The organism is Sorangium sp. So ce204, from assembly GCF_051526795.1.
In the GTDB taxonomy this organism is placed as follows: domain Bacteria; phylum Myxococcota_A; class Polyangia; order Polyangiales; family Polyangiaceae; genus Sorangium; species Sorangium cellulosum_B.
The window spans coordinates 5,449,976-5,565,318 of the sequence record NZ_CP150317.1 but is presented as its reverse complement, the minus strand read 5'-3'; the positions used below and the strand labels follow the sequence as shown (position 1 = coordinate 5,565,318).

90 protein-coding genes (2 of these 90 running past the window's edge) are annotated in these 115,343 nt (G+C 73.5%); 37 read left to right on the top strand and 53 right to left on the bottom strand.

Annotated features, from left to right (window positions below; all coding sequences use genetic code 11):
- Together WMF22_RS20625 and WMF22_RS20620 are read left to right on the top strand one after the other, a co-directional pair.
- Positions 1-1,039, top strand: the 3' portion of a protein-coding gene (locus tag WMF22_RS20625) for a protein kinase domain-containing protein (protein WP_437300758.1). It extends 503 nt beyond the left edge of the window; only the last 1,039 of its 1,542 coding nucleotides appear in the window; the start codon falls outside the window, past its left edge; the stop codon is at positions 1,037-1,039.
- Between the two features lie 86 nt (positions 1,040-1,125).
- The gene (locus tag WMF22_RS20620; RefSeq protein WP_438036784.1) at positions 1,126-2,064 is read left to right on the top strand and encodes a sugar phosphate nucleotidyltransferase; all 939 of its coding nucleotides are present in this window, start codon (positions 1,126-1,128) and stop codon (positions 2,062-2,064) included.
- A 37-nt stretch (positions 2,065-2,101) separates the two neighbouring features.
- Here WMF22_RS20620 and WMF22_RS20615 read toward each other — a convergent pair whose 3' ends face one another.
- On the bottom strand, positions 2,102-3,667 hold the full coding sequence (locus tag WMF22_RS20615) for a phytoene desaturase family protein (protein ID WP_438036783.1): 1,566 nt from the start codon (positions 3,665-3,667) through the stop codon (positions 2,102-2,104).
- Positions 3,668-3,908: 241 nt separating this feature from the next.
- Positions 3,909-5,003 carry a DUF72 domain-containing protein gene (locus WMF22_RS20610; protein WP_438036782.1) on the bottom strand — a complete coding sequence of 365 codons (1,095 nt, stop codon included), beginning with the start codon at positions 5,001-5,003 and terminating at the stop codon, positions 3,909-3,911.
- Between the two features lie 123 nt (positions 5,004-5,126).
- Between WMF22_RS20610 and WMF22_RS20605 the strand changes: the two genes are divergently transcribed.
- Complete coding sequence (locus tag WMF22_RS20605) at positions 5,127-6,407, top strand: hypothetical protein (RefSeq protein ID WP_438036781.1); 1,281 nt, start codon at positions 5,127-5,129, stop codon at positions 6,405-6,407.
- Entirely contained in the window at positions 6,404-7,042 is a 639-nt protein-coding gene (locus WMF22_RS20600) for an ATP-binding cassette domain-containing protein (protein ID WP_437300753.1), read from the top strand. Before WMF22_RS20605 ends, WMF22_RS20600 begins: the two co-directional genes overlap by 4 nt.
- Positions 7,043-7,085: 43 nt before the next feature.
- On the opposite strand, the gene WMF22_RS20595 is transcribed toward WMF22_RS20600, so the two are convergent.
- Positions 7,086-7,838, bottom strand: coding sequence for a class I SAM-dependent methyltransferase (locus tag WMF22_RS20595; RefSeq protein WP_438036780.1), 753 nt, complete (start codon positions 7,836-7,838; stop codon positions 7,086-7,088).
- 2 nt (positions 7,839-7,840) lie between these two features.
- Entirely contained in the window at positions 7,841-8,704 is an 864-nt protein-coding gene (gene folD / locus WMF22_RS20590; protein WP_437300751.1) for a bifunctional methylenetetrahydrofolate dehydrogenase/methenyltetrahydrofolate cyclohydrolase FolD, read from the bottom strand.
- A gap of 145 nt (positions 8,705-8,849) precedes the next feature.
- Here folD and WMF22_RS20585 point away from each other — a divergent pair, with 145 nt between their 5' ends.
- Both WMF22_RS20585 and WMF22_RS20580 read left to right on the top strand, forming a co-directional pair.
- On the top strand, positions 8,850-10,232 hold the full coding sequence (locus tag WMF22_RS20585; RefSeq protein WP_437300750.1) for a nicotinate phosphoribosyltransferase: 1,383 nt from the start codon (positions 8,850-8,852) through the stop codon (positions 10,230-10,232).
- A 108-nt stretch (positions 10,233-10,340) separates the two neighbouring features.
- Positions 10,341-10,982 (top strand): cysteine hydrolase family protein, encoded by a 642-nt coding sequence (locus WMF22_RS20580; protein ID WP_438036779.1) that lies wholly within the window; start codon positions 10,341-10,343, stop codon positions 10,980-10,982.
- Between the two features lie 54 nt (positions 10,983-11,036).
- Here the strand turns inward: WMF22_RS20580 and WMF22_RS20575 are convergent, their stop codons facing one another.
- Entirely contained in the window at positions 11,037-13,040 is a 2,004-nt protein-coding gene (locus WMF22_RS20575) for a putative bifunctional diguanylate cyclase/phosphodiesterase (RefSeq protein WP_437300748.1), read from the bottom strand.
- A 297-nt stretch (positions 13,041-13,337) separates the two neighbouring features.
- On the opposite strand from WMF22_RS20575, the gene coaE reads away from it, so the two are divergent.
- The 3 genes from coaE (at position 13,338) to WMF22_RS20560 (ending at position 16,349) form a co-directional block, all read left to right on the top strand.
- Positions 13,338-13,988 carry a dephospho-CoA kinase gene (gene coaE / locus WMF22_RS20570; protein ID WP_437300747.1) on the top strand — a complete coding sequence of 217 codons (651 nt, stop codon included), beginning with the start codon at positions 13,338-13,340 and terminating at the stop codon, positions 13,986-13,988.
- Between the two features lie 65 nt (positions 13,989-14,053).
- A complete protein-coding gene (locus WMF22_RS20565) occupies positions 14,054-15,571 on the top strand; it encodes a ribonuclease H-like domain-containing protein (protein WP_437300746.1) in 1,518 nt (505 codons plus the stop codon).
- Between the two features lie 127 nt (positions 15,572-15,698).
- On the top strand, positions 15,699-16,349 hold the full coding sequence (locus tag WMF22_RS20560) for a DUF72 domain-containing protein (RefSeq protein WP_012236337.1): 651 nt from the start codon (positions 15,699-15,701) through the stop codon (positions 16,347-16,349).
- Positions 16,350-16,545: 196 nt separating this feature from the next.
- Here the strand turns inward: WMF22_RS20560 and lnt are convergent, their stop codons facing one another.
- The gene (gene lnt / locus WMF22_RS20555; RefSeq protein ID WP_438036778.1) at positions 16,546-18,261 is read right to left on the bottom strand and encodes an apolipoprotein N-acyltransferase; all 1,716 of its coding nucleotides are present in this window, start codon (positions 18,259-18,261) and stop codon (positions 16,546-16,548) included.
- A 363-nt stretch (positions 18,262-18,624) separates the two neighbouring features.
- Between lnt and WMF22_RS20550 the strand changes: the two genes are divergently transcribed.
- Positions 18,625-19,899, top strand: a complete 1,275-nt coding sequence (locus tag WMF22_RS20550) for a hybrid sensor histidine kinase/response regulator (protein WP_437300744.1) — start codon at positions 18,625-18,627, stop codon at positions 19,897-19,899.
- On the top strand, positions 19,899-21,071 hold the full coding sequence (locus WMF22_RS20545) for a cysteine desulfurase family protein (RefSeq protein ID WP_438036777.1): 1,173 nt from the start codon (positions 19,899-19,901) through the stop codon (positions 21,069-21,071). Before WMF22_RS20550 ends, WMF22_RS20545 begins: the two co-directional genes overlap by 1 nt.
- 476 nt (positions 21,072-21,547) lie before the next feature.
- Here the strand turns inward: WMF22_RS20545 and WMF22_RS20540 are convergent, their stop codons facing one another.
- From WMF22_RS20540 to WMF22_RS20530, 3 genes are read right to left on the bottom strand one after another with little or no spacing between them, the layout of a single operon-like run.
- A complete protein-coding gene (locus WMF22_RS20540) occupies positions 21,548-22,294 on the bottom strand; it encodes a TrmH family RNA methyltransferase (protein ID WP_438036776.1) in 747 nt (248 codons plus the stop codon).
- Complete coding sequence (gene pyrF, locus WMF22_RS20535; protein WP_437300741.1) at positions 22,291-23,073, bottom strand: orotidine-5'-phosphate decarboxylase; 783 nt, start codon at positions 23,071-23,073, stop codon at positions 22,291-22,293. Before pyrF ends, WMF22_RS20540 begins: the two co-directional genes overlap by 4 nt.
- Positions 23,074-23,092: 19 nt before the next feature.
- Entirely contained in the window at positions 23,093-23,857 is a 765-nt protein-coding gene (locus WMF22_RS20530) for a hypothetical protein (RefSeq protein ID WP_437300740.1), read from the bottom strand.
- Between the two features lie 526 nt (positions 23,858-24,383).
- Here WMF22_RS20530 and WMF22_RS20525 point away from each other — a divergent pair.
- Positions 24,384-24,599 (top strand): acetyl-CoA carboxylase biotin carboxyl carrier protein subunit, encoded by a 216-nt coding sequence (locus WMF22_RS20525; protein WP_437300739.1) that lies wholly within the window; start codon positions 24,384-24,386, stop codon positions 24,597-24,599.
- Between the two features lie 146 nt (positions 24,600-24,745).
- On the opposite strand, the gene WMF22_RS20520 is transcribed toward WMF22_RS20525, so the two are convergent.
- A complete protein-coding gene (locus WMF22_RS20520) occupies positions 24,746-25,768 on the bottom strand; it encodes an MlaD family protein (RefSeq protein ID WP_012236328.1) in 1,023 nt (340 codons plus the stop codon).
- 209 nt (positions 25,769-25,977) lie between these two features.
- On the opposite strand from WMF22_RS20520, the gene WMF22_RS20515 reads away from it, so the two are divergent.
- Positions 25,978-26,718 carry an ABC transporter ATP-binding protein gene (locus WMF22_RS20515; protein ID WP_437300738.1) on the top strand — a complete coding sequence of 247 codons (741 nt, stop codon included), beginning with the start codon at positions 25,978-25,980 and terminating at the stop codon, positions 26,716-26,718.
- A 25-nt stretch (positions 26,719-26,743) separates the two neighbouring features.
- Here the strand turns inward: WMF22_RS20515 and WMF22_RS20510 are convergent, their stop codons facing one another.
- Together WMF22_RS20510 and WMF22_RS20505 are read right to left on the bottom strand one after the other, a co-directional pair.
- Positions 26,744-27,601 (bottom strand): MlaE family ABC transporter permease, encoded by an 858-nt coding sequence (locus WMF22_RS20510; protein ID WP_437300737.1) that lies wholly within the window; start codon positions 27,599-27,601, stop codon positions 26,744-26,746.
- Between the two features lie 15 nt (positions 27,602-27,616).
- On the bottom strand, positions 27,617-28,507 hold the full coding sequence (locus WMF22_RS20505; protein ID WP_012236325.1) for an MlaE family ABC transporter permease: 891 nt from the start codon (positions 28,505-28,507) through the stop codon (positions 27,617-27,619).
- A 290-nt stretch (positions 28,508-28,797) separates the two neighbouring features.
- Here WMF22_RS20505 and WMF22_RS20500 point away from each other — a divergent pair, with 290 nt between their 5' ends.
- On the top strand, positions 28,798-29,736 hold the full coding sequence (locus tag WMF22_RS20500) for a DMT family transporter (protein WP_437300736.1): 939 nt from the start codon (positions 28,798-28,800) through the stop codon (positions 29,734-29,736).
- A gap of 59 nt (positions 29,737-29,795) precedes the next feature.
- Here the strand turns inward: WMF22_RS20500 and WMF22_RS20495 are convergent, their stop codons facing one another.
- The 4 genes from WMF22_RS20495 to WMF22_RS20480 form a co-directional block, all read right to left on the bottom strand.
- Positions 29,796-31,541, bottom strand: a complete 1,746-nt coding sequence (locus tag WMF22_RS20495) for a cation:proton antiporter (RefSeq protein WP_437300735.1) — start codon at positions 31,539-31,541, stop codon at positions 29,796-29,798.
- 140 nt (positions 31,542-31,681) lie between these two features.
- Entirely contained in the window at positions 31,682-32,356 is a 675-nt protein-coding gene (locus WMF22_RS20490) for a glutathione S-transferase family protein (protein ID WP_438036775.1), read from the bottom strand.
- A gap of 57 nt (positions 32,357-32,413) precedes the next feature.
- Entirely contained in the window at positions 32,414-33,385 is a 972-nt protein-coding gene (locus WMF22_RS20485) for an NAD-dependent epimerase/dehydratase family protein (RefSeq protein ID WP_437300733.1), read from the bottom strand.
- Complete coding sequence (locus WMF22_RS20480; protein WP_438036774.1) at positions 33,382-34,041, bottom strand: class I SAM-dependent methyltransferase; 660 nt, start codon at positions 34,039-34,041, stop codon at positions 33,382-33,384. Before WMF22_RS20480 ends, WMF22_RS20485 begins: the two co-directional genes overlap by 4 nt.
- A 423-nt stretch (positions 34,042-34,464) precedes the next feature.
- Between WMF22_RS20480 and WMF22_RS20475 the strand changes: the two genes are divergently transcribed.
- Positions 34,465-37,101, top strand: a complete 2,637-nt coding sequence (locus tag WMF22_RS20475; protein WP_438036773.1) for a S8 family serine peptidase — start codon at positions 34,465-34,467, stop codon at positions 37,099-37,101.
- Positions 37,102-37,110: 9 nt separating this feature from the next.
- Here WMF22_RS20475 and WMF22_RS20470 read toward each other — a convergent pair whose 3' ends face one another.
- From WMF22_RS20470 to WMF22_RS20410, 13 genes are all read right to left on the bottom strand, one after another.
- The gene (locus WMF22_RS20470; RefSeq protein ID WP_438036772.1) at positions 37,111-38,238 is read right to left on the bottom strand and encodes an RtcB family protein; all 1,128 of its coding nucleotides are present in this window, start codon (positions 38,236-38,238) and stop codon (positions 37,111-37,113) included.
- Complete coding sequence (locus tag WMF22_RS20465) at positions 38,235-38,558, bottom strand: ribosome-binding factor A (protein ID WP_437300729.1); 324 nt, start codon at positions 38,556-38,558, stop codon at positions 38,235-38,237. Before WMF22_RS20465 ends, WMF22_RS20470 begins: the two co-directional genes overlap by 4 nt.
- A gap of 325 nt (positions 38,559-38,883) precedes the next feature.
- On the bottom strand, positions 38,884-39,600 hold the full coding sequence (locus WMF22_RS20460; RefSeq protein ID WP_438036771.1) for a hypothetical protein: 717 nt from the start codon (positions 39,598-39,600) through the stop codon (positions 38,884-38,886).
- 72 nt (positions 39,601-39,672) lie between these two features.
- Positions 39,673-41,046 carry a 3-deoxy-7-phosphoheptulonate synthase class II gene (locus WMF22_RS20455; protein WP_437300727.1) on the bottom strand — a complete coding sequence of 458 codons (1,374 nt, stop codon included), beginning with the start codon at positions 41,044-41,046 and terminating at the stop codon, positions 39,673-39,675.
- 172 nt (positions 41,047-41,218) lie between these two features.
- The gene (locus WMF22_RS20450; protein WP_437300726.1) at positions 41,219-42,121 is read right to left on the bottom strand and encodes a hypothetical protein; all 903 of its coding nucleotides are present in this window, start codon (positions 42,119-42,121) and stop codon (positions 41,219-41,221) included.
- Between the two features lie 150 nt (positions 42,122-42,271).
- On the bottom strand, positions 42,272-43,987 hold the full coding sequence (locus tag WMF22_RS20445) for a serine/threonine-protein kinase (protein WP_437300725.1): 1,716 nt from the start codon (positions 43,985-43,987) through the stop codon (positions 42,272-42,274).
- A 317-nt stretch (positions 43,988-44,304) separates the two neighbouring features.
- Positions 44,305-44,475 (bottom strand): hypothetical protein, encoded by a 171-nt coding sequence (locus WMF22_RS20440; RefSeq protein ID WP_012236312.1) that lies wholly within the window; start codon positions 44,473-44,475, stop codon positions 44,305-44,307.
- A 265-nt stretch (positions 44,476-44,740) separates the two neighbouring features.
- Entirely contained in the window at positions 44,741-45,571 is an 831-nt protein-coding gene (locus WMF22_RS20435; protein WP_438036770.1) for an RNA polymerase sigma factor, read from the bottom strand.
- Positions 45,568-45,945, bottom strand: coding sequence for a hypothetical protein (locus WMF22_RS20430; protein ID WP_438036769.1), 378 nt, complete (start codon positions 45,943-45,945; stop codon positions 45,568-45,570). The genes WMF22_RS20435 and WMF22_RS20430 overlap by 4 nt, the downstream gene beginning before the upstream one ends.
- Before the next feature lie 217 nt (positions 45,946-46,162).
- Positions 46,163-46,480, bottom strand: a complete 318-nt coding sequence (locus tag WMF22_RS20425; protein ID WP_437300722.1) for a PEGA domain-containing protein — start codon at positions 46,478-46,480, stop codon at positions 46,163-46,165.
- 2 nt (positions 46,481-46,482) lie between these two features.
- Positions 46,483-48,057 carry a glutamine-hydrolyzing GMP synthase gene (gene guaA / locus WMF22_RS20420; protein ID WP_438036768.1) on the bottom strand — a complete coding sequence of 525 codons (1,575 nt, stop codon included), beginning with the start codon at positions 48,055-48,057 and terminating at the stop codon, positions 46,483-46,485.
- 69 nt (positions 48,058-48,126) lie between these two features.
- Positions 48,127-48,450 (bottom strand): hypothetical protein, encoded by a 324-nt coding sequence (locus WMF22_RS20415; RefSeq protein ID WP_438036767.1) that lies wholly within the window; start codon positions 48,448-48,450, stop codon positions 48,127-48,129.
- Entirely contained in the window at positions 48,447-48,836 is a 390-nt protein-coding gene (locus WMF22_RS20410; protein ID WP_438036766.1) for a hypothetical protein, read from the bottom strand. Before WMF22_RS20410 ends, WMF22_RS20415 begins: the two co-directional genes overlap by 4 nt.
- Before the next feature lie 70 nt (positions 48,837-48,906).
- On the opposite strand from WMF22_RS20410, the gene WMF22_RS20405 reads away from it, so the two are divergent.
- The 3 genes from WMF22_RS20405 to WMF22_RS20395 are packed head-to-tail and all read left to right on the top strand — an operon-like array spanning position 48,907 to position 51,581.
- Positions 48,907-50,187 carry a glutamate-5-semialdehyde dehydrogenase gene (locus WMF22_RS20405; RefSeq protein ID WP_437300718.1) on the top strand — a complete coding sequence of 427 codons (1,281 nt, stop codon included), beginning with the start codon at positions 48,907-48,909 and terminating at the stop codon, positions 50,185-50,187.
- A 55-nt stretch (positions 50,188-50,242) separates the two neighbouring features.
- A complete protein-coding gene (rsfS, locus tag WMF22_RS20400) occupies positions 50,243-51,136 on the top strand; it encodes a ribosome silencing factor (protein WP_438036765.1) in 894 nt (297 codons plus the stop codon).
- Positions 51,137-51,143: 7 nt separating this feature from the next.
- Positions 51,144-51,581, top strand: coding sequence for a 23S rRNA (pseudouridine(1915)-N(3))-methyltransferase RlmH (locus WMF22_RS20395; protein ID WP_437300716.1), 438 nt, complete (start codon positions 51,144-51,146; stop codon positions 51,579-51,581).
- 34 nt (positions 51,582-51,615) lie between these two features.
- Here the strand turns inward: WMF22_RS20395 and WMF22_RS20390 are convergent, their stop codons facing one another.
- A complete protein-coding gene (locus WMF22_RS20390) occupies positions 51,616-52,569 on the bottom strand; it encodes an SDR family oxidoreductase (protein WP_438036764.1) in 954 nt (317 codons plus the stop codon).
- Between the two features lie 190 nt (positions 52,570-52,759).
- On the opposite strand from WMF22_RS20390, the gene WMF22_RS20385 reads away from it, so the two are divergent.
- From WMF22_RS20385 to WMF22_RS20375, 3 genes are all read left to right on the top strand, one after another.
- Positions 52,760-53,830 carry a helix-turn-helix transcriptional regulator gene (locus WMF22_RS20385; RefSeq protein WP_438036763.1) on the top strand — a complete coding sequence of 357 codons (1,071 nt, stop codon included), beginning with the start codon at positions 52,760-52,762 and terminating at the stop codon, positions 53,828-53,830.
- 177 nt (positions 53,831-54,007) lie between these two features.
- Positions 54,008-56,446: an SUMF1/EgtB/PvdO family nonheme iron enzyme gene (locus WMF22_RS20380; protein ID WP_438036762.1), complete on the top strand. Its 2,439-nt coding sequence runs from the start codon at positions 54,008-54,010 to the stop codon at positions 56,444-56,446.
- An 81-nt stretch (positions 56,447-56,527) separates the two neighbouring features.
- Complete coding sequence (locus WMF22_RS20375) at positions 56,528-57,133, top strand: DUF6232 family protein (protein WP_438036761.1); 606 nt, start codon at positions 56,528-56,530, stop codon at positions 57,131-57,133.
- Positions 57,134-57,290: 157 nt separating this feature from the next.
- On the opposite strand, the gene WMF22_RS20370 is transcribed toward WMF22_RS20375, so the two are convergent.
- The 9 genes from WMF22_RS20370 to WMF22_RS20330 form a co-directional block, all read right to left on the bottom strand.
- Positions 57,291-61,184: a tetratricopeptide repeat protein gene (locus tag WMF22_RS20370; RefSeq protein ID WP_438036760.1), complete on the bottom strand. Its 3,894-nt coding sequence runs from the start codon at positions 61,182-61,184 to the stop codon at positions 57,291-57,293.
- Entirely contained in the window at positions 61,177-62,547 is a 1,371-nt protein-coding gene (locus WMF22_RS20365; RefSeq protein ID WP_438036759.1) for a metallophosphoesterase, read from the bottom strand. The genes WMF22_RS20370 and WMF22_RS20365 overlap by 8 nt, the downstream gene beginning before the upstream one ends.
- Before the next feature lie 314 nt (positions 62,548-62,861).
- Positions 62,862-63,539 (bottom strand): putative quinol monooxygenase, encoded by a 678-nt coding sequence (locus WMF22_RS20360; RefSeq protein ID WP_437300710.1) that lies wholly within the window; start codon positions 63,537-63,539, stop codon positions 62,862-62,864.
- A 411-nt stretch (positions 63,540-63,950) separates the two neighbouring features.
- Complete coding sequence (locus tag WMF22_RS20355) at positions 63,951-65,363, bottom strand: hypothetical protein (RefSeq protein ID WP_437300709.1); 1,413 nt, start codon at positions 65,361-65,363, stop codon at positions 63,951-63,953.
- A gap of 82 nt (positions 65,364-65,445) precedes the next feature.
- Entirely contained in the window at positions 65,446-67,452 is a 2,007-nt protein-coding gene (locus tag WMF22_RS20350; RefSeq protein ID WP_437300708.1) for a potassium transporter Kup, read from the bottom strand.
- Between the two features lie 191 nt (positions 67,453-67,643).
- A complete protein-coding gene (locus tag WMF22_RS20345; RefSeq protein ID WP_437300707.1) occupies positions 67,644-68,144 on the bottom strand; it encodes a hypothetical protein in 501 nt (166 codons plus the stop codon).
- A gap of 79 nt (positions 68,145-68,223) precedes the next feature.
- Positions 68,224-69,366 (bottom strand): hypothetical protein, encoded by a 1,143-nt coding sequence (locus tag WMF22_RS20340; protein ID WP_437300706.1) that lies wholly within the window; start codon positions 69,364-69,366, stop codon positions 68,224-68,226.
- A complete protein-coding gene (locus WMF22_RS20335) occupies positions 69,367-70,638 on the bottom strand; it encodes a tetratricopeptide repeat protein (RefSeq protein ID WP_437300705.1) in 1,272 nt (423 codons plus the stop codon).
- A complete protein-coding gene (locus WMF22_RS20330; protein WP_437300704.1) occupies positions 70,635-71,258 on the bottom strand; it encodes an RNA polymerase sigma factor in 624 nt (207 codons plus the stop codon). The genes WMF22_RS20335 and WMF22_RS20330 overlap by 4 nt, the downstream gene beginning before the upstream one ends.
- A 329-nt stretch (positions 71,259-71,587) precedes the next feature.
- On the opposite strand from WMF22_RS20330, the gene WMF22_RS20325 reads away from it, so the two are divergent.
- Positions 71,588-72,415: an SPOR domain-containing protein gene (locus WMF22_RS20325; protein WP_437300703.1), complete on the top strand. Its 828-nt coding sequence runs from the start codon at positions 71,588-71,590 to the stop codon at positions 72,413-72,415.
- Between the two features lie 57 nt (positions 72,416-72,472).
- Here WMF22_RS20325 and nikR read toward each other — a convergent pair whose 3' ends face one another.
- Both nikR and WMF22_RS20315 read right to left on the bottom strand, forming a co-directional pair.
- Positions 72,473-72,898 carry a nickel-responsive transcriptional regulator NikR gene (gene nikR / locus WMF22_RS20320; protein ID WP_437300702.1) on the bottom strand — a complete coding sequence of 142 codons (426 nt, stop codon included), beginning with the start codon at positions 72,896-72,898 and terminating at the stop codon, positions 72,473-72,475.
- A 13-nt stretch (positions 72,899-72,911) separates the two neighbouring features.
- The gene (locus tag WMF22_RS20315) at positions 72,912-74,030 is read right to left on the bottom strand and encodes a hypothetical protein (RefSeq protein ID WP_437300701.1); all 1,119 of its coding nucleotides are present in this window, start codon (positions 74,028-74,030) and stop codon (positions 72,912-72,914) included.
- A 298-nt stretch (positions 74,031-74,328) separates the two neighbouring features.
- Here WMF22_RS20315 and WMF22_RS20310 point away from each other — a divergent pair, with 298 nt between their 5' ends.
- The 3 genes from WMF22_RS20310 to WMF22_RS20300 all read left to right on the top strand — a co-directional run bounded on the left by WMF22_RS20310 (position 74,329) and on the right by WMF22_RS20300 (position 80,887).
- Entirely contained in the window at positions 74,329-75,564 is a 1,236-nt protein-coding gene (locus WMF22_RS20310; RefSeq protein ID WP_437300700.1) for an SPFH domain-containing protein, read from the top strand.
- 141 nt (positions 75,565-75,705) lie between these two features.
- The gene (locus tag WMF22_RS20305; RefSeq protein WP_438036758.1) at positions 75,706-77,601 is read left to right on the top strand and encodes a protein kinase domain-containing protein; all 1,896 of its coding nucleotides are present in this window, start codon (positions 75,706-75,708) and stop codon (positions 77,599-77,601) included.
- A gap of 181 nt (positions 77,602-77,782) precedes the next feature.
- Complete coding sequence (locus tag WMF22_RS20300) at positions 77,783-80,887, top strand: response regulator (RefSeq protein WP_438036757.1); 3,105 nt, start codon at positions 77,783-77,785, stop codon at positions 80,885-80,887.
- A gap of 15 nt (positions 80,888-80,902) precedes the next feature.
- Here the strand turns inward: WMF22_RS20300 and WMF22_RS20295 are convergent, their stop codons facing one another.
- The 3 genes from WMF22_RS20295 to WMF22_RS20285 are packed head-to-tail and all read right to left on the bottom strand — an operon-like array spanning position 80,903 to position 85,490.
- Positions 80,903-82,015 (bottom strand): ABC transporter permease, encoded by a 1,113-nt coding sequence (locus WMF22_RS20295; RefSeq protein WP_437300697.1) that lies wholly within the window; start codon positions 82,013-82,015, stop codon positions 80,903-80,905.
- A complete protein-coding gene (locus WMF22_RS20290; RefSeq protein ID WP_438036756.1) occupies positions 82,012-84,702 on the bottom strand; it encodes an ABC transporter substrate-binding protein in 2,691 nt (896 codons plus the stop codon). Before WMF22_RS20290 ends, WMF22_RS20295 begins: the two co-directional genes overlap by 4 nt.
- A complete protein-coding gene (locus WMF22_RS20285) occupies positions 84,699-85,490 on the bottom strand; it encodes an alpha/beta fold hydrolase (protein WP_437300695.1) in 792 nt (263 codons plus the stop codon). Before WMF22_RS20285 ends, WMF22_RS20290 begins: the two co-directional genes overlap by 4 nt.
- A gap of 476 nt (positions 85,491-85,966) precedes the next feature.
- Here WMF22_RS20285 and WMF22_RS20280 point away from each other — a divergent pair, with 476 nt between their 5' ends.
- Together WMF22_RS20280 and WMF22_RS20275 are read left to right on the top strand one after the other, a co-directional pair.
- Positions 85,967-86,464 (top strand): MerR family transcriptional regulator, encoded by a 498-nt coding sequence (locus tag WMF22_RS20280; RefSeq protein ID WP_438036755.1) that lies wholly within the window; start codon positions 85,967-85,969, stop codon positions 86,462-86,464.
- A 242-nt stretch (positions 86,465-86,706) separates the two neighbouring features.
- Positions 86,707-87,480, top strand: coding sequence for a sigma factor-like helix-turn-helix DNA-binding protein (locus WMF22_RS20275; RefSeq protein WP_438036754.1), 774 nt, complete (start codon positions 86,707-86,709; stop codon positions 87,478-87,480).
- On the opposite strand, the gene WMF22_RS20270 is transcribed toward WMF22_RS20275, so the two are convergent.
- From WMF22_RS20270 to WMF22_RS20260, 3 genes are read right to left on the bottom strand one after another with little or no spacing between them, the layout of a single operon-like run.
- Positions 87,481-89,985 (bottom strand): hypothetical protein, encoded by a 2,505-nt coding sequence (locus tag WMF22_RS20270; RefSeq protein ID WP_438036753.1) that lies wholly within the window; start codon positions 89,983-89,985, stop codon positions 87,481-87,483.
- Positions 89,973-90,845 (bottom strand): hypothetical protein, encoded by an 873-nt coding sequence (locus WMF22_RS20265; RefSeq protein WP_437300691.1) that lies wholly within the window; start codon positions 90,843-90,845, stop codon positions 89,973-89,975. The genes WMF22_RS20270 and WMF22_RS20265 overlap by 13 nt, the downstream gene beginning before the upstream one ends.
- A 60-nt stretch (positions 90,846-90,905) precedes the next feature.
- Positions 90,906-91,547, bottom strand: a complete 642-nt coding sequence (locus WMF22_RS20260) for an RNA polymerase sigma factor (RefSeq protein ID WP_437300690.1) — start codon at positions 91,545-91,547, stop codon at positions 90,906-90,908.
- Between the two features lie 325 nt (positions 91,548-91,872).
- Here WMF22_RS20260 and WMF22_RS20255 point away from each other — a divergent pair, with 325 nt between their 5' ends.
- Together WMF22_RS20255 and WMF22_RS20250 are read left to right on the top strand one after the other, a co-directional pair.
- A complete protein-coding gene (locus WMF22_RS20255; protein WP_437300689.1) occupies positions 91,873-92,424 on the top strand; it encodes a hypothetical protein in 552 nt (183 codons plus the stop codon).
- Positions 92,425-92,624: 200 nt separating this feature from the next.
- Positions 92,625-92,984, top strand: coding sequence for a septal ring lytic transglycosylase RlpA family protein (locus WMF22_RS20250; RefSeq protein ID WP_437301582.1), 360 nt, complete (start codon positions 92,625-92,627; stop codon positions 92,982-92,984).
- 15 nt (positions 92,985-92,999) lie between these two features.
- Here WMF22_RS20250 and WMF22_RS20245 read toward each other — a convergent pair whose 3' ends face one another.
- Entirely contained in the window at positions 93,000-95,426 is a 2,427-nt protein-coding gene (locus tag WMF22_RS20245; protein WP_437300688.1) for a PQQ-binding-like beta-propeller repeat protein, read from the bottom strand.
- A 222-nt stretch (positions 95,427-95,648) separates the two neighbouring features.
- On the opposite strand from WMF22_RS20245, the gene WMF22_RS20240 reads away from it, so the two are divergent.
- The 3 genes from WMF22_RS20240 to WMF22_RS20230 all read left to right on the top strand — a co-directional run bounded on the left by WMF22_RS20240 (position 95,649) and on the right by WMF22_RS20230 (position 98,167).
- A complete protein-coding gene (locus WMF22_RS20240; RefSeq protein WP_437300687.1) occupies positions 95,649-96,275 on the top strand; it encodes a CDP-alcohol phosphatidyltransferase family protein in 627 nt (208 codons plus the stop codon).
- A gap of 104 nt (positions 96,276-96,379) precedes the next feature.
- Positions 96,380-96,970 carry a Uma2 family endonuclease gene (locus tag WMF22_RS20235; protein WP_437300686.1) on the top strand — a complete coding sequence of 197 codons (591 nt, stop codon included), beginning with the start codon at positions 96,380-96,382 and terminating at the stop codon, positions 96,968-96,970.
- Positions 96,971-97,057: 87 nt separating this feature from the next.
- On the top strand, positions 97,058-98,167 hold the full coding sequence (locus WMF22_RS20230) for an outer membrane protein assembly factor BamB family protein (RefSeq protein ID WP_437300685.1): 1,110 nt from the start codon (positions 97,058-97,060) through the stop codon (positions 98,165-98,167).
- A 31-nt stretch (positions 98,168-98,198) separates the two neighbouring features.
- On the opposite strand, the gene WMF22_RS20225 is transcribed toward WMF22_RS20230, so the two are convergent.
- Complete coding sequence (locus WMF22_RS20225; RefSeq protein WP_438036752.1) at positions 98,199-98,945, bottom strand: hypothetical protein; 747 nt, start codon at positions 98,943-98,945, stop codon at positions 98,199-98,201.
- 353 nt (positions 98,946-99,298) lie between these two features.
- On the opposite strand from WMF22_RS20225, the gene WMF22_RS20220 reads away from it, so the two are divergent.
- The 4 genes from WMF22_RS20220 (at position 99,299) to WMF22_RS20205 (ending at position 107,182) form a co-directional block, all read left to right on the top strand.
- Complete coding sequence (locus WMF22_RS20220) at positions 99,299-100,792, top strand: hypothetical protein (protein ID WP_438036751.1); 1,494 nt, start codon at positions 99,299-99,301, stop codon at positions 100,790-100,792.
- Positions 100,793-101,008: 216 nt separating this feature from the next.
- Positions 101,009-104,914, top strand: a complete 3,906-nt coding sequence (locus WMF22_RS20215; protein ID WP_438036750.1) for a serine/threonine-protein kinase — start codon at positions 101,009-101,011, stop codon at positions 104,912-104,914.
- Positions 104,915-104,946: 32 nt separating this feature from the next.
- On the top strand, positions 104,947-105,300 hold the full coding sequence (locus WMF22_RS20210) for a hypothetical protein (protein WP_438036749.1): 354 nt from the start codon (positions 104,947-104,949) through the stop codon (positions 105,298-105,300).
- Between the two features lie 127 nt (positions 105,301-105,427).
- A complete protein-coding gene (locus WMF22_RS20205) occupies positions 105,428-107,182 on the top strand; it encodes a hypothetical protein (protein ID WP_437300680.1) in 1,755 nt (584 codons plus the stop codon).
- 626 nt (positions 107,183-107,808) lie between these two features.
- Here the strand turns inward: WMF22_RS20205 and WMF22_RS20200 are convergent.
- The gene (locus WMF22_RS20200; protein ID WP_438036748.1) at positions 107,809-109,434 is read right to left on the bottom strand and encodes a hypothetical protein; all 1,626 of its coding nucleotides are present in this window, start codon (positions 109,432-109,434) and stop codon (positions 107,809-107,811) included.
- Between the two features lie 406 nt (positions 109,435-109,840).
- Between WMF22_RS20200 and tssI the strand changes: the two genes are divergently transcribed.
- Positions 109,841-112,783, top strand: coding sequence for a type VI secretion system tip protein TssI/VgrG (tssI, locus tag WMF22_RS20195; protein WP_438036747.1), 2,943 nt, complete (start codon positions 109,841-109,843; stop codon positions 112,781-112,783).
- A 3-nt stretch (positions 112,784-112,786) separates the two neighbouring features.
- Here the strand turns inward: tssI and WMF22_RS20190 are convergent, their stop codons facing one another.
- From WMF22_RS20190 to WMF22_RS20180, 3 genes are all read right to left on the bottom strand, one after another.
- On the bottom strand, positions 112,787-114,379 hold the full coding sequence (locus WMF22_RS20190) for a hypothetical protein (RefSeq protein ID WP_438036746.1): 1,593 nt from the start codon (positions 114,377-114,379) through the stop codon (positions 112,787-112,789).
- A 431-nt stretch (positions 114,380-114,810) separates the two neighbouring features.
- The gene (locus WMF22_RS20185; RefSeq protein WP_438036745.1) at positions 114,811-115,278 is read right to left on the bottom strand and encodes a DoxX family protein; all 468 of its coding nucleotides are present in this window, start codon (positions 115,276-115,278) and stop codon (positions 114,811-114,813) included.
- Positions 115,279-115,302: 24 nt separating this feature from the next.
- Positions 115,303-115,343, bottom strand: partial view of a helix-turn-helix domain-containing protein gene (locus WMF22_RS20180; protein WP_438036744.1) — the 3' portion only. The gene runs 754 nt beyond the window's last position; 41 of the gene's 795 nt are visible here — the last part of the coding sequence; its start codon lies beyond the right edge, outside the window; the stop codon is at positions 115,303-115,305.

The following is a 115,343-nucleotide window of genomic DNA, read 5'->3' as shown; positions in this document are numbered from 1 at the left end:
GCTGGCGAAGGTCGTGGCGCACCGCAGCATGGCGGACCGCACGGCGATGGTCGGGACGCCCCTCTACATGGCGCCCGAGCAGATCCGCGGCGACGTCGCCGTCGGGCCGAAGACCGACATCCATGCGCTCGCGCATGTCGCCTTCGCGCTGCTCGTGGGCAGCCCGTACTGGCTGACCGAGGCCAACGTCCTGCCGTCGGTCTACGCGCTCCTCCAGCGGATGGTGGCGGGGTTGCCCGAGCCTCCGAGCGCCCGCGCCGCGCGGCGCCGCAGCAGCATCCGGCTGCCTCCCGCCTTCGACGCGTGGTTCCAGCAGGCGACCGCGATCGACCCGAAGGACCGCTTCGAGCGCGCCACGGCGGCCGTCACGCTGATGGCGGAGGCGCTCGGCGCGCCCGCCCCGTCGACGCCGCCCCCGCCCGAGCGGCCCACGAACCCGCCGCCGTCGTCCCGCCGCGGGGTCGAGGCGGACGAGCGGCGTGCCAGCTCGCCCGACGACCGGCGCGGCAGCTCGCCGTCGGACCCCGGGCCGAAGCCTCCGGAGCCAGCGCCCAAGGCCGGCGATTCGCGCCACCGCGACGAGGACCTCGCCGCGGTCGTCCACGAGGAGCGGCTCCGGGCCTTCCTGAAGAAGGAGGTGCAGCGCGCCAAGGAGCAGCGGACGAGGCGGCTCTCGCTGCTGCTGCTCAGCGTGGAGGGGCTCCAGGGCGTCGAGGAGGCGCAGGGCCGCGCGGGGGTCGATCGCATCCTCGGCGACCTCGCGCGCATCGTCAGGATCTACGTGCCGGAAGGCGGGCTGCTCGGGCGCTACCGCCGCGACACCCTCGCGATCGTCTGCCCCGGGATCGGCCGGACGCGGGCGTCCGCGTTCGCGAAGGTGCTCGGCGAGAAGGTGCGCCAGCGCCGCTTCCGGCGAGCGGCCACGACGCCCTTCCGGATGACCCTCCGCATCGGCGTCGCGCACATCGAGGAGGGGGACGCGACGGGGCACGAGCTGCTCGAGCGCGCGGCGCAGGGGCTGCCCGAGCGGGGGGAGTGAGCTGAACGAGGGAGCGGGCCGACGGCCGCCATCTCCGCCGGCGCCGTCGCGCGGCTGCGCGGTCGCGCCGTGGCGACCTCGATTTCTTGAACGTTCCCCGTGAAGGGGCGATCCTCGCGGCCATGGCCTCTGCCATGATCCTCGCGGCGGGGCTCGGGACCCGGCTCCGCCCGCTCACGGACGAGATGCCGAAGCCGCTCCTGTGGCTCGGCGATCGGCCGCTCATCGCGCACATCGCCGAGCGGCTCGCCGCGGGCGGCGTCGTTCGCGTCGCGGTGAACAAATCCCACCTCGCGGAGCGATTCTCGCGCGATCTGCTCGCGGCGTTCCCGGTGCCCGTCGACGTCCTGCACGAGCCGGAGCCCCTCGGCACCGCCGGGGGCCTCGCGAACGCGGCGGGCGCGCTTGGCGAGGGCGACGTGGTCCTCTGGAACGGCGACATCCTGATCGATCTCGACGTGGCGGCGCTCTCGGCGGCGCACGGCCGTCACGGCGCGGGCGCGACGCTCGCGGTCGCGCCGCGGCCGGCCGGGGAGGGGACGGTCGGCGTCGGCGCGCGGGGCGAGGTGGTGCGGCTCCGCGGCGAGCGCTTCGGCGACGAGGTCGCGGGCGGCGATTTCGTGGGCGTGCACGTGGTCGGCGGGGCGCTCCGGCGAAGGCTGCCGCCGCGCGGGTGCATGGTGGGGGACGTGTACCTGCCGTGGCTGCGCGAGGGGCGCTCGCTCGCGACGTTCGCGGCGCCGGCCGTGTGGCACGACATCGGAACGGTGGCCGCGTACCTGGCGGCGAGCGCGCACTGGCTCTCGCAGCGCGGCCTGCGGAGCTACGTCGGCCCGGGGGCGTCCGTCGCCGAAGGCGTGGACGTGGCGGGCAGCGTCGTCGGGGCGGGGGCGCGGGTCGAGGGGGCGGGCGCGGCGCGCGGGTGTGTGGTCTGGCCGGGAGCGCGGGTGGTCCTCGGCGCCGGCGCCCCGCTCGAGCGCGCGGTGGTGACGGCGAAGGGGACGGTCGCGCGCGCGGCCGGGTGACGGCGCCGGCGCGGCGGCCTGACCGTCGGCGCACGCCTCACTTGCCGAGGTCGGCGAGCGCGGCCTTCGCGGCGTTGTGCCCCGCCGCGCCGATGACCGACCCGGCCGGGTGCGTCCCCGCGCTGCACGAGTAGAGCCCGGCGAGCCCGAACCGGTAGGGCACGCGATCGGCGAAGCCGAAGCTGTTGTCGATGTGGTGGATGTGCCCCTTCGTGATCCCGAAGTGCAGCTCGATGTCCGGCGGCGCCAGCGTGAACGTCTCCAGCACGAGGTCGCTCATCCCAGGCGCGAAGCGATCGCAGATCGAGAGGAGGTGCTTCACGTAGCGCGGCGCGGCCTCGTCCCACGTCTCGCCGCCCGCGAGCGCGTAGGGGACCCACTGCACGAAGAGCGCCGCGTTGTGGTGGCCCTCCGCGTCGCGCAGGCTCGGGTCGATCGGCGTGTGGAAGTACCACTCGATCGCCGGGAACTCCGGGAGGCGCCCGCTCATCGCGTCGCGGTGGGCCTGCCGCAGCGTGTCCATCACGACGTCCTCGTCCGGCAAGAGGTGGATGGTCGGCCCGAACTGCCCGCGATCCTCCGGGAGGCACGTGAACGTGGGCAGGCCGGTCAGCGCCATGTTGACCTTGAGCGTCGAGCCGTCCTTCGCGAGCGCGTCGAGCCGCGCCGAGAGCGAGGCCCCGATCGCCGCCTCGCCGGCGAGCGCGCGGGTGCGGTACGGATCGGCGTTCGAGACGACCACCTTCGCGGCGATGCGCGTGCCGTCCTCGAGGAGCACGCCGGAGACGGCGCCCCCGGACGCCTCGATCCGCGCGACGCGGGCGCCGGTGACGATCGTCGCGCCCTCGGCCCTCGCCTTCTCGGCGAAGAGGCGGGAGATCGTGCCCATCCCGCCCTCGACGATCATCCAGGTCCCGTCCGCGCCGGGGAGGCGGCACATGTTGTGGATGAGGAAGTTCATGCCGGTGCCGGGCGACTCGAAGCCGCCCGCGAGCCCCGAGAAGGCGTCGGTCACGGCGTACATCGCCTTGAGGAGGTCGCTCTTCCAGCCGAACCGCGCGAGGTAGTCGGAGATCGTGCCCCGGCAGAGCGCCACGAACGTCCGCCGGAGAGCGGGCCGCACGTAACGCTCCGCCGTCTCCTCGATGGAGAGCGGCTCCGCGAGCCACGTCGGGGCGATGTCGTCCCGGAGCGCGGCGAGCTCGGCCTGGAGCGCGCTGTTCGCGTCCCAGTCCTCCTGGGAGAAGAACTCGAGGAACTGCCGCTTCATCGCGGCCTGGTCCGAGCCGAAGAGCAGGTAGCGCCGGTCCGTGGTCGGGAGGAAATAGTGCGGATCGCGCCGCCGGAGGGGGAGGGCGACGCCGACCTCGCGGAGCAGCTCGGGGGGGGCGAGCCCGAGCAGGTAGGCGCCGCTCGAGACGCCGAGGCCCGGCGCCTTCCGGAAGGGGTGCTCGGTCTTCACCGCGCCGCCGACCGCGTCCTTCTCCTCGAGCACCACCACGTCGAGCCCGCGGCGGGCGAGGAGGACGGCGGCGACGAGACCGTTGTGGCCGGCACCGACGATGACCACATCGGCGCGGGCCGGAGCTTCACTGCGTTTCACTGGGCACCTCCAAGCGCTGTGCGCGTCCTCTGCCGCGGCCGGCGCGCCGGCGCTCGGGCCGTGGTGCACGAGGTGTTGCACGGATGGTACGGCGAGGAGAGCCCTTTTCGCGCGCGGTGGCCGGGAGGGGCGCGCCGCGCCGGCCCCGAGGCCGCCCGCGCGGCGACCCTTTCCAGCCTGTCCTCTCCGCGGCGCCGGCGCGCGCGTCGCGCCGGCCCGCTCCGTCCTGCCCTGGTCGGGCTCACCCGCCGGCGGTCGTCGCGGGCGCCTTGGGCTCGCGCCACGCCGCGGCGACCTCCTCGGCGATGGCGCGCACCGTCAGGGGGGCCGAGCCCTCGGCCTTGTTGTTCACGAGCGTGAAGCTCTCGATGCGAAGCGCCGCGGCCTCGCAGAGGATCCGCGCGACCTCCGCGCGCATCTCGGGATCCGGCTCGACCACCTGGTTGAACGGGTGGAAGCGGCGCTTCTCCGCCTCGTAGCGGCGACCGGGCTTGAGCGAGAGCCGGACGACCGCGAACGGGGCGTTCGAGACGGGGACCACCTCGGCCTGGGCCCCGGGAGACGGCATGTTGCGCCAGTAGCTGTAGGCGTGGGCGACGCCGCGCGCGCCCAGGATCTCCCGGTACTCGCCGGTGAAATAGGCGCGCTCCCGGAGCTCGACCGCGCAGGAGAGCTCGCGCGGCAGCGCGCCGAGGAACGCGTCGAGCCGCTCGAAGAACGCGCGCGGCGGGAGCCGGTGGGGCGGGCCGACCGGGGGCAGCTCGAGCAGCACCGGCCCCGCGTGCGCCCGGAACACCGTGAGCAGCGGCGCGGCGACGCGCGAGAGGAAGAGCGGCACCGAGAGAAAATCCGGGTTCGGCTCGAGGCGAGCGGGGCCCGCGCTCCGCCCCTCGTCCTCGGCCGGCGGGGGCTGCGATCGCTCCAGCGTCTGGGACACGACGGCGTGCAGCGCCTTCGATACGCAGCGGAAGCCGTCCGGCAGCTGCGCTCCGTAACGGCGGAAGTCGCTGTCGGGGACGGGGGCGTAGAAGCTGCGGTCGATTCCGACCGTCGTGAGCAGCGGGTGCCGGGCGTACTCGGCGAGGCCATCGCGCGCGAGCTCCTCCGTGCTCTGCCGCGCGGCGTAGACGAGGCCCTGCCAGCCGGGGAAGCTCCACGAGCTCGTGCCGAGGTGGAGCCCCGGGGGCAGCCGCGCCGCGAGGCGAGCGGCGTCGTCGTAGACCGCCGCCATCGCGTCGCGCTCGCGCGCCGCCTCGGCAGCGGCGGGCTCCGGCGCTGGACCGAACAGCGAGAGCTGCGATGGGTTGGGGCCACGGCGCCCAGGGGAGCGGCTCACCCGGTCGAGTCTACTGCTTCCGGCGCGCTCCGCGACACCGGCCACGCGGCGGGGACGACCGCCGCGCTGGCCATGCGCTTCCGCGGGGAGCATCCGGCCCGCCGTGCGGTACAAGCACGTGACGTGCTGCGCCGCTTCGCCCTCGTCGTGCGCGTCCTGGTCTCGACGGCCGGGAAGGACGCCTTCGCGCGCGCCATGCCGCTGTACATGGGCATGGGCCTCGTCGCGGCGGTCGTGTTCGGCGGCAACGGGATGCACCCCTCGCAGCTCACGGGCATCGCGGGTGAGTCGCCCCTGTTCCGGGTCGCGCTGTGGGGGGCGTGGTTGCTCGTCGGGACGCCGGCGGCGCGCGCGCTGCTCCGCGCTCCGGCGACGTTCTTTCTCCGCGCGCTTCCGGTCCCGCGCCGCGAGCTGCTCTCGGCTCACGCGCTGCTCCTCGCCGTCGCGGAGCTCCCGTGGGTGGCGCTCTGGGCGGTCGGCACCGGCGCGCTCGCCGGCTGCGCCGCCGGCGCCGCGGCGCTCGCGGCGCGCTGCATGCTCCTCGCCCGCCCGCGCGGCGCGCGCGAGCTCTCGGCCCTCGCGCTGCTCGCGGGCGCCATCGCGCTCGGGGCCCCGGCGCCGGTGCTGCTCGCGTGCGCCGCGCCCGCGCTGGCCGTCGGGCTGCGCGCGGCCGTCGCCCGCGCTCCAGAGATCCCCGCCGGCCGCGAGCGCTCGATGATCCCATCGGCGGCGCCCGCGCTCGTCGCGCTCGCGCTCGCCTACCTGGCGGCGCTCGTCCGTGGCCACCGCGCGGTGCTCGTGCGGGGCCTCGCCCTCGCGGCGATCGGCGCGCTCGCCGCGGCGGTCTGGGCCCGGAACAGCGGGCGGCTCGGCGGCGGGCCGCTCGCCGCGGGGTCGCTCGTCGCGCTCGCGCCCGTCGCGCTCTGCGCGGGCGCTGGCCTCTCCGGTCCCGTCCTGCGCGAGGAGCGGCGGCTCGCGTGGCTCCTCGACGCGTGCGGCGCGGCGGCCGGGCTCCGCGCGGGCGCCGTCGTCGCGGCGGTGGCCGCGCCGTCCGTCGCGCTCGCGCTCGGGCACGGCGCGGTGGTCGGCGCGCTCACCGGCGCGGCCCCCTCGGTGACGTTGCGCCTGGTCGGTGGCGCGGGGCTCGCGGGGCTGCTCCTCGCCGCGATCGCGCTCGGCTGCGTCCGGTGGTCCGTGCGGCAGGACGGCCGCGACAGCAGCCGGGTGCTGCTCTCGGTGCTCGCGGCGATCGCGGCGTCGATCGCGGCCGCGTGGACGCTGGGCGATCTCGCGCTCGCGGCCTTCGCTCCGGCCGCCGCGCTGCTCTCGGTGCCCGCCGGGGCGCGCTGGCTCTCGCCGGGTCGCGGGCGCGGCGCGGCGGCAGGAGAGGGGAGGGCGCTGTGACGCTGGAGGCGACGGGGATCCACAAGCGGCTCTCGGGCAGGGACGTGCTCTCGGGCGTCGAACTCCGCTGCGGACCTTCGGAGGTGGCGGTCGTGATGGGCGAAAACGGCGCCGGCAAATCGACCTTGCTGCGGGTCGTCGTCGGGTTGCTGGAGCCCGATCGCGGCGCCGTGACGCTCTCGGGAGAGGCCGTCCACGGCGCCGCGGCCTCGGCGCGGCGCCGGCTCGGCTACGCGCCCGACGCGACCGAGGCGCTGCCCGATCTCCAGGTCGCGGAGCTCTGCGCCCTCGTGCGCGCGCTCAAGCAGGCGCCGCCGCTCGACGGCGCGTGGCGCGCGTGGATCGACCGGCTCGGCGCGGCCGCCTTCTATCGACAGCGGCTCTCCAGGCTGTCGTTCGGTCAGCGCAAGCGCGCGCTCCTTCTCGCGGCGCTGGTGGGCGATCCTTGGCTGCTCGTGATCGACGAGCCGACCAACGGGCTGGACGCCGAGGGGGCGCGCACGGTGCTGGAGCTCATCGAGCAGCGCCGCGCGGAGGGGAAGGCGACGCTCCTCACGACGAACGACGCGGCCTTCGCGGCGGCGATCGGGGGGCACGTGCGCCGGCTGAACGGAGGGCGGCTCGGCGCGACGTAGGCGGCGCCTCGGCCCGGCGAGGCGCCGCGCCTCCGGACGCCGCCTACAGGCCGGGCTGCCCCCCCTCGCGGCCCGAAGGGTGCGGCAGCAGCCGCAGCACCCGCGTCTCGCGCTGCTCGCGGCCCTCGAGGTCGAGCGACGTGGGGACCTGGTACCGCGCGAGCTCCTCGACCGCCTCCGAGGGGCAATAGGCGCGCCCGGGATCGCCGACGAGCACCGCGGTGGCGCGCGCGGCCTCTTGGCGCAGCCACGGGAGCACGCGGTCGACCATCGCGCGCTCGTAGCAGACGTCGCCCGCCACGATGACGTCCCACGCGGCCGTCGCGGCGCTCGCCGTGAGATCCTCGGTGATCACGTCGACGGTGACGCCGTTCAGGGCCGCGTTCAGCCGGAGCGCCCCCGCGGCGAACGGATCGATGTCGGCGGCGCTCACGCGCGCGGCGCCGGCGAGCGCCGCGGCGATCGCGACGATCCCGCCGCCGGAGGCGAGGTCGAGGACGCGCTTGCCCGAGACCGCCGCGGGATGATCGAGGAGGTACCGCGCGAGCGCCTGCCCGCCCGCCCACGCGAACGCCCAGTACGGCGGCGGCACGCCCGCGCGCGCGAGCGCCGCCTCGGTCGCGTGCCAGAGCGGCGTGACCTCGGTCGCCAGGTGGAGCTTGACCTCGGGGACGAACGGCGGGCGGGCGACGGCCGTCTCGCGCGCGACGAACGCCGCGGCGCGCTCGGCGGCGGAGGCGGCCTCCCCGTCGGCGCCGGGCTGCGGCGCGGGCGCGAGCCCACTCGTCACGGCCATCGTTACCGCTTCGCGACGCGCGCTTCCGCGGCGCGCAGCGTCGTCTCGAGCAGCGAGGCGATCGTCATGGGGCCGACGCCGCCGGGCACCGGCGTGATCCAGGCGGCCCGCTCCCTCGCGGCGTCGAAATCGACGTCGCCCACCAGCTTGCCCGCGTCGTCGCGGTTCATGCCGACGTCGATCACCGTGGCCCCTTCCTTGATCCAGTCGCCGCCGATGAGCTTCGCCTTCCCCGCCGCCGCCACGAGGACGTCGGCCTCGCGGCAGAGCGCCTTCAGATCGCGCGTGCGCGTGTGGGCGATCGCGACCGTCGCGTGCCGCGCGAGCAGCAGCTGCGCCATCGGCCTGCCGACGAGGTTGCTCCGCCCCACCACCACCGCGCGGGCGCCGGCGAGCTCGACGCCCGCCTCGGCGAGCAGGCGCATGCAGCCGACCGGCGTGCACGGCGCGATGCCGCCCGGGCGGCCCATCGCGAGCAGCCCTGCGTTCACCGGGTGGAGGCCGTCGACGTCCTTCGCGGGATCGATGGCGTCGAGCACGGCGTGCGCGCGGATGTGCGCCGGCAGCGGCAGCTGGACGAGGATCCCGTCGACGGTGTCGTCCGCGTCGAGCTCCGCGACGCACGCGAGCAGCTCGGCCTCGGTCGTCGCGGCCGGGAGCGCGCGGAGCCGTCCTCGAATGCCGACCTCGTTCGACATCCGCTCCTTGCTCCGCGTGTGCGTCACGCTGGCCGGGTCCTCACCGACGAGCACCACCTCGAGGCCGGGGGGCCGACCGTGGGCGGCCACGAAGCGCGCCACCCCCTCCCGCACCTCGTCGCGGACCTTCTGCGCGATCGCCTTGCCGTCCAGGATCTTCGCCGCCATGGCCGCGGAGCTTAGTCCAGCCGCGGCCGTCGCGGGGGGCTGCCCGCAGCGGCCCGGGGAGCGATCTCGAGGATGGCCGGCGCACCGCCTCACGCCACGCGATCTTCCGGTTGACCCGTACGTCCAGCGTCTCTAGCCATGATCTGTGGACGCGCTGCACACCGATCTCTACCAGCTGACCATGGCGGCGGGCTATTTCCACCGCGGCATGGCCTCGCGCGTCGCGACGTGCGAGCTCTTCGTGCGGCGGCTGCCCCGGCGCCGGCGCTTCCTCGTCGCGATGGGCCTCGCGCGGGTCGTGCGCTACCTCGAGGAGCTCCGCTTCACCGAGGAGCAGATCGCCTACCTGAGCGCGCTGCCCGCCCTCGCGGACGCGATGACGCCGGCGTTCTGCGGCTACCTGCGGGACTTCCGCTTCCACGGCGACGTCTGGGCCATCCCCGAGGGGACCGCGTTCTTCGCGAACGAGCCGGTCCTGCGCGTCACGGCGCCGCTCATCGAGGCGCAGCTCATCGAGACGTTCGCCCTGTCCGCCATCAACCACGCCACCGCGATCGCGTCGAAGGCCGCGCGCGTCGTCCTGGCCGCCGGCGACGCGGGGGTCATCGAGTTCGGCACCCGCAGGGCGCACCCGGAGGCGGCGATCGACGCTGCGCGGGCCGCGTACGCGGTCGGCTGCGTCGGCACCTCCAACGTCGAGGCCGGGATGCGCTTCGGCATCCCGGTGATCGGGACGGCCGCGCACATGTGGACCATGGCCCACCCGACGGAGCAGGCCGCGTTCGAGGCCTACGTCGCCGTCTTCCCGAGCGCGGCGATCCTGCTCGTCGACACCTACGACACGCTCGTCGGCGCGGCGCGCGCCGCGGCGATCGCGCGCGACAAGCTGAAGGGGGTCCGGCTCGACTCCGGCGACCTCGCCGCGCTCAGCGTGGCCGTGCGCAAGATCCTCGACGACGCAGGCTGCACGTCGGCGAAGATCGTCGCCTCGGGCGATCTGAACGAGCACCGCATCGCCGAGCTCCGGCGCGCCGGGGCGCCCATCGACCTCTACGGCGTCGGGACGGACCTCGTGACGTCGATCGACGCCCCGGCGCTCGGCGGCGTCTACAAGCTCGTGGAGATCGGCGACGTCGAGCGGGGCGCGGGCGGAGAGCGCACGCCCATCGCGAAGTTCTCGGAAGGGAAGGCGACCCTGCCTGGCGCGCACCAGGTGCACCGCTTCCGCGATCGATCGGGGAAGCTCGCCCGCGACGTGATCGCGCTCGAGGGCGAGCCGATGAGCCCCGACGCCGAGCCGCTGCTCGCGCCCGTGATGGCGCGCGGCGCCCGGGTCGCGCCGCCCGAGGGGCTCGACGCCGTCCGGCTGCGCGCGCGCGCGCAGCTCGCCGGGCTCCCGGACGCGCTCCTCTCCATCGACGACGAGCCCGAGCAGGGCGCGCCCTTCGCGGCCGACGTGTCGCCGCGGCTCGGCGCGCTCGTGGAGGCGGTGCGCGCCCGCGTCGTCTCCGGCGCAGGACAGCGGTAGCGAGCGAGACCCCTGGCGTGCGCGGCCGCGAGAGGCCGCGCGCCCCCCACGACAGGAGACGACGACATGGCGAGCGGTCAATGGCCCCGACAATCTTCGCCCCCGAGGGTGTTCGTCGACGTTGACGTCCAGCGGGACTTCTGTGAGGAGACCGGCGCGCTGTACGTGAAGGGCTCGCCGAACGCGCTGTTCCGGAGGCTCACCGAGCACGCCGTCGCGCACGGGATCCCCATCGTCGGCTCGGTCGACTCGCACGCGTGGGACGCGTGGGAGTTCGCGTCGAACGACACGCCGGCCCCCGAGGGCGGCAAGCCGGGCTTCCCCGACCACTGCGTGAAGGGGACGCCGGGCTGGCTGAAGGTCGAGGGGACGCTGCCGCCGCGCTTCCGCTTCCTCCCGAACGTGGAGCGCGCGCCGATCGACGCGGCGGTGCGCGAGCTCGCGGCGCGCAGGAGCCACGCCGTCTACTTCGAGAAGGAGGTCTACAGCCTCTTCGCGAACCCGCTCGCCGAGGCGTTCCTGCGCGAGCTCTCCGCGGCGCTCGGCGGCGCGCCGGAGCTCGTCGTCTACGGCGTGGCGACCGACTACTGCGTCCGCGCCGCCGCCCTCGGCCTCGCCCAGCGCGGTTACAGCACGGTGCTCCTGACCGACGCCGTCGCCGGCATCACCGAGGCCGGGGTCGCCACCGCGCTCGCCGAGATGCAGGCCGCCGGCGTCACGCTCACGACGGCGTCAGCGCTTCTTTTCTGAGCAGGATCCAGCGGATCGCGCGGCGAGCCCAGGCGGGCTCCCGCCGCGATCGCGTCAGCGGCCTTCCGGCGAGCCGGTCGCGTCCGGGATGCTCGGCTGGCCTTGGGCGCGCAGCGACCCGCAGAGGTCCACGAGCGGCTGCGGCTTGTCGAAGTGCCACCCCTGCGCGTAGTGGATGCCCATCGACGTGAGCAGATCGGCGATCTCCTGGTTCTCCACCTGCTCGGCGACGGTCTTGATGCCGAGCGTGTCGCCGATGCGGTGCACCGACTCCACGATCGCGCGGTGGAGCGAGTTGTCCTTCAGATCGCGCACGAACATGCCGTCGATCTTGACGTAGTCGACCGGCAGGCTCTCCAGGTAGCCGTACGACGCGTGCCCGCTGCCGAAGTCGTCGATCGCGAACCGGCACCCCATGGCGCCGAGCTCCTGCATGAACCACAGCACCTCGCCGAGGTTGGCGAGCGCCGCCGTCTCGGTGATCTCGAAGCAGATCTTGCTCGGCGGCACCTGCGCCCGGTGCAGCTGCTCGACGAGGAAGTCGAGCAGGCCCTCGCGCAGCAGCGAGACGCCCGACAGGTTGATCGAGCACGTGTCGAGGCGCCTCAGCGCGTGCTGCGGCAGCGCGCCGATGAGCCGGAACGCCTGGCGCGCGACGTAGCGATCGATCACGTGGATCAGGCCGCTCTGCTCCGCCGCCTGGATGATGCCGACCGGCGAGTAGAACCGGCCGTCCTCGCCGAGCTGCCGCACGAGCACCTCGAAGTGCGCGCCGCGGGGCGTGTGCGCCGCGCCCGGCTTGATGAGCGGGTGGATGCCCTGCGAGTAGAGCCGGAGCCGCCCCTCGGCGAGGTGGCGCTGCAGGCTCGCGACCCACTGCATCGAGCGCCGGCTCGTCGTCATCTGCTGGTCGTCGAGGTAGACCTGCAGCCTCCCGCGCCCGTTCTCCTTCGCGATGCGGCACGCGTGATCGGCGGCGCCGAGCACGTCGACGGCCCGCTCGAAGTGCGGGGTCAGCACGACGAGCCCGATGCTCGCGCCGATCGAGAACGTCTTCTCCGCCCACCCGAACCGGAACTCGAGCAGGCAGATCTGCAGGTCGCGCGCGATCCGCTCCGCTTCGCGCTCGCTCTTGTCCGCGAGCAAGAGGACGAACTCGTCGCCGCCGATCCGCCCGGCCGCGTCCTTCGGGCCGACGATCTCGTGCACGCGCGTCGCGACCCACTGGAGCAGATCGTCGCCCGCCTCGTGCCCGCACGTGGCGTTCACGAGCCGGAAGCGATCCAGGTCGATGTAGCAGAGCGCGTACGGCGTGTTGTTCGCCCTGCAGTCGTTCAGCGCCTCCTCGATGCGATCGATGATCGCGTACCGATCGAGGAGCCGCGTCAGCGCGTCGTAGCGGGGCTTGGCCGGGTGGATCGGCAAGGGCCCCGGCGCGCCGAGCTCGCGGAAGAGGATGAGCTGCCCGGGGGCGGGCGGCGGCCTCGAGTCGCGCTGGCTCTCGCGCGTGGGCCGCCCCGTGAGCGTGCCGATCGTGTGGACGACGGGGATGACCGAGCCGTCGCGGCGCTCGAGCAGCGCGGTGTACCGCGCGGACGTCGGTCTGCTCGCCGCGGCTGCCTCGGGCGCGGCGAGCGGCGCGCCCGGCGTGCGCAGCGCGCCCTCGTCGATGATCACGGGCGCGAGCGGCGCCACCGGCTCGCGCCGCGGCGTGAGCGCGGGCGGCGCGGCGGCCTTCGCGGGCGCGCCCTCGTCGAACAGCTCCGTCATCTCTCCGACGTCGATGTCCGGATCTCCGCTCGTCGTCCCCGCGGCCGGGATCAGCCGGAGCACGCGATCGAGCAGCGCGCCGCGCGCCTCGACGATCGACCAGCCGGTCAGCCGCTCCGCTGCCCCGTTGACGCGCACCACGCGCTGCTCGGCGTCGACTTCGATCACGCCGACGTCGAGCTCGGACAGCCACGACGCGAGCTGCTTGTCCGGCGAGCCGCGGTGCGCGTCCGAGCGATCGAACGCGGCGTGCAGGCTCGACTCCGGCCGGTCATCGATCTTTGCCACCACCCCGTTATGGTAGTTGCATTCCCGGAGAAGCGGACTTCTTAAGCGCCGACGGCGAGGAAACTCGACGGTCGCAGACCCCCCTTCGAGGTAGGCTCGGGTCGTGGTGGTCACGAGGCGAGCAGGCGCTCCGGGCAGACGTGGGCGCCGGCGCATGTCGCACCTCCTTCCGACGCCGGCCGCGCTCGACCGTGGGGACGACGAAGGCCGGTTTTGACGCGATGCGTTGTGATGCTGGGTCGAGATCTGACAGCGGAGAGGCGTGCCGGTCACGCCAGGGAGGGGGCTGAAGCGGGCATGGGGATCGTCCTGTTCGGGCTCACCGGCGGCCTGGGATCCGGCAAGAGCACGGTGGCGGCTCATTTTCGCGCGCGGGGGCTTCCGGTCATCGACGCCGACGCGCTCGCCCGCGAGGTGGTGGCGAAGGGAACCGAGGGGCTCGACGAGGTGGTGCGCACCCTGGGCCCGGAGGTGGTCTCGCCGGACGGCTCGCTCGATCGCGCGCGCGTCGCCGCGGTGGTGTTCGCCGATCCGGACAAGCGGCGCCAGCTGAACGCGATCGTGCACCCGCGCATCACGGCGCTCACGCTGGAGCGCGCCGCCGAGCTGGAGGCGCAGGGCGAGCCGCTCGCCTGCTACGAGGCGGCGCTCCTCGTCGAGAACGGGGTCGCCGATGCGTTCCGCCCGCTCGTCGTGGTCGCCGTGCCCGAGGCGGTCCAGATCGCCCGCGCGATGGCGCGGGACGGCGCGACCGAGCACCACGTGCGCGCCCGGCTCGCCGCGCAGCTCCCGCTCGCCAGCAAGGTCGCGGTGGCCGACTACGTCATCGAGAACTCCGGCGATCGCGCCGAGACCGAGCGGCAAGCCGACGAGGTGCTCGCCGCGATCCGGGCGAAGCTCGGCGTCGGTCCCAGCGCCGCGCTCCAGGGATCGGGCCAGGGTCCCTGAAGCGGCCTCCGCTGGACCACTGACTTGATGCGCAGTGCCCGGCGTGGAAACCTCGCGACCGGCCGATGACGTCGTTCAAGTCGAAGCTCGCGCGGCTCGGACCGCTCCCGGCGGAGCGGCGCGGCCCTGCGCCGCTCGCCGTCGCGCAGGCGTCGCTCGATCGCGGTCCCGCCGTGGACGGCGCCGGCTTTTCCGAAGCTCCTCCCGCACCGGCGGCCGCGGCGCTGGCCGCGGCGTCTGCATCGCCCTCGACGGGCGTCGCTCGACCGTCGCTCGACGATCTGCGCGAGCGCATCTCCCGCATCGTCGCCCGGGGCGCGCCGCCGACCCCGAGGGCCGATCCCGCGCGCGGCGAGCTCCCCTTCCATGTCGAGCAGACGCCCGGGGGGCCGCTCTATGCGAGCCGCACCCGCTCGCTCGCGGCCGCCCGCGTCGGCCGCGCGCCGCTCGTCGCCGCGCGCGACGCCGACCCGGCCATGCTCGCGCTCCTCTCGCTCGATCCGGCGCTCGCCGGCTGCGACGTGCGGCGGGCGCTGTTCCTCGATACGGAGACCACGGGCCTCGCGGGCGGCACGGGCACCGTGCCGTTCCTGATCGGCCTCGCCTGGTTCGACCCCGGGGCGGACAGCGCGGGGCCGCTCGGCGAGCCTTCGTCCGACGGCTTCGTCATGGAGCAGCTCCTCCTGCGCCGCCTCGGCGAGGAGGAGCCCATCCTGCGCCGCCTCGCCGAGCGCCTCGCCGCCGCCTCGATGATCGTCACGTACAACGGCAAGGCGTTCGACATGCCGCTCCTGCGCGCGCGCTACGTGATGAACCGCCTGCCGCCGCCGCCCGAGCTGCCGCACCTCGATCTCGTCCACGTCGCGCGCCGCATCCACAAGGCCCGCCTGAAGAGCCGCACCCTCATCGCCCTCGAGCACGACGTGCTCGGCCGGGTGCGTGTCGGGGACGTGCCCGGCGGCGAGATCGTCGCGTGTTACGCCCACTTCCTGCGCACCGGCGACGAGGAGGCGCTGATCGGCGTGGTCGAGCACAACGCCGCCGACGTCCTCGCGATGGTCGCGCTGGTCGGCCTCTACGGCGAGCCGCTCGGCAGCCTCGCCGCCGGCGATCTCGCCGGGGTGGCCGCGACGCTGCGGCGGGCGGGCGCGCTCGAGCGCGCGGCCGAGCTCGCGGACGCGGCCGTCGAGCGCGGCGGTGGCGCGGTCGCGCGGCGGGCGCGCGGCGACATCGCGAAGGCGCGCGGGGACAAGGCGCGGGCGCTCGCGGATTACGAGGCCCTCGCGGCCGAGATCGACGATCCCTCGGTGCGCCTCGAGCTCGCGAAGCTCTACGAGCACCACGTGCGCTCCTTCGCCCGCGCCCTCGAGCTGGCCGACCAGGGCACCGCGGAGCCCGAGCCCGCGCAGGCCCGCCGCCGGGCCCGCCTGCAGCGCAAGGTCGATCGCAGCGCCGCGGCGCTCGCGCTGCCGTTCGGGCAAGCCGCGGGCGCGGTCGACGGCGCTCCTGCGCGCCCGTGCTCCGAGCCATCCGAGCCAGCGGCGTCGCGGGGCGAGGGGGACGCGAGGGAGAGGGAAGAGTGAGCGGGCATGCACTGCGTCCACCACGTCCTCGCGCCCCGGCGTCATCGTTCGGGCGCCCGGGCGAGCCGATCGAGAAATCCATCGGTCTGGCTTCTCGCCAGCGCGCGCGTGGGCTAGGGTGGGGGCGATGATTACCGTCGGCTGCGCCGGTTTTCCCGTCCCAGCGACGCGCTATTTCCGCGAGTTCATGTTCGTGGAGGTGCAGGAGACCCATGTGTCCCTCCCGGGACCTGGAACGATCCGGCGCTGGCGGCGCGAAGCTCCAGGCGGCTTTCGCTTCGCCCTGCTCGGTCCGCGCGAGATCGGGCAGGAGGGGTTTCGGGACGGCAAGGTCATCGAGACGGCGCTCAAGAGCATCGAGGCGGTCGCGGATGAGCTCGAGGCGAAGCTCGCCGTCTTCGTCGGCCCCCCGGAGTTCACGCCGACGCGCGCGAACAAGGCCATCCTGCGCGACTTCCTCGTCAACGTGAAGAAGCGCTTCGAGCGCGTCGTCTTCGAGCCTCCGCCGGGGTGGGATCCGGACGAGTGCGACGAGCTCACCCAGGAGGTCGGCGCGCTCGCCGCGCGCGATCCGCTGAACGCGGGGCTCTCGCGGCTGAAGGTGGCGTACTACCGCCTGCACGGTCCCGCGGGGCACAAGTCGCGCTACGAGGATCCGGCGATCGAGCGGCTCGCGGAGATCGCGCGCGGCGCGAAGCACGACGACGCGACGTACGTGTTCACGAACGTCGACATGTTCGCCGACGCGAAGCGCTTCAAGAAGGCGATGAAGCTCTAGAGCGGCGGTCGCCCGCTTCGGATACGGGCCCATCTCGACGTTTTCGGTGCTCAGCGTACATGAGTACGCTTCCGCGCCGAAAACGCCGATCTGGGCCCGTCTCCTGTGCGGGCGACCGCCGCTCTTGCGTCGCTCGAGCGTCCGCCGCGCCGCGCGCGGGCGGCGTCGGCGTGTGCCACGCGAATGCGCTGGCGGCTCAGGCTTTGCCGCGCTCGAGCCGCCAGCGCTTCGGCCGCGTGAACAGCGCCATGGCGGCGCTCGCGGCCGCGGCGACGTACCACGGGATGTCCTTCACGGTCCCGTAGACGGTCTGCGCGCGCATGAACCGGGCCTCGCCGAGGAGCGACTGCTCCTTGAACGTGTCGCTGTGCGTGACGACCCGCCCGACCGGGTCGACGATCGCGGAGACGCCGCTGTTCGTCGCGCGCACGAGGTAGCGGCGGTGCTCGATCGAGCGCATCTTCGCGAGCGCGAGGTGGATCCACGGCTCCGTCGAGTCGCCGAACCAGGCGTCGTTCGTGAGGTTGACGAGGAGGTCGGGGTCGCCCTGGGCGACCAGCTTGTTCACGAAGTGCGGCAGGATGTCCTCGTAACAGATCATCGTCGCGAGCCTGTGGCCGTCCCACTCGAGCGGAGCGAGCGACGTGCCGGGGCTGAAGCGGCCCGAGTTCGGCGACAGCTTGTAGAGGTACGGGACCAGCTCGCCGAAGGGGAGGTACTCGCCGAACGCGAGCAGGTACTGCTTGTCGTATCGACCGAGGATCTCGCCATCCTTGCCGGCCATGAGCGCGGTGTTGAAGCTCACGCCGCGCTCGTTCCGGTCGGCCGCCCGCCGGTGGATGACCGTGCCGACCACCGTGGGGACGCCGAGGCGGCCCGTGAGCGACCGCTGGACCTCGCGCTGGTAGGCCGACTCGCGGAACGCTTGCGGCACGCCCGCCTCGCTCCACACGACGAGCTCCGCGCCCTGCTGCGCGAGCTCCCGGGTCCGGCTCACGTGGATCTTGTGGGCGTTTCGCCGGTCGAAGAGCGCGAGGTTCGGCTGGACGATCCCGATCTTGATCGGCTCGGCCGCGGCGACGGCCGCGTCCACGGCGCGGATCCGGAGGACGCCATACACGGCGGCGAGGGCGGGGGCGGCGATCCCCACCGCGACGACCGCGCGGTTCAGCGGGCGACCGCGTCGCGGCGGGCCGGCGTCGCGGCCGGCTTCGCCCGGCGCGGGGCTCGCGCGATCCAGCCGGTGCGTCACGAGCTCGGCGATCGCGAGGTTCGCGGCGACAAGCACCAGGCCGACGAGGTAGGGGCCGCCGAGATCCGCGACCTGGCCCATCACCGGCGCGTTGTGGACCGATGCGCCGTAGTACCAGGGGAAGAGGAGCGGAAAGACGAGCTCGCTCGTCACGAACGCGAGCGCGAAGGCCACCGAGCCTGGCCATCCGCGCGCCTCGGCCCGCCCGTAGAGCCACCCGCACAGGGCGATCCTCCCGGCCTGGTAGCCGCAGAGGATGGCCATGAAGAGCGCGCAGAGGATCGTGGGGAATCCGCTGAACACGCGCAGCATCTCGAGCAGCCAGTAGAAGCCGGTCATCGTCATGACGAAGCCGGCGATCCAGCCGAGCAGCGCCGCGCGCCCGGGCGTCTGTCCGCGCAGCGCGACGATCAGCGGGGCGAGGCCGAAGAACGAGATCGGCCAGAGATCCATCCCAGGAAACCCGAGAAAGTAGAAGAGCCCGCTGAGGGCCGCGAGCGCATAGGCGAGGCGCGCGGGCAGCGCGCGCGCCGCGCTTGCTGCGCGCGCGGGGGGGTCGCCCGCGCTGCGCGGCGCGCCCGGCAGCGCGAGGCCGGCGGTCTCTCCACCCCCGGCGTCTGCGACGGCAGCCTCGCTCTCTTGCTGGTGCGCGGTCGTCATCGGGAGCGCCCGAGGAAGGGAATGGAGCGCGCCGTCGTGACGGCGGCGCAGCGGAACCTGGAAGGGCCGAGCATGGCGGCCCCGTATTGAAGGGACGCTGTCCCTCCGTCAACCCGCTCGGCGCGAGCCTGGCAACCCGCTCGGCGCGAGCCTGGCAACCCGCACGGCGCGAGCCTCGCGACCCGCACGGCGCGAGCCTGGCGACCCGCACGGCGCGAGCCTGGCAACTTGCACCGCAAACGAGCGCTCCGAGCGGACGAGCCCGGCGCTGGGCGCGCCCGCGCAGCCTGGCCAGGTGGTGGAAGTTCGCGCAGAACGTGCCTGAACCCCCACGATCGCGACTACTATGCGCACGCAGAGCCCATGTCGAAGATCCTTCACATCGAGGACGATCCCGCGAACCGCCTGCTCGTCCGCAAGCTGCTCCAGAACGCGGGCTACGAGGTCCTAGAGGCCGCCGACGGGCTCGAAGGGGTACGTCTCGCCTGTACGCAGCACCCCGACCTCGTCCTCGTCGACCTGAACATCCCGGGCCTCGATGGGTTCGAGGTCACCCTGCGCCTGCGCGGCGAGGCGTCGCTCGCCGGCGTCCCCATCGTGGCGATCACCGCGGAGGGCGACCGGGACACGAGCCTCGCCGTCGGCTGTGACGGCTTCCTCCAGAAGCCGATCGACGCGCGCTCCTTCCCGTCGATCATCGCCCGCTACCTCAGCGGCGCGCGCGAGGAGCTCCCCGCGTCCCAGGGGCCGCTCCGGCTGCGCGAGCAGAGCCAGCGCATCGTCGCCCACCTGGAGCAGAAGGTCGCCGAGCTCTCGCGCGCCAACGCCCGGCTCCGCGAGCTCGACGCCGCGCGCACCGAGTTCTACCGCAACATCTCCCACGAGCTCGCGACCCCGATGACCCCGATCGTCGGGTACGTGAAGCTGCTCGCCGACGAGGAGCTCGGCCCGCTCAACAAGGCGCAGAAGAAGGCGCTGCTCGCGATGGAGGACTGCGTCCGCAGGCTCCGCTCGCTCATCGACAACCTCCTCGACGTCACCGGCATCGAGACGGGCCGGATGCGCTTCATGCACTCCGAGTACGACTTCCTCGACACCACGCGGCGCGCCCTCGCCCAGGTCGCCGACCGCTTCGCCGAGGGGAAGGTCCAGCTCGTCGAGGATCTGCCGCGCGGCCCGCTCCCCGCGTGGGGCGACGCAGGCCGCCTGCAGCGGGCGATGATCCAGCTGTTCGAGAACGCGGCGAAGTTCACGCCGGCCGGCGGCACCGCGGGCGTGCGGGTCACCGTGCTCCAGTCGGGGCACTACGAGCTCTGCGTCGCCGACAGCGGGCCCGGGGTCAAGCCGGACCGCCAGTCGCGCATCTTCGAGCCGTTCTACCAGGTCGACGGCTCGGCCACGCGCGCCTACGGCGGCGTCGGCGTCGGGCTCGCGATCGCGCGGCGCACCGCCCGGGGGCTCGGCGGCGACGTGCGCGTCGCGTCTCCCAGCAACGAGATCATCGAGGGGGAGACGCTGACCGGGGCCGCGTTCTACCTGACGGTCGCCCGGCGAGCGCCCTTCCAGGACGACGGCAGCTCCCCCGGGCGGCTCGGCCCGCCCTCGTCGCCTCCCACCGATCCCTCGTCGTCCATCTGATGCACCCGGCCGCTCGCGCCATCTACCTCGACTGGAACGCCACGACGCCGCCGCACCCCGAGGTCCTGGCCGCGATGCAGTCCGCGGCGGAGGTGGCCTGGGCCAACCCCGCGAGCGTCCACGGACCCGGGCGTCGGGCGCGCGCGTTCATCGAGCAGGCGCGGGAGGCGGTCGCCCGGCTGACGGGCTTCGACGCGCGCGACGTGATCCTCACCTCGGGCGGCACCGAGGCCAACAACCTCGCGCTCTGCCACGCGTTCGACGATCGATCCGGGGCGCTCGTCGTCTCGCGGATCGAGCACCCGTCGGTGACCCGCGCCGCCGAGGCGCTCGCCGGCCGCGGCGTGCACGTCGCGTGGATCGAGCCCGAGCCATCCGGCCGCGTCGCGCCGGAGGCGATCGCGGCCGCCGTGGATCGCGCGGCGGCCGTCGCGCCCGTGCGGCTCGTGAGCCTCCAGGCGGTGAACCACGAGACGGGGGTCGTCCAGCCGATCGCCGAGGCGGCGGCGATCGTCCACGCCCGCGGGGCGCGCCTCCATGTGGACGCCGTCCAGGCGGTGGGACGCCTCCCGCCGGAGGCGTGGGCCGGGGCGGATCTCGCGTCGATCGCGGCCCACAAGATCCGCGGGCCGAAGGGGATCGGCGCCCTCGCGGTCCGGCCTGGCATCCGGCTCCGGCCCGTCCTGCTCGGAGGCGCCCAGGAGCGCGGGCTGCGGCCCGGGACGCAGGACCCGCTCGCCGCGGCCGGCTTCGCCGTGGCCGCCCGGCGCGCGATCGGCGGTCCTGCCCGCTACGCAGCGCTCGCCCCGCTCCGCGATCGCCTCGAGGCCGAGCTCGTCGAGATCGGGCGCGCGGCCGGCGCCGCGCCGATCCGCAACGGGGACGGCGACCGCGCCCCCCACATCACGAACCTCTCCTGGCCCGGCTGGCGCGGCGACGAGCTCAGCGCCGCGCTCGACCTGGAGGGGGTCGCCGTGTCCAGCGGATCGGCCTGCAGCGCCGGGACCGCCGAGCCTTCCCCGGTCCTCACGGCGATGCTCGGGCCAGAGCGCGCGGCGTCCGCCGTGCGCTTCTCGATCGGCGAGGACACGGCCGAGGCCGACCTCGTCGAGGCCACGCGCCGCGTGGCCCGCGTGCTCTCCCGCCTGCGATCGCTTCGAGCCGGAAGCTGAGCCGATCCCGTCGCTTACCGGGAACCCGTCGATTCTTGAACCATCCCTCGAGCCATTCCGGATAAGCGCGCAGAGAAGGGTGAGTCCACAGGGGTATCTCTTCGCAGCGATTGACCTTTTCGAGGGGGCTGTGGATTCTTTTGGTCGATCCATTGAATGGATCGATTCGGTCGTCTCGCTGTGAGCCTGTTCAGCGTTCGACGAGGTGCTCGACTTCGCTTCAGGTTTCTTTTGTATCCATTCGAATTTATTGTCAATTTTGTTGATGTAACGAGTCGTCCCGCGGCGCTGCCCGGCGATCTCGCGGCGCGCGATCACGCCGGCTCCGGACGCATCGATCGAGGGCTGTCCAGGCCAGCGCTCGGATGAGCTCGCGCTCGACGTGCGGCGGTGCTGCCAGGCCACGTCGCGGCGCGCGCGCGTGCTGGTGACCGGGACATGGAGGCGCGCCGCGAGCGGCCGAGCGCGCTGTCCGGCTACGCGCGCGATGCGCGGCGCTGCCGGACGACTTCGTAGAGCGCGATCGCCCCTGCGACCGAGGCGTTCAGCGAGGCGATGGGGCCGGTCATGGGGAGCCGGGCGACGTGCTGGCAGACGCGGCGGACCGAGCGGCGCGTGCCCTTGTCCTCGGCGCCGATGACGATCGCGACAGGGCCGGTCAGGGGCAGCTCGCCGAGCTCCACCGGACCCTGGGCGTCGAGCGCTATCGCGGCGACGCCTCGGGCGGCGAGCGCCTCGAGGGCGTCGGGCAAGGAGGGGACGCGGCACAGCCTCGCGTGCTCGATCGCGCCCGCGGACGCCCGGAACGTCGCCGGGGTGAGCGGCGCCGAGCTGTGCTCGGGCCACAGGATGGCCCGGGCGCCCAGGGCGACGGCGCTGCGGATCACCGCGCCGAAGTTCTGCGGGTCCATGACGCCGTCGAGCGCCACCGTGATCGTGCCGGCGCCGGGCTGGCCCTCCTCGACGACCGGGATCTCGTCGACCCCGACGATCCGAAGCTCGGGCGCCGAGGCCACGGCCCCCTGGTGGCGCCCGCCGGCGCTGCGGCGATCGAGCTCGTTGCGGGGCGCGCGCTCGGTCGGGATGCCCTGGCCCTCCGCGAGGCGCGCGAGCGCGTCGAGCTTCGGGCCGCCGTCGCGCTGGACGAGGACCCATCCGACGCGCGCGCCGTGCGCGCGGATCGCCTCACGAACCGGCTGGAGACCGTAGACGAGGCGGCTCACGGGCGCGGAGGGTGGAGCGTGTGCGCGATCTCCTGGACGATCGAGCGCGCCGTGGCGAGCGGATCGGCCGCGTCGCGGATCGGCCGGCCGACCACGAGGAGATCTGCGCCGGCCGAGATCGCGGCCGAGGGCGTGGCGATGCGCTTCTGATCATCGCCTTGTGTGCCGCCTGCGCCTGGACCGAGGCGGATGCCCGGCGTCACGATGAGCTCGCCCCGCCCGAGCGCCTCCCGCAGCGCGGGGACCTCGTGCGGCGAGGCGACGAACCCGTGGACGCCGGCGCCGCGCGCGAGCTGCGCCAGCCGGACCACGTGCTCGGACGCGCTCCCCTGCACGCCCTGCGCGGCGAGATCGCCGTCGTCGAGCGACGTGAGCACGGTGACGGCGAGCAGGATCATGTCCTGAGAGCGCGCCGCCTCGTGGGCCGCGCGCCTCAGCATCTCGGCGCCGCCGGCGGCGTGCACCGTCAGGTACCGGACCCCGAGCGCGGCGGCGCCCGCCACGGCCCGCGCCACCGTCTCGGGGATGTCGTGCAGCTTCAGATCGAGGAAGACGTCGAGCCCGAGCGACTTGCCGATCTCGACCGCCCTCGGCCCCTCGCGGACGAACAGCTCCAGGCCGACCTTGAGCACGCCGATCGAGGGGGCGATGCGGGTCGCCGCCGCCCTGGCCTCGTCGAGGTTCGCGTAGTCGAGCGGGAAGACGAGCCTGCGGCGCGCCTCGTCGAGCGAGCCGCCGCCGAGGCTCGTTCTCTGCCTGACGGAGCTGTGGTTCGCCATTCAGGGACCCCGTTCCGCGTCAGAGGCAGCTGCAGAGCGGATCGCCAGGGGCGCAGTTGCAGGGCGCCTTGGCGCCGCCGCCGCTCGCCGGCGCGCCGCCCGCGGCCGGGCGTCCGCCGCTTCCGCGGCGCAGCTGCTCCTGCTTCTGCTGCTCGGCCTCGAGCTGCTTCTGCAGGGCGAGGCGCGTCGCCTCGTCCTTGGCGGTCGCGAGCTGATCGCGCAGCCCGGCCATCTTGCCCTCGGACTCCTTGAACTGCGCCTCGAGGCGCTTGTTCGCCTCCTCGAGCTCGCGGGCCCTCGCGGCCTCGGCCTGGATGCGCGCCTCGTTCTTCTGCGCCGAGTCGACGGCGACGACCGTGACGATGCCGATCACCAGCACGCTGGCGATGGCGCCGCCGATGAGGAGCTTGCGCAGCTTCTTCTTCCCTTCGTCCTGCTGCAGCGCCGCGAGCGAGCGCTCGTGGTGCTGCTGCGCGGCCATCGCCTCGAGCCGCGCCTTCTGCTCGGCCTCGACGCGCGCCTTCTCGATCTCGGCCTGCCGGATCGCCTCGAGCCGCGCCGCCTCCTCGCGGGACCGGCGCTCCTCGTTGCGACGGCGCTCCTCCTCGGTGCGGATGCGCTGCTCCTCGGCATCACGCGCGGCGCGCTCGGCCTCGACGCGCGCCTTCTCGGCGGCGGCGGCGGCGGCGGCCTTCTGGGCCTCTTCGCTCTTGATGCGATCCTCCTCGAGGTTCATCAGCTCCTTGAGCGAGAACAGGACCGAGCTTTCCTTCTGTTCCGACATGACCTCGTGGCTCCTTCGATCGAGCGCGTGCGGTTGGGCTACCAAGGGGCGGTGCGGGGACCTGCAGGTCGCCCCCGGAGGGCCACCGAGCAGGACGATTCTGACCCGCAGAGCGGCTTTGACGCAATTATTCGCGAACGCCACGACCCTCGTGATGTCGAGGCGTCGCGGAGCCGCCAGCCAGAGTATCGCCGTGGTGCACCGCAGGTACCAGCGGAAATCGTTGCGCTCCGTCCCTTCCACCGCACCTCCACGTGTTCACCGCGGTCACCTCGGTCACCTCGGCCCTCTCGGTCAGCTCGCGCGCCCTCGGTTCTCCTTGGTCCTCCTTGGTCCTCCGTGATTCACCTCCGTTCCCCCCGGTTGTCAGCGCGCGCCTGCGCCGTCGCCGGACGAACTGGTCCGTCTGGTCCGTCGCGGAGGGCGCCCAGGGCATGACGGAGAAGGGGCCGCCCGAGGGCGGGCGCCCGTCGCTCACCACGGCCCCGTTGGATTCTCAGTGGCTCTCCGGTAGCGTCGCGCGCCCATGGCGAACGTCATCAAGGCGCACATCACCGGTACGGTCTGGAAGATCGAGGTCAAGCCGGGCGACAAGGTCGAAGAGGGGACCGTCGTCGTCATCCTCGAGTCCATGAAGATGGAGATGCCCGTCGAGGCCGAGGAAGAGGGGACAGTCGAGGAGATCCTCGTCACCGAGGGGGCCGCCGTCACGGAAGGCGCCCCGCTGGTCAAGCTGGCCTGAGCGGCCGTCAGGGCCGGCGGGGGCCCGACGGCCCACGGACGTACATCGCGCTCACGCCCGGGGCGCTCACGCCCGGGGCATCGGCCCGGCGCGCGGTCGCGCACCCTCACAGGACGCGCGCCCTCACAGGACGCGCGCGGCGCCGCTCACTCGCGCCAGAAGAACTTCCAGGGGTTGTGCTTGAGGTCTCGCGCGAGCTCCTGCAGATCGTCGAACAGTTGCTCATCCATCACGAGCGCGCCGACCGTCCCCTTGCCGCGCTTCACGTGGGCGAGGACCTCCTGGGCGTCGGCGGTCGCAGCCCTCGCCCTGCCCGCGATCTCGGCGATGTCGTCGAGCGTCTTCCTGATCTTGACCTGCTCGGTCTCGCCGCCCACGGTCGTCGAGAGGCGGCGCGCGTTCGCCAGCGTCTCGCGCGCGTCCGCCATGAGCGGCGGCAGATCGCGCGCGGCCGTCCCGGTCAGCTGATCGGTGTTCGCGAGGATGCGGTCGATCTGCGGGTTGTTCACGTACCGCTGCCGGGCGTCCTTCACGAGATCCGTGCCGTCGACGCTCATCTGCTCGACGTTCTCGGCGATGCGATCGAGCCGATCCTGGTTTCGGTGCATGAACTCGCCGGTGCCCTTCAGCGTCTTCCGGAGCCCGTCGAACGCCTCCCCGACCTCTTCGCGGTGCTCGCGCATCGCCGAGACCGTCGCGTGCAGGAGCTCGTAGCCCTCGGCGAGCAGCATGTCGAGGCGCGGCGGATCGAGCCCCCGGACGACGGCGTTCGGCGGGATCACCGGCCGATCGGTCGAGCCGGGCTCGATCGCGAGGAACTGCTCGCCGAGCACGCCCTGCGTGGTGACGTAGAACGTGGCGTTGTCGTGGATGCTCTGCTGGTAGCGTTCCTCGAGGCGCAGCTGGATCCGCACGAGCGGCTCGCGCTTGCCGTCCTTGCCGAGCTTGCCGCCGCTGAAGTGGATCTCGCTCAGCTTGCCGATCTCCACGCCGGCGATCTTCACCGGCGCCCCGGTCTGGAGGCCGCCCGGGTTGTCGAAGTCGACGTAGATCGAGTACTTCGGCTGGAAGTTGACCCCGCCCATCACGAGGATGAACGTGGCGAGGAGCCCGAGCGCCGTCAGGATGAGGATCCCGACCTTGACCTCGATCGATCGCGGGCTTGCCATGAGTTCGTTATCTTCTCCGATCTGGCGGCGGCCGGGGGAGGGAAATAGGCCAGGATCCACCTGCCGCAGCGCGATATTCCAGCGGGCGGCGTGACGCTTCGCGCAGCCATTGCTTTGACGCAACCGCGCTTCTCGCTTCTTCTCTCGTTTCTGCCCTCGCTTCTGCCCTCGCTTCTTCTCTCGCTTCTTCCCGGAATTACCAGGTCCCGATGATTTCGTTCCGAAATGTCCGAAAGTCCTTTGGCCCCAAAGATGTCCTCAAGGATGTCTCGTTCGACGTCGAGGACGGCGAGGTGTTCTTCATCATTGGGCAATCGGGGGTCGGGAAGAGCGTGCTCATCAAGCACCTCGTGGGGTTGCTCTATCCGGACGGCGGGGAGATCTGGCTGGACGGCGAGGAGGTGAGCCGCTTCGACGAGGCCCGGATGTACCCGGTGAGGATGAAGTGCGCGATGGTGTTCCAGCACTCGACGCTGTTCGACTCGATGACGTGCGCCGAGAACGTCGCGCTCCCGCTCCGCAAGCACAAGGGGCTCAGGCCGAAGGAGGCGCTCGCGGAGGCGCAGCGGCGCCTCGAGCAGGTGCATATGCGCGAGTTCGGGGACCGCTTCCCGCCGGAGCTCGGCGACGGGATGCGCAAGCGCGTCGCCATCGCCCGCGCGCTCACGCTCGACCCGCGCTACGTGCTCTTCGACGAGCCGACCACGAGCCTCGACCCGGTGAGCGCGCGGCGCGTCGACAAGCTGATCCGCGAGCTCAGCGACACGCTCGGCGTGACGAGCATCGTCGTGAGCCACGACCTCGTGAGCATCTTCACGATCGCCGACCGCATCGTCATGCTCTACCAAGGTCTGGTGCGCCTGCTCGGGGATCGCGCGGCGTTCCAGGGCTCGCCGGATCCGGTCGTGCAGCAGTTCATCACCGGCAGCGCCGAGGGGCCGATCGAGTGAGGCGCGGCGCGGCGGGGCCGCCCGCCTAGCGGAAGATCAGGAACGCAGCCGCCGAGATCAGCATGTTGAGCATGATGACCGCGAGCGAGGAGTTCACGACCGCGCGCGTCGTCGCCCAGCCCACGCCCTCGCTGCCGCCGAAGGTCGACAGCCCGGAGTGGCCGGAGACGACCGGGATCGCGGCGCCGTAGGCCACGCACTTCGCGAGGCCGGTCGCGAGATCACCCGCGTCGACGAGGCTGACGTTCATGAACGTCTCGGGGCTGACGTCGAACATGCTGTACGCGGTGACCATTCCGGTGGTGAAGGAGACCGCGGCGCTCCAGACGATGAGGCACGTCGTCATGAGGAGGCTCGCGATGAACCGCGGCTTGATGAGGTAGTCGATCGGATCGGCCGCGCACATGCGGAGCGCGTCGACCTGCTCGGTCACCACCATCGAGCCGATCTCGGCGGCGATGCCCGCGCCGACCCGCGTGGCGAGCATCAGCGCGGCGATCGACGCGGCGAGATCGCGGACGAGCAGCTCGAGGTACGTCGCGCCGAGCATGGTCAGATCCGGGATGACCCGCTTCGCCTGCTGGCCGGCCTGAAAGACCATGATCATCCCGATGAAGCCCATCACGACCGTCAGGAAGAACAGCGATTTGTTGCCGATCTCGTACATCTGCTGGAGCACCGCGCCCGGCTCGCGGCGCCCCTTCGCGCAGTAGTAAAGCGTCCTTACAAATACCGAGTAGAGCTCGTGCGCCGACCGGAAGAGGGACAGCGCGGCGGCGCCGATCGCGGCGACGCCGGACGCCTCCGGCGCGAGATCCCTGAGCTCGCTCGAGGGCGGGCCGGCGCTCGGGCGATCGGGGGAGCTCTTGTCCGGGGAGGGCATGCGCGGCGCGGCCGATCAGTCGAGCGTGAACGAGACGAAGTAGTCGAGGATGAAGATGCCGGCGGCCGAGGCGACGACGGTCGCGTTGACGGCGCGGCCGACGCCGGGCGCGCCGCCGGTCACGCCGAGGCCGTACTGGCAGCTCGAGAGCGCGAGCACGACGCCGAAGACGACGCTCTTGACGAGGCCGCTCATGACGTCGCCGATGTCGAGCAGCCCGCTCGTGAGGCCGTTGTAGAAGACGGCCGGGGCGACGCCGAGGAGGAGGTCGCCGGTCAGCGCGGCGCCGAGCAGGGCGAGCGCGTCGGCGAAGATCACCGAGAGGAGCAGCGTCAGCACCATCGCGAGGAAGCGCGGGGCGATGAGGAAGCTCACCGGGTCGATCGCGAGGACGCGGAGGGCGTCGATCTGCTCGGTGACGACCATGGTGCCGAGCTCGGCGGTGTTGTTGGCGCCGACGCGGCCGTTGATCATGAGCGCCGTGAGCAGCGGGGCGATCTCGCGGAGCGTGCCGAAGCCGGCGCCCCAGCCGAGCAGGCCGTGCGCGCCGAAGCGCTCGACCAGCGGCGCCGCCTGGATGACCATGATCGCGCCGGTGAAGAGGGCGGTCACGACGACGATGGGCATCGACTTGACGCCCATCCTGTAGAGGTTGCGCATGAACTCGGCGCCGTCGACGCGGAGCGTGGCCACGCGCGCCGCGATCTTGCCCGCGAGCACGGCCATGCCGCCCACCGTGGCGGCGATCTGGAGGAACGAGCCGCCGAGCTGGTGGACACCGGAGGGCTCCTGCGCGATCGGCGCGCGCGGCCGCTTCACGGGCGGCGCGGGCGGCGCGCCGGACGAGGCGAGCGCGCCGCCGCCGTGAGCGCGCGCGGCGGTGCCTGGGCCAGCAGGAGACGTCATGGGAGACGGGAGCTTAGCCCAAGGCTCCCGGGGAGCGCGGCGCGATCTGGCATCCCGAGAGGCTGGCGCCCGAGAGGTCGAGACCGCTACCCAAGCAGGAGATCGTCCTCTACCTGAAATGTGCCCGCCTCCCTTCGAGGCAGCCTCGTACGGTGGCAAACGCGCGCTCCTGCGCGCAATGCCGGCGCGCCTCCCGCCGGAGGAGCGCGCCGACCTGGAGGCGGGCTGTCGGCGACGATGTCCGGTCCCCTGGTGGAGCGAGCCTGGTGAAGAGCAGAGAAGCAGAGGTGATGTCCCCTCATGAGGGCGTGGGCGCGTTGACGGGCGAGATCCGGGCTGGCCTCCTCGACGACGGCCGGACGTTCGCCGTCCTGTCGGCGGCGACCTTCGCGCTGAAGGCGATCTTCGTGAAGCTCGCCTACGCCGCGCACCCCGTCGACGCGGTGACGCTGCTCGCGCTGCGCATGGGCATCGCGCTGCCGTTCTTCCTGTGGCTCGCCCGGCGGGAGCGCGGCGCGGCCGAAGGGCCGCTGACGGCTCGCCTCTGGGGAGGTGTGCTGATCGTCGGGTTCCTCGGATACTACCTCTCCAGCCTGTTCGACTTCATCGGGCTCACGTACATCAGCACCGGCCTCGAGCGGCTGATCCTGTTCGTGTATCCGACGCTCGTCCTCCTCATCGGCGCAGCGTGGCTGAAGCAGCCAGTGCACGGCAAGGCCTGGGGCGCGCTCGCCGTGTGTTATCTCGGGCTCGGGGCGGCCGTCTGGCACGATCTCGAGCAATCCGGGGACGCGCGGGCCGTCGCCATCGGCGGAGCGTGGGTGTTCGCGAGCTCGGTGACCTACGCGCTCTACTACATCGGCGTCGGCAAGCTCGCCTCCAGGGTCGGCTCGACGCGCCTCGCCGCGTACTGCGGGGCGGCCTCCTGCCTGATGGTGCTCGCGCACTACGCGGCGGCGGGGAGCCCGGTCAGGCTGGGCGAGCTCCCGGCGTCGGTCTGGGGGTACGCGGCGGCGATGGCGACGATCAGCACGGTGCTCCCCATCGTGCTGCTCGCCGCCGCCATCCGGCGGCTCGGCGCGGGCCGCGCGGCGACGTTCTCGACGCTGGGCCCGGTGCTCACGATCGCGTTCTCGTGGGTCATCCTGGGCGAGCCGGCCACGTGGCAGCAGGTCGTCGGGCTCACGCTGGTCGTGGGCGGGGTGAGCTGGCTCGGCAAGTCGAGGTGAACCTGCGCCCCGCTCGGGAGCGCCGGGGCCGCGGGGCGCGGCGCATGGCCGCCGCGAGGTCAGGCGTCGCGCACCGCGGGGCGAGGCCCTGGTGAGCCGCTGCCGAAGAGCTCGCTCCGGACGCGATCGCGCTCGCGTTCGAGCTGCTCGGACGTCGCGCCCAGCCGCACGAGGAGGCGCTCGGTCATCGAGAACGCGACCTCCGCCTCGCCGGTCACAACGACGTCCGCGCCCGCCTTCTTCAGCGCGGTCACCTCGCGCAGGTAGAAGGCGCGGGCGAGGACGAACAGCCTCGGATTCACGCCCTTCGCCTGCTCGATGACCCCGTCCCCGGGCGCGCCGGCCGCCGTGAACAGCAGGCTGTCCGCCGTCCCGACCCCGGCCCGCTCGAGGATCTCCCGCTGCGTGGCGTCGCCGTAGATCGCGCGGATGCCCTGGTCCTGCAGCTGCTTCACCGTGTCGAGGTTCAGCTCGACGACGGTCGGCGCGATGCCGTTCTCACGGAGCAGCCGCGTCAGCGTCTTCCCGACAGGGCCGTAGCCCACCACGACGGTGCGGTGGGCGTGCTCGTCCAGCGAAGCGGCCTCGGCCTCCGTGAGGGAGGCGTCGCGCTGCCGGAAGAGCGCGGACGTCCATCGCGCGAGGCGATCGCGGAAGCCGAAGAGCACCGGGTTCAGCGTGATCGACACGATGGCGGCGACGACGAGCGTCTGCTCGGCCTCGACCGGCAGGACGCCGAGCTTCTTGCCGAGCGCCGCGAGGATGAACGAAAACTCCCCGATCTGCGCGAGCGAGAGGGCCACGGCGAAGGCGGTCTGGAGGGGGCGGCGGAGCAGCACCGTCACCGCGAGCGCCGCGAGCGGCTTGCCGATCAGCACCACCGCGAGCGTCCCCGCGGCCAGCTGCCAGCCCACGGCGAGCTGCGCCGGGTCGAGGTGCATCCCCACCGAGACGAAGAACAGCACGGCGAACGCGTCGCGCATCGGGAGCGCCTCCGACGCGGCGCGCGAGCTGAAGTCGGACTGGCCGACGACCAGGCCGCCGAGGAAGGCGCCGAGCGCCATCGACGATCCGAAGAGGATGGCCGAGCCCACGGCGACGCCGAGCGCGACGACGAGCACCGTCAGCGTGAAGAGCTCCCGCGAGCCGGTCTTCGCCACGTACCCCAGCAGCGCGGGGATGAAGCGCTGTCCGACGATGAAGATGAACGCCACGAGCCCGGAGAGCTTCAGGACCGCGATCCCCACGGACACGGCGACGCCCGCCGCGCCCGCGCCCGCGGCCTCGCCCATCACGGCGGGGAGCAGCACGAGCACCAGCACGGTGAAGACGTCCTCGAGCACGAGCCAGCCGATGGCGAGGTGGCCTGCGGGGGTGTGCAGGACGTCGTTGTCGCTGAGGACCCGGGTGAGCACGACGGTGCTCGCCACCGAGATGGCGACGCCGAAGACGACCGCCGCGCCCCACGTCCAGCCCGCGGCGCGGCCGACCAGGGCGCCGAGCGCCGTGGCGACCGCGATCTGGATGAGGGCGCCGGGCACGGCGATCTTGCGCACGGCGAGGAGCTCGCGGACGTGGAACTGCAGGCCGACCCCGAACATCAGCAGGATGACCCCGATCTCCGCGAGCTGGTCCGCGAGCCGCTTGTCCGCCACGAACCCCGGGGTGAAGGGGCCGACGAGGATGCCGGCCAGCAGGTAGCCCACGATGGGGGACAGCCTCAGGCGCTGGGTGACGAAGCCGAGCGCCAGGGCTCCGGTGAGCCCGCCCGTGATCGTGAGGATAAGATCGAGTTCGTGCGGCATGTCCCCGTCTAGCGCTTTCCGTCGCCGGCCGCCGCCTCGCGGTGCGGCGCCGTCGGTGATCCCGGGCGCGGCGTGGGCCGCGCTCGCCTCTACCTATCTGTCTATCTGTTTACGTGTTGCATTACGTGTTGCATTACGTGTTACATGCCCACGACGCCGATGGCCTCGTACGCCTCGATGATGTGCGGCTCCTCCCTGGCCTTCGCGATCCACGCGTGCATCGCGGGCAGCGCGAGGATCGACGCCACGTAGCGCCGGGAGACCGCGTCGAGCTCGACGCCGTACGTGTCGAACCGCGTCGCGACCGGCGCGTACATGGCGTCCGCCACGCTGAAGCGCCCGAACAGGAACTCGCCTCCCTGGCCAAAGCGCGATCGGCAGTCGTTCCATATCGCCTGGACGCGCGCGATGTCCTGCGACGCCGCGTCGGTGATCGCCACGCCCTGGATCTTCCGCCGCACGTTCATCGGCAGCGCGGTGCGGAGCGCGGCGAAGCTGCTCGCCATCTCGGCGCTCACCGATCGCGCGACGGCGCGCGCGTCGCGCGCCTCCGGCCAGAGCTTCGCCGCGGGGAAGAGCTCCGCCGCGTACTCGGCGATCGCGAGCGACTCCCAGATCGTGAGCGCCCCGTGCTGCAAGGCCGGCACCTTGCCCGACGGAGAGTAACGCTGGATCTCCAGGGTGCGCGTGCCGGGCGCCTGGAGAGGGATCACCACCTCTTCGAAGTCGGCGCCAGCCTGCTTCAGGACGAGCCAGGCCCGGAGCGACCACGATGAATAGGTCCTGTTCCCGAGGTAGAGGGTGAGCTCAGACATGCGCGGACTCTACCACCGCGGCCGACCCGCGCGGCGGCGGCCGCGTCGACGGCGCGCTCACTGCGCTCGTCGCGCCAGCTCGCCCCCGAACACCTCGCTCGCCAGCGCCTCCACCGCCATCCGGACCGCCTCGTCGCTCGTGTGGCGCACGCGGAAGCCCAGCGCCGCCAGCTTGCCAGGATCCATCCGCGATCGCGGCACGTCGCCAGGCCAGCCGCGCTCGCCCCCCTGATACCGGATCACCGCGTCCGGATAGGGCGACGCCGCCACGCACAGCTCCGCGATGCGCGAGACGCTCGTCGCGTCCTCGGGCGCGAGGTTGTGGATGTTGAGCCGCTCCCTGGCCTGGTCGAAGCCGAACAGCATCCCCTCCACGCAGTCCCGGACATCGAGGTACGGCTTCGACTGGCGCCCGTCGCCGAGCACCTCGAGCTCCGTCCGCCGATCGCGCAGCTTCTTCAGGAAATCGAGCGCCGCGCCGTGCGTCCCGCGCGGCCCGACGACGTTGCCGAAGCGGTAGATCCACGCCGTGAGGCCGAAGCACTCGACGTAGGCGCTGATGAGCGCCTCGCCCGCGAGCTTGCTCGCGCCGTAGAGCGAGATGGGCAGGGCGCCGAGATCGCCCTCCGCGCACCGGCGCGCGGTGTCGCCGTAGACCGTCCCGGAGGACGAGAAGATCAGCCGGCTGACGGCCGTCCGCCGCATCGCCTCGAGCACGTTGTACGTCGCGATGGTGCCCTGATCGAGGTCGAGCCGCGTCCGCGCGAGCCCCCAGCGCGCCTCGGGGTTCGCCGCGAGGTGCACGACGAGGTCGTGGCCCGCCATGGCCTCGGTGAGCCGCTCCAGATCGAGGGCGTCGGCCTCGACGAGCGTCGCGCGCCCGGAGGCGAGGTGCGACGCCACGAACGCGCGGCGCCCGACAGAGAGGTTATCGTAGATCGTCACGGGGCCGCGCTCGACCAGGCGATCGGTAAGGTGGCTCCCGATGAACCCGGCGCCGCCGACGACGAACGACCTGAGCTCCGTCATCGCGCGCCTCCCGTGATTCCCGCGGCTCCCGCGGCTCCCGTGGTCAGGCGCTCGATCCGCGCCGCGAACTGGAGGCGATCCTGGGTCACGAGGCGGAACGGCAGATCGTGGATCCGGAGCGGCCACTCGAGGCCGGTGACGCGGCCACCCGCGCCGCGCACGAGCGCGACGAGCTCGCCCGGCGTGAAGTACGTGCCCCGCACCTCGACGCCGGGCGCGGCGTTGCCGGCGCGATCCATCCAGAGCAGCACGCGCTCCGAGACCGGGCCGAACCGGAAGTGATCCTTGAGCGCGACGACGCGCGACGCGACCCGGAGCGCCTCGGCGAGCAGCGCGCCGGGGCGCGCGGCGTGGTGCAGCACGTCGGAGAGGAGCACCGCCTCGAACGTCGCGTCGGGGAAGGGGAGGCGCTCGCCGTCATAGCCGATGACCGGCAGCGCCGCCCCGGGACGCGCCTTCACGTCCACGCCGACGACGCGGCGCGCCCCGACCAGGCGCGCGACCTCCAGCGCGACCGTGCCGTCGCCCGCGCCCACGTCGAGCAGCGACGCCGCAGGGCCCACCTGCGCGGCGAGCGCCCGCGCGACGCGGCCCACGCGCGGCACGTGGACCAGGCGATGGTGCAAGGAGAACAGGGCGCGCTCGAGGACCGTCATCGTGCATCCGAGCCCCGGCGCCGCCCGCGCCGGAGAGTCGCGCCACGCTAGTCGAGCGCTCGAGGACCGGCAACGTCCGGGGCCGTCCCGCGCCGCCGGAGGCCGAGGCGGCCTCGTGAGCGCGACGAGCTCGTACGCCGCGGCATGGCAGGACAGCGACGACATCACGAGATAACGACCTCTCGAGGGCGCCTCTCATGGCGCCCTGGGCTCCGCGCCGCCGCGCCGCCGCGCCGCCGCGCTCCGTCGCGCGTGGCAGGGCCGCACAGCGCAACTCTCGTTACGCCCGACCCGAAAGGGCGGCTGCTCTGAAACAACCACTCTTCCATGGTCTGCGACAATGACGGTCCGTGGCGCGCGCCTCCCTCCGTTCTCGCACCGCTCACGCTTGACCGATTCGCGTCATCGAACATAGCTGAATCGATGATCGGAGCGCGCGGGAAGGGGCGTGTGAGGTGCGGTGGTTGTCGGCTCGTTCTGGCATCTCTCTGGTTCGCGCTTTCAGGGTGCAGCGGAGAGACCGGAGACAAGGAGGCGGGCCGGGACACTGTCCCTCCGGACGACTCGGAGCCAGGCGAAGCGACGTTCGCGCCGGAGGAGGCCACGGAGCTCTGGTTCGTGGAGTTCGAGCGAGCGCCGGTCGCGAGGGCCAGCGGGGGCGCCCGCGTCAAGGGCCTTGTCGAGGAGGAGCGGGAGCTCTTCCGGCGAGCCGCCGTGGCCCGCGGGCTCCGGTACAAACAACGCTTCTCGTTCGAGGAGCTCTGGAACGGCCTCTCCGTCTGGGTCGCGCGGGAGAGCTCGGCCGCGCTCGTGGACATGCCCGGGGTCAAGGCCGTCTACCCCGTGGTGCCGGTGGAGCTCGACACAACGCGCGCCGCGCCGGCGGTCGACCCGGACCTCGCCGTCGCAGGCGAGATGTCGGGCGCGGACATCGTGCGCCGAGAGCTCGGCGTGACCGGCGAGGACATCCGCGTCGGCGTGATCGACAGCGGCATCGATTACCATCACCCCGATCTCGGAGGCTGCTTCGGCCCGGGCTGCCGCGTGGCGTTCGGCTATGATTTCGTCGGCGACGATTTCGTCGCCAGTGACGCGACCAAGCCGCCCGTGCCCGACGGAGAGCCGGACGATTGCCTGGGCCATGGCACGCACGTCGCCGGCATCATCGGGGCGAGCGGGGTCGTGCAGGGCGTGGCCCCGGACGTGACCTTCGGCGCTTACCGCGTGTTCGGCTGCCGCGGCGGCTCGCGCGCCGACATCATCCTCAAGGCGATGGAGCGGGCTGCCAGCGACGGCATGCACGTCATCAACATCAGCATCGGAACGCCGTTCCAGTGGCCTGACTATCCGACGGCGACGGCGGCGAGCGCGCTCGTCGGGCGCGGCGTCGCGGTCGTCGCGTCGATCGGCAACAACGGCGAGAAGGGGCTCTGGGCCGCGGGCGCGCCCGGCGTGGGTGAGGCGGTCATCGGCACCGCGTCCGTCGACAGCACGCGCGTCACCACCCTGTCGTTCACCGTCGCGCCGGGCAACGCCGTGATCGGCTACACCCGCGGCGCCGGGAGCCCGCCCGCGCCGCTCTCGGGGAGCGCCGCCCTCGCGCGCACGGGGACGACCACCAGCGCCCGCGACGCGTGCGCCGAGCTCCCCGCCGGCAGCCTCGCGCGCCAGATCGCGCTCGTCCGGCGCGGCGGCTGCTCGTTCCACCAGAAGGCCGCGCGCGCGCAGGCCGCGGGCGCCATAGGCGTCCTGTTCTACAACGACCGGTCCGGGGCGATGAGCCCGTCCGTGGAGGGCGACCCGCCGATCACCATCCCGGTCGTGGGGATCGCGCAGGCCGACGGCGAGCTGCTCGACGCGCGCCTCGACGCCGGGCCCGTGACCCACAGCTGGACCCATCGGGCCGTGGCCGCGCGGAACAGCACCGCGGGCCTCGTCTCCCGCTTCAGCTCGCACGGCCTGAGCGCGGCGCTGTCCTTCAAGCCCGATCTCGCCGCGCCCGGCGGCACGATCTACTCGACGGTGCCGATCGAGCAAGGCTCGTACGACACGCTCAGCGGGACGTCGATGGCGGCGCCGCACGTGGCCGGGGCCGTCGCGCTCCTGCTCGCCGCGCGCCCGGAGCTGTCCGCGGGGCGCGTGCGCGACGTCCTCCAGAACACCGCGGTCCCCGCGCCGTGGGGCGGCGATCTGGGCGCCGGCGTGCCGGAGAGCGCGCACCGGCAGGGCGCAGGGGTGATCCGCGTCGACCGGGCGATCCGCGCGACCACCTTGATCAGCCCTGGAAAGCTCTCGCTGGGAGAGAGCGAGGCCGGCCCCGCCCTGCGCACGCTGACGCTCGAGAACTCGAGCGGGCGCGACGTCACCTACGACCTGTCGCACGCGCCCGCGGCGTGCGCGACAGGGGGCGACCACTGGGCGCCGGCGAGCGCCACGACCGGCGCCGCGCGCGTCGATTTCAGCGCCGCGAGCGTGACCGTGCCCGCCGCCGGGAGCGCGATCGTCTCCGTCACCGTCACGGCGAGCGACGCGCTCGCGGAAGGCGGCCTGTTCGGCGGCTACCTCGTGTTCACGCCGCGGGGCGGGGCGGCCGACGGCCTGCTGCGGGTGCCGTATGCGGGCTTCAAGGGCGATTACCAGAGCCTGCCCCTCCTCAAGCGGTCGGGTCCCGGGGCTCCGTGGCTCGGCAAGCTGAGCGGGACACGCCTGACCAAGCAGCCGCGCGGCGCGGCCTACACGCTGGCGTCGGACGACATGCCCTACGTGGTCGTCCACCTCGATCACGGCGCGGAGCTCCTGACGCTGGACATCGTCGACGCCGCCACGGCGAAGCCGTGGGGGCGCGCGCTGATGCTGTCCCACGTCGGTCAGAGCGCCTCCGCGACGGCGGTCACGCGGTATGGATGGAAGGGCACGACGAAGCTCGACGGGAGGCACACCGTCGTCCCGGACGGGGATTACCTGATCGAGCTCCGCGCGCTCCGGGCGCTCGGCGATCCGGACAACGAGGCGCACTGGGAGACATGGACGTCGCCCGTCGTCACCCTCGACCGGCCGTGACGGGTCCGCTCATGGCGCCTTGTAGACGAGCACCGGCCAGAGCCGGCGGACGACGCGCACGAGGTCGCGTTGCGCCCGCATGACCGCGCCGATGTCCTTGTAGGCCGAGGGCGCCTCCTCGCGCAGCCGGTCCGCGAGGCGGTGATCGAACCACACGCCCTCGGCCTCGCGCAGCAGCTGCCGCGCGCCGATGCGGCGGCGCGCCTCGCCCCGCGGCAGCGCGCGCCCGGCGCCGTGCGCTGACGAGCCGAGCGCCTCGGGGTGGCCGCGCCCCTCGACGTGGAAGCTCGGGCTCCCCATCGACCCGGGCACGACGCCGGGCTCCCCCTCGGCGAGCCCCATGGCGCCCTTGCGGTGCACCCAGAGCGCGCGTCCGCCGTGCTCCTCGCGCCGGACGTGGTTGTGATCGATCTCGATGCGCGACGACGCGTCGGCGTCCACGCCGAACAGCTCGGCGAAGAGCGAGAGGGCCTCGGTGACCATCCGCGCGCGGCTCGCCCGCGCGTACCTCGCTGCCCAGGCCGCGTCATCGAGGTACGCGCGCCCGGCCTCGCTGTCCGCGTCGAGGAAGCGGACGCCCGACGGGTCGCGCGCCGCGAGCGCCTCGTGGTGCTGCCGGATCGCCGGGCCCATGGCGCGCGAGCCGCTGTGGAGGAGCAGCCACAGCGCGCCCTCCTCGTCGCGTTGCACCTCCAGGAAATGGTTGCCCCGGCCGAGCGTGCCCAGCTCCATCCGGCCCTCGCGGTGCTTCATCGCCTCGATGCGAGGCGCGCCGAGCCGCGCCTCGGCGAGATCGCCGGGCAGCGGCGGGGCGCCGGCGGCCGGGCGCAACAGGTGCGGGACGCGGCGGCGCAGCGCGGAGAGGAGCTGCGCCGCGCGATCGCGATCCGCGAGCAGATCGGCGTCCGCGCGGAGCCGCAGCGCGACCATACCGCAGCCGATGTCGCCGCCGACCGCCGCCGGCAAGAGGCGACAGGTCGTGGCGGTCACCGTGCCGACGCACACGTCGTCGGCCACGTGCGCGTCGGGCATGACCGCGATGTGCGCGACGTCGTCGGTGCGCGCGAGCCGCGAGAGCGACGCGCTGAGCGCCGCGCTCGCGCCGTCCGGGAGCCACGCGGAGATGCGCGCGCTCACGGCTCTCCCTCCGGCGGCAGCACCTGAAACGCGAGCGTCGGCGCGCGCTTGCGGGTGATCGCCCCCGCGACCTCCGCGCGCACGTAGCCCGCCACCTTCTCCAGCCGCGCCGCCGCCACCTCCGGCGGCGTGCCAGGCCTGACCTGCACGATCACCGCGAGCCGGCTGGCGTCCGGCGCCGGCTCCACACCCATCACCCAGACGTCCTGGAGGACGTCGTCGCGGAGCGCGGCGAGCGCGTCGCTCACCGCCTCCTGCACCTGACGGCAGAGCTGGCGCTCCTTGCGCTGCGCGCTCCGCGCCGCCGTCCCACCGAACAACGAACCTGCATCCACGACGGAGCGCGCGCGTTCGCGGCTCCGCGATCGATCTTTGCCCATGCCATGCTCCCGAGGGCGCGGCGACGCACCTACGCGTCGGCCGCGCTGTTCCAGCGACACGCGAGATGAGCTCGGGGATGTGAGCCTCGCCGGCGCGCTCAGGGGCGCGTCAGGCAGAGGCTCGTCGATGCAATGGGGTGCACGGCGGGCCTCCTTCGCCGCGTAGGGTGCACGAGCGAGGGCCGCGGCGCAAGGCGCGCCCGGATGGCGGACTGCCCCCGCGGTGATTCATCGGTGGAGTCGCGACGGATCGCCAGTGATCGCGCTACATGGCCTGCTGGCGATGATGATGATGCGCCGGCGCCGCGCACTGGTACTTGGCGACCCTGGCGACGACGCGGAGCATCCGGCGCATGACGAGCCTCCCGAGCGGCGCCGTCAGCGCGTCCAGGAGGAACAGCCGCCGCCTCGTCCGCGTGTCGGTCGCGCGGATGCGCGACTCGTACGCGAGCAGCGTCCGGCGCTGTCCGTAGGGCATCACGACGAAGCTCGCCGCCGCCTTGAAGTGACCCGCGCAGTCGAACGACTTGAACTCGGCGGCGGTCCGCCTCGTGAACAGGCTCTCCACGCTGAACAGGCGCTCGATCGAGCCGATGACGATCTCGGAACCCTCCTTTTCGGCCAGCTTCGACTGGCCGTGATCCTCGATGTTCTGGAGCGACATCCGCACGCGCGCCGGGAGCGGCGCGAGGCGGAGCCTGCGCCGGGCGCGCCGCACGGCGGCCAGGCGGAGCGCGAAGACCGCGCGCAGCAGGAGAGAGCGGCTCCTCGCGAAATCCACCCTCTTCAGCGTGGCGTACGTCACCTCCGGCGGCGCCATCACCACGACAGCGTGGTTCATGACGATATCGGCCTCCGGCAGCAAATGTTCGAGCAGCGTGGGGCTGGCGCCGGAGCGCTGCGGGCACTCGTGCGAGGTATCCGTCGCGGCTTGCTCTCCGCCCTGTCGGCTCTCACCCTGTTCCGTCGAGATGGTCTGCATGGCGAACTACCCCCTGCGGGTGTTCATTGGGCAGCCTCGACGGAACGCCAGCAGGAGACTCCTGCCCTCGACTCAGCCCTTCGCGCGCCGGGAGGCCTCCGCCATGCGGTGGGCGATGCGGAACGCCATCTCGAGCGACTGGCGGTAGTTCAGCCTCGGATCGCACAGGCTGGCGTAGCGCTGGTCGAGATCGGACTCCGTGAGCCCCGCCCCGACGCACTCGGTGACATCGTCGCCCGTGAGCTCGAAGTGGACGCCGCCGAGGTGGGATCCCATGGATTCGTGCACCTCGAAGCTCGCCTCGATCTCGGTGAGGATATCCTCGAAATTCCGTGTCTTGATCCCGCTGGACGTCGTCTGGGTATTGCCGTGCATCGGGTCGGACATCCAGAGCACCTTGCGCCCCGCGGACCGCACCGCCTCGATGAGCGGCGGGAGCCCGTCGCGCACGCGGCCCGCGCCCATGCGCACGATGAGCACGATCTTGCCCGGCTCGTCCGCCGGGTTGAGCCGGTCGAGGAGGCGGATCACGTCGTCGCGGAGCGTCTTCGGGCCGAGCTTGATGCCCAGCGGGTTCTCCACGCCGCTGAAGAACTCGACGTGCGCGCCGTCCGGCTGCCGCGTGCGCTCGCCGATCCAGGGCAGGTGGGTCGTCAGGTCGTAGAAGCCAGGCCGGCGCGCGACCTTCCGCGTCTGCGCGGACTCGTAGTGCAGGTTGAGCCCTTCATGGCTCGTGAAGAACTCGACCCGAGAGAGCTCCCCGACCGGCACCTCCGCGAGCGCCTCCATGAACCGAAGGGCCTCCCCGACCTGCTCTGTCATCCGCTGGTATCGCTCGCGCAGCTCCCCGGGCAGATCCGCCCGCTCGAGGAAGCTCAGGTCCCAGTACTCCGGGTGATGCAGATCGGCGAAGCCGCCCTCCGACAGGGAACGGATGAAGTTCAGGGTGATCGCCGCGTGCTGGTATCCCGCGATCATCAGGTTTGGATCGGGGCGCCGGGCGGAGGCGTCGAAGGGAGCGCGATTGATGAGATCCCCGAAATAGCTGGGCAGGCTCACGCCATCGCGCGTCTCGACGGGGCTGGAGCGCGGCTTGGCGTACTGCCCGGCGAAGCGCCCGAGGCGCACCACCGGCCGGCGGGCGCCGTGCACCAGCACGAGCGACATCTGGAGCAGGATCTTGAGCTTGTTCGTGACGATGTTCGGCCGGCAGTCGTCGAGCGTCTCCGCGCAGTCTCCCCCCTGGAGCACGAACCGGCGGCCGAGCTGCGCTTCGGCCAGATAGCCTTTGAGCCGCTCGACCTCCCACGAGGTCACGAGCGGCGGCAGCGCCCGGAGCTTCTCGACGGACACCTGGACGGCATCGGGATCGTCATAGGGGAGCGGCGCGGCGTTGAACCGTTCACGCCATGAGTCCGGCGACCAGGGTTGAGCAGGAACGTACATGAGTTGAGCCCTATTATGGCAAGGCTCCCACCTGCGCAACCCTCGGTCAACGTCATCGATTCGCGCGTGAGACGATGGGCGCGCGGGCGCGGTCATCGGCTCGCAGGCGCGGTCATCGGCTCGCGAGCGTGGTCATCGGCTCGCGGGCGCGGTCATCGGCTCGCAGGCGCGGTCATCGGCTCGCAGGCGCGTCGGCCGCCCGGGGCGATGGCCCGGTGCGCCCCTCGATCGCCTGGATCGCCGCCTTGATCTCTCCCGCGATCGAGGCGCACGCCGCCGCGCACCGGCTCATGCCCAGAAAGCCGCACCCCTTGCCCTTGCTGGTGATGAGCGGCGCGAGCACATCGACGGCGCGCCGATCGCCATCGGTCGTCGCGCGCGCCAGCAGGGCCTGCCTCGCCTTGCAGGAGGGCGCGATCCGGAGCTCGTGGGCGATGCGCAGCGCGGGCGTCGCTCGCCCCAGGACCGCGGCCTCCGCGAGCCGCTTCGCGGCGCGCTCCTTCAGCGCGGAGCTGCCCACCGCGAGCTCGTAGAGCAGATCCGCCCCGTGGCTCCCCATGCCGCTCGCCATGAGGTCGAGCGCGCCCGAGGCCGCCTCGGGCGGTCCGCCGGCGATGCTCGAGACGATGCGCTTCACGTCGTCGTCGGCCGCCGCCCCCGGATCGAGCTCCAGCAGCCGCTTCGCCGCGGCGAGCGCGGCGGCGTGGTAAGGCGGCGGGAGCGCGTGGCGCAGCATCAGCGCGCGGAAGATCGCCGGATCCTTCGGGTAGCGCGAGGCGAGCGCCTCCAGCGCGAGCACGCCGCCCGCGGTCGCCGTGGCGAGCTCGTCGGCGGGGACGGCATCGGAAGGTCGCGGCGCGATCGGACGCCGGAGGCCGGAGCTCGACGGCGGCGCGCGCTCTGCGCGCGAGGCCGCCTCGAGCCGGGAGAGCGAGACGCCGTCGCGCAGCAGCGCCGCGGCGAACACGACGGCCACGAGCGCAGCCGCGCCCGTGGCGAGCCAGCGCGCCGCGGGCGGCGTCCGCGCCAGCAGGGAGGCGCGCGAGCCCGAGGCGTTGCCGCCTGCGCCGATCACGGTGGTTGTTCCCGCCTGTGTGCCCGGTCTATCGGGGGTGCTGGCCTGGCGGGCGCTCGTCCCAGGTGCCTGCGCTGGCATGGCTTGCTCCCCCCTAACACACGCCCGGACAGCGGCCCATGGCCCGCGTCCTGCGGCCCGGCCGCGAGCTCATCGCCGCTGTCCTCGCCACTGGAACAGGGCGGCGGCGCCCGCGGCGAGCACGCTGATGAGGAAGAGCAACGCGTCCCAGACCGGCCACGCGATGCCGATGGCGCGCTGCAGGAGCACGGCCTCGACGAGCCGCACGAGCAGCGACGCGGAACCGTAGGCCACGAGGGCGATCACGACGGGCGTCGTGAGCCGCGGCGCGAGCGCGCTCATCCGGGCGTCGTCCCGCCAGACACGCCGGAAGACATAGAAGCCGCCGAGAAGCCCGACGCCGAACAGGGCGCACAGGATCCCGAGCGTGAGCAGGGTGGCGCCCTGGCCCGACAGGGCCGCGGCGTCACTGCTCGCCGCGCGCGCGAAGCCGGCGAGGCAGCTGACGAGGCCCGCGCCGAGCCACCCAAGGCCGAGGCTCACCACGAGGAAGACCATCTGCCGCGTCAGGTACGCCTCCGACGACGCCGAGCCGGGAAGGCCGAAGGCGTGCGAGAGCGCGTAAGGCCGCCCGAGCACGACGGACGCGCGCGCGAGCGACGCGCGAGCGCTGGGCGGCCCGGGCGCGGCCGCTTCCTCGTAGGGCGCGAGCTCGCTGGCGAGCTCGCCCATCGAGGCGTGGCGGCCCTCTCTCTGCTTCGCCATGGCGCGCTGGACGATGGCCTCCAGGCCCGGCGGGATCTCCGGGTTCAGCGATCGCGGCGGCGGCGGCTCCTCCGTCATGACCGCGAGGAGTACTGCCGTCGGGTCGCTGCGCTCGAAGGGGCGCTGCCCGGTGAGCGCGTGGTAGAGGACCGCCCCCACGGCGTAGATGTCGGCCCGAGGATCGATCTCCTCCCCCTTCGCCTGCTCCGGGGCCATGTACGCCGGCGTTCCGAGCACCATGCCGGTCCTCGTGAGCGTGGACGGCGCGGAGGTCTTCGAGATGCCGAAATCGAGGACCTTCACGGTCGGACACGCAGGGTCGCCCGTGAGGAAGATGTTCTCCGGCTTGATGTCCCGGTGCACGATGCCCGCGGCGTGCGCGGCCGCGATGCCGTCGCACACCTCGCGCGCGATCCGCACCGCGGCGCCGGCCGGAAGCCGCCCTCCCGACCCTGCGAGGAGCTCGTCGAGGCCCTTGCCATCCAGGTACTCGGCGATGATGCACGGACGGCCGTCGCTCAGCCGGTTCACGTCGAAGATCTCGACGATGTGCGGGCTCCGGATCGACGCTGCGGCCTCGGCCTCGCGCTGGAACCGCGCGAGGACGGTGGGCTGCTGGGAGAGCTCGGGGTGGAGCGTCTTCAGCGCGAACCGCTTGCCCGGGATGCGGGTGTGGTGCGTCTCGTAGACGCGGCCCATGCCGCCTTCGCCGAGCAGGCGGATGACGTGGTACGCGCCCGCCACCGTGGTGCCGACGAGGGGGTCCGCCTCCGCCGGCTCGCTCTCCGCAAGGCTCGCCGCGCTCCCCGTGGGAGGAGCGGGTGGACGGACCGTGTCGGCGGTCGCGTCGTGCGCAGCCGCCGCTGCGAGCCCCTTGGGGAGCGCAGCGGGGCGGACCGTCTCGGCGGCCAGCTCGTGCGCCGCCGCGCCCGACCCGGAGGGAGGGGGAGCCCCCGCGGGAGGAGGCGGCGGCGGAGGGCGAACCGTCTCCGCGGTCGTGGAGGTGACCGCAGCGGCGGCGGCCGCGGCCTGCGCTCCGCGCACGGCGGCAAGCGCGGCCTGCCGCTCCGTGTCGCTCATGACGCGGGTGGGGCCATCGCCCTCCTCGCCCCCTGCAGAGCGAGACGAAGGCACGGCAGGAGTGCCCGAGCGACCGGGCGAAAAGCTCGAATCCGACACGCTCAGGGCCTCGCTCCCATGGATCCGGGTCGAACCTCACCAGAGGCGAGGATCGACGAGTCGTCGCCAACGCGCGGGCGAACACCGCGAGGCGACGCTACCACGGATCGCGCCGCGCGAGGGCGCCGACCTGCGGAACCGCGATCGGCACGTGATGTCGAGGTGTTCGCGCGGCCGGACTGGCAAGTGTCGCGCGGTGCGTAACGGTGGTCAGCCGGTCAGCTCGCGGGCTGCTCGACCTGGACGGGCTTCTGCTTGGCAGCCTTGCGCTGCTCCGCATCGAGCAGGCCGATCCGCGCCTTCTGGCAGCGCTTCAGGCGCTTCTTCTTGAGCGGGGTGGCGAGCCATTCGTGACGCAGACGGACATTCCACTTCGGAGTATTGGCCATGATCGTAGGACTTTCTCTGCGAGGGCGGCGGAGACTACACAAACGTGCGGGGGCGTCAAGCTGTCAGTGGGGTCGCCCGCTTCGTATTTTTCGCTCTCGGCTTGTTGTTTGTGCCGGTTGTGCCGTTCGCGCCGTTCGCGCCGTTCGTGCGGATTGCGCCGTCTGTGCCGTCTGACGTCGCGTGGTCGCGTGGGTGTGTGCGGCGCCGTGCGTGTTGCGTTCTGTCCCTGTCGTCCGTGTGTTGGTGGCGCTGGCTCGCTGGTCCTTACCACGGCGCCGGCGGGGCGGTCCTGGCAATGGCAGCGCGATCGTCGATCCGCTGCTGGAGGCGGCGCCAGAGCGCGCGTGCAGCGGGCGCGGGGACGGGCGGGAACGCGCGCACGGTGTGGAGCATGGTCGCGGCGCTCGTGTCGAGGGGGCGCTCCGACGCGGTGAGGGCGCACAGGGCGCTGCGGCGCTCGGCCGACTGGCGCGCGACGGCGGCGCGGAAGTCCGCGCGGGCGAGGCGCAGGCGGGAGCGGACCGTGTTCTCGTTGAGCGAGAGCTGGCCGGCGATGTCGGCCACCGCGACGCCAAGGAGATCGTACATGACGAGGATCACGCGCCGCTCGGGCGCGATCTTCAGCAGCAGCGCCGTCACGATCTCGGCGCGGTCCGCGCCCGCGAGCGACTGCTCGGGCGTCGGCGTCGGGGCGCGCCCGTCGAACGGCCAGGACACGCCGGCCCCGGAGGGGATCTCGCGACGCCGGTGAGCGCGCGCGTGGTAGTGGCTCGTCTTTCTCCATGCGATGCCGAACAGCCATCGATGCAGCGCCGCCTCGGGCGTGATGCGAAGGGGCGGCGGTCCTGCCGCGGCGAGCACGCCCGCAGGGGCCGCGTGGAAACGCCATGGCTCGTAGCTCGACAGGCCGCGATAGGCCGCGAGAAAGACCTCCTGGAGCATGTCGTCCAGATCGTTCACCGAGACACCCAGCCAGCGGAGCGCGTGATGAAGGAACGGCAAGCCCACGGCATAGACCGTCTCGAACGACGGGCGCGTCGGCGCGGACGGCGGCGCCGACGGCGGCGCGGACTGCGAGGAACGCGGCGGCGTCATCCGGAGCCTCGTGGCGCCGGGAGCTCCGCGCCGGCGCAGGTGGGGTAGGGGCGCGGCGCAGGCCGCCCGGATGGCACGTCGAACGCCGGCTGCGGCCGGAGCCAGCGCTCGACCGGCTCGAGCTCGACGAGCATGTCCAGGGAGGTCCGGAGAGAGAGGCGAAAGTCGTCGTCCTCGGCGGCTCGAGCGCTGTGGAACGCCACATAAAACAGCACGGTGCCCAGCTGCATCGCCCGCGGATCTCCCCGGCGTTGCAGGAAGCGATCGGCGAGATCGCACAGGGCGTGAAACAGGCGGCCTCCCGGACGACAGCTCTCGGGGCCGCACACCTCGAGGGTGGCGCACCGGCGGGCGCGCCGAGCTGATTGGTTCATGGAAGGCGCGCGCGTCTTCGTCACGCGCGCCTTCGGACTGCTCCGATTCGGCATGATTCGGTCCCCCGTGAAGTGGAGATCGGGATGGATGCCGCGTGCATCCACCCCATGGATTACGGAGACCGCGTGGAGATGATTTCGTCCTGTGCTCTCGCGCGTGCGCCCCGGTGAGGGGGCGGCTGCGTCAGGGCCGGCCGGTGCCGGCCCCGCGAGATCGTCAATCCGGCACGGGCGTGAGCTGCACCTGGAGGTGGATCGGCGGGGCGCCGCTCCTGGCCTCGACGAGGCGGTCCCAGGCGAAGTAGCCGGCCTTCTCCACGGTGATCCGGTGCGCGCCGGGCGGCAGCGCGACGCCGTGGGCGGCGACGTAAGCGAGCGCGCCGATGTACTGGTCGTCGATGGTGACCGACGCGTCGGGCACGTTCCCCTTCACCCGCAGCGAGACCGTCGCCGGAGCGCGCGCGACGCACGCCGACAGCCCGAGCATCAGGAGCGCCGCCGTGGCGCGCGTCCGCTTCGCGCTCGCGCTGGCCATCGTCACTCCCACTCGATCGTCGAGGGCGGCTTCGAGGACACGTCGAGCACCACGCGGTTCACGCCGCGCACCTCGTTGATGATGCGCGAGCTCACCCGGGCGATGAGGTCGTAGGGCAGCCGCGCCCAGTCGGCCGTCATCCCGTCGGTCGAGTGCACCGCGCGGAGCGCGATCGCCTCGTCGTAGGTGCGCTCGTCGCCCATCACGCCCACGGAGCGCACCGGGAGGAGCACGCAGAAGCTCTGCCAGAGCGACTCGTAGAGCCCGGCGGCGCGGATCTCCTGGTCGAAGATGGCGTCGGCCTCCCTGAGCACGCGGAGCTTCTCCGGCGTCACCTCGCCGAGGCACCGCACCGCGAGCCCCGGGCCGGGGAACGGCTGGCGGTACAGGATGTCCCGCGGCATGCCCATCGCCTCGCCGGCGGCCCGCACCTCGTCCTTGAAGAGCTCCCGCAGGGGCTCGATCAGGCCGAGGTTCATCCGCTCGGGCAGGCCGCCGACGTTGTGGTGGCTCTTGATGACGGCGCTCGGCCCCTTGAACGAGACGCTCTCGATCACGTCGGGGTAGAGCGTGCCCTGGACGAGCCACTTGGCGCCCTGGACCCGCTTCGCCTCCTCCTCGAACACCTCGATGAAGAGGCGGCCGATCACCTTGCGCTTCTGCTCGGGATCCACGACGCCGCGCAGCCCCTCGAGGAACCGCGCCGACGCGTCGACGGCGTCGAGGTTCATGTGGAAGTGGCCGCGGAAGGTCCGCTCGACGCTCTCCGCCTCACCCTCGCGGAGCAGGCCGTTGTCGACGAAGATGCACGTCAGCCGGTCGCCGAGGGCGCGCTGGCAGAGCACGGCGGCGACCGACGAGTCGACCCCGCCCGAGAGGCCCAGGATGACGCGGTCGCTCGGCCCGGCCTTCTCGCGGACCGCGGCGATCGCCTCCTCCACGAACGACGCGGGCGTCCAGGTCGGCGACAGCCCGGCGACGTCGAACAGGAAGGACTGGAGGATCTCCTTGCCGCGCGGCGTGTGGACGACCTCGGGGTGGAACTGGAGGCCGTAGAGCTTGTCGCGCTCGCGGGCGACGGCGCAGAGCGGGCTGCCGGTCGTGGTGCCGAGCGACACGAACCCCTCCGGCATCGCGGTGAGCCGATCGCCGTGGCTCATCCAGACGTCGATGGCGTCGCCCTCGGCGAAGCGAGAGAAGATGCCCGTCGGGCGCTCGACGCGCACCGTCGCGGGACCGTACTCGCCCCCCGTGTGCGCGCGCTCGACCTTGCCGCCGAGGTGATACGCCATGAGCTGGAGCCCGTAGCAGATGCCCAGCGTCGGGACGCCGAGCTCCAGCACCTCCCGGGAACAGCGAGGCGCGTTGTCTCCGTACACGCTGGCGGGGCCGCCCGAGAGGATGAGCGCCCGCGGGGCGAGCCGGCGCAGCTCGGCGATGGGCACGTCGAAGCGGTGGATCTCGCAGTAGACGCCAGACTCGCGCACGCGCCGGGCGATGAGCTGCGTGTACTGAGAGCCGAAATCGAGGATGACGACGAAGTCCCGCCGGGGTGAGAGCATGGCTGCCGCTAGCATGGCGGGGCTGGATCCGCCAGAGTCGCGCGGCCGAGGCGCTCGCCGCACGCCCGCTCGCGGCGCACGGCGCTACGGCTGCGTGGGCGGCGGCGGCGTGGTGGGCGGCGGCTGCGTGGACGCGGGCGGCGCGCCCGGCGACGGGGCGAGCAGCGGCGCGCCCGGCGTCGCGTCGGTCGCGTCGGTCGCGTCGGTCGCGTCGGTTGCATCCGTCGCATCCGGCGGCGCGGCCGGCGCGTCGCCGACGCCGCCGTCGTACACGCGCGGGCGCTCGTACTCGGGCGGCGGACCGGGCGGGAGCGGCTTCGGCGCGGCGGAGGAGCACGCCGCGGCGAGGTGCGCGGCGAGGATCGCGGCGAGCGCGGCGATCGGCGAGGCGTGGCGGGCGCGAGTCATAGCTCCACTCCGCTCCCCCCGGTGTTCCCGGGAGGAGCACGATACGGCGGTATTTCGGGAGGGCCGGCCGGATCGGGCGGGACCTGGAGCCCCTCCGGATCGGCGAACGGCAAGGAGGGGACGGAGCGGGCCGCCGGCGGCGCGTCGAGCGGCGCCCCCAGCGCGCCCGGCGCCGCGAGGGGGATGCCGGTGCTCGCCGTGGCGGGCGCGTCCGCGCCTGCGTCCGAGCCCCCGCACGCCGGCGCGATCACGGCGAGGAGCGCCCCCGCGAGGAGCGCCGCGCCGCGCCGCGGGCGGGCAGCGGCGCTCCTCGCGGGGGCGCGGCGGGCGTCTCGGGAGCGGGGTGCGAACGACGCCTGGCTCGAGCTTCGGAGATCGCCGGACACGGCGGGTACGCTAGCATGGATGCGCAGGAGAACGGTTGGCCCGCGCAGGGAGGCGAGCTAGGTTCCCGCTGTGGAACAGAGCAACATCGATCTAGAGGGCGCGCTTCGCGCGCTCTGCCAGCGCGCCCGGACGGCTGCCCGCGCCCTCGCCCCGCTGGACAGGGCCCAGAAGGACCGCGCGCTGCGCGCCATCGCCGAGCGGCTGCGCGCCGAGGCCGGCGAGGGCAAGCGCTCCCCGGTGCTGGCCGCGAACGCCGAGGACGTGGCCGCTGCGCGCGCCGCCGGCGTCTCCGAGGCGCTCGTCGACCGGCTCGTGCTCGACGAGGCGCGGCTCGCGGCGATCGCCGGCGCGGTGCTCGAGGTCGCCGCCGCCAGCGATCCGGTCGGGCAGGTCGTCGGGATGGAGCGGCGGCCGAACGGGCTCCTCGTCGGGCAGGTGCGCGTCCCGCTCGGCGTGATCGCGATGATCTACGAGTCGCGCCCCAACGTGACGGTCGACGCCGCCGTGCTCTGCCTGAAGAGCGGCAACGCCGCGATCCTCCGGGGCGGCAAGGAGGCGGCGCGCTCCAACGCGGCCCTCGGCGAGCTGATCTCGGACGCGCTGCGCTCTGTCGGTCTGCCCGCTGACGCGGTGCAGAGGGTCCCCTCGCTCGACCGCGAGGCCACGCGCATCCTGCTCGGCCTGACCGGCATGATCGATCTGGCCATCCCGCGCGGCGGCGAGGGGCTCATCCGGTTCGTGGCCGAGAACGCGCGCGTCCCCGTGATCCAGCACTACAAGGGCGTGAACCACCTCTACGCCGACGCCGGCTGTGACGTCGAGATGGCCTGCCGCCTCGTCGAGAACGGCAAGCTCCAGCGCCCCGGCGTCTGCAACGCGCTGGAGTGCCTGCTCGTCCACGAGGACGTCGCGGCGCCGCTGCTCGGGCGCGTGGCCGCCCTCTCCGAGCGCGGGCTCGAGCTGCGCGGCGACGCCGCCACCTGCGCGCTCGTGCCGTCGGCGCGCAAGGCCGCGGAGGACGACTACGGGCGGGAGTTCCTCGCGCCCATCCTCGCGGTGCGGGTGGTGCCGTCGCTCGACGAGGCGATCGAGCACATCGGCCGCTACGGGTCGATGCACACCGAGGTGATCTGCACGCCCCGCTACGACCACGCGCAGCGGTTCCTGCGCGAGGTCGACGCGAGCTGCGTGCTCGTGAACGCGTCGTCCCGGTTCAACGACGGCGGCGAGCTCGGCCTCGGCGCGGAGATCGGCATCTCCACGACGAAGCTCCACGCCTACGGCCCGATGGGGCTCGCGAGCCTGACGACGCTCAAGTGGATCGCGTACGGCGAGGGCCAGACCCGCTGACGCGGGCGAGACGAGTGGCGCCGGTCATCGACCGGCGCAAGAAAGCGAGAGAACGTTGGCGAGCAAGAAGGACGCAGGCGAGGGGAGCGGCAAGCCGCGGGCGAAGTCGGGGTCTTCGGCGGGCGAGGGCGCGGAGCCGCGCGCGCCGGCGCGGAAGAAGGCGACCACGGCCAAGGCGGGCGCGGCCGGTCGAGCGTCGTCCGCGGCGAAGCCGAAGCGCCCGGCGTCGCCCCGGATCCGCGCCTCCCACGCGGGCGTCGGCGAGCCCGGCGCGAAGAAGGTGGTCCGCGCGCGCCGCGCGGGCGGCGAGGCGGAGCCGGTGGAGCGCGCGGCGCGGCCGATCCCGGCGGATCGGCCGGCCTCGAGGGCGCGGCGTCCGGCGCGCGACGACGTCGACGCGCCGGCCCCGCGGGCCGCGCGTGGCGGCGGCGAGGGCGGCGCGAAGGCGGCGCTGCCGCTCGCGGGGCGGTCGCCCGCGCGGAGCAAGTCGCCGCTCGCGGGCCCGAAGCGCGCCGGCTCGCGCCGGAGCACGCCGCCGCCCGTCCCCGAGCCGTCGGCCCCCGCGCGCGAGCTCGCGCTGACGCTGGCCGCGGCGGGGCTCGACAAGAAGGCGATCGGCGTCGAGATCCTGGAGGTCGTCGGGCGCGTCGACTACGCGGACTACCTCGTGATCATGACCGGCCGCTCCGACAGGCACGTCCACGCGATCGCGACGGGGCTGGAGGAGGCGGTGCGCAAGCAGAAGCTCGCGCCGCTCTCGATGGAGGGCCTCGCCGCGGCGACGTGGGTGCTCATCGATTTCGGCGACGTGGTGGTGCACGTGTTCCAGGAGGATACGCGCCGCCTCTACGACATCGAGGGGCTCTGGATCGACGCGGGGCGCGTCCCGGTGCCGGAGGAGAGCCTGCCGCCGGGGGCGCAGCCCGCCCCGCGGTTCGATCCGAGCTGAGCGCGCCGTGCGACTCGTCGTCGCCGCCGTCGGGCGCGTGAAGGACAGGCCGCTGCGCGCGGCGATGGACGAGTACCTCGGCCGCATCCGCCGCTACGTGGCGTGCGACGAGATCGAGATCCAGGACGGCCCGCCGGCGAAGGTCGGGCCGCTCCTTGCGCGCGCGTCGGCGGGGGCGAACGTCATCGCCATGGAGGTGGGCGGCAAGGCGCTCGGCAGCGAGGCGTTCGCGGCCGGCGTCGAGCGCTGGGGCTCGCGCGGCAAGGGGGTGGTCGCGTTCCTGATCGGGGGCGCGGACGGGCTGCCGCCCGACGTGTCCGCCGCGGCGGACGACCGGTGGAGCCTGTCGCCGCTCACGTTCCCGCACCGCCTCGCGCGGCTCGTGCTGATCGAGCAGCTCTACCGCGCGATGACCCTGCTTCGCGGCGAGCCCTACGCCCACTGAGGCGGCCGCGCCGCCCCTGCGGCCGCCGCGCCGCTCACTCCTTGGGCCAGTCGGGGCACGCGAGCTCCATCGGGCCGTTGAACCAGCTCGCGTAGGCCGCCTCGCCGGCCCTGTTGTACCGGCCGAGGTGCCGCTCGAAGTACTCGCCCCAGTGGGGCCTCCGGCCGTCGGCGTCGGTGAACCCGTACTCCCGCGCGAGATCCCACGAGCTGAACACGCGGCCGGCCTTCGCCGCGACGTGGGGATCGGCGGCGAGCGCCGCGACGGCGCGGCCCACGTAGTACGGGGTCTCCGATTCGATGAAGTGCGGGTCCTTCTCCGCGGCGTCTCGCCAGTTCGCCTCCGTGACGCCGAAGTGGTCGAGCATGGCCTCCGAGCGCAGGAAGCCGGGCGTCACCGCGAGCGCCGTCATGGCGGGGTGGCGGCGCAGCTCCCAGGCCATGGCGAAGGCCAGGCGGATGACCGACATCTTCGCCAGGTCGTAGAAGAGGTTGCCGCGGTAGCCGAAGTGGTCGCCGTCGGTGATCTCGACGATGAGGCCGCGATCGCGCTCGAGCATGAGCGGCACCGCGTGGCGGCTCGTGATGATGTGCGAGGTGACGGCCCGCTCGAGCAGGACCTTCCCGCTGGGCAGGGAGAGCTTCCAGAACGGCTGGCCGAACTCGGTGAGCTCATCGCCGCCCCACACGTCGTTGACCAGGACATCGAGCCTCCCGTGCTCCTGCCGGATCCGGGCGCAGAGCGCCTCGACCTGCTCGTCGACGGTGTGGTCGACCTGCGCGGCGACGCCGCGCCCTCCCGCCGCGCCCACGAGCTCGGCCGTCTCCTCGATGGTCTCGGGGCGCTGGCCCGTGGCGGGCCGGCCGCGGACGCTGCGTCCTGTGCAATAGACCGTGGCGCCGGCCTCGCCGAGCGAGCATGCGATGGCGCGCCCCGCGCCGCGCGTGGCGCCGGCGACGAGGGCGATCTGTCCTTCGAGCGGTCTCATACGGTGTCTCCTCCTTGGGGACCGGCGTCGTCGTGGACGCGCGCGGGCTCCTGCGTCGCGCGCGCGCCCTTGCGTTCCGGCCTGCTCCGGTCGTCGTGCGACGCTACGGGCGAATTCCTGACACCTCCTGTCATGAATCGCGCGTAGCCTCTCGGGCGGGTCATTTCGGGGTCGGGAGCCACAGACGGTCATGCGCGCGGATCGGCTGCTCAGCTTGATGTTGCTCTTGCAGCGGGCGAAGAGCCGTCAGCTGACGGCCGAGGACCTGGCGCGCCGCCTGGAGGTCTCGGCGCGGACGATCTACCGGGACCTCGACGCGCTGTCGTCCGCGGGCGTGCCCGTGTATGCGCAGCGCGGCCCGAGCGGCGGGATCGCGCTGGCGGAGGGGTGGCAGACGAGCCTGACCGGGCTGACGCAGCCCGAGGTGCAGGCGCTCGCGGCGGTCGCCGCGCCCGGGGCGCTGGCCGACATCGGGCTCTCGGCGGCGCTGGAGAGCGGGCTGATCAAGCTGTCGGCGGCGCTGCCGGCCGTGCACCGGTCGCTGGCCGAGCACGCGCGGCAGCGGCTCCACGTGGACGCGTCGGGGTGGTTCCAGGGCAGGGAGGTGGTGCCGCACCTCGACGTCCTGCGGGAGGGGGTCTGGCAGGATCGCAAGGTGTGGCTCGCGTACAGGGACTTCGACGGCGAAGCGAGCGAGCGGGTGGTGGAGCCGTATGGGCTCGTGATCAAGGCCGACCGCTGGTACCTCGTCGCCGGCGCCGAGCGGGGGCCGAGCATCTTCCGTGGAGCGCGGGTGGCGGGCGCGCGGCTCCTCGAAGCGACGTTTGCGCGGCCGGAGGGGTTCGATCTGGCGGCGTGCTGGAAGGCCTTGAGCCGGCGGTTCGCGGAGCAGAGGGCGAGCTACGTTGTGACGTTGCGCGTGACCGGGGAGGGGGAAGAGGCGCTCCGGCGGGTCCGGCCCGGCGGCGAGCACGAGCGGTGGGGGCGGGGAACGTGCGGGCGCGAGGGGACGAGCGTCGTGACGGTCGACTTCGAGCGGGAGTCGATCGCGGTCTCGCAGATCGTCGGGCTGGGCAGGGGCGTCGAGGTCGTCGAGCCGGCGGCGCTGCGGGCGCGGCTCCGGGCGATCGCGAAGGATCTACGAGCGGTTTACGGGGCGCGCCGCGCGACGGCGACCCCGTGCGCGGGCGCGGCTCCGCGCGCGGCGGCGACTCCATGCGCGGGCGCGGCTGCGTGCGCGGGCAGGAAGAAGAAGCGGTGATCCGACGCCGGAGAGAGCGCGAATGTGTCCCGGCTCCATCCGTGTTGGACACGAATACCCGATCTCCGAGCCCTGCGCCTCTGGCTTGACTTCGAGTAGGTCGTTTGCTCTTTCTAGTAGATTCACCTGGTCGACTCGTCGCACCAGGCGCCTTCCCGGCTGGCACCTCGGACGACCGTGCAGAAGCCCATCGACGTATTCATCTCCTACGCGCGCAGGGATGAATCTGCTCTCCGGGAGCTCGTGGCGCACCTCGCGCTCCTGCAGCGTCAGGGCATCCTGCGGGCGTGGCACGACCGGGAGCTCGAGGCCGGTGCTCACTGGGAGGCGGAGGTGCGCGAGCGCCTTGAGGCGGCGCAGCTCATCCTGCTGCTCGTCAGCGCGGATTTCATCGCTTCGCCGTCCTGCTGGGACGTCGAGATGGAGCGCGCGATGGCCCGCCACGCGGCCGGCTCGGCGCGCGTCATCCCGATCCTGCTCAGGGCGTGCGACTGGAAGGGCGCGCCGTTCGGGCACCTCGCGGCGTTGCCCAGCAACGAGCGCCCCATCCAGGGCCGGGCCGATCGCGACGAGGCCTGGACCGACGTGGCGCTCGGCATCCGCGCCGCGCTCGAGAAGAACGAGAAGAGCGACAAGAAGCGCCCGCGCGCGCAGAGCCACAGGCCCATCTACCCGGACGCCGAGACCCGCAGGCTCGCCCAGGAGCTGGAGCGCGCGCGCGTGCGGCTCGGGGCGCTGCAGCTCGCGGGCGGCGACACGGCCGAGGCGCAGCGCGAGGTCCTGGGGCTCCGGCGGCAGCTGCGCGAGGGAGGCCAGCTCCGCGCCGGCGACAGGCTGGGGCAGCGCGGCAGGTACCTGCTCCTCGATCGCGTCGGGCGAGGCGGCTTCGCGAACGTGTGGCGCGCGCGCGACGACGAGCAGGGCCAGGTCGTCGCCGTCAAGGTGCTGCACTCGAGCCTCGCGGAGGACGCGCTCCGGCGCGAGCGCTTCTTCCGGGGGGCCCAGCGCATGGCGGCGCTCGATCACCCGGGCGTCGTGCGCGTGATCGAGCCGCACGGCGAGGACGGCGGCTTCCACTTCTTCGTCATGGAGTTCGTCAGCGGCGGCGACCTGCACCAGGCGGTCCTCCAGCAGCGCCTCCCGGCGGCGCAGGTGATCCCGCTCGTCTTGCGCGTCGGCGACGCCCTCCGCGCGGCGCACGCGAAGGGCCTCGTGCACCGCGACGTGAAGCCGGCGAACATCCTGCTCGAGCCGTCGGGCGAGCCGCGGCTCACGGACTTCGACCTGGTCGCGGCCGCGGACACGACGGGCGGGACACGGACGGGGGCGCTCGGCACGTACGTGTACAGCGCGCCCGAGTCGATGGACCGGCCCCAGGACGCCGATGCGCGGGCCGACGTGTACGGCCTCGGGATGACCGCGCTCTTCTGCTTTCACGGCGCCCAGCTGCCGGCCGAGGCGGTGCACGATCGGGCGGCGTTCCTGCGGGAGGTCTCGTGCGACGGCACGGTCAAGGCGGTCCTGGAGCAGGCCGTCGCGTGGAAGCGCGAGAAGCGGTACGCCAGCATCGACGACCTCTGCGCGGCGCTGAGCATCGCGAGTCGGCCGCGGGGCGCGCTGCAGCCCCGGCGCGGCCCGTCCGAGTCCCCTCCGGCCGCGCCGCCCGTGGCGATGGTGCCCTCCGCCACGGCGACGCCGGCGACCGGGATCCCTGCCGTCGGATCCGCGGCCTTCACCGCGCCGGCTGGGAGCCCGGGGGCGATCGTGGCCCGCGCCGTGGACGCCGAGGATGACGCCGGCCGCGCCGCGAGCGCGCCCAAGATCGAGATGGCCGTGATCGTGGGCGGGCGTTTCTGGATGGGCAGTGCGGACGAAGACGTGTTGGCGAAGCCCGATGAGCGCCCGCGGCGGCAGGTGCTGGTCGCGGCGTTCAGGATGGGCGTCTATCCGACGACGCAGCGGCTCTACCGCGAGGTGATGGGCACGAACCCGGGGCTTCCCGCGAGCGACGAGCTCCCGGTGAACAACGTCAACTGGTGGGACGCGATCGAGTTCTGCAACCGTCTGTCCGCGCTACGGGGGTTCGGGCCCGCATACCAGCTCGAAGGAGAGGGCGTGATCTGGAATCGCGAGGCGAACGGCTATCGGCTCCCCACAGAGGCAGAGTGGGAGTACGCGGCGCGGGGGGCCCGCGGACGCATGTATCCGTGGGGGGATGAGCCGCCATCGGACCAGCTCGCCTGGAGCGACGCGCGCATCAAGAGCCCGGTGCTCGCCATGCGGGCCGGACCCAGCCCCGTGGGGTACTACCCGAAGGGGGCGTCGCCGTTCGGGATCCTCGATATGGCGGGCAACGTCTGGGAGTGGTGCTGGGACTGGTACGGCGATTACCAGGCCGTCGAGGGTCCGGTGAGCAATCCGGTCGGCCCTTCCATCGGTTACGGGCGCGTGCTCCGCGGCGGTTCGTGGCGGGTGGTCGCGAAGAACCGGCTGCGGGCCGCGGCGCGCCACTTCATGTTCGCCAGCGCGAAGAACGCCGATGTCGGCTTCCGCTGCGTCCGCGGCTCGATGCAAGCCCACAGCGCGAAGCCGCCGGCCGGGCCGCAGGGGCGGTGACGGCGGCGAGCCCATCATGGGCTCGTTTCGGTCGCTGAGCGGATTTCTTTGGTCTCGCACCGGTTAGAATGGGTGTGAGTCGTGCCGAGTCCGCACAGGGTCCGCGATGACCTGGCGTTCGAGCGCAGCGCCGTCGTCATCACGGCGACGAAGATTCGCGTTGACGACCGATCGTTTCCACACGACGGCGGTCGCGAGGCGGAAGTTCCGGAAGCTCCGCGTCGCATGCTCGCCGGTCTCGCAGCGGCGATCGCGGCAGCGCTGCTCGGCGCGTTGTGGCTGGGGCCCTCGGTCGTCGGCGCCTGCGCGCTCGCGGCGGCCGTCTACCTCGCGAGGATGAAGCGGCACGGCCTCATCCTGACGTGGGAGTCGGGCAGCCGACTCGCGATCTTCTGCACCTCGGCTGCGGAAGCGATGCGCATCCGCGACGCGCTGGAGATCGCGCCAGGCCTGGTTGCCGCGGCGCGGTCGACCCGGGAGCGGCGAGGCTTGGCGGCGCCGCACACGCTCGGGCAGGTCACCGGCGTGCCTGGGTACGAGGTGGAGGCCATTCAAGGTGAGTTCGCGTGGATCGACGTGCGCGTCGAGCATGCCGGGATCGAGGCCAAATTGGACGCGAATAGGGAGCGCGTCGACCTGGCGAACGCGATAAGGCAGGCGGAGGAGAATGGTCGGCACGGACGCTGATGGACTGTTCGCGATGAGGTGCACACTCACCGGAGAAGCATGAGCTAGGATATCCGCTTCGCCGGCCTCGTCTCAGCTGGCACGACCTACTCGACGTCGAGGTTCTGGCCATCGGGATGGGCGTGCTCTCCGCAGGGCTCCCGTCCGTATCGTGGCGTCAACCTTGCTGGTCCGAGAGGTGCGCGAGGACGGCGCTGGCGAGCTGCATGGCGTAGTTGTTCTGGGCACGCTCAGCGAGGGGCAGCGCCTGTTCGGCAGAAGCGCGCGCCTCCTCCGGGCGGTCCGACAAGGCGTGTATGCGGGCAATTTCTGCGAGGACGTTGGAGAACCCGACAGCATCCCCGACGAGCTCGTATAGCTGAAGCGCTCGCATGTAGAGCGGCAGCGCAGCCTCGATGTCGCCCTGTTCCCTGGACATGTTGCCGCGCGCTAGGAGGACGTTGGCCTGTCCGAGCCGGTCCTCGATGGCCGCGAAGAGTTCCAGAGCGCGCTGGTAGTCGTGCGCAGCGCTCGCGAGATCGGCCTGCCTGCGCCGCAGGTCGCCGCGCGCTAGGAGGACGTTGGCCTGTCCGAGCCGGGACTTGCCGGACTCGAAGAGGTCCAGAGCGCGCTGGTAGTCGTCGGCTGCACCAGCGAAGTCGTCCTGACTGCGCCGCAGGTCGCCGCGCGCTAGGAGGACGTTGGCCTGTCCGAGCCGGGACTTGCCGGACTCGAAGAGGTCCAGAGCGTGCTGGTAGTCGTCGGCTGCGCCGGCGAGGTTGTCCTGCCTGCAACGCAGGTCGCCACGCGCCTTGAGGACGTTGGCCTGTCCGAACCGGTCCTCGGCGGCCTCGAAGAGGTCCAGCGCGTGCTGGTAGTCGTCGGCTGCGTCGGCGAGGTCGGCCTGCCTGCAGCGCAGGTCGCCGCGCGCTAGGAGGACGTTGGCCTGTCCGAGCCGGTCCTCAGTGGCCGCGAAGAGTTCCAGAGCGCGCCGGTAGTCGTCGGCTGCGTCGGCGAGGTCGGCCTGAAAGCGCCGCAGGTCGCCGCGCGCCTTGAGGACGTTGGCCTGTCCGAGCCGGTCCTCGACGGCCGCGAAGAGCTCCAGAGCGCGCTGGTAGTCGTCGGCTGCGCCGGCGAGATCGGCTTGAAAGCACCGCAGGTCGCCGCGCGCTTGGAGGGCGTTGGCCTGTCCAAGCCGGTTCTCGATGGCCGCGAAGAGCTCCAGAGCGCGCTGGTAGTCGTCGGCTGCGCTGGCGAGGTCGGCTTGAAAGCACCGCAGGTCGCCGCGCGCTTTAAGGACATTGGCCAGTCCAAGCCGGTTCTCAACGGCCGCGAAGAGCTCCAGAGCGCGCTGGTAGTCGTCGGCTGCGCCGGCGAGGTTGGCCTGAAAGCGCCGCAGGTCGCCGCGCGCCTTGAGGACGTTGGCCTGTCCGAGCCGGTCCTCGACGGCCGCGAAGAGCTCCAGAGCGCGCTGGTAGTCGCCCGCTGCGCCGGCGACGTTGGCCTGAAAGCGCCGCAGGTCGCCGCGCGCTAGGAGGACGTTGGCCTGTCCGGGCCGGTCCTCGATGGCCTCGAAGAGCTCCAGAGCGCGCTGGAGATCGTGGGCCGCGCCGGCAAGGTCGGCTTGAAAACGCCGCAGGTCGCCGCGCCTTCGGAGAACCAAGGCACGCACTTGATTTGCGCCGAAGGCCGCCATCCCGTCGGCGGTATCGAGAACCTGTCGCCGGGCTCCCACTGTCCAATCGAACTGCCGGAACTGGTCCACGAACGCAACCGCCCAGGCGAGCGTGTCCGCGCCGTGCTCCCCGTCCGCCCACGCCTCGAGCTCGATCCCATCGAACAGATCGCGCTCCGCCCGCCATCGATCGAGCACTCGCTCGACGGAACCCATCACGTTCGGATCCAGCCCCGCCGCAACCATCCCCATCGCCGTCGCAGCCCCTCGCAGGAGCCCATCCCACCGCGCTGCGTCGGACCTCGCCTCTGCGCGCATCGCCTCGCGCATCAGCGGGTGCAGCCGGTACCGCCCCGTCTCCGGCGAGAAGCTTGCCAGGTGCCGCCGCACCAAACGGTCCACCCGCCGTGCAACCGCTGGCTCCAGCTCCTCGAGCGCTGTCGCTAGCATCTCCAGCCGTGCCCCCGGCGCCGGCAGCACCGCCAGCGCTTGCAGCGTCCGCCGCGCATCGTCACCGAGCGCCTCCAGCGATCGCGTGCTCACCGCCTCGACGTGCGCCATGTCCGTCGCCGCGGACCCCACGCGCCCCCGCAGGTCCTCGAGGTAGGCCGTCGCGCTCAGCGCCTCGCCGCGCAGCGTCCCGCCGGCCACCTCGATCGCGAGCGGCAGCCGCCCGAGCCGCTCCACCAGCGCCCCCGCCGCCTCGGCTTCGCCCTCGGGCGGCATTTCTTCGCCCCACGCCACCCGCGAGAGCAGCCGCACCGCATCTCGCGTCTCCAGCGGCTCCAGCGCGATCTCCGCCACGCCCGCGAGCAGGCCAGAGCTCCGCGTCGTCAGCAGCACGTTCCACCCGCCGCCCGGCACCAGCAGGTTCGCGTCGCGGCCGCTGGTCACGTCGTCCAGCACGAGGAGGCCATGGTGCGGCCGGAGCTGCTCGCGGGCGCGCGCGAGCAGCTGCTCCGTGGACATCTCGGGGCTGGCGCGGAACGCCGGATCGACCGCCTCGAGCAGCACGATGGCCGAGACGCGGAGATCCCGGTCCGGGCGCTCCAGCCAGAGCACGGGCAGATCCGCCTTCGCGGCGCGGTGAGCCAGGCACGTGGCGAGCTCGGTCTTGCCGATCCCGCCCTCGCCGGTCACCGCGGTGATCACCGCCCGGCCCGGCGCGCGCAGCCAGGTCTCGAGCTGGCGCAGCTCCTCCTCGCGCGCCGTGAAGTACGGCCGCGGAGCGCGAGGCGGCAGGCGCGACGTGATCGGCGCCTTCGCTTCGCGCGTGAAGGCCATCGCTTCGAGCCGGACCGAGGCCGGCCCGCCCTCCCACCGGCGCGCGAACAGGAGCGGCAACGGCCATTGCGGCTCCTCGTTGGGCTGCCTCGCGCGCGCCTCCGCGAACGCCTCCTCGAGCGAGGCGCCGTCCGCCAGCGCCTCGAACATCCGCTCCGTGAACGACAGCGCCCAGACCACCTGCACGGGCGCCCGGTAGCCCATGGTCGCGAGCACCTGGCCGCGCCGGAGGAGCCAGTGAGCCATGCCGATATTGCCCGGGTCCGCGCCCGGGCTGGCCGAGGAGCAGGCGCAGAGGATCGACGCCTTCACCGGGCGCACCCGCGAGGCGTGGTCGGCCAGCCACTCGGCGAGCTGGGTGCCTGTGACGTCGCCGCCACGGAGCGCCAGCCGGCCGCGGTGATCGTGATCCTCGCGGCCGTGGCAGGCGACGTAGAGGGCATCCACCGGCGGCGCGCCGCGCGCGGTGAGCGCCTGCTCGAGGGCCTCCGGCGTGGCGTCCTCGATCCAGTCGGTGCGGAGCCCGGCGCGCGCCGCGGCCTCCTGGACGGCCTGCGCATGGGTGCGCAGCTCGTCGCTCGTGGGCGAGCGCTGGTCCTCGTGCGCCGTGACGACGAGCAACCGGTCGCCTGGGGCGAGCCCCACGCCGGAGACCCACGGGAGGCTGGGGTCGCAGCGCACGGCCGGGAAGCGGCGGTTCTTGAAGAGAAAGGCAGTGCCGTCGAAGGCGATCTCCAGCGGGATATCGCCAAGTCCAGGCGCGCTCTCGTCCAGATCGATCACGAACCGGAGCAGCCTGCCCTGATCGCGCGCCTTCTTCTCCATCTGCAGGAGCCAGGCGGACGCGCCGTCCCAGCCGAAGAGGCGATCGCGGATCAGGCGCCCGATCTGCTCGATCGCGCGGAGCCCGACGCGCCACGGCGCGCCCGGGTTCGGAGGCAGCCGCTGCACCAGGCCCGTCCAGGTGCGGGCGGCGGGGATGAGATCCTCCACGGCGGCGAGGTCGGCGTCCACGAGCGGCGGCACGGCCTTGCTGCGGCGGCCTACAGGACCGTCGAGCTCCACGCGCCACGACGGGCCCGAGGCCTCGATCCGGATCTCGGCCTCAAGCATGCGGCGCCGCGTCGACAGGTGATGGCGTGCCGTCCTTGTCGCAGCGCCAGAGCGCGACCTGCGGAGGCCCATCGTCGCAGGTGATCATCACCCACGTGCGCGGCGCGTCGGCTTCCCAGCGCCCCGCCTCGATCTCGTCGATGGAGCGCGTCATCTCGTGCTCCGGCAGGCGCCCGACGGGGATCCAGGTGCCGGTGTTGAAGTAGGCGGGCGAGCCGGCGGCGCTGCGGCGGGGTCCGTGCGTGTGCCCGGCGACGAGCGCGATGAGGCCTTCGGGGAGCCACCGGCGCGCGGGCTCCAGCACGCCATCGTCCGCCTCCAGCGACGCAGGGGACCACCGGAGCAGACCGCGGATCCCGATGAGCCACGCGCGAAGCAGCGCACGACCCACGCCTCCGTGCGCGGCGAGCATGCCGCCCGCCGCCGGGGCGGCGCCGTTGCGGAGGTGAGTGCGGAGATCCGCGAGCTGCGCGCCGGGATCGTCCGGGGCCTCGCCGAGCAAGCCCTCGGCGAGCAGCGCGGAGAGGACCTGGGGCACGTCGTCTGCCGGCGGCGGGGCCGCGCCGGCCTCAGGACCCATGAGCGGGCCCAGACGCAGGCGCCCGTCGACGAAGCCGGACAGGAGCCGCTCGCTGAGGCCCCAGTGCTCCTGGAGAAAGGGGAGCGTCACGCGCGGGTCGAGGTAGAGCAGCAGGGGGAAGACGACGGGGAGCTCCGGCTTGAGCTCGGGGATCCAGCGGTTCTCCGGCTGCAACGTGTTGAGCACGCGGTAGACGAGCTGCGAGCCGACGGGCAGCTCGACCGGACGGCCCGCGGCGACGGCGTGGCGGAGCGCGTCGCGGTGCACGGCGTTGTGCGGATCCCAGCGGTCGCCATGGACGATCCACACCGAGCCCGCGTCGTTGCCGACCGCGTGGCCCCACACGGGCCAGCGGTCGCCGAGGCCCGCAGCGAGCGGCGCATCGTCCGGGTAGCGGACCGAGCCTTCGCGGCCGATGGCCTTCTCGAACCCGGCGCGCACGTCCGGCAGGAGGGTCTCGGGATCGTGATTGCCGGCGAGGAGGCTGATGCCGCTGTCCGCTCGTGCGGCGAAGCGCCGGAGGGCCGCGATCACAGGAGCGGTCCGCGGGCCTTCGAGGATCGTCGTGAGGCGGTCGGCGGCGAGCTCCGCGCGGAAGCCGTCGTAGCCAGGGATCTGGAGGAAGTCGAAGACGTCGCCGGCGAGGACGATCTCCGTGGACGGTTCGGCGGGCGCACCGAGGCGGTCGAGGAGGCCAGCGAGCGCTCGATCGTCACGGAAGGTGGCGAGGGGGCCGGCGGGGCCGAGGTGCAGATCCGAGAGGACGACAGTGCGGCGGAGCATGGCGAGCTGAGATACTATACGTGAAACGGTCAGCCAGGGCACCGGACGGAGGGAACCGCTCGGTCGAGGCCGGGATTTACCGCAGCTCGAGCCGACGCTCCCAGCAGGGGGCTTCCTGCGATCCATGGGTTCCTGGCCCCGACCGTGGAAGACCTACGGCAGTGCGCCGGCGGGCTCGCCAGCTCGGTCCAAGCGCGCTCGCCAGCTCGGTCCAAGCGCGCTCGCCAGCCTGGTTTAAGCGCGTTCGCCAGCTCGGTCCAAGCGCGCTCGTCAGCTCGGTCCAAGCGCGCTCGTCAGCTCGGTCCAAGTAGTCTCTAAGACCCCTCGACCAGATCTCGCAGCTGAGTCAGCTCCTGATCTACCCATTCTCTCTGCTCGCCGAACGCCGCCTCGGAACACGCCGGCGGCCGCTGTATGGTGAAGAGGAGCAGGCTCCCGGGGCCGTGCCGCACGATGCGCATGGGCATCCGCAGCTCTCCGCTGCCTGGATCCACGCAGTGCCAGACGACGCCCGCGGACGGGTCTGTCTCGTAGCGGAAGCGCACCTCTCCCTGGGGGGAGCTCACGATCCAGCGCTCCCCCTCCTGTCGCAATTCCTGGCAGAAGCGCGTGCCCCAGCAGGGCAGGAGGCGGATGTCCGCGGCCAGACGGAACGCCGTGTCCAGGGGAGCGCGCGTCAGGGCGAGGGCCGTATATCGCGTGTCCCCGGGCTCGTGTCCCGGATAGTAGCTCACCTCCAGGCGCTCCAGCAGCGCACGCATGCGCGGAAACAAGGCGGCTCCATGGGGTGAGCCGCAGTGGGCCGCCAGCGCCTCTCCGTCTTGATAGCGGTCCAGGACCACATAGCGCCCGGGCGCGCCGTCCCTGAACAGGTCGTAGCTGAGCGTACCCGGCTCCTGGGCCCGGACCGCAGCCGCGTGGGTCCTGAAGATCGTCTCGAACTCCGCCTCGGAACCTGCCTTGGCCTGCGCGCGCTTGATACCACCGATCATGAGTCCTCCTTCCGACTTCGCGGAAGTTACGCGCCGGCATGCCGGCCGACTTGGAGGATCTTGCGATCGGTCGGCGGCTGTTCTCGGAGGCGCCGGACGGCCAACGGGCTGCACCCGATCTCCCGGTGAAATCCATCGGTGAAATGGCTGCAAAAAAACAAGGACCGCCGAGGTGGCAGCCAGCCCGCTCACGGTCAGCCACCGCGGCCCAGGGCCGGCCGAGCAGGCCGTGGGCGATGGTCGGGCGGGGCGCGCCGCTTCCGGCGCAGCGCGCGTCGTGCCCAGGGAATTCAACCCGGAGGCTGTCGACAGCCTCCGGGGAGAGAAAAAACTTAACCCGGAGGCTGTCGACAGCCTCCGGGGAGAGAAAAAACTTAACCCGGAGGCTGTCGACAGCCTCCGGCGGACCGCTCACTCCGGGAAGAACGTCTCGATCGTCAGCGCCGGCGTCCCGTCCGCGTGGACCCCGCCGAGCACGGCGAGCGTCCCGTTCGGCGCGGGCACCACGGCCGCGCCGCGCCGCGGCTCCCGCAGCGGCAGCTCCTCGACCTGCGCCGCCGCGACGTCGACGATGAAGCTCCGCGTGAGCCCGTCCTCGCCCGCCTCGGAGCCCACCGCGAGGACGCGCCCGCCGGGCAGCGCGAACGCGGCGACGTCCCCGACGGCCGCGGGCAGCGCGGCGCCCTCGACCTCCACGGCCTCGCAGGTCACGGCGCTCGCGACGCACCCCGGCGCGAGCCGCCGGGTCGGCGCCACGGCGCCGCCCTGGACCCCGCCGACGAGCGCGATCTCCCCGGGACCGGTCACCGCGGCGCCCGCCCCCTCGGAGGCGTCCGGCGGAAACGGCCTCGGCGAGAACTCGGTCGCGCCGTCGCCGAGCACCTCCAGCCCCGCGCCGTCCGCGCTCCCGCCCGCGACGACAAGGCCCAGCCCCTCCAGCCACACGGCCGCGGCGCCGGCCCGCGCATGGCGGAGCTTCGCCACCGAGAGCGCCCCGTCCGCGCCGACGACGAGCACCTTGTCCGAAGGCGCGCCCGGCGCCCCCGCGGCCGCGCCCGCGCGCGTCGCGCCGACCACGAACGAGCGCCCGTCCGAGGCCTCGACCGTCCGGCCGCCCGCCACCTCCGCGAACGAGCCGAGCCCCTCGGGCAGCGACGCCTCGGCGCTCTGCCCCGCCGCGACGTCGGTCCAGCTTGCGCCCTCGTCGTCCAGGGTGAGCAGCAGGTCTCCCCGCACCAGGAGCGACCGCGCCGCCCGCGGGAGCGCGCCGCTGGAGGCGCTCCCGCCCCACGCGGCGAGGTCGTACGCGTCGAGCCGCGCCGGGTCGACGCTGCCCGCCGCGGCGCCCCCGGCCGCGGCCCCGCCGGTGAGGATCAGGTAGCGCTCCGCGAGCGCCGCCCCGGGCGCGCCGACGCGCGACGCCGCGAGCTCGCCCGGCGGCCGCGCCCACCGGCCGGTCCGCTGGGCGAAGAGCGGCAGCACGTCGCCCGTCACCGCGGCGAGGTAGATGCCCGCCGCGGAGCGCCCCCGCACCACGGTCGCGCCGCCCGCGTCGAGGCCGCGCACATCGAACGTGTACGCCCGCTCCGCCGGGATCTCGCCGAAATCGAGCTCGCCGCCCGGCGCCGCCGCCGCCGACACGGTGACGTCTCCCTCGGCCGCCGTCGCGGTCACCTCGATCCGGGCGACAGGCGGGTCGTCCTGGAACGCGGTCGCCTCGTGCCCTGGCACGACCTCGACCGTGAGCGTCCGCGGCCCTTCCGCGCAGCCGAGGAGCGACAGGCCGAGCGCGGGAAGGACACGGCCCAGGAGCGGGATCTTCATGAGGGCCGAGTCATAGCGCCTCGAGCGCGCGAAAGCCCAGCGGAGGTGGCCGATCGCGCCGCGCGCCGATCTCCACCGCCCGCTACAGGTCGACCTGCACGCCGATCTCCACCACCCGCTCCGGCGGCAGCCTGAAGTAGTCGGACACGGCGCCGGCGTTCCGCGCCATCACCGCGAAGATCGTCTCCGTGATCCTGCCCATCCGGCCCCTGTCGGTGGCGAGGATCGTCTCGCGGCCGAGGTAATACGCCACGTCCGCGAAATCGATGGGCAGCGCGTGCGCCGCCGCGGCCCGCCGCAAGAGGGCCGGCACGTCGGTCGACTGCATGAAGCCCGATCGGATGACGACCTGGTGAACACCCTTGTCGAGGCTCGTCACGTCGAGGCGATCCCTGTCGGCGACCCGCGGGACGTGCTCCGTCACGACGGTCAAGATCACCACCGTCTCGTGGAGCACCTTGTTGTGCTTGAGGTGGTGCGTCAGCGCGTAAGGTGTCTTGCCCGCGCGCGCGCTCAGGAATACCGCCGTGCCGGGGACCCGCGCGCGGCACTTCGCGTCGAGATCGCGCACGAAGGCAGAGGCCGAGGGGGCCGCCCGCGTGAAGCGCTCGGCGAGGATCGCGCGGCCTCGCTTCCAGATCACCATCATGGCGAACAGGACCGCGGCGATGACCGCCGGCACGTACCCGCCGTCGAGGAACTTGATCAGGTTGGCCCCGAAGAACGGCAGATCGAACGAGAGGAACAGGATCAGCAGCGGCAGCGCCTTCGCGAGCGGGGCTCGCCACGTGTGCCGCATCACGACGAAGAAGACGATCGACGTGATCCCCATCGTGCCGGTCACCGCGATGCCGTACGCCGCGGCCAGCCGGCTCGACTGCTGGAAGATCAGCACGAGCGCGAGGCACCCGGCCGCGAGGGCCCAGTTCGTCAGGGGGATGTAGATCTGCCCCGCGGCCTCGCTCGAGGTGTGGCGCACCTGGGTCCGCGGCAGGTACCCGAGCTGGATCGCCTGGTGCGTGAGCGAGTAGGCGCCCGAGATCAGCGCCTGCGACGCGATCACGGTGGCCATGGCGGCGAGCGCGACCAGCGCGTAGGTGAAGGGACCCTTCGGCACCATCGCGAAGAACGGGTTCGCGGCGGCCTCGGGCGCTTGCAGCAGGAGCGCCCCCTGGCCGAAGTAGTTGAGCACGAGCGCCGGCAGCGCGATCGCGTACCAGGCGAGCCGGATCGGGCCGCGCCCGAAGTGCCCCATGTCCGCGTAGAGCGCCTCGCCCCCCGTGATGACGAGGACGACCGACCCCAGGATCGCGACCCCGTGGAAACCGTGGGCGGCGAAGAAGCGCGCCGCGTACACGGGGTTCAGGGCGGCGAGCACCGCCGGGTTCCTGGCGATGAACACGAGCCCGAGCACGGCGAGCGCGGTGAACCAGAGGACCATGATGGGGCCGAAGACCTTGCCGACGCGCGCCGTCCCCCAGCGCTGCACGCTGAAGAGCCCGACGAGGATCGCGCAGGTGAGCGGCACGACGAACGGCCTGAGCCCGCTCGTCGCCACCTCGAGCCCCTCCATGGCGCTCAGCACCGAGATGGCGGGCGTGATGACCCCGTCGCCGTAGAGGAGCGCGGCGCCGAGCACCACGAGCCCGGCGAGCCACCCGACGCCCTGCGTCCCGCTGGCGCGCAGCCGCTCCGGCACCAGCGCGAGCAGGGCGAGGATGCCGCCCTCACCGTCGTTGTCGGCCCGCGTGATGAAGGTGACGTACTTGACCGTGACCACCATCATCAGCGACCAGAAGAGGAGCGAGAGCAGCCCGAGGACGTTGTCGGGCGTCGGCGGGACGCCGTGCGTCGCGCTCACGCACTCCTTGAGCGCATAGAGCGGGCTCGTGCCGATATCGCCGAAGACGACCCCCAGCGCGGCCAGGGCGAGCGCGGCCTTGCCGCCGTGCTGGCCGTGCGCCGCGTCCGCGGCCCGTCGAGCCGCGCCGGCCTGCGACGAGCCGTCGCGGGGCGCCGCAGGATCCGTCGCGCCGCGGAGAGCAGGCCGAGCGTCGGGAGGGCGCGCCGGGGTGTCGGGGTGGTCCATGAGGCGGAGTCATAGCGCGTCGGTGGCGCGCCGATGGATCGAATCCTCCGCGGCGGCTCGCGGGGGCCGGCGCATGATGCGTCGAGGGGAAGCTCTCGTCGCGAGACCGAAGCCGTCATCGCGGTTGCATGTCGTCGCGCGGGTCCGCGGGCAGACCGAGGTGGACTGGCCAGGTTCGTCGACCTCGACCTTCAGTCACATTCGTACTTCCACATGCAGAAGCCCTGTTCGTCCCGGAGGCCAGGCCCGTGGAACATGTGCCAGCACTCCATGCCGCTCGGGCACGTGGTGTTCTCGTCGCAGGGCAACTCGCAGACCGAGTTGCACACCGGCGTGGCGGTGCCGCTCGGCGGCCGCGGGCAGTCCTCCGCCGTTTCGCACTCGTAGTTGCATTGCGCCGCCACATCGCACCACGTCGATCCATCGTCTTGTCGCTCGGCGACGTACGCCACCCTGCACCTGCGCTCTTCACCGCTCGGTTCGGGATCCGGACAGACGTGGGGGAGGGCGAAGTTGCCCTCGTCCCCGGAGGAAACGCAGGCAGCCCACGGCCCTTCGGTGGCCCCCTCGACGGTGGTCGCCAGGTGGACTTGCACGATCGGATCGACATGGCGGTCGCCGCACGCCGCCTGAGCGGACGCGAAGGCCGCCGACAAGCCCAGAGCCCAGCGCTTCGTAGCCGTGATCTTCATTGGGTCCTCCACGCCGCGCGCCGACGCGCCCGGCGTCAAGATGGTCTGCGCTGAGGTCACGGAAGCTGCCCATTTCGGCTCACGGCAACACGACCTCCACCCCGAGAGACGCGCCCAGGAACGGGCGACCCCACGCGTCCGTCGCGCGGCCTGCGGCGTCGAGCACGATGCGCGGCACCGCGATCCCGGCGAGCAGGTGCTCGCTGATCCGCAGGTGTGGAGTCGGCGCAAACGAGAGCCCTGCGCGCAGGTACGTCGCGACCGCGTACGCGTCCTCCGACCTGCCGGCGTACCGGGGCGAGCGGCCTTCGCCCTCGACGTGCAGCCAGGCGGCGGCGAGCCCTGCGCCGGCCGATGGCAGCCACGCGGCGTCCGTGGGGCCGAGCGGGACGCGCACCCCCAGGGCGGCGAGCGCTATGCGCGTGTGCCGCGTACCCTCTTTGCCTTCACGGCTCGCGCTGGCGAGCGGGATCTGGACGAAGGTGGAGAGCCCCAGACGAGACCAGATCATCGCGTACCCGGACACGTCCACCATCGGGGTGGCAGGCACGCCGCCTGCGCTCCACAGGATCGCTGGCGCCGCCCCGACGCCGAACGTCATCGGTGCTCTTCGGGTTGCGCCTGGCCTTGCGGCCGGGGAAGGGGGCACGCGGGAGGCGCCGTCGGCTCGCGGGCGCGCGGCGGCGACGGGCGCGGGCCTGGCCGGCGGTGGCTCTTGCATGTCGACGACGGCGCGAGCCTCGGGATCGGCTTCGACCTCGCCCTGCGACGGACGGGGCGAGCGCACATCCAGGAGGCTCGCGCGCAGGAGCTCCACCGCGCGAACCGCGACCGTGGCTGGATCATCGGCCATCACGGCGCTGTGGACCGATTGATCCGTCGCACCATGGGCGATCGAGACCTCGACGCCACCTGGCACCTCCGTCACCCGGATCTCCGCCGCCGCTCCGGCCTCGCGCGCGCTCGTCTCGATCGGCCCCTGGGAGGGCGGCTCGGCGCCGCCCCTCACGACAACCACGGTGAATCCGAGCGTGGCGAGCTCGGCATAGACCCGGGCCATGATGGGGTCGGACCGGCGATCGGCGATCAGGACGACCTTCGGGCGTGGAGGCTCCGGCGGTGGCTCCGGCGGCGCCGCGCGCGCTTCGGGTGCGATGAGGAGGCAGAGCCCGAGCGCCCAGGCTCCGCCGTGCGCCGCGCGAGCCGGCCTTCGAGACGGCATTCACTCCCCCTCGAGGAGATCCCTGGCGTGCGCGGCGTGGGGCCCCGCCGGATAACGCGCCAGGTAGCGGCGTGCGGCCTCACGGGCCTCGCTGGCCGAGCCCATCAGCGCCCGGCATTCGATGACCCTCCCGAGCGCCTCCTGCGCAAAGGATCCGCCCGGTTGCTCTTCGAGGTACACGAGGAACCAGCGCTCGGCCTCGGCGTACGATCGCCGCTGGTCGAACGCCATCCGGCCGAGGTGGAAGGCGGCCTTCGCCGCCTCGCCCGAGCCCGCGAACCGGCGCCGCGCCGCGGTGAGCGCCGCCGCGGCGCGATCCGGCTTCCCGGAGAAGCGCGCGACGTCCGCGAGCGCCAGCAGATCCGCCGCGCTCGCGCGGGCGACGAGCCCGTCGAAGCCCTCGGCTTCGGCCGCCGTCATGGCCTCCTGGTACCTGTCGCTGGCCACGAGATCGCGCCAGCTCGGCCGGCGCGGGGAGGCGTCCGTGGCCTTCTCGACCATCGCTCGTTCGCCGGCGCCGGCCGCTGCGGGGGCCGGCTCGGAAGCCGCCGGAGCGATGGGCGCGGGAGGCGGCGGTGGCAGGGCGGCGGCGCGCAGCTCCCCGCGCGTGAGCTCGAAGCGCTGCTCTTTGCAGAAGACCTCGAGCGTCTCTCCCGCAGCGACGGCGCGCCGCCCGCCCACGAGCGGCCCCGACACGGCGACCGATCCTTCCCGCAGCACCAGCTTGAGCCGCTCGCTCGCCGGGGACCAGCTCAGCTCGAAGCGCGTGCCGGTGACCAGCACGTCGAACGGGCCGACGTCGAAGCTCCACGCGCTCGTCGCGGTGTGGGTCACCGTCGCCGTGAGCCGGCCGCCTTCCAGCAGCACGCGCGCGCCATGTGCGTCGGCGGCCACCACGCGCGCCCGGGCGTTCGCGTCCAGCGCCAGGGACGTGCCGTCCGAGAAGGCGACCGCCAGAGGTGCATCCGCGCTGGCGGCGATCCACGCCCCGACCTGACCTTGCGCCGAGCCGACCGCGAACGAGAGCGACCGCGAGGACGGGAGCAGCACGAGGACCAGCGCCGCACAGACCCCCGCCAGCGCCACGAGGGCCGCGGGCGCGATCCACCGAGGACGCGGGGGGCCGAGGCGCGCAGCCCCGGGACGGGAGGATCCGCCGGCCGCGATCTCCAGGAACCGCCGGCGCGCACTGTCGAGATCCTGCGCCGCGAGCTCTTCATCCTGGGCCCGGCGGAGCTCACGGAGGCGATCGAGCGAGGGGCGATCGCTCATGACGCGCCTCCCTTCAGCCACTCCGCGAGGGCGGGTTGGTCCCGCGCCGCCTCGAGGAAGCTGGCCTCCGCGCGGGCCAGCCTTCGCTTGATGGTCGCGAGCGAGACGCCGCACGCGCCGGCGACCTCCTGGAGATCCATGCCCTCGATGCGCCGCAGCGCGAATGCGATGCGCTCGTCGGCCGGGAGCCGCTCCAGCGCGCGGTAGGTCGCGCGCAGCGCCTCGCGGGCCTCACCTTCGTACGGGGGCTCCACGAGGGGTGGGAGCTCGTCGGGGGCGAAGAACAGGAGCCATTTCCTGCGCGCGCGCCGCTGGATGCAGGTCCGCGCCGTGAACACGGCGACCGAGGTGATCCACGCCTTCAGCGCCGCCGGATCGCGCAGGGTGTCGAGGGAGGACAGCGCGCGGACGAAGGCGTCGTGATGCGCGTCGGAGAGGTCGCGGCTGCCGCCGAGCAGGCGGCCGAGGACGCGGAGCACGTGCCCGGAGAAGCGCTCGTGGAAGGCGGAGAGCGCGGCAGGATGCCTCGCGCGGAGGCCCTCCACGAGCGCCTCGTCGCTCGCATAGGCGACAACGCCCAGCCGTCGCGGGGGCGCGAGCGCGCCGGCGCGCATCACCATGATCGTGGGGCTCCGCTGGGAATGACCGAACGCCTCCTGCCGCCTCGTGACCCGATCGGCCCCCTTGAGTCACGGCAGCGCCGCGGGACGGCTCACCGCGGACGAAGCCCGCGGAGATCGGCCGGCCCCAGCGCGCGCCCGGCGTCAGCCGAGAACTTTCTCCGCGCGCGCCGCGCATGCGAGGCTGCCCGGCCCCGCCGACGCCGAAGCGCGCGCTCACCCGAGAGCGCTCGTTGCGCGACCGGACTTCTCCGGAAGATGTAGGATAAAGTAGCACACGAAAGTTGTGGGTCACCGGACGGGCAGGGTAGACGGGGCGAGGAGGACGCATGAGGCGCAGCAAGGGCGAGAGCATGGACACCGGGGCTGTGCGGAACCTCGAGGAGATCCAGGAAGAGGATCCCGGGGCTCGCCCGTCGCGCGCGGGCGCGCTGGTGCTGGCCTCGCTCGGCGGGGCGTGCATCGTCTTCGCGGCGGTGGCGCTCCTGCGCGCCCCGCACCGCGAGCGGCCGGTCACCGCCGATCCGCTCGGCGATCTGGTCGCGCGCGCCCACCCGGCCGGCGTGAAGCCGGCCCCGCGCCCTGCCACGATCGGGGAGGACGTGACCTTCCCCGCGGTCCTCTCGGACGCGGAGCACCCGACGACCGCGCTCGAGGCCGTGCGCGATCCGCGGGCGGCCAAGGCGGCCGCCTCCGCCGAGGCGCCCGCCGCGGAGCCCGCCCCGCCGCCTGCGGCGGACCGGCTGCCCGTGGTCCCGCTGCCGGCGCAGCACGTGCTCGGGCGTTCCGGAGGTGAGGTCGCCCCGAACGACACGCTCACCGCGATGGCTCGCCACGTGTCGCGCGAGGAGGGGCCCGAGACCGAGCGGGGAGGGCCTGGCAACTACCAGCTCCAGGTGAGCTCGTTCAAGGACCCCACCGACGCCGAGAACTTCGCGGCGGCCCTGCGCCGGCGCGGGCACAAGGCGTACGTCGAGCCGGCGTACGTCAAGGGCCGCGGCCTCTGGCACCGGGTGCGCGTGGGCCCGTTCAAGTACAAGCGCTCCGCCGTGATCTACCGGCAGGAGTTCGAGGCCAAGGAGCGCCTCGTGACGTTCATCGTCGACCCGCCCAAGACCACGGTCAAGGTGGCCGCCAGCCCCGGCGACGACGCGTAGATCAGGAGCGCTGGAGAGCGCTCATCCGTCGGCATGTGCGCGTGTGCGCCGCCCCCGCTACCGGCGGCGCGCCGCCCCCGGGAGCGCCGCGGCCGGCGTGAGCGCGCAGGACAGGACCCCCTTGGCCCCGGCGAGCTGCCCGGCGAGCTCGGACAGCTCCTCCCCGCGGCCCTTCAGCACCATCACCTGGAGCAGCCGGGCCGCGTCGAGGCGGACCAGCAGGCTGGAGACCAGAGATCCCGCGCGCCGCTCCTCCAGCTCGGAGATCCGCAGCACGAGCTCCCGCACCTCGGGCTCGTAGACGAGCGTCAGCGTGGCCGCGACCTCGGCCCCCTCGTCCAGCGCGGCGCGCGTCAGGTCCGCGCGGACGAGATCCCGCAGCGCCTCCGAGCGGTTCTCGTAGCCCTGCGCGGTGATGCGCCGATCGAACTCGGCCAGCAGCGCGCGATCCATCGCCACGCCGAAGCGGACCAGGTCGCTCATGGCTCGCCCCCGTTCAGCTCTTGCGCCGCTCGAGGTGCCGCCTCGCGGCGTCCTTCACCGGCGACGTCACGTTCTTGCTCTTCGCGATGCCCCGGAGATCGGACTCGCGCAGGTGCTGGACCAGCCGCGTCGCGACGAGCACCGGCGTCCTCGGGTTCTCGACGAGGTTCCGCTTCACCGTGTAGCTCTTCAGCCACTCGGGCGTCGTCGAGATGATCCGCAGCACCTCGTCCGAGATGTTCCGGTTGCGGCTGATGAGGACGACCTCCTCCTCCTGCATCTGCGGGCTGCGCACGGCGGCGCTGGCCACGAGGCGGTTCGAGTCGCGCACGAGCAGCATGCGCTCCTCGCGCGAGCCGAGCATCGCCCGCCGGATCCGCTGCGACATGGTCATGTCGGCGAGCCGCTTGTAGAGCGGGACGTACTGCTCCTTGATCGCCTCCTTGCCCTCCTCGTCCTCGACGTGGGTGTCGACCGGCTCGTCCGCGGCGAGCGCCTCCGCGAGCGCCTGCGTCTCGCTGAACAGCACGTCGTCCGGCGTGGGCTCGGGCGACGGCTCCGCGATGAGCTCGTCCTTGATCGCGACGCTGACCTCGCGCCACGCCGGGATGCCCGTGAGCTCGACGCCGTTGCGGGACGCGAGATCGACGAGGCGGTCGGCGGTCGACATCCGCGTGTTCTTGTTGAGGTAGAGCTTCTCGATGACGCGCGGGTTCTTGAGCAGCCGCTCCTCGTTGACGGCGATGAGCTCCGTCACCGCCTCGCCCCCGGTCCGCGCGAGCTCCTCGAGCGTCTCCGCGGCGACGCCCGGCATCGCGAGGAGCCTCTCGACGACCGGGAGGCGGTCCGCGTACGCGCGGGCCAGCCGATCGATGACCGGCGGCTGCAGATCCGCGCCGAGCGCCCCCTGGAGCAGCGGCTCGGGGAGCGCCGCCAGCGTCTTCTCCGCGGCCTCGCGGGCCGGCTCGTCCTCGCGCGACGCGAGCAGCACGAGCACCGTCACGACGTCGCCCGGCTTCAGCCCGGGGGCGATGCCGCGCGCCGCCATCTCCCTGAGCTTCTGCGGCGCGCCCGGCTGCGCCAGCTTCTGCGCGGGCGCCGAGAGGGCGCCGACGTCGATCGGCGCGGTCATCGAGGCGCCCTCGCCAGCGCGGCCCCATGTGGCGCCAGCGGCTCGAGCAGAGCAAGCAGAGCTAGCAGAGCTGGGAGAGCAAGCGGAGCAACGGGCATACGGTCCTCCCGGCGGGCATTGCTGCCCTGCGATCTGCGGACTATCCTGAGGCCGCTGTGTGCCTGAAAGGCGCGGCGATCGTCAACGGAGAACGAACGGCGCGGGCCCTGCGCGCCGTCTGCCGGAATGAAGCCCGAGGTCCCGGGGGGCAGGGGACCGGCAGATCCGTCACACCCAGCACACCGAAGAGGAGCGCGACATGGGGATTTTCGATTTCGTGAAGAGCGGCGTCCGCGAGATGATGATCGCGCGCCCGGACGCGGCGAAGCATCTCATCGTTTACAAGCACCCGGACCAGAACATCCCCTTCTGGTCGCAGCTGACGGTCGACAGCGATGAGTGTGCCCTCTTCTTCAAGGACGGCAGGTACATGGGTTACCTGCCCACAGGGCGCCACACCCTCCAGACCCAGAACATCCCGTTCCTGAACAACCTCGTCAACAAGTTCACGGGCGGGGACGTCTTCATCGCCGAGATCTTCTTCGTCAAGACGCAGCCGGTCCGCGGCGTGCCGTTCGGCGGGCCGCTGGAGTCGATGGAGGACCCCGTCCTCTACGAGTTCGTGACGCCGCGCATCTTCGGTGAGTTCTCGCTGGTGGTGGTCGATCCGGTGCGGTTCGTCGTCGGGTACCACGGGCAGTGCGGCGGCAGCGGCGACAACGACGTCGTCCTGAGCTGGATCAAGGGCAAGTTCTTCATGAGCGTGAAGACCGTGATCGGCCAGGTCTGCGCGCAGCAGCAGAAGAGCCTGCTCAACCTCGGCGGCATGAGCATGGAGCTCGGCGCCCGCATCGTGCAGTCCGCGCCGAACCTCGAGGAGATCGGCTGCAAGATCCTCGAGATCGGCAACTTCAACATCAACTTCTCGGCCGAGGAGCAGAAGCTCCTCCGCGAGGCGAACAAGGAGCGCGGCGATGCGCGCCGCGGCATCGGCATCGCGCAGGACGCCGCCCGCGCGAAGCAGTTCGAGCTCGATCAGCGGTTCCAGCAGGACGCGCGGTACGTGCAGCAGCTGGCGGGCAACTGGCAGAACTACGCCGCCGGCCAGGCGATGATGGGCGCCGGCCAGGGCATGGCGCAGGGCGGCGACGGCAGCGGCGTCGCGGGGCTGGGCGCCCAGGTGGCGATCGGCGCCGGCCTGGCGCAGGCGATGAACCCCGCGCTCGCCGCGCAGGGCCAGCCCCAGTTCGTGCCGCCGCACATGCAGCAGCCGGGTGCGCCGCAGGGCTACCCGGGTGCGCCGCAGGGTTACCCGGGTGCGCCGCAGGGCTATCCGGGCGCGCCGCAGGGCTACCCGGGTGCGCCGCAGGCTGCCCCGGCTGCAGCGCCGTCGATCGAGCAGCGCCTGGAGCGCCTCGGGGAGCTCAAGAGCAAGGGGCTCATCACCGACGAGGAGTTCCAGGCCCGCAAGGCGAAGATTCTGGAAGAGATCTGAGTTCTTACCAGGCGGCGCCGGCCGCCGCGCGCGGCGACCCGCGGGGGGGCGCTCCACCGCGGTCGCCAAACTGGCGCCATCTGATCCGAACCACTGAGCGCGCTTTCGGCTAGACTCGATGGGGTGCCAGTGACGCTCCGCATGGCCGGGGATGCTCAGCCCGAGATGACCGCCGGCGAGTCCGAGGCTGCCGAGCTGTTCCATCGGGAAGACATCCCGCGGCTGCACGGAGACGAATCATTTGCTCAGCCTCCGGCGCGCAGCGAGGTGCCGCCGGCGCGCAGCGAGGTGCCGCCGGCGCACAGCGAGGTGCCGCCGGCGCGCAGCGACGCGCCGCAAGCGCGCAGCGAGGTGCCGCAAGCGCGCAGCGACGCGCCGCTGCGCAGCGAGTTGCCGTTCCGCAGCGACGTGCCGCCGCGCGCGGATGCACTGCCAGCGCACGTCGGCGCGCGCCCGGCGCTCCCGCCGCTGCCGGCGCTCCCACCCCTGCCGGCGCGCTTCGACGGGCCGGCGCGCCGGGGGAAGGCGAAGCAGACCCCGCGCGCGCGGCGCTGCCCGACCTGCAAGCAGACCTTCTCCGGCGACTCCCGCTTCTGCCCGTTCGACGGCGATCCGCTCGCCGACGCGCCCGACTGGAATCCATCGGCCGATCCGATGCTCGGGCGCACCATCGACGGCCGCTACGAGGTGCAGGCGGTCGTGGGTGAAGGGGGGATGGGGACGGTGTACGAGGTGCGCCACAAGTCGCTCGGCCGCCTCTTCGCCCTGAAGGTGCTCCGGCGCGACATCGCGCAGGACGCCGAGCTCGTCGCCCGCTTCATCCAGGAGGCCAAGGCGGCCGCGGCGATCGGCCACCCCAACATCGTCGCGGTGAGCGACTTCGGCGCGATCGAGGTCGAGACGGGGCAGGCGGAGCTGCCGTTCTTCGTCATGGAGTTCCTCTCCGGGACCTCCCTCGCGTCGCTGCTGCGCACCGAGAAGACGCTGCCGGCCGACAGGATCGGGCAGATCATGCTCCAGTGCGCCGCCGCGCTCGGGGCCGCGCACTCCGCGGGCGTCATCCACCGCGACCTGAAGCCCGACAACGTGTACCTCGTCCGCAACGGCGATCAGGAGTTCGTCAAGCTGCTCGATTTCGGCGTCGCGAAGGTGACCGGCGGCAAGCGGCTCACGCGCATCGGCATGGTGTTCGGGACGCCGCACTACATGAGCCCGGAGCAGGCGGAGGGGAAGCGCATCGACGCCCGCGCCGACATCTATGCGCTCGGCGTCCTCATGTACGAGTGCTTCGCGGGGCGCGTCCCCTTCGAGGCGGACACGTACATGGGCGTGCTGACCAAGCACATGTACATGTCGCCCGAGCCGCTCGAGCAGGTGATGCCCGACGCCACAGCGCTCGGCGCGTTCGGCCCGATCGTCATGCGCTGCCTCGCGAAGAACCCCGAGGAGCGCTTCTCCTCGATGGCCGACCTCGTCGAGGCCATCGAGCTCGCCCTCGCTCCGCCGGGCCGCGTGACCTCCGTCGCGCCCCCGGGCGAGCTGCCTCGCCACGAGTCGATACGGCCGCGCGCGACCGAGTCGATGCGGCCGCGCGCGACCGAGTCGATGCGGCCGCGCGCGAGCGAGGAGATGCTCGCCCCGGTCCAGGCGCCCGCGGAGCCGTCCGAGCCGCTCTCGATGGCCGCGCGCGTGGCGATCGCGCTCGCGGCCGTCCTCGTTCCCATCGTCATCGCCCTCGGCGTCCGCGCCTTGCGCGCCTCGGCGCCCGAGGCCGCCGCCGCCGACGCTCCCGGCGGCGCCCTCCCGGCGGAGACGGCGCTCGCCAGGGTGATCGACGAGCCGCCCGCCGCGCCCGCGGCCGCGACGGCGGCGCCCGCGCCGACCGCGCAGGAGCCGCCCCGCACCCAGGGCACAGCCGCCCCGATCCCGCCGAAGCCGACCGCGGCGGCGGCCCGTCCGCCGGCGACCGCGGCGCCCACGGCCTCCATGGTAAGGCCGCAAGCCACCGGCGATATCGTCGATCCCTGGAAGCGCTGATCGCCCGATCGGCGCGCGACGAAACCTGGCCTTCCCAGCCGTCCTGTGTGCACGATGGACGACGTCGATCGCCGGGCCCGCGGCCGCGGGACAAGCGATCGACGGCAGCGGCGACGCTCAGGGCGGAGCGCTTGACAGCGTCCGTTCGGGCTCGCCATCCTTCGCGAGGCGGAAACCTCTAGTGGCCAAGCAACAGCTCCTCCTGGTCGACGCGGATCCGCGCAGCGTTCGGGTCCTCGAGGTCAGCCTGAAAAAGGCCGGTTACAGCGTGACCACCGCGAAGGACGGAGCGGACGCTCTCGCGAAGCTCGAGGTCTCCACGCCGGACCTCGTCCTCAGCGACACGCGCCTCCCCAACGTGGACGGCTATGCCCTCGTCCGCAAGATGAAGGAGCACGCCGACTGGGCCTCGATCCCGGTCGTCTTCCTCACGAGCCAGCGGTCCATCGAGGACAAGATCCGCGGGCTGGAGCTCGGCGTCGAGGACTACCTGACCAAGCCGATCTTCGTGCGCGAGCTCATCGCGCGCGTGACGCTGCTCCTCGCGCGGCGGACGCGCGAGGGGATCACGACGCGCCACTTCTCGACGACGGGGCGGACCAGGTTCTCCGGGTCGATCCTCGACATGAACGTCGTGGATCTGCTGCAGACGTTCGAGGTGAGCCGGAAGAGCGGGATCGTCCACCTGTCGCACGCGGACAACGAGGCGCAGGTCTACTTCCGCGAGGGCAAGGTCGTCGACGCGACGCTCGGCCGGCTCTGCGGCGAGGAGGCCGTCTACCGCGCGCTCCTGTGGAACGAGGGGACGTTCGAAGTCGAGTTCTGCAAGGTCGACAACCCCGACGGGATCGAGACGTCGACGCAGGGCCTCCTCATGGAGGGCATGCGCCGCGTCGACGAGTGGGGCCGGCTCCTCGAGGCGCTGCCGTCGCTCGCGACCGTCTTCGAGGTCGACAGCGAGGAGCTGCTGGAGCGGCTGAACGAGATCCCGGACGAGCTGAACGGGATCCTGCGCCTGTTCGACGGCAAGCGCACGCTGATGCAGGTGGTCGACGCGTCCCCGTTCGAGGATCTCTCGACGCTCTCGACCATCTCGAAGCTCTACTTCGAGGGGCTGCTGGTGCCCGCCGCCGCGCTCCCGCCCGACGACGTGGTGCCGAGCGAGCCGGAGGCGGCGTTCCACGACGAGTTCTCGCCGCTCTCGTCGCCGTCGAGCGCGCGGCGCTCCAACTACCCCGAGGGGGGCCCGGGGAACGCCGGCTCCGACGACCTCGAGGACGCCGCCGTGGTCCCGGCGCCGCTCTCGAACCGGGTCTCTCCCGCGGTGCTCCCGCGCTCCCGGCCCGGTCACGAGCTGCACGCGCCGGCGGGGGACCCCGACGCGGAGTCCCCCGGGCGCCCCGTGACGACCCGCAGCGCGGTGCACGGGCCAGGGGCGGTCGGCCGAGCGGCCAGCGCGAGCGCCGCCGCGGCGCGCTCCGCGCCGTCGGAGCCGCCGCGGAGCGCCGTGTCGGCCGCGACGGCGCGCTCCGGCGCGGCGGGTGGCCGCGCGCCGTCGGAGCCGCCGCGGAGCATCGTGTCGGCCGCGGCGGCGCGCGCCGGCGCGACAGGGGGCCGCGCGCCGTCGGAGCCGCCGCGGAACGCCGGGGTGCGGCCCGGGGCCGCGGGTGGCCGCGCGCCGTCGGAGCCGCCGGGGAACGCCGTGACGCGCCCTGTCGCGGCGGGTAGCCGCGCGCCGTCGGAGCCGCCGGGGAACGCGGTGGCGCGCCCCGTCGCGGCGGGCGGCCGCGCGCCGTCGGAGCCACCGAGGAACGCCGCATCGCCTGCCGAGGCCGCCCGGGTCACGCGGCCGCGCGCCGAGGTCGATCTCGACAAGGACACCACGCTCGCGAGCAGCGATGAGGCCCCGCTCACGCGACCGCTCGTGACGCCGCGCAGCTTCGCGCAGAAGCAGCGATCCACGAGGAGCGACAGGCCCGCGGCCGCGGCCGCTCCCGCCGAGCAGCGCGTTCGCTCCACGCCTCCCGAGGCGCCCGCAGCGGCGCCCGAGGCGCCCGCGGCGGCGCTGCCCGAGCCCGCGGCGGCGCCCGCGCCTGCGCTTGCGGCGGCAGCGGGCGTCGCGTCGCCCGCTGGCGAGGAGCGCACCGCGGCGGCGTCGACGAGCCCCACGCTGCGCCCCCGCCCGCCGAGCGACGCGCCGCCGCCTGTCGCCTTCCCGCGCGCGGCGGAGCGTGCGCAGGCGCCCCAGCCCGTCGAAGCGAAGGCCGGAGAGGCGCGCCCGATCGATGCCTCCCCGCCGCCGCTGCCGGTGCCGGACGCGGCCCCGGCGGCGAGCCTCGCGGCGGCGCCGGACGACGCGCCTCCTGGCGACCCCGGGCCGATCAGCGAGAGCGAGCGCTTCTTCCTCGGCGGCGGGGTGGACGCGCCGGAGGGGATGGCGGCGCGGGAGCATCCCTCGGCCGAGGACGCCGACACGACCGCCGGCGCGGTCGAGGCCACGCTCTTCGGGCCCCGCCACGAGGAGCGCCGGGCCCGCATCGCGCGGATCGTCGCCGGCCTGGTCACGGCGCTCGCGCTCGGGGCCGCCGGCGTGTGGCTGGTCGGCCAGACGGGGCGCCCCGTGCCAGCGGCGCCGGTCCATGCGCCCTTGCCGGAGGAGGGGCCGGCGGGGCAGCACTCCGCGGCGGTGCCCGCAGCGGCTCTGGCCGCGTCGGAGCAGGAAGGAGAGCCGGCGGCGGCGGCCGCTGCCGCGGAGGGGCTCTCCGCGGCGCCGCCCGCCGACGCCCCGGCGAGCCAGCCGACCGCGCCGGCCTCGGCGAGCGCGCGGGCGAAGCCTGCCGCGGCGAGCCCCGCGCCGGCCGGAGCGCCTTCCGAGCACGCTTCGCACGCGCCGACCACCCACGCGGCGCCGCCGAGCGCGGCGGCGACCGCGGGCCAGGCCGCCGCACCGACGCGGGAGCCGGAGCCCTCGGCTGCCCCGCCCGCGTCGGCACCTGCCGCGCCCGCGCCTGCCGCGCCCGCGCCCGCTACGCCGGGCGAGGAAAGCGGGCCCCTCTCGACGCGCGTGATGCGCGCCCTGGAGTCGGGGCAGACCGGCAAGGCGGTGCAGCTCGCGCAGCAGCTCACGGCCGCTTCCCCGGGGAGCGCCGCGGCGTGGCACCTGCGTGGCGCCGCAGAGCAGGCGGCCGGGCGCGGCGGGCGGGCCTCGTTCCGCAAGTGCGCCGAGCTCTCCTCGCCCGAGTCCTCGCTCGGCGCCGAGTGCCGCGCGCTCGCCGGCATGCCGTGAGCGTGCGGTCCGCGCTCAGCGCGACCGCGACCTGAGCCGGGGATCGAGGGCCAGGGCCGCCACGTCGAGCGCCACGGTGGCGAGCACGATGGCGGCCGCGGAGAAGAGCACCGTCCCGACGATGAGCGGGCCGTCCCGGTTCTGGAGCGCCTCGACCGCCATGCTCCCGACGCCGGGCCAGCGGAAGAGCTTCTCCGTGACGATCGCGCCGCCCGCCAGCGCCCCGAGGTCGAGCGCGGCGAGCGTGGCGAGCGGCAAGAGCGCGTTGCGCAGCGCATGGACGACGAGCGCGCGCAGGCGAGAGGCGCCCTTGGCCCGCGCGGTGCGGATGAAGTCCTGGCGGAGCAGCGTCCGGAGCTCCTCGCGGACGATGCGCGCGTAGAGGGCGCTGCCGAACACGCCGAGCGTCAGCGCCGGCAGGACGAGGGAGCGCAGGTGATCGGCCGCCGTGGCGCCGTACCCGTCGTACGGCAGGAGCCGGAGCTTGTAAGCGAGCACGTACTGGAGCGCGGGGCCGATCACGAAGGTCGGCGCGCTCGCGCCGAGCAACGTGGCGCCGAGCGCCGCGTCCTCCCAGGCCGTCCCGCGGCGGACCGCCGCGACGATCCCGAGCGAGAGGCCGAGCAGGAGCTGCACCAGCAGGGCGGCCAGCGCGAGCTCGACGGAGCGCGGCACCTTCGCCTCGAGCAGATCCACGACCGGCTTGCGGTAATGGAAGCTGTAGCCGAGGTCGACGTGCAGGCCGAGCGGCCCCGCCGCGCAGCTGCGGTGCTCCGGATCGGCGCGCGCGCCCGCGTGGGCGGCAGGGGCGCCGCCGTCGCCGCCCCCCGCGGGGCCGAGGTGGACGAGCCGCCGGACGAACCGCGCGAACTGCACGGGGACCGGGCGATCGAGCCCGTGGATGGCCCGCGCGCGCTCGAGGTCCGCCGCCGAGGCCTGCGGTCCGACGAGCATCCGCGCGGCGTCTCCCGGGAGGAGGTACGTTATCCCGAACGAGACGGCGGTGACCCCCGCGATGACGATCGCGGCCCAGCCGAGGCGCCGGAGCAGGCGCGCGAGCGCGGAGCCCACCGCGGAGGCGCGGCCCGGGCGGGGCGTGGAGGCACGGCGCGCGGGCGGGGTGCTCATCGGGGGAGGACCGCGCGCGCGAGCAGCGCGCGGAGCGGCGTGGCGGTTCGTGGCGCGGCCGCGCGCGGCCCTCCGCCGGCCCCGGGCCGCGCCGACGGGTCGAGCCAGACCTCGTGCAAGCGCGACGTGAGCGCGGCGGCGCCCTCGTGGCCGCGCACGTAGGGGTGCCAGAGCTCGAGCTGCCGCGCCGTGTACGTGGGCACCCACGGCGCGCGATCGCGGACGATGCGCTCGGCGCGGTCGTACAGCGCGAGGCGCCGCGCGCGATCCTGCTCGGCGTGGGCGGCGTCGAGCGTGCGATCGAGCTCCTCGTCGCTGAAGAAGGCGTAGTTCTGCGAGCCCTCGTCGCGGATGGCGCGCGTGGAGAGCGTCGGCTCGAAGACGCTCGCCGGGTCGGGGAAATCGGCCTGCCACCCGACCCAGCCCATGGGGACGGCGCGGCGCCGCGAGGCCTCGGCGAGGTAGGTCGCCCAGCTGACGAGCCGCAGGCGGACGCGGAGGCCGATCCTGGCGAGCTGCTGCTGGACGATCTCGCCGATCGCCTGCTCCAGCGTGTCCGGGACCGCGATGTAGTCGATGACGCCCGGGTAGCCGCCCCTCCCGGTCGCCGGGTCGTACGGGTAGCCGGCCGCGGCCATCTGCTCGAGCGCCCGCGGGAGGTCGTGCTGCCGCATCGGCGCGTCGCGCGGGGGGCCCGGGATCGACGGCGGCAGCACCCGGTCGAGCGCGAGCAGATCGGGGCGCACCTTCTCGAGCACGGTCGGGTCGAGGGCGAACGCGACGGCGCGCCGGACGGCGAGCTTGTCGAACGGCGCGAGCTCGGTGTTGAGGAAGACGGCGTTGGTCCTGTCCCGCGTCACCCAGCGCCTCTGCCCCTCCCACCCGGGCGCGGCGCGGTAGGCCGCCGCGTCGATCGCGGTCAGATCGCGCAGGACGTCGAGCTCGCCCTCCTCGAACTTGTAGCGCTGGGTCGTCGCGCGCACGCCGGTCTGCCACGCGATGGCGTCGAGGTACGGCAGGCCCGGGCGGAAGTACCCCTCGTGGCGGGCGAGCCCGATGCTGCCGTCCTGGTCCCACCGCGCGACGCGGAACGGGCCGGCGCCGCACGGCGGCGGCGGGCTCGCCGCGTCGACCGCGGCCCCGGACGAGGGGCACACCGGCGCCATGAACGCGAGCGTCATGAGGGGCAGGAACGTCGCGTCCGGCGCGCGCAGATCGATCGCGACGGCGTGATCGCCGAGCACCCGCACGCCGGCGAGGTGCGGCGCCGCGCCCGCGTGGTACGCGGCGAAGCCCTCGATCATGTCGTACTGGCTCGCGCCCGGGCTCGGCGTCCTCGGGTGGAGCGTCCGCTCGATCGACCGCTTCACGTCGGCGGCGCGGAGCTCCGCGCCGTCGTGGAACCGCACGCCCTCGCGCAGCGTGAAGACGTACGTCCGCCCGCCGCGCTCCACCTCGATCGCGCGCGCGAGATCGGGCGTGATGCGGCCGCCCTGGTCCCACGTGACGAGGCGGGCGAAGACGAGCTCCGCGACGGTGCTCGAGAGCTCGTCGTAGGCGATCGCCGGATCGAGCGCGCGCGCGTTGACCGTCGTCGCGAGGCGCAGCGTCCCGCCGCGCACGGGCGCGCCGGGCGCCGGCTCGCCGCCGAGGGGCGCGCGGACGCCGCCCGCCGAGCCGCCCGAGAGCAGGAGCAGCGCCGCGCCCGCGACGAGCAGATCGACCGGCAGGCGACGGCCGCGCGGGAGCGACGCGCCGGCCGGATCGAGCGCGTCGCGGAGCCCCTCGCTCGCGCGGTGGAAGCCGAGCACGGCGAGCACGATGGCGAAGCCCGGCGCGGCCACAAGGAGCGGCCTTACCCCGAGGTACGGCTCGGCCTCGTGCAGCATGCGGCCCCAGGTCGCGGTCGGCGGCTGCGCGCCGACGCCCAGGTAGCCGAGGGCGGCCTCGGCGAGGATCATCTGCCCGGCGCTGATGGTCGCGAGCGCGAGCAGCGTCCCGCCCACGTTCGGCAGGACGTGCCGCCGGACGATGTGCAGCGGCCCCGCGCCGAGCGCGCGCGCCGAGGCCACGAAATCGCGCTGCGCGAGCTCCGCCGTCTTGGCCCGGACGACCCGCGCCGCCCCGGTCCACCCCGTGAGGCCGAGCACGAGCAGGATCGTCCCCACGTCCGCGCGCCCCACGGCGACGCCGATCGCGGTCACGAACAGGAGGTACGGCAGGGCGAGGATCACGTCGACGAGCCGCATGAGCGCGCCGTCGAGCGCGTCCGCCCGCGTGCCGGCGGCCATGCCGGCCGTGACGCCGACGAGCGCGCCGAGCCCCGTGGCGAGGGCCGTGGACGAGAGCGCGACGGCGAGCGAGAGCCGCGCGCCGTGCGCGAGGCGCGCGAGCAGGTCGCGGAAGAGCGGGTCCGTCCCGAGCCAGTGGGCGGCCGACGGCCCGGGCGGCGCGCCGGAGGCGTCGCGGGCCAGGGTGAAGTCGCTCGCGTTCGGGTCGTGGGGGATGACGGCCGGCCCCACCGCGGCGAACAGCGAGAGCAGCGCGACGATCCCGAGGCCGAGCAGCGCCGAGCGGTCCGCGAGGAACCGCCGCGCCGCGTCCTCGCCGAGGACGGCGCGCCCCGCGCGCCCGGCCGCTCGCGCCGCGCCGCGCGAGAGCCGAGCCCAGCGCGCCGCCGCCGTCACCGCTTCCCTTCGAGGAACTGCGTCACGAGCGCGACGAACTCCCCCGGCCGCTCCTCGTGGGGCGAGTGCCCGGCGTCCATGATCTCGAGCATCGCGCCGGAGATCTCGCGGGCGAGCCGCTGCGCGCTCGCCGCCGGGAAGATGCGATCGTCGCGCCCCCACACGACGAGGGTCGGCGCCGTGATCCGGGTGAGGCGCGCGACGACGGGGCGCGCGTCGAGCACCGCGCGCAGCACCGCGTGCGCGCTCTCGCGCGCCGACGGGGCGTTGAAGAGATCGTAGTGCCGGTCGACGCGCGACAGCGGCACGGCCGCGTCCGCCCGGAACACGTCGTCGCGGAAGTACGACCGGAACGTGCCGCGGCCGTGGAGCTGCTTGAAGACGATGCCGCCCACGACCGGCAGGAGCGGGAGCTTCATCTTGAAGCTCATCGGGAACGGGTAACAGAGCGCGTCCTCCAGGACGAGCCGCTGCACGAGCTCCGGGTGGTTGGCGGCCAGCGTGATCGCGACGGCGGCGCCCATCGCGTGGCCGACGAGGTGCGCGCGGCCGACGCCGAAGGCGGCGATGAGGTCGGCCACGGCCTCGGAGAACGTCTCGATGCCGTAAGCGTACCGCGCCGGGCTCGGCTTCTCGCTCTCGCCGAAGCCCGGCAGGTCCGGGGCGATGACGTGGAACCGCTGGGCCAGCGTGTCGATCACGTCATCGAACTCCAGGTGGCTGACGAGGAAGCTGTGGATCAGCAAGAGCGCCGGGCCGTTGCCCGCGCCGGCGACCAGGACCCGCATCCTGACCCCCCGGGCGGTGACGTCCCTGATGACGCGTTCGACGGGTCGGGGGGCGGCGGGCGAAGCCGAGCTCCGACCCTCGCTGGCGAGGGCCTTGGCCATGGTGGCGGCGAGACTATCAGCCCTTTTGTCTGAAAGGACCGATGTGTGTCAGGGTACGGGGCATGCCGCTCCACGAGCCCCGCTGGGTGTCGGGCGCCCCCCTGCTCGCACCCATTGCACCGTGCGTCGCTTTTTTCCCATCCCGGCCCCCGACCCGCGTCGAGCCGGGCGGGCCGACGCGTCGCTCCGACGGACGAAAAATGTCCGAGGTACGTCAAGAACCCCGGCAAAGCACCGCGTCTCGCGACAGCCACACAATAATCGTAGTCGCGTCAATTGACTGTATTCCATTCAGTGGAATAGAGTCGCCCGCGTCGGTTGGGTAGGGCCTCCGGCAATCGATGGGAGGACCGGTGCAGAGGATCCCTGAGGAGGTGCTTGATCGCATCGAGCGGGAGCACGCCCAGGGGATCACATCGAGCGATATCCTCGAGCTGTTCGCGGCTCATGGCATCAAGTTCAGCGAGGCGACGCTCCGGAAGTATGTGCAGCTCGGCTTGCTCCCGCGCAGCGTGCGGGTGGGGCGCAAGGGCAAGCACCAGGGCTCGCAGGGGATGTATCCGGCCACGGTAGTCCGCCAGGTTCAGCGCATCAAAGAGATGATGGCCCAGGACTACACCATCGAAGAGATCCAGCGTGAATTCCTGTTCGTGAGAGGTGATATCGAGGAGCTCGAGCGCACGATGACCAAGGTCTTCAATGCGCTCAGGGATGCCGCCAAAGAGAGGCGGAGCGAGACGAGCGGCAGGGCGATAGCCCAGGACCTCGCGAGCGCGGAGTCGCTCGCGCGGGAGCTCGTCGCCAAGCTGGCGTTGATAGAAGAGCGCTTGATGGCGCAAGCGCGGCTCACGAAACAGGCGGCTTCCTCTTGAGGGGCCGAGTCGCGGGGCTTTCGTCGTCGTGAAGTACATGGGGCCGCGGGCGCGGCCCCGCCTGGGTTTGATGCGATCGACGGGACGGGCAACGGCTCGTTTCGTCGCGATTTTTTAGGGACGGCATCCGGCTTTACGTCGGGCTTAAGGAGCGGATCCCTCTGCGCTCGAGCTGGGACTCGGACGTACGGGGAGAGACGCGCGCGCTTGAGAGCGGAGACGCTACCAAACGGAGGCAGCGCATGGCGACGGTGTCTGACAGCGAGCTCGAGATCTTCGGCCTGGACGGTGCGGATGCGGTGGAGGGCGATCGCGGCCCAGCGGGCTCGACGGAGCCCGTCGTGGAGGGCGCGCTCGCGCTCCAGGCCGACCCCGCGGAGTCGGGGAACGCCATCACGCGCGAGCAGCGCAGATCGCGGCGGAAGCGCGAGATCCGGGCGCGGACGATCAGCGTCAAGCGCATGACCAAGCGCGAGCTCGAGATCGGCCGGATGCTCTACCCCGAGACCGACTACTACAAGCCGCGGGCCCGCGCCGAGTGCGTCGACGGTCCGAGGCCGTGCCCGTACGTCTCGTGCCAGCACCACCTCTATCTCGACGTCTCCGCCAGGACGGGCGCCATCAAGCTGAACTTCCCCGATCTCGAGGTCTGGGACATGAACGAGACGTGCGCGCTCGACGTCGCGGATCGCGGCGGCACGACGCTCGAGGACGTCGGGGCGATCATGAACCTGACCCGCGAGCGGATCCGCCAGGTCGAGGTCAAGGCGCTCGCGAAGCTGGAGGCGCTGAAGGACATGATGGCGCTGCGCGATTACGTCGACGAGGGTCCGGTCGGCAAGCGCCGGCTCCCCGTGCTGACCCAGCCGGACGACGAGGACGAGGACGAGGTCGACGAGAACGATGACGAGGCCACGGGCGCGGACAGCGACGCCGACGACGAGGGCCCCGAGGCGACCCGCGCCGGGCGGCCGGCCGAGCTAGAGGACGCCGGCGACTTCGACGGCGGGGAGTGATCAGTCGGGCCGGGCCTCGACGGTCACCATAGCGTCCGCGCCGAGCGCGCCCGCCAGGAAGGCGCGCCACGCGGCCAGCGTGATCTTCGCGGCGGCCGCGCGGGAGGGGCGGCCGTTGAACAGGTGGATGAGCCGGCGCCTGGGCTCCGCGAGCGCGTCGCGCTCCCGCCGGGCGAGGTGGGCCTCGGCGCGGCCGAGATCGGCGTCGGTCACCCGCTGCGCCAGGCCGGCGAGGAGCTCCTTCACGCGGGCCGATGCCTCGCTCAGCTCGCCGGCCTCGGCCCTGATCTCGACGGCGAGCGCCGCCGCGCGTGTCCCGCCGAGGACGCGCGCGCTCGCGCGGGCCGCGAGCGGCCGCTTCGTCGGCGCCGCGCTGGCTGGCGCCGGGGACGCCGTGCTCGCCGCGGGAGAGAGCGCGGCCGCGAGCAGCCCGCCTTCGCCGTTGAGGGCGAAGGCCGTGAGCTCCGCGAGCTCGCGCGCCGTGGGAGAGGCCTCGCGCGCCGCAGGGAGCCGCGCGCCGACGACGGCCTGCGACAGGGCCGCCCCGGCCGGCAGGCGGGCGTCGTGGTGACCGAGCCGGGGCACCACCGCGCCGTCCGGTGAGCCGCACCCGCGCGGGGTGAGCCGCGGCGCGAGCCAGCGCTCGGCGGCCTCCGCCGCGGCGGCCGCCTGGGAGGCGTCGGCGTTCGCGAGGACGGCGAGCCGGAGCGGGCCGGTCGCGAGGGCCTGCCAGCGGAGCTGCACGGTCTCGAGCGCGCCGCTCGCCACCCGGTCCCAGACGCCGAACGGCTCGATCCAGGACGGGTGGTCGGGCGCGATCGCGGAGGCGAAGGCCTCGAGCGCCGCGGCCCGCCCCCCGGAGAGGTGCTCCAGGTGCTGGAGCGCCGCGGCGCGCGCCAGCGTGAGCGCCTCGGGGCCGGGCGTGGTCGCCGCGACCGTGCGCGCGGCGGCGTTCGCCACGCGGCGCCCGAGCTCGGCCGGGGTCTCGCGCTCGTCGCGGAACGGCGCGTGCGCGATCACGCCGACGGCATCCGCCGTGACCCACGGCTCGATCGTGACGTCGAGCTCGCGCCGCCGGGTCTGCACGGCGGCGAGCGCGGCGAGCGCCGTCGCGCCGGCGTCGTACAGCCCTTCCTCGGCGACGCCGCACGGGCTCCCGAGCAGGACCCAGACCTCGCCTTGCCCGCGCTCGACGAGCGCCCGCCGCTCCAGGGAGGGCTGGGCTCCCGGCGCGAGCGCGCGCGAGAGCTCGGCCTCGAAGCGCCGGGCGCCGGCCTCGCCCGGCGCCGCGGGCTTCGGCGGGTCGGCGCTCGGAGGGAGGCCGAGCGCCGTCGCCCACCGCTCCGGCGGCGCGCCCAGGGCGCTCCCCGAGAGCGCCCACCACGAGGCGCGCGCGCCGGCGTCGCGAGGGTCCTGCGCGGTGAGGACCTGACGCGTGGCGACGTCGGGGTTCGACGGCGCCGAGAGGCCGCGGCGGATCTCCTGCCGCGCCACCGCGGCCGCGAGCGCCGCCGAGGCCTCGACGGGCGGGGCCGTGGGCAGATCGGCGGCCTCGATGGTCACGCTCACGCAGCCGCCGCGCGGGCGGGCGACGCCGAGCACCTCGACGGCGCGAAACGGGGAGGGGAGCGCCGAGAGCCGCGCGCGCAGCGGGGACCCAGGCGCGCCGAGCCGCTCCGCCGCGGCGACGGCCGCCTGGGGGCTCGCGACGCGCGCGGCCACGGTCACCCGGGCGGCGCGCCGCCCGAGCTGGTTCGTCGTGTACACGCCGACCGTGTCCGCCGCCGGCCAGGGGTCCGCGGGCGGGCCGCCCGCCGGCCAGGCGTCGATGTCCTCCGCCGCGCGCGCCGCCTCCTCGCAGAACGCGGCCGGGCCGACGGCGGCGATCGAGGTGCGCCCGGCGTGAAGCGCCGCGGCGCGCCACCCCTCGAGCTCCCGCGCGCCCGCGGGCGTCGCCAGATCGACGACGGGCTCGGCGCCCGCGAGGCCCAGCTGGCCGGTGCAGGCCGCGATCGGCGAGAGCTCCGGCGCGTCGAGCGGGCTCGATCGGAGCGCCTGCGTCCGCTCCGCGGCCCGGGCGACCTCCGGGCTGCCCGCCGCGATGGGCTGCGCGAACGCCGCCGACAGCGCGCGCAGGAACGGCGCGACGCGCGCCGCGTCCCTGACGAGCAGGCGCACGCGGAAGGCGCCGCGGTCGATGCGCGCGTCCACGTCGAAGCCGGCGGCGAGCAGGCGCGCCTCGACCACGCTGGCGAGCGCCGTCGTCGCGACCGAGCCGAGATCGGTCGCGACCGAGACGACGAGCGCGGGCGCGGGATCGCCGTCGCGCGAGACGAGCGCGAGCCGCGGCCGGGCGTCGAGGTGGCGCACCTCGATGCGCCCGACGCTGCCCTCGGGCGTCGAGGCGAGGGCGTGCCCCGGCGCCGACGGGCCGCCGGGCGCCGCGCCCTGGCAGGCCGCGAGCAGGACGAGCGGAGAGAGGAGCGCGGGCCTCAGGGAGCGCATGCGTCGTCGGAGGGCAGGGGCGCGCCTTCCAGCTGGAAATCGGCCGGGCAACGCGGGGCGATCTTGAAGCCGTAGAAGTAGGTGAGCACGCCGGTGACGGACCGGAAGGAGGCGCCGTCCGCGAGCGGCGGCCCCTCGCGCTCGAGATCGTAGAGCTCGTTCGAGAGGCGCGGGACGTCGGCGGGGCGCACGCCGGCCCCGACGTCGATCGACGCCGCGTAGCGGCCGTCGCGGCTCGAGGGGGCGCCGGCGATCCTGACGCCCTCGATCCGCACGAGCATGCCGATGTACGGGCGCGCCGACGCGTAGCCCCTCAGGTCGTCGAGCGGCACGCGGATCGGGACGGCGGGGCGGTCCTCGAAGCGGAAGCTCATGGTCCCGCCGAGCTCGGGCAAGGTGCGGCATCCGCCGAAGCGGCCGGCGGAGGGGCCGAGGAACTCGGTGAGCTCGCCGAGCACGTCGACGACGTCGCCCGGGATGAGCCGCAGATCCGGCGGGTCGAACGCGGGCTGGAAGACCGTCATCCCCGAGTAGGGGACCGGCTCGTCGGCGCTGTCTTGCACGTAGTGGTTGCCGCGCGCGCCCTCGCCGGTCTCGTCGAAGCTGTCGATGGCGACGAGGGTGGCGCCGGTGACGTGGGCGCGGCGAGCGGGCGGCGCGGCGCAGCGCCGGCTCTCTTCGTCCTCCGGGTCGAGCCACCCGGCGTCGCCGACGATCTCGGCGACGCGCGCGCCGCCGCCGCGCTCGTCGGCGAGGGGGATCGCGGGGGCGTCTCCGCCGCCGCCGCCGCACGCGCCGAGCAGCGGGGCGGCGGCCGCGATGAGCGGGAGCGCGGAGGAGGTGCGGGGCGGGCGAGCCATCCTCCCCGGCTCATACCACAGGGCCGACGGCCGCCGAGCCCCCTTCGCGGGAGGGAAACGTCACGCCGCGAGGCTGACGCTGGACAGCATCGCCTCCAGGCGGCTCTGGATCTTGTGGCGCTTCGAGTACACCGTCTTCACGCTGATCCCCATCCGCGCCGCGATCTGCTCCGGGGGCAGGCCCTCGGCGAAGTAGAGCGCGACGAACTCGCGGTCCTTGCTGGAGAAGGCGTGGAGCACCCGCCCCACGATCGCGGCGCGCTCGCGGCGCTCGGCCTGCTCCTGCGGCGAGGGGCGCTCGCAGGGCAGCTCGACCGCCGCGTCGTCGAGCGGGGCACAGCGCGGCGCGCGCCTCCTCGAGCGCAGATGGTCGTACGCGCAGTGGACGGCGAGCGTGCCGATCCAGGAGCTCAGCCGCGCGCCGCGGCCTGCGTCGAAGGTCCTCAGCTTGCGCATGTCGTTCGAGAGCAGCTGCACGAGCAGCGTCGCGTGGATGTCGCGGATGTCGTCCTGCGCGACCACAGCGGAGAAGCGGGCGATCACGCCGCTGATGCAGCGGTGGACGAGCCGATCGTAGCGAGCGTGGAAGGCGCGCCAGGCGCGCTCGTCCCCCGCGATCATCGCCTCCACCAGCGCACCTTCGGCGAGCTCGCCGAGGTCTTCGGAGCGTCGGTCGTCGCAGAGAAGCAAGTCGTTGGGCATGCCTGGCTCCTGTGCACCCGACGTGCCAGCGAGGACCGATGCGCGGGGGCGTCGCGGCGCTGCGCGGCGTCCTCGCCCGGCGGCGGCCGTCGTCGCGCGATCTTCCGTGATCTTCCGCGGAGCGCCGGCGCGGCGCGCGATCTCCGGCGCCGCGGAGCTCGGGCGACGAGCGCGCGTCGCAGGGGTCATCGCAGCGGCGGCGGGTCGTCGCGGACCTGCGCGTGCCCGGCGCGCTGTTAACGCGGGTTCACGCGCCCGGCGCCGATCTGGAGACCCCGCGCGCATCGGCTCGGCGCGCGGGCCTGTTTCGGGTTATGGACGGATCGTGCTCTCCGGTCGTGCCCTGGCCCTCGCGGTCCTCGCGTGGTCGTTCCTCAAGGTTACCGTGCGCCGTCTCTTCGACGACGGTCCGAGCGGGCTCGCGCTCTTCCGCGAGAACTACGACGCCGATGGCCTGCCGCCGCTCTCGCCCGCCGAGCGCGCGGCCTTGCCCCGCTTCTCCCGCTGCATCGCGTGCGGGCGCTGCGATCTCGGGGAGGCCGAGCGCATCGCGGCCTCCAGGGGGGCCTACCGCGGCCTCATGACCGTGGTCCTCGCGTCGTCGCGGAGCATGCCGGACTTCGACGCCGCGGCGCTCGCGCTCGCGCACGTGCCGGAGGAGGTGCTCGCCGAGAAGGAGAGGATCTGCCCGACCGGCGTGCCGTTCCGCGCGCTGGCCGGGTTCGTGCGGGCCAAGGCCAGGCCCCAGGCGGCGCCGTCCGCGGACGGGGCGGGGAGCGGCGAGCCCTCGGCCCTGGCCCTCGTCGCCGCGGTGGCCTCGCCCGCGGCCGACCTCGACCCCTCGTCGGCCGATCGCGCCGCGCCCGAGGCGACGTGATGACGCCCCGTGGACGCCGCGGCGCGGCGAGGACGCTCGCCTTCCTCCTCCTCTCTTTCACCCCCGCCTGCTCCGCTCACCAGCCTGCAGCGCCCCGCACGGGCGCCGACGCGCCGATCGCGCGCGGCGTCGCGCCGAGCACCCCGCCGGCGCTCCCGCGGCCCCAGGCCGAGGGCGACGATCCGGACGACACCGACGGCATCTCCACGCCGCTCGCGCCCGCGAGCGCGCGGAGCGCGGCGAAGGGGACGCCGATCCAGCACGGGCGCGCCACCTACTACGCCGACAAGTTCACCGGCCGCCGCACCGCGAGCGGCGAGCGCTACAACCCGCGCGCGCTCACGGCCGCGCACCGGACGCTGCCCTTCGGCGCCGTGGTCGACGTGGTCCGCCGGGACGGCCGCCGCGTGCGCGTGCGGATCAACGACCGCGGCCCGTTCAAGCGCGGAAGGATCATCGATCTCTCGCGCAAGGCCGCCGAGCGGATCGGGCTCATCCAGGACGGCGTCACCCAGGTGACGCTGGAGCTCATCTGGAAGCCGGCGCGGCGGCCGCGCTGACGCGCGCCGCCGCGGCTACTGGACGAGGCTGAGCCGCGGGGCCGCGGCGAAGGCCGCGAGGTGGCCGCTCTCCTCGGCCACGTAGACGTCGCACCGCTCGTCCACCCGCAGGAGATCCGGGATGAGGTCCGTCGGCACCTTGCCGAGCAGCGCGCCGTCGCGCGGCCGGACGACGTGCACCTCGCTCTGCGGCACGAACAGCGCGCCCGAGCGGAGCACCGGCTCGAGGCGCCGCGGCCTGTCGCCCTCGACGCCGCCCGCGATGACGTGCCGGTACCGGACCGCGCCGTCGTGCGCGCCGACCCCGACGATCTCGCCTGCCTCGCTGTTCACGACGACCACATCGTCCACCATGAGGCACGAGGCCGTCGCCGCGCACGCGGTCAGCTCGAAGCGCGTCGCCCCGGTGCGGCGATCGAGCCCCACGAGCCCCGTGCCGCGCCGCCCGTGGGTCACCACGCACACCGTCTCGGGCCCGAGCAGCGGCGCGCCGACCGGCGCCACGTGCTTCGGCAGATCGACCGTCCACCGCGCCTCGCCGGACCACGGGTCGAGGTGGTGCAGCCGCGCCCCGCCGCGGCCGACGAAGGCGCCGTCGCCCGCCAGCGCGAAGAGCGCGTCGTGATCGACCGCCACCGGCGACGCGAACGGGAGCCGGTCGCAGAAGCGCCACACGACCTCGCCGCTCAGCACGTCGAGCGCCGCGAGGGCCGGCTCGCCGCTGCCCACGAGGACGAGCTTGCCCGCGCGGCGGAGCCGGAAGTTCTCGCCGCGCCGCGCGGCGTAGCGCCAGCGCACCTCGCCGGAGTAGAGGTCCACGGCCGCGAGGTGGCGCGTCCCCTCGCTCACGATGAGCATCCGCGGCAGCCCGGGGGCGCTCACCACCGCGCCCGAGGCGTTCGCGCCCACGCGCGGCGAGAGCCGCGTCGACCAGGCGACCTCGCCGCTCGACAGATCGTGCAGCTGCAGCGTGCCGTCGGGCAGGAGCCGCCCGAGGCCGACCGGCGTCATCACCGAGACCGCGCGCGGCGCGGGCTTGCGCCACAGGCACTCGCCGGTGCGCCGATCGATGCACGTCAGCTCGCGCGTCGAGCCCACCACCAGCACGTCGCCGCAGAGGAAGGTGGCGCGGAGATCGAGCGACGGGATCGCCGCGATCCACCGGGCCGTGAAGCGCAGGCGCGTCCTCCCGAACGTGTCCTCGGCGGCGGCCTGCGGGCGCGCCGCCGCCGCGAAGGCGCGGTACGTCTCCGGGGCCACGTTGATCTTCGCGTCGTTGCGCGTGAGCTCGCGGAGCCGCTCGGCGAGCTCGCGGACGCGCGCCCGGAACTCGAACAGGCGCAGGTTCGACGTCTGCCCGCGATCGCGGCGCACCAGGCTGCGCGCGAGCGCCCGCCCGAACGCGACGACGCCCTGGGCGAGCGCCGCCACGTCGACGGCCGGGAAGGTCCAGGTCTGCGCCCGCTCCTCGGCGGCCGCGAACGAGGGTACGCGGCCAGCGCCGGGCGCGCGGGGATCCGCGGAGGGGACGCGGCCCACGCGGGGCACGCCGAGCGTGAGCGACAGCGCCCCCTCGCTGTGCAGCCGGACGCCGAGGATCGCGCCGCCGACGGTCAGCCGCCGGTGGTAGGGCTGGCGCCGCGCCCACGCGTCGAGCGACTCGAGCGACAGCGACGCGAGCTGCTCGGCGAACGGGAAGACGAAGACGTCGGGCAGCTCCCGCGCCTCCTCGCCCACGAGCACGCGGATCTTGCCCCGGAAGAGGAGCGAGAAGAGGTCGGCCCGGAGCACGGCCGGCTGCGTGAGCGCCGCGCCCTGCGACGTGCGCAGGAGCGCCTCGGCCGCGATGGCGATCGGGATCTCGCCGGTCGGCTCGACGCCCACGATCGCGGGCTCTCCCCCCGCCTCGTCGGGCGAGAACGGCAGGGAGGCCGCGAGGCACCGCCGCGCGGCCGGGAGCCGCTGCTCGCCGAGCCCGCCGAGATCCGCGTCGTTGTCGGCGAAGGCGGCGTCGCGGCGCGCGCCCGGGCCCCTGCGCGAGGCGAGCCGGTCGATGGCCGCGAGGAGGCGCGCGCAGAGCGCTTCGCCGTCGAAGCGCCGCTCGTGCAGGGCGACCTCGGGCACGTCCCCGCCCTGGAAGACGGTGACGAGGAGGTCGCGGCCCACGCGCTCCAGCCCGAGCTCCCAGGGGTCGGGCTCGAGGCACAGGCGCACGACCGCGCGCGCGCGGCGTCCGGAGGCGAGCTCCGCCGCGGCCTCGGCGAGCTCGCAGAGCAGCGGCAGCGCCTCGGCCTCGGCGCGTAGCGGCAGCGCCGCTCCATCGAGCGGAGGAGACGCGTTGCGCGCCCCCTCCAGGACGAAGTCGAGCACATCGTGCAGCGACGTGCGCTCGGGCTCCGGTGAGCAACGGGTGTTGTCGGCGACAAGTGACAGTCCGGGCATCCGCCGACGGATGCTAGGCAGCGCGCGGCCCTATCCTAAGTTTTGTGCGCGGATCGCCGCGGAGTGGACAAGCACGTGCCACCTGGCTAGACGGCGCCGGCGCCGGGCGCGCCGCGGCCCGAGGCGCCCTGCGACGCGAGGACGCCCCGGCGACGGCGGCGCGCTCCGCGCAGAATGGTTGGCAATCGAACCGGACGTGCGACACTGCGCAGCCCGAGCGCCATGCCTGCCGAGAGACCGCCCCATTTCTCGATGCTCCGGTCGTTCGCGCTCGCCGACTTCGTCACGCTGGCGAACGCGGCGAGCGGCACGCTGAGCATCCTGCTTTGCCTGAACTACGTGGCCGAGCGCGAGCGCATCTATATCTGGGTGGCCTTCGGGCTCCTGCCGTTCGCGCTGGCGTGCGACGTCCTCGACGGCACGATCGCGCGCTGGCGTCGCAAGCACTCGCCGCTCGGGGCCGATCTCGACTCCCTCGCCGACGTGGTCTCGTTCGGCGTCGCGCCCGCGGTGCTCGGCTACGCGCTCGGCCTGCGCGGGCCGTGGGACGCCGCCGCCCTCGTCTACTTCGTCGCCTGCGGGATCAGCCGCCTCGCGCGGTACAACGTGACGGCGGCCGAGCTGTCGGACGATCGAGGAAAGGTGCGCTACTACGAGGGGACGCCGATCCCCACGAGCCTGCTCATCGTGCTGCTCTTCGGGGTGCTGTTTGCCAAGGAGCGCGTGCACGAGCAGCTCTGGCTCGGGTCCATCGCGCTCGGCCCCTGGGCGTTCCACCCGCTCAGCCTGGTCTATGTCGTGAGCGGCAGCGCCATGGTCAGCGGCACGTTGAGGATACCGAAGCCGTAGCGGGTGAGGGCCGGTGGGCGGCGCGGCGCGCCGACGCGCCAGCGTTCGGGTTCGGCGCGCCACACACCCTTGCCTCTCCCTGGGTGTCCAGGCAGGCTCCGGTCATGGGTCAGCCGGCCGAGAAGCAGCCCCGCGCCACGTACGCCGACCTCGAAGCCGTCCCGTCGACCAAGGTGGCGGAGCTCGTCCGCGGCACCCTGCACGTGTTCCCCCGCCCGGCGCCGCGGCATGCGCGCGCCGCGTCCCGGCTCGGGGGGAAGCTGTCCGGCCCCTTCGACCTGGGCGAAGGCGGGCCCGGCGGCTGGACCATCCTGGTCGAGCCTGAGCTGCACCTCCCCGACCCGCGCACGCCGGGTGAGTTCGACGTGCTCGTGCCCGACCTCGCCGGCTGGCGGATCGAGCGCATGCCCGAGCTGCCCGAGACGGCCTTCTTTCCGCTCGCTCCCGACTGGATCTGCGAGATCCTGAGCCCGTCGACCGAGGACGTCGATCGCAGGGAGAAGATGCCCCTCTATGCGCGCGAAGGCGTGCTCCACGCGTGGCTCGTCGATCCACTCCGGCGCACCCTCGAGGTCTTCTCGCTCGCCGCGGGCAGGAGCTGGGAGCCCGGCCCCGTCCACAGCGGCGCGGCGCGGGTCCGGGTCGTGCCCTTCGAGGCCATCGAGATCGATCTCTCGGTGCTCTGGGCGAAGTAGCGACGTAGCGGAGGCGAGTCCCCGGTCCGGCCGGGCCGCGCGCGGTGGCCCTCGATCACGGGCGCCCGGCGGCGATAGACTGTCCGGATGCGGCCCTGCAGGAGCTGTGGTGCCTCGCTGGAGGCAAGTCGTGATGGGATCGCATGCCCGCGCTGCGGCGCGGATGCGCCCGGCGTCGCCGGCGCGGCCGCGCCGCGGGGCGCGCCAGCGCCGGGGCCATCCCGGGCGACGAAGGTGCTCCTCGCCGCGGCGATGGCCGCGGTCGGGATCGGCTTCGCGGTGATGTTCTTCGCGCGCGTCGACCCGCCGCAGGAGCCCGCGCCGCGCGCGCGCCCGCTCTCCACGCAGCGCGACGCCCTCTGCTTCGTGGACGCGAACGGCGACGACACGCCCGACCCGGTGCTGTGGCAGGACGGCAAGACCCGCGGGCGCGTGGTGGCCGTCGACGGGCGCAGCGGGCAGGGGATCTGGGCCTCGCTGGAGATCGAGGAGCCGGACGCGCTCGCCTGCGCGGACCCGAACACGGTGCTCGCGGGCGGGGGCGACGCCGCGCTGCGCGCGCTGGACGCCCGCACCGGCAAGGCGCGCTGGGTGGCGGACCTCCCCGGGGTCCCCGACGAGATCGCGGGGGGCGACGGCTGCGCGACCGTGGTGATGAAGGACGGCACGGCGACCGGGATCAAGCTCGAAGGGGGCGGGGCGGCCGACTGCCCGACGGCGCCGCAGCCGTCGGCGATCACGGGGCACTTCTGGGAGCGCAAGAAGAACCCCCAGGTGGTCCAGGCCGGCGACGTGGAGGTCGTGCTCACCGCGCCGGCCGGGGGCCCGCCGCGGCTCACCGCCGAGGGGCGGCGCGGCGGCGAGTCGCTCTGGAAGAAGGAGCTCGCCGCGCGCGCGCCGCTCTCCGGCGGGCGGCCCGACCTGTTCCTCGTCGCGAGCGGCGGCGCCGCCGTCGTCGTCGGCGTCGACGTGGTGAACGGCACCGAGCCGCGGATCATCGCCCTCGATCCGGTGTCCGGGGCCGCGCGGTACGAGCGCGCCGCGGCCTACCTCGGCGACCGGCTCACGGCGGCGAAGGCGTCCGGCCCCTACGTCTACGTCATCAGCGGCGCCGCGGTGAGCGGCGCTGCGCTGCGCGCGATCGATCCGGCGACCGGAGAGACCGCGTGGCGCGCGACCACGCTGCCGTCGCCGTGAGCCGGTCGCCGGCGTGGCCCGCGGCGCGCCCTCAGCAGAGGCAGCCCACGAACGTGCCCGAGAACAGCGGTCGCTCCATCACGGCGGCGCCGCACGTCGGGCACGTATCGCCGAGCTTGAGCTCCCGGGGCTGCGGCGCCGGCTTCGTTGGCTGCGCGGAAGCGGAAGCGGAAGAGGACGTCCCCGCGACCGCGAGCGGCTGGAACTCCACGATCGACACGCGCGAGAACCCCTGCCTCGGCGTGGCGCTGCGCTGCGGCGACGCCAGGAGATCCAGCTTGCTGCGGACCGGCAGGATGGGCCGCGACATGTTGATGTACGCGAGCTCGATCGTGTAGAGCGCCGGATCGAGCATGCGCGGGTCCTCCGGCTGGACGATCCCGTGCTGGAAGGCCTCGATCAGCATGTCGACGTCCGTCCTCGCGTTGCGGTTGCGCGCGGCGTCGACCAGGAAGAGGCCATTGCCGTAGTAGGCGGCGTTGAGCCAGAAGCCGGTGCCCGCGGTGTGGTAGCCGCCGGTCGCCCACTTGTACCCGCGCAGCGAGCGCACGTGTGTCGTCAGCGCGTTCGCGAGCGCGTACGACGTCATGCCGAGGGGCAAGAGGCTCACGAGCGCCGCCGGGTGGAAGTTCAGGCAATCGCTGCAACAGACAGGCACCGTCGGCACGAGCGCCTGCGCGGGATCGATGCAGACCTGGACTTCCGATTCGCTGCGATAGCAGCCGGTAAAACACGAATGCCGCTCGACGGCGGCCAGGAGCGCGGCGGGAAGTGCCATGCGGGGAACTATACCGTCCACGAGGGCGCATGGCTGCCACGAGGCGCAGCGCCGCCGCCGTCGTCCGAGGCGTGCGCGCGCGCCGCGGCGAGCCCAGGTGTTCGCGACGTTCGCGCGCACGTGCCCGCGTGGTCGCGTCTCGCCTGCTCGCATGATTGTGGGCAGACGAGCGCAATTGCGTCCTTCGTGCGCCTGTCACAGGATCGCTGCGTGCCGATCGCCGTACACCCTGAGCGCTTGCTCCGCTGTCGGTGCGTCCTCGATGGAGAACGCGCAGAGCGGCGCGGGCTCCGGTCCAGCGCGGGCGTCAGCGCCTCGTGTCCATCGGAGTGCCGCGCGGACGCACAGGCGGCGTGACGGGGCGGGAGCGCTCGCTGCTCGTCGCGCTCGCCGGCGCGCTCTCGGCGCTGATCCCGGCGCTCGCGCTCTCGGGGTTCACGGTCGACGACGCCCTGATCACGGCGCGTTATGCGCACCACCTCGCCCTGGGGCTGGGCTACCGCTTCAACGCGGCCGGGCCGGTGACCGACGGCGTGACGCCGCTCGGGTGGGCGTTCGTGCTGGCGCCGTTCGCGGCCGGCGGGCCGCTCGCCGCGCTCGCGGCCGCGAAGGCGCTCGGCGCCCTCGCGTGGACGCTCGCCGCCGGCGTCCTGGCGCTCGCGATCGATCGGGCGTCCGCCCGTCCCATCCGGTTCGCCGCGCTCGCGCTCGTGCCGGCGTCGGCGCCGCTCGCCGCCTGGAGCGTGGCGGGCATGGAGACGGGCGTCGTCGCGGCGCTCGGGGCGCTCGCCGTCGCGTTACCGACGCTCGGCGGCGCGCTCGGCGGCGCGGCCTGCGCCGGGGCCGCGGCGGCGCTCCGGCCGGAGCTCCTGCCGTTCGCGCTCGTCGTCGCGCTCGCGGCCCAGGCGGCTCCGCGCCGCGACGCCGGAGGGGGCGCCCCGCCGCGCCCCGCGTGGGCGCGAGCGCTCGCCGCGCTCGCGCTCGCGGGCCTGCCCTTCGTCGCCGTGGCCGTGGCGCGCCTCGCGATCTTCGGGCGGGCCGCGCCGCTCGCCGCGCTGGCGAAGGCGCCGGACGCGGCGCTCGGGGCCCGGTACGCGCTCGCGTGTTTCCTCCTGACCGGGCCTCTGGCGCTGATCGCGCCGGGCGCGTGGCGCGCGCTCCCCGCGTGGCCGCGCGGGCTGCTCGCCGCGGTCGCGGTGCACTTCCTCGCGGTCGCGGCGGCGGGCGGCGACTGGATGCCGCTGTCGCGGCTCGTCGTCCCGGCGCTGCCCGCCGTGGTGCTCGCGGCGGCCCACGTCGCCTCGGTGGCCGGCGCGCGCGCCACGGCGCTCCGGCTCGCGCTCGCGCTCGCGGGGGAGCTCTTCGTGATGGTCCGGGTCGGGCCGACCGCCGCGCGGGTGGGCAGCGACAGGCTGCGCGTCGTCGAGGAGCTCCGCGGCGCGCTCGCCGGGGCGGAGGTCGTCGCGGCGCTCGACGTCGGCTGGCTCGGGGCGGCGACGGGCGCGACCCTCGTCGATCTCGCGGGCGTCACGGATCCGGCGATCGCGGCGCTGCCCGGCGGGCACACGACGAAGCGGATCCCCGGGGCGCTGCTCGACGCGCGCCGGGTGGACGCGCTGGTGCTGCTGCTCGCCGGGGGCGAGGCGCTCGCGTCGCCGTGGCCCGCGTCGCGGTTCGCGCGCGGGGTGGAGCAGCGCGTCGCGCGCCTGCCGGGCGCCGGCGACGCGTTCGCTCCCGTGGCGGTGAGCGGCGTCCCGCACCTCCGCTACGTCGTGCTGCGGCGGCCCGCGGGCGGCGCGGACGCAGGCCAGGCGCCCCCTGACGCGGGCGCGCAGCGCGACAGGTAGGTGAGCCGGCGAGGTGCGCCAGCGTGTGCGCCGCGCCGACGCGCGCGCCTGCGCCGCCATATGCGTCCAGGCGAGGTGGCTCGGCGAGGTGATCGGCCGCGGTGAGCCGGCGCGCACGCCGCGCGGCGTCGAGCGAAGTGACAGTGGACGGACGGCGCGTGCCGCTGGCACGCTGTGCAATAGCGGCAGAGCGCCCGCCAGGAGCGCGTCAGCTCGATGCAGGCAGGAGAGGTCGTCGACGACCGGTTCGAGATCGAGGAGCACGTCGCCTCGGGCGCGACGGCGCGCGTGTACCGCGCGCGCGACCTCCGGTCCGGCGAGCTCGTCGCCCTCAAGCTCCTCCAGATAGCCGCGACCGCGTCGCTGAGCGCCCTCGCGCGCGAGCACCTCGCCCTCGCGACGCTCGCGATCCCCGGCGTCGCCCGTTACGTCGCGCACGGAGCGACGGGCGGGGGCCGGCTCTACCTCGCGATGGAGTGGCTCGATGGCGAGACCCTCTCGGAGCGGCTCGATCGCGGCCCGCTCACGCTCGCCGAGGGCCTCACGCTCGCCGCGCGCATCGCCGAGACGCTCGCCGCCGTCCACCAGCTCGGGTTCGTGCACTGCGACGTGAAGCCGGGCAACCTCATCCTCGAGGGCGGCGACCTCCAGCGCGTCCGGCTCATCGACTTCGGCGTCGCGCGCTTCTCCGGGGATGATGAGGAGGAGTTCCCGGCGCTCGGCGACATCCGCGGCACGCCCCAGTACATGGCCCCGGAGCAGGCCCGCGGCGAGCCGCAGATCGACGCGCGCGCCGACGTGTTCGCGCTCGGCAGCGTGCTCTTCGAGTGCCTCACCGGGCGCGCCGCGTTCGGCGGCAGCGACCCGCTCTCGGTCCTCATGAAGGTCCTCCTCGAGGAGCCGCCGCGGCTCGGGGAGCTCCGCGACGACGTCCCGGCCTGGCTCGATCGGCTCGTCGCGCGGATGCTGTCGAAGGCGCGGGAGTCCCGGCCGCGCGACGCGGGCGTCGTCGCGGCGGCGCTCGCCTCGGAGGCGCTGGACTCGCGCCTCGACGCGGGCCCGCCGTCGCTGCAGCCCCCGTCGTCCCACCCGCCGGCGCAGCGCGGCCGCGAGATCACGACCAGCGAGCGGAAGGTCATGTGCCTCCTGCTCGCCCGGGAGGGCCAGGCCGACGCGGAGGCGACGCTCTCCGACGTCGAGGACGAGGCGAGGGCGCGGGCGATCCGCGAGATCGTCGAGCGCCACCGCGGCCGGATCGAGCTCCTGGAGGCGCGGTGGCTGCTCGTGACGCTCTCGGGATCGGCCGCGCCCACCGACCTCGCGGCGCAGGCGGCCCGCTGCGCCCTCTCGCTCAGGGAGCTGCTCGGCGGCGCCCGCCTCTCGCTCGTCACCGGCCGGGCCGAGGTCGCCGCGCGGCTGCCGGTCGGCGCGGTGATCGATCGCCTCGTGCAGCTCGTGCAGGGCAGCCGCGAGCCGCTCCATCCGGCGGCGATCCGCATCGACGACACCACCGCGGGCCTGCTCGGCGCGCGGTTCGACGCCACCCGGGACGCGTCGGGGTGCTGGCTCCACGGCGCGCGCGAGGAGCCCCAGACGCAGCCCTCGCTCCTCGGCCGGCCGGCGCCCTACGTCGGGCGCGAGCGCGAGCTCGGGCTGATCGAGGCCGAGATCGACGCCTGCGTCCGCGGGGCGGCCCCGGGCGCGGTGCTGGTGACGGGCGCGGTGGGCTCGGGCAAATCGCGCCTCTGCTACGAGCTCGTCCGCGCGCTCGGGTCGCGCGGCGAGCCCCTCGCCGTGTGGCTCGGCCAGGCGGACCCGATGAGCGCGGGCTCCGCCTTCGGCCTGCTCCAGCGCGCGCTCCGCCGCGGGCTCGGCCTGCGCGACGGCGAGCCGATCGACTCGAAGCGGCGCAAGATCCGCGCGCGCGTCGAGCGCCGCTGCGGCGCCGCGGCGGCCGCGCGCGTCGCGCCGTTCCTCGGCGAGCTCGCGGGCGCGCCGTTCCCGGACGACGACGACGTGCAGCTCAGGGCGGCGCGGCGGCACCCGCTCCTGATGAGCGACCAGCTGCGCCTCGCGTGGGAGGATTTCCTCGACGCCGAGTGCGCCGCGCAGCCGGTGCTCCTCGTGCTCGACGACCTGCACTGGGGCGACCTGCCGACCGTGACGCTCGTCGAGGCCGCGCTGCGCAACCTGAAGGGCAGGCGGTTCGCGGTGCTCGCGCTGGCGCGGCCCGGCGTGCACGAGCTCTTCCCGGGGCTCTGGGGGCCTCACCTCGTCCGGGAGGTCCGCCTCGCTCCGCTCGCGCCGTCGGGCGGCGAGCGGCTCGTGCGGGAGGCGCTCGGCGCCCGGGCGAGCGCGGAGCTCGTGAGGACGCTCGTCGAGCGCGCCGACGGCAACGTGTTTTATCTGGAGGAGCAGATCCGCGCCGCCGCCCGCGGCCGGACCGCGGCGCCGCCGGAGACGGTGCTCGCGATGGTGCAGGCCGGGCTCGACGCGCTCGACCCGGAGGCGCGCCGCGTGCTGCGCGCCGCGAGCGTCTTCGGCGAGGCGTTCACCGAGGCGGGGGTCGCCGCGCTCGTGGGCCGGTCGGAGGTCGCGCGCGAGCTCGACGAGCTCGCGCGGCACGAGGCGATCGTGCGGATCGGGCCGCGGGGCGCGGCCGGCGACGCCGCGCTCCGGTTCCGCCACGCGCTCATCCGCGAGGCCGCCTACGGCATGCTGACCGAGGGCGACCGGCGGCTCGGCCACGCGCTCGCGGGCGGCTTCCTCGCGCAGCGCGGCGAGGCCGATCCCATGGCGCTCGCCGAGCACTTCGAGCGCGGCGGCGAGCCCGCGCGCGCGGCCACGGCGTACCTCGCGGCGGCGCGGCAGGCGCTGCGGGGCAACGACCTCGGCGCGGTGCTGGCGCGCGCGGCGCGCGGCGTCGCGTGTGATCCGGCGCCCGCCACCGTGGGCGAGCTCCGCCTTCTCGAGAGCCAGGCGCACTTCTGGCGCGGCGATCTCGCGCTCGCCGAGGAGCGCGCCGCGGCCGCCGCGGAGCACCTCGCGGAGGGCTCCGCCGCCTGGTTCGCCGCGCTGACCCGGATCATCATCGCCGCGGGCGCCACGGGCGGCCTCGAGCGGGTCGAGCGCTGGGCCGCCGTCGCGCGCGACACGCCTGCGCCCCTCGAGGACGGGAGCTCCGCCAAGAGCGCCTGCCTGAGCTCCGCCGCGCTCATGCTGATCTTCGGCGGCCGCTACGCGCTGGCCGACGCGCTGCTCGAGGGCGCGGAGCGCGCGATCGAGGGCGCCCCGGCGCCGGATCTCGAGGCCGTGGCGAACCTCCACGAGGCGCGCGCGATCCGCGCCCACGCGGGCGGGGACCCGGGCGCGAGCCTCGCGGGCATCGCGGCGGCGCTCGCGGCGTTCGAGCAGGCCGGCGACGTGCGGCGGGCGTGCATGGCGCGCATGAACCTCGGCTACTCGTACGGCCAGGTGGGTCAGCTCGAGGAGGCCGAGGCGGCGCTGCGCCAGGCGCTCGCCGAGTCGGAGCGCATGGAGCTGCGCGGCACCACGGCGTACGTCCTCCAGAACCTCGGCCTGGTGCTCTCGTACCGAGGCCGGCTCGACGAGGCGAGGTCGGTCGAGGAGACCGCGTGCGCGATGCTGGAGCGCCACGGCGACGTGCGCATGGAGGGCTGCGCGCGCGTCTACCTCGCGAGCATCCTGCTCCTCGCGGGCGATCCCGAGGCGGCGGCGCGCGAGGCGCGGGCCGCGGACGCGATCCTCGAGCGGGCCCCGCCGATGCGCGCCTACGCCGTCGCGGTGCTCGGGCGCGCGCTGCTCCACCTCGGCAGCCCTGGCGACGCGCTCGCCGCCGCCGAGCGCGCGCGCGCGCTGCTCGACGAGGTGGGCGTGGAGGAGGGCGAGTCGGTGGTGCGCCTGGTCTACGCCGAGGCGCTGTCGGTCTGCGGGCGCGGCGCCGAGGCCGCGCGGGCGATCGCCGAGGCGCGCGATCGCCTGCTCGCGCGCGCCGAGAAGATCAGCGACGGCGCGTTCCGGGCGCACTTCCTGGAGCGGGCCGTGGACAACGCGCGCACGCTCGAGCTCGCGCGGGCGTGGCTGGGCGAGGCGGCGGAGTAGCCGACTCCGGTCGACCGCCCAGCGAGGGGTCGATGGCGCCCGAGCACCCGGTGTGGGTGAGGTTCGCGCGCGCCATGGCCCCGTTGATGCGGCTCACGGCGCAGCTGATGGCGAATGTCGTCGAGGTGTCGGGCGGCAGGCCGATGCGCGTGCTCGACGTGGCGGCGGGCCACGGCGTCTTCGGGATCAAGATCGTCCCGAACGAGGACCGCGTCTCGCCCCCGAGCGCGGCCGCGTTCGCCATGACGATGCTCGTCCAGACGCCGCGGGGCGACGCGTACACGGAAGCGGAGCTCGGCGCGATGTTCGGCCGCGCGGGGTTCTCGCGGACGGAGTTTCATCCGCTGCCGCCCTCGACGCAGCACCTGGCCATTTCCTACCGCTAGCGAGCGGGCGGCGCGGCCTCCTGACGGCGAGCGAGCGGGCGACGCGACCTCCTGACCGCGAGCGAGCGATCGGTGCGACGCCTCGTCGGAGGGCGGTCGGCCAGGTCGTTTACACTGGGAGGCGGCGATGAGGAGCCGCCCTTTCATCACGCTGCGCCTCCCCAGGGTCGTTCATCCGGGCGAGGCGTTCGACGTCGGGCTCTCGCTCGAGAGCGCCGCGAAGACGCCCATCAACTTCGTGCGCGTGGCCCTGCGGCACACGCACGAGCGGCTGGTTCCGGGCGAGGGGACGTTCGAGGTTCGCGATCTGCTCCTCCTCAGCGAGGAGGTGGCCGGCGAGGGGCGGCTCGGCGAGGGGATTCACCGCTACCGGGTCGCGTTCGCGCTGCCGGGTGATCTCCCGCCGACGTTCGCCGGCGCCTTCCAGGCGTGCCGGTGCGAGGTCCGCGCGCACGTCTCCATTCCGTGGTGGCTCGACGCGCGGGAGAGCCAGGAGGTGCTCGTCCGGCCCAGATCCGCGCAGCGGCCGGACGACGGGCCGTTCATCGACGCGAGCCACCGGGGGCGCGGCGCCTTCGTCGAGGTGTCGCTGCCGGGCCGGACCCTCACCCCGGGCGCGATCGTGACCGGGGCCGTCGCCTTCGGGGGTCTCCCGGGGCGCTACCCCTTCGGGCTCCGCGTCGCGCTGGTCGGCAACGGGGTGGAGCAGGTGAACGCGCGCGGCGGTTCGTACGAGAGCTGCCCGAACGTGTTCTTCCAGGATGTCACAGGCGTCGCCGAGGGAACCGAGGTGCCTTTCCGCATCTCTCTGCCGGGCGATCTCGCGCCGTCCTTCCGCCTCCGCGAGGTTGCCCTGGAGTACGCGCTGGAGGTGACGATCGAGCACCTGGCGGGCGGCGAGCTGGTGCGGCACCGCGTGCCGGTGATCGTCGGCCTGTTCGAGCCGCGGGCCGGGCGCGACGGAAAGCGGCCCCGGATCGGCGCGGATCGCTGGCGCGCGGTCTGGGCGCGCGCGGGGCGGCGGGTGGGGCTCTCGCTGGAGCGGGGGCTGCGGCTCCGCGGCGTGCGCGCGGGTTGCGCTGTCGAGGTGGCCTCTGCCGTGAAGGGGTTGAGGGCCGGCCTGGGCGCGACGGTGCGGTTCGCGGAGCCCTGGGGGTTGCGCCTCGACGTGCAGTGGCGGCGCGTGCTGGAGCTCGATGGGCTGGAGACGGGGGACGAGGGATTCGATCGGCGCTTCCGGGCGGCGGGACGGGACGAGGCGCAGGTGCTGGCCGTGCTCGGGCCTGCGCTCCGGCGCGCGCTGCGTGCTTTCCATCGGGCCGACGTGGACGACAGGGAGGCGTGGGTGTGGAGCGCCGCGGAGGCGTCGGACGAGCAGGCGCTCGACGCGTTCCTGGCGCAGGTCGACGCGCTCGCGCGGGCGCTCGCGCAGGCCGGCGCGGCGCTGCCGCCGCCGGCGGCGATGGCGGCGTGGCTGCCCGCGTGGCGCCGCTTCGCGGAGGAGAGCGACGGGGTGCTCCGGGCGGGTTCGATGCGGCTCTCGGGGACGCTCGAGGGGGCGCGGTTCGAGCTGGAGACGCTGTTCAAGGGGGCCGTTCCTGCGAGGACGCGGGTCTCGCTGCGGCTGGATCCGCCGATCGAGGGCGCGGCCAGGCCGAGGAACGCGGCGGAGCAGGGGATCGCAGCGGCGATGCTGGAGCAGGCGGCGCGCCTCGGGGGCGTTGCGGATGCGGAGGAGGGGGTGGCGGTGGCGCCGGGCGCGATCGCGGTGGTGATCGGGGCGCCGCTCGCGGATCCGGCGGCGGCGCGGGAGGTGCTGCGTCCCATGCTGGCGCTCGCGCGGCAGATGCGGGGGGAGGGGCGCGGCGGGCCGTACCGGTGAGAGGGGAGCGAGGGCGGGGACGAGACATGGCCGGGGGCTGGTCGGCAGGGCAGGCGGGTATGTCGGACATGGCCCGGGGTCTGGTCGGCGGGGCAGGCGGGTAGGTCGGACATGGCCCGGGGTCTGGTCGGCAGGGCAGGTCGGCATGTCGGAGTTGGCCTGGGGCCTGGTCGGCGAGGCAGGCCGGTATGTCGGAGTTGCCCCGGCGGCTGGTCGGCAGGGCAGGCGGGTAGGTCGCGAGTTGGTCCGGGAGCTATCCGGAGCGCGCTCGGAGCTCCGAGACCGCGCGGCGGATGCCCTTCACCACGTCGGTCCAGGCTTCGTCGCGATTCTCCCAGAGGGTGACCGGCTTGCCGTCATTCGGCAGCGCCTGGAGCCTGGCGAAGGGCGCGCTGTGCCAGCAGCGATGATGTGCTGACCGTCGGAGCTCACTGCGCATGCGTTGATGCCATCGGCGTGGCCTTCGAGGGTGGAGAGGTGCCGCCCGGTCAAGTGCTCGTGGCGGCTGCGCTCGATGCCGAAGTCGATGAGCTCTCTCGCCACCGCGGCAGTCTACCAGCGCGCATGCGCCGTGCGGCGCGGACCAGGGGTTCGAGCGGCGTGTCCGCGCTCCTGGCCCCCGGTCCTCAGTCCCAGCGGTCGAGCCTGTAGGTGACCCGCCCGTTCTTCGTCGTGACGCGGAAGAGGTAATCCCACTTGCCGGCGCTCTTCTGGAGCTTGATCCCGCAGGCTGACGCCTCCTTGGCTCCCGCGATGGTCGCGTTCTTCGCGTACGCCTCCATGGTGGCGCGGATGCCGTGGTACTCGCTTCGCAGGTCTTCCGGGAAGAAGCCGCCGCTGCGCTCGTGGTTCACGTCTCGCGCGCCGTCGAGGAGGAAGAAGACCGACTGGCCCTGGTGCGGGTACTTGTCCGGGCCGTCCCACATCGTCGGCTGGAGCGCGATCGCCGTGACGTCCTGGAGCTGCCCCGCCTTCAGGTTCCACGCGCTCGCCGGCGAGCCGTTGACGTAGAGGTACCAGCTCACCTGGTTCCGCTTCTCGTCGCGATCCCACTGGAGGATGGGCGGCGAATCAGGGTTCGCGGCCGTCACCAGCGCCGCGTACGACGCGTTCTGCTCGGGCACGAAGAACTCGATGCGCTCCGCGTCCGCGAGCACGGTCCGCTGGAACTTCTCCCACGTCATGACGACCGGCGGCTGCTCCACGGACGCTGCGGCCGTGGCGATCTTGGCCTTCAGGTGGCCGAAGACACCGCCCTTGGGCGCACCCGCCTTCGGCTTCCACAGCGCCTGGATGTCTTCCAGCCTGGCGAACCGGCGTTCCAGTGCGCCGGCCGAGCCGAGCTTCTGCACGGTGGCCTCGGCCTGCGCGATGTTGCCGGCGCTCGGCGCCGCCTGGGGGCGCTGGTAGAGGAGCGGGTGCATCTTGGCGTCGAACTTCGCCTTGATGTCGGCGAAGCCGAGCCCGGCCTGGATATCCTCCAGGAGGGTGCCGATCATGCCGCTGCGCACGTGGCAGAACCCGGCCGGCGCGGTCGCCGCGGCGAGCCATGTGATGTTGTCGCGGGCGACGGGGTTCTTCGTCGCCGCGCGCGCCTCATGCAGATCGACAAGCCACTTCGCCACGCCGATGCACTTCTCCGATCGGTAGAGGTTCCCGGTGGTCAGGAGGGTGTACGCCTGCCTCACGAACTCGATCGGGAACTCGTCGAGCCCTCGGCAGAGGGTGCCGTGGTCCTGGAGCTTCTCGGCGATGACCTGCGAGGTCGTCTGCACGGCGGACGGCTTGAAGACGAGCTCCCGCCCCGGCGCGACGGCCATGTGCTTCCAGGAGAAGGGCGGCGTCTGGCTCTTGTTGCTCGGCATCCCCCACGTGTGCTCGTCGGAGAGGAAGACGCCGGTCACCTTCGCGCGCGCGACGAGGAGCGCCATGGCCTCGACGGAGGCCCGGAAGAACGGCGGCGCTGCATCGGGGGCCCATGCGATCGACGTCGCGGTCCCGTCGGGCGCGACCTTCACCAGCCCGCCGAAGCGATCGACGAAGCGGCGGCACGCGCTGCATGTGTAGTGCTGGCGCCGCTCAGCAGGGAGCCCGTCGAGGAACGCGTCGAAGAGGCCGGCGGCGTCCGTGGTGAAGAGGCGCGCGCCGCCGGCGGTGACCTCGCCGAAGCGGGCGCGGATGGCTTCGAGGAAGGCCGGGTACCGTTCGTCGTCGATCGGCTCAGCCTGAGACGTCGTGATCGCGTCGGACATCGCGTGCTCCTTGATGGGCGTCGGTGCGGCCATCGTAGCTCGGTCCGCTTCGTTTCGAGCGCCGTTCACGGCGGCGCTGCATCCAGCGCCCGCGTCGTCGCTGTCAGCTCCGCCTCGGCCGGGGCGAGCCGCGCCTCTCGAGCGCGGCGGCGAGCCCGCGCGCGCGGCCACGGCGTACGCGTGGTCGTATCCATCCCGTGGTGGCCCGACGCGACACGGCCTGCGGCCGGTCCGCGATCCACGTCGCTCGCGTGGGGGCCGGGATTCTCTGGACCGCGGTTCGCTGTGTTCGCGCGGAAGCGACCGCGGAGGACCCCGCGGCGCCGACCCTCCGCGGCGCCGCAAATCCTTGGCGCCAGGCCGCGCGTCCGGGCGATATTGGCGTCTTCTCACCCGAGGGACGCCCATGAAAGACATCCTGTCTGCTCGCCTGGAGTCAGGCGCCTTCTCCGCCGACGCGGTCGAGCTGTACGAGCTCACCGGGTGCGAGGTCATCTCGCAGCTGTTCGAGTTCCAGCTCCATATCGTGTGCAAGAGCCCGGAGGGGCTCGACGAGGAGGCGCTGCTCGCGGAGCCCGCCGCCCTGGTGTTCCTCCGGGGCGACCGCGAGGAGCGGCGGCTGTTCGGCGAGATCGCGGTCGTGCGCGACGCGCTCCTCACCGAGGCGTCGCACATGGCGTACACCCTCACGTTCGTGCCGCGCGCCTTCCGCATGACGCTCACCGAGACGTCGGAGATCTTCATGGACCTCTCGGTCCCGGAGATCCTCAAGAAGAAGCTCGAGCGCGCGGGCCTGTGCGAGGGCGACGACTTCGAGCTCCGCCTGGTCGGGTCGTATCCGCCCCGCGAGTACGTGGTGCAGTACCGGGAGACGGATCTCCAGTTCGCCTCGCGCCTGGCCGAGCACCTCGGCATCTCGTTCTTCTTCGAGCACCGGGACGACCGCGACGTCATCGTCTTCACCGACGCGAACAGCGGCTTTCCGCCCATCCCCGGCGGCGGTCGCGCGTACTTCCATCCCCGGGGCGAGCACGTCGGCGTCCACCGGATCGAGGGCACGACGCGCAAGGTACCGGGCCGCTACGTGGTCAAGGACTACAACTACCGCACGCCGCACGTGCCGCTCATGGCGGCCGCGGCGGTCTCCGACGCGGCCGGCGGCGGCATCGTCGAGTACGGGGCGCACTTCAAGACGCCCGACGAGGGCGAGCGCATCGCGGCCATCCGGGCCGAGGAGCTGCGCGCGGGCCGCAAGGTCTTCGAGGGGGCGAGCGACGTGCAGGCCCTCGGCGCCGGGGCGCGGTTCACGCTCGAGGGGCACCCGCGCGGCGACATCGAGCTCTTGCTCGTCGAGGTGCGCCACAGGCTGCAGCAGGCGACGATGAACATGGGGACGGGCGGCGAGCGCGCCTATGCGAACGAGCTGCGGGCGATCCCCTTCGCCACGACCTACCGCCCGCCGCGCGTCACCCCCAAGCCCAGGGTGCACGGGGCCATCACGGGGGTCATCGACGCGGCCGAGAAGGGCCAGTACGCGGAGGTCGACGAGGCCGGCCGCTACCGCGTGCGCTTCCAGTTCGACACGAGCGGCGCCGAGGACGGCAAGGCCTCCAGGCTGGTCCGCATGGCCCAGCCCCATGCGGGCGCGGGGTACGGGTTCCACTTCCCGCTCCGGAGCGGCGTCGAGGTCATCCTCACGTGCATCGACGGCGACCCGGACCGGCCCATCATCACCGGCGCGGTGCCCAACCCGCAGACCCCGAGCACGGTCGGGGCGAAGAACGGGCGGCGGAACGTCATCCGCACGGGCGGCGGCAACGAGATCAACATCGACGACACCGAGGGGGAGGAGCGCATCAAGCTGTCGACGCCGTTCGGGGGCGCCACGTTCCAGCTCGGCGCGCCGAACACGCCCGAGGCGGGGGCGGCGCTCACGACGACCGAGGCCTTCACGGCGGTCGGCGCCGCCGGCGTCAACACGCTCACCTCGGTCAGCACCACGCTCGCGGACGTGGCGTCCCTCTGGGCCTCGTCCAGCATCACCCATTTCGCCAGCGGCGCATCGAGCATCCGGAGCGCGCTGCTCGGCGACAAAGGCGTGAAGATAGTCAACGGGATCGCGAGCGTCGCGAAGGGCGCGCTCGACGGCTTCAAGAAGTGGGACGCCTACCAGCAAGCCCAGGCGGATGAAGCGGCCGTCGTCGAGGAGGAGCGCATGAAGAGAGCGCTCGCGGAGGCCCAGAAGAAGGATCCCTATCCCGAGCTCGATCCGCCGATGAGGTTCGATCGTTACGGCGTCCCGAGGTCGATGACGAAGGAGGAATGGGAAACGGAGCGGCCCGCGTACGCGAAGGCGGTCGAGGCGACCAGGCGCTTCACCGAGGCGAAGAAGCAAGCAGAGGATCTGAAGAAGACGCTCGCCGAAGAGGACCTGACACGGCGGCAATGGGCCGCGGGGGTCGATGCGGCCTCGGAGCTCGGCAAGGGCGCGAAGGGGCTCATCGATGGCTACAAAGCACGCGAGGACCTCATCAACAACAGCGCACAGCGGGCCGGGAAGGCCGCGGACGCCGCGAGCGTGGCCACGGCGAAGAGCATGGCCGCGGCGACCACCTCCTTCGCCGGCGTGGCCCGCGTCGCGGGCGTGGTGCCCGGCATCGGCTCCCCCCATTTCCTCGGCGGCGCGGTCAACTCGGCCGTGCTGATCGGCATGGCCGACGCCTTCGTCGGCGGCACCGCGAGCGCCGCCCTGTCCTCGGGCGGACAGGCCATCGTCGCCGGGGGTACGGCGGCGATGCTGAAGTCGCTGGTCACCGTCTCGATCGGAGCGGGCGCCAGAACGCTCATCACAGCCGGAGCGAAGCTCGACCTTCTCTCGCGCGGCAGCTACGTGTCCAGGTCGACCGGCCCCTCACGAACTCACAGCCGAGGACCCATGAAAATCTCAACGTCCTCCTCGCTCGACGTCAGCGCCAAGAACACGCAAATCAAGTCCAACGGGGCCATCGCGATCCAGTCCACCGACAAGACAACAATAAGCGCCGCTGCAGATCTGGACGAGACGGGCGCCAACATCAGCCTCAAAGCAAACGCCAAAGCGGAGGTCAGAGGTGGAAGCTCCGTGGAGGTCAAGGGCGGCGACTGGGGAATGACAGCAGTGGCCAGCAAGGTCACCGTAGGCAACGGCGCCGATGGCCTCGAGGTCACCAGCGGGATGACCGAGATCCGCAAGGGCGCATCCAAGTGCACCGTCACCGCGGGCGTCGCCAGGCTGGCAAAGGGAAACAACAGCGTCCAGTGCTCGTCGTCGAAGGTGACGGTGAACGGCAGCCGGATCGACCTCGGTTAGCGCTCAGCGAATCATCAGCCAGGCGACAAGCACGAAGGGGGCCAGGAGCAAGATAGCGATGCAGGGCAGAACGATGGCCATCTGGCGCCGGTCTACTTTGATCCTCTCCTGCTCCTCCCGCCGCCGCTGCTCCTCCTGCTGAGCGAGTGCCTTCTTGAAGGAGGCCATCATTTCTGAACCGGACGGGAAACCGAGATCCTCTCGGCTCGACTTCTTGGGTCTGGGCTCCCTCCGACTGTCGAAGAGCAGCGCGCCCCCCGGATCAAATTTCCATGCGAGCCCCTCCGTACCGAAGAGCCAGAACGCACCATCGGGGCATACGGCAAGGGTCATCTCGTCTCGGGGCAACCCGTCGCGCTTCGACTCCAGGACGATGCTCTGCTCGCCCATCGCGCTGATGCGCACCAGTTGCTCGCGGCGGAGGAGATAGGCATTGCCGTGAACATCAGCACCTAGGTTGCAATATACTGACATCGGCGAGTCGGACGAGATCGCCACGCCGTAGATTTTTCGTCCGCTGGCATCGAATCGGGCTATCTCATCCCGACTTATCAAGTAGACCGACCCGTCCGGACCACAATGGATGCGCGCCCCACAGGCGCACATTTGCACAGGATGGTCGGCAAGCTCACGCGGTCCTCGCAGACTATCGTCCGTGTGCCCCCCTGAAGCGCTGGGAGGCCAGACGGGTATCTCCACGCCGTTCGAAGCAATCCGCCGCAACTTATTCCCTTCCAGGATAAGAAGCGAGCCATCGACGCAACAGGTCAAGTCGTCACCGCCGCTAAGCTCCTCGACGATTCCCTGCGGCGCGCGTTGTGCCCCATCCTCGGCCGTGCCGGTCTCGGAGGACAGCCAGGGTTGCGGTGACTTGTTCTGGACTGTCACGAGGAGCGAGCCCCCGGGGGAGAGCAGGAGGCGCTTGGCCTGCGGGCGACCGCGCTGGATCCAGCGGACGCGCAACGAGGGATCGACGGACCAGAGCAGGTGATCGTACCGGAACTTCGGCTCGAAGTTCTTGCCCGAGAACCAGCGCCCCTGCGTGGCTGCGCAGTACAGGTTGCCCTCCGAGTCGACGGCCACCTGCGGCGGCTCGTCTTCCCAGTCGAACAGCCCCGCCTCGACGGCCTCCGCGGCAGGGGCTCCGTCCGTGATCGACGGATCGAAGCAAAGAAACCAGCTCGCCGCCACCTTCCTCCGCCCGCGGAACACGAAGTCGTCCGGCACGTGCACGCTCGCGTTGCAGAACCTGCACACGCACGCGCGCGTCACGCCATCGAACGGCACCGGTGATCCGCACTGCGGGCAGGGAAACGTCGCCGCCTCGGCCGCACCTTCCGACGCCATGGCGGCCGGATCCGGGTCTTCGCCGACCACGTGCGTGATGCTCGGGAGCGCTCCGGCGAGCTCTGTGGGAACCGTTCGCACCCAGGTCCGCTTCGCGCACCGCGCGCACGTGACCGTCGCCTGCTCGCGCACCTCGCGGATGTCCTCGATGGGAATTTCCTTGTCGCAGCCCTGGCAGGAGGGCGCGCGCCGCGTGTAGGCAGCCGAGAGCTTGCCCGCGGACGTGGACCGCCCCTCCTTCAGCAGCATCTTCGGGCCGTCGTGGATCGGATGGCGGAGCAGCGCCTTCCAGAGATCATCGGCGAGCGCCGCGGGCCTTCCGCAGCTCGCGCAGCTCACCTCGCGGGCCAGCGTGTTCACCGGCATCGGCAGCCGGCAGGTGCCGCACTCCGTCTCCACCTTCACCGCGACGCAGATCATGGGTGTCTTCCGCTCCCCGATGCCTCTCGATCACCAGAGGGGCTCCCTCGGGCGTGCTCCGGCGAAAGCGCACCTGACGCGAGGCTATCGTGCCCGTTTTCGCGGGTCCAGCGCGGGGCCTGCCGGCCCGAGCGCGTCCAGGTGTCGCGCTCCATGCGCGGCGTGGCCAGGGGCTGGTCGGCGAGGCGGGCCGGCATGTCTGGACATGATCGCGTGCTGAGCCTGAGGGTTGGAGCGGGACGTCGAGCGGAGCGCCGTGTTTACTCCCGGCGCCGGTCCTCGCGGCGGCCGCCGATCGCCACGGCGACCGTCGCGCTGACGAACACGATCTGCATCAGCGTTCGTGGCACGAGCGGCGTCACCGGGCTGCCGCCCAGCGTGAGCCCCGCCCGCGCCGCATGCACGTTCGCAGGGAACATCGCCACGAGCAGCACCGTCAGCCCCGCAGCCGTCCACGGCGCGAGCCGCGGAGCCAGGAGCGCCGCCGCGCCTGCGATCTCCAGGACCCCCGTCGCGGCCACGAGGAACTCCGGGGAGGGCAGCGCCGGCGGCACCATCGCCACGAGCTCTGCGCGCCGGCTCCCGAAGTGGGCCGAGCCGGTCAGCAGGAACATCGCCGCGAGGGCGTACCGCAAGCAGGTCACCCAGCTCCCGAGGTGCCTGACGCCGAGGCGCCCGAGGACGACGAACAGCGCGAACGAGATCGAGAGGACGAGCAGAGGTGCCATGCCCTCAAGGTGGCGACCCGCTCCTCACCGGTCTTGAACGAGCTGGCTACGGCGTCTCAGATCGG

Bases quoted from the DNA above. Each gene is read 5' to 3' on its own strand.
- WMF22_RS20595 (WP_438036780.1), bottom strand. From the start codon at position 7,838: ATGGCCGTGACGAGTGGGCTCGCGCCCGCGCCGCAGCCCGGCGCCGAC.
- folD (WP_437300751.1), bottom strand. From the start codon at position 8,704: ATGGCGGCGAAGATCCTGGACGGCAAGGCGATCGCGCAGAAGGTCCGC.
- coaE (WP_437300747.1), top strand. From the start codon at position 13,338: ATGGGGATCGTCCTGTTCGGGCTCACCGGCGGCCTGGGATCCGGCAAG.
- WMF22_RS20565 (WP_437300746.1), top strand. From the start codon at position 14,054: ATGACGTCGTTCAAGTCGAAGCTCGCGCGGCTCGGACCGCTCCCGGCG.
- WMF22_RS20560 (WP_012236337.1), top strand. From the start codon at position 15,699: ATGATTACCGTCGGCTGCGCCGGTTTTCCCGTCCCAGCGACGCGCTAT.
- lnt (WP_438036778.1), bottom strand. From the start codon at position 18,261: ATGACGACCGCGCACCAGCAAGAGAGCGAGGCTGCCGTCGCAGACGCC.
- WMF22_RS20550 (WP_437300744.1), top strand. From the start codon at position 18,625: ATGTCGAAGATCCTTCACATCGAGGACGATCCCGCGAACCGCCTGCTC.
- WMF22_RS20545 (WP_438036777.1), top strand. From the start codon at position 19,899: ATGCACCCGGCCGCTCGCGCCATCTACCTCGACTGGAACGCCACGACG.
- pyrF (WP_437300741.1), bottom strand. From the start codon at position 23,073: ATGGCGAACCACAGCTCCGTCAGGCAGAGAACGAGCCTCGGCGGCGGC.
- WMF22_RS20530 (WP_437300740.1), bottom strand. From the start codon at position 23,857: ATGTCGGAACAGAAGGAAAGCTCGGTCCTGTTCTCGCTCAAGGAGCTG.
- WMF22_RS20525 (WP_437300739.1), top strand. From the start codon at position 24,384: ATGGCGAACGTCATCAAGGCGCACATCACCGGTACGGTCTGGAAGATC.
- WMF22_RS20520 (WP_012236328.1), bottom strand. From the start codon at position 25,768: ATGGCAAGCCCGCGATCGATCGAGGTCAAGGTCGGGATCCTCATCCTG.
- WMF22_RS20515 (WP_437300738.1), top strand. From the start codon at position 25,978: ATGATTTCGTTCCGAAATGTCCGAAAGTCCTTTGGCCCCAAAGATGTC.
- WMF22_RS20510 (WP_437300737.1), bottom strand. From the start codon at position 27,601: ATGCCCTCCCCGGACAAGAGCTCCCCCGATCGCCCGAGCGCCGGCCCG.
- WMF22_RS20505 (WP_012236325.1), bottom strand. From the start codon at position 28,507: ATGACGTCTCCTGCTGGCCCAGGCACCGCCGCGCGCGCTCACGGCGGC.
- WMF22_RS20500 (WP_437300736.1), top strand. From the start codon at position 28,798: ATGTCCCCTCATGAGGGCGTGGGCGCGTTGACGGGCGAGATCCGGGCT.
- WMF22_RS20495 (WP_437300735.1), bottom strand. From the start codon at position 31,541: ATGCCGCACGAACTCGATCTTATCCTCACGATCACGGGCGGGCTCACC.
- WMF22_RS20490 (WP_438036775.1), bottom strand. From the start codon at position 32,356: ATGTCTGAGCTCACCCTCTACCTCGGGAACAGGACCTATTCATCGTGG.
- WMF22_RS20485 (WP_437300733.1), bottom strand. From the start codon at position 33,385: ATGACGGAGCTCAGGTCGTTCGTCGTCGGCGGCGCCGGGTTCATCGGG.
- WMF22_RS20480 (WP_438036774.1), bottom strand. From the start codon at position 34,041: ATGACGGTCCTCGAGCGCGCCCTGTTCTCCTTGCACCATCGCCTGGTC.
- WMF22_RS20475 (WP_438036773.1), top strand. From the start codon at position 34,465: ATGATCGGAGCGCGCGGGAAGGGGCGTGTGAGGTGCGGTGGTTGTCGG.
- WMF22_RS20460 (WP_438036771.1), bottom strand. From the start codon at position 39,600: ATGCAGACCATCTCGACGGAACAGGGTGAGAGCCGACAGGGCGGAGAG.
- WMF22_RS20455 (WP_437300727.1), bottom strand. From the start codon at position 41,046: ATGTACGTTCCTGCTCAACCCTGGTCGCCGGACTCATGGCGTGAACGG.
- WMF22_RS20445 (WP_437300725.1), bottom strand. From the start codon at position 43,987: ATGAGCGACACGGAGCGGCAGGCCGCGCTTGCCGCCGTGCGCGGAGCG.
- WMF22_RS20440 (WP_012236312.1), bottom strand. From the start codon at position 44,475: ATGGCCAATACTCCGAAGTGGAATGTCCGTCTGCGTCACGAATGGCTC.
- WMF22_RS20435 (WP_438036770.1), bottom strand. From the start codon at position 45,571: ATGACGCCGCCGCGTTCCTCGCAGTCCGCGCCGCCGTCGGCGCCGCCG.
- WMF22_RS20430 (WP_438036769.1), bottom strand. From the start codon at position 45,945: ATGAACCAATCAGCTCGGCGCGCCCGCCGGTGCGCCACCCTCGAGGTG.
- WMF22_RS20425 (WP_437300722.1), bottom strand. From the start codon at position 46,480: ATGGCCAGCGCGAGCGCGAAGCGGACGCGCGCCACGGCGGCGCTCCTG.
- guaA (WP_438036768.1), bottom strand. From the start codon at position 48,057: ATGCTAGCGGCAGCCATGCTCTCACCCCGGCGGGACTTCGTCGTCATC.
- WMF22_RS20415 (WP_438036767.1), bottom strand. From the start codon at position 48,450: ATGACTCGCGCCCGCCACGCCTCGCCGATCGCCGCGCTCGCCGCGATC.
- WMF22_RS20390 (WP_438036764.1), bottom strand. From the start codon at position 52,569: ATGAGACCGCTCGAAGGACAGATCGCCCTCGTCGCCGGCGCCACGCGC.
- WMF22_RS20385 (WP_438036763.1), top strand. From the start codon at position 52,760: ATGCGCGCGGATCGGCTGCTCAGCTTGATGTTGCTCTTGCAGCGGGCG.
- WMF22_RS20370 (WP_438036760.1), bottom strand. From the start codon at position 61,184: ATGCTTGAGGCCGAGATCCGGATCGAGGCCTCGGGCCCGTCGTGGCGC.
- WMF22_RS20365 (WP_438036759.1), bottom strand. From the start codon at position 62,547: ATGCTCCGCCGCACTGTCGTCCTCTCGGATCTGCACCTCGGCCCCGCC.
- WMF22_RS20360 (WP_437300710.1), bottom strand. From the start codon at position 63,539: ATGATCGGTGGTATCAAGCGCGCGCAGGCCAAGGCAGGTTCCGAGGCG.
- WMF22_RS20355 (WP_437300709.1), bottom strand. From the start codon at position 65,363: ATGAAGATCCCGCTCCTGGGCCGTGTCCTTCCCGCGCTCGGCCTGTCG.
- WMF22_RS20350 (WP_437300708.1), bottom strand. From the start codon at position 67,452: ATGGACCACCCCGACACCCCGGCGCGCCCTCCCGACGCTCGGCCTGCT.
- WMF22_RS20345 (WP_437300707.1), bottom strand. From the start codon at position 68,144: ATGAAGATCACGGCTACGAAGCGCTGGGCTCTGGGCTTGTCGGCGGCC.
- WMF22_RS20340 (WP_437300706.1), bottom strand. From the start codon at position 69,366: ATGCCGTCTCGAAGGCCGGCTCGCGCGGCGCACGGCGGAGCCTGGGCG.
- WMF22_RS20335 (WP_437300705.1), bottom strand. From the start codon at position 70,638: ATGAGCGATCGCCCCTCGCTCGATCGCCTCCGTGAGCTCCGCCGGGCC.
- WMF22_RS20330 (WP_437300704.1), bottom strand. From the start codon at position 71,258: ATGGTGATGCGCGCCGGCGCGCTCGCGCCCCCGCGACGGCTGGGCGTT.
- WMF22_RS20325 (WP_437300703.1), top strand. From the start codon at position 71,588: ATGAGGCGCAGCAAGGGCGAGAGCATGGACACCGGGGCTGTGCGGAAC.
- nikR (WP_437300702.1), bottom strand. From the start codon at position 72,898: ATGAGCGACCTGGTCCGCTTCGGCGTGGCGATGGATCGCGCGCTGCTG.
- WMF22_RS20315 (WP_437300701.1), bottom strand. From the start codon at position 74,030: ATGACCGCGCCGATCGACGTCGGCGCCCTCTCGGCGCCCGCGCAGAAG.
- WMF22_RS20310 (WP_437300700.1), top strand. From the start codon at position 74,329: ATGGGGATTTTCGATTTCGTGAAGAGCGGCGTCCGCGAGATGATGATC.
- WMF22_RS20305 (WP_438036758.1), top strand. From the start codon at position 75,706: ATGGCCGGGGATGCTCAGCCCGAGATGACCGCCGGCGAGTCCGAGGCT.
- WMF22_RS20295 (WP_437300697.1), bottom strand. From the start codon at position 82,015: ATGAGCACCCCGCCCGCGCGCCGTGCCTCCACGCCCCGCCCGGGCCGC.
- WMF22_RS20285 (WP_437300695.1), bottom strand. From the start codon at position 85,490: ATGCGGGTCCTGGTCGCCGGCGCGGGCAACGGCCCGGCGCTCTTGCTG.
- WMF22_RS20275 (WP_438036754.1), top strand. From the start codon at position 86,707: ATGGCGACGGTGTCTGACAGCGAGCTCGAGATCTTCGGCCTGGACGGT.
- WMF22_RS20270 (WP_438036753.1), bottom strand. From the start codon at position 89,985: ATGCGCTCCCTGAGGCCCGCGCTCCTCTCTCCGCTCGTCCTGCTCGCG.
- WMF22_RS20265 (WP_437300691.1), bottom strand. From the start codon at position 90,845: ATGGCTCGCCCGCCCCGCACCTCCTCCGCGCTCCCGCTCATCGCGGCC.
- WMF22_RS20260 (WP_437300690.1), bottom strand. From the start codon at position 91,547: ATGCCCAACGACTTGCTTCTCTGCGACGACCGACGCTCCGAAGACCTC.
- WMF22_RS20245 (WP_437300688.1), bottom strand. From the start codon at position 95,426: ATGCCCGGACTGTCACTTGTCGCCGACAACACCCGTTGCTCACCGGAG.
- WMF22_RS20240 (WP_437300687.1), top strand. From the start codon at position 95,649: ATGCCTGCCGAGAGACCGCCCCATTTCTCGATGCTCCGGTCGTTCGCG.
- WMF22_RS20235 (WP_437300686.1), top strand. From the start codon at position 96,380: ATGGGTCAGCCGGCCGAGAAGCAGCCCCGCGCCACGTACGCCGACCTC.
- WMF22_RS20230 (WP_437300685.1), top strand. From the start codon at position 97,058: ATGCGGCCCTGCAGGAGCTGTGGTGCCTCGCTGGAGGCAAGTCGTGAT.
- WMF22_RS20225 (WP_438036752.1), bottom strand. From the start codon at position 98,945: ATGGCACTTCCCGCCGCGCTCCTGGCCGCCGTCGAGCGGCATTCGTGT.
- WMF22_RS20215 (WP_438036750.1), top strand. From the start codon at position 101,009: ATGCAGGCAGGAGAGGTCGTCGACGACCGGTTCGAGATCGAGGAGCAC.
- WMF22_RS20210 (WP_438036749.1), top strand. From the start codon at position 104,947: ATGGCGCCCGAGCACCCGGTGTGGGTGAGGTTCGCGCGCGCCATGGCC.
- WMF22_RS20205 (WP_437300680.1), top strand. From the start codon at position 105,428: ATGAGGAGCCGCCCTTTCATCACGCTGCGCCTCCCCAGGGTCGTTCAT.
- WMF22_RS20200 (WP_438036748.1), bottom strand. From the start codon at position 109,434: ATGTCCGACGCGATCACGACGTCTCAGGCTGAGCCGATCGACGACGAA.
- tssI (WP_438036747.1), top strand. From the start codon at position 109,841: ATGAAAGACATCCTGTCTGCTCGCCTGGAGTCAGGCGCCTTCTCCGCC.
- WMF22_RS20190 (WP_438036746.1), bottom strand. From the start codon at position 114,379: ATGCTGCTGAAGGAGGGGCGGTCCACGTCCGCGGGCAAGCTCTCGGCT.
- WMF22_RS20185 (WP_438036745.1), bottom strand. From the start codon at position 115,278: ATGGCACCTCTGCTCGTCCTCTCGATCTCGTTCGCGCTGTTCGTCGTC.